General features: G+C 62.7%; 104 protein-coding genes, 1 tRNA gene, 1 other RNA gene and 1 pseudogene (2 of these 107 cut by a window edge). 50 read left to right on the forward strand and 57 right to left on the reverse strand.

The window, feature by feature from the left end:
- A protein-coding gene (locus tag FKV68_RS00890; protein ID WP_180939688.1) for a purine-nucleoside phosphorylase crosses the window boundary here: on the forward strand, positions 1-525 show its 3' portion. It extends 273 nt beyond the left edge of the window; the window shows 525 of its 798 coding nt (coding positions 274-798); its start codon lies off the left edge, out of view; it ends in the stop codon at positions 523-525.
- A 7-nt stretch (positions 526-532) separates the two neighbouring features.
- Complete coding sequence (deoA, locus tag FKV68_RS00895) at positions 533-1,849, forward strand: thymidine phosphorylase (RefSeq protein ID WP_180941370.1); 1,317 nt, start codon at positions 533-535, stop codon at positions 1,847-1,849.
- On the opposite strand, the gene FKV68_RS00900 is transcribed toward deoA, so the two are convergent.
- The 7 genes from FKV68_RS00900 to FKV68_RS00930 form a co-directional block, all read right to left on the reverse strand.
- On the reverse strand, positions 1,842-2,363 hold the full coding sequence (locus FKV68_RS00900) for a retropepsin-like aspartic protease family protein (protein WP_180939689.1): 522 nt from the start codon (positions 2,361-2,363) through the stop codon (positions 1,842-1,844). The two genes, deoA and FKV68_RS00900, sit on opposite strands and share 8 nt — an antisense overlap.
- A gap of 157 nt (positions 2,364-2,520) precedes the next feature.
- Complete coding sequence (gene upp / locus FKV68_RS00905) at positions 2,521-3,150, reverse strand: uracil phosphoribosyltransferase (RefSeq protein WP_180939690.1); 630 nt, start codon at positions 3,148-3,150, stop codon at positions 2,521-2,523.
- Positions 3,151-3,353: 203 nt separating this feature from the next.
- Positions 3,354-4,328, reverse strand: coding sequence for an adenosine deaminase (locus FKV68_RS00910; protein WP_180939691.1), 975 nt, complete (start codon positions 4,326-4,328; stop codon positions 3,354-3,356).
- Positions 4,325-5,545, reverse strand: a complete 1,221-nt coding sequence (locus FKV68_RS00915; RefSeq protein ID WP_180939692.1) for a phosphopentomutase — start codon at positions 5,543-5,545, stop codon at positions 4,325-4,327. Before FKV68_RS00915 ends, FKV68_RS00910 begins: the two co-directional genes overlap by 4 nt.
- A 134-nt stretch (positions 5,546-5,679) precedes the next feature.
- Positions 5,680-6,267, reverse strand: a complete 588-nt coding sequence (locus FKV68_RS00920) for a TadE/TadG family type IV pilus assembly protein (RefSeq protein WP_180939693.1) — start codon at positions 6,265-6,267, stop codon at positions 5,680-5,682.
- Between the two features lie 7 nt (positions 6,268-6,274).
- The gene (locus tag FKV68_RS00925) at positions 6,275-6,901 is read right to left on the reverse strand and encodes a TadE/TadG family type IV pilus assembly protein (RefSeq protein WP_180939694.1); all 627 of its coding nucleotides are present in this window, start codon (positions 6,899-6,901) and stop codon (positions 6,275-6,277) included.
- Positions 6,902-7,010: 109 nt separating this feature from the next.
- A complete protein-coding gene (locus FKV68_RS00930) occupies positions 7,011-7,436 on the reverse strand; it encodes a pilus assembly protein N-terminal domain-containing protein (protein WP_180939695.1) in 426 nt (141 codons plus the stop codon).
- Between the two features lie 252 nt (positions 7,437-7,688).
- On the opposite strand from FKV68_RS00930, the gene FKV68_RS00935 reads away from it, so the two are divergent.
- From FKV68_RS00935 to FKV68_RS00980, 10 genes are all read left to right on the forward strand, one after another.
- Positions 7,689-7,877 (forward strand): Flp family type IVb pilin, encoded by a 189-nt coding sequence (locus FKV68_RS00935; RefSeq protein ID WP_180939696.1) that lies wholly within the window; start codon positions 7,689-7,691, stop codon positions 7,875-7,877.
- Positions 7,878-7,938: 61 nt separating this feature from the next.
- On the forward strand, positions 7,939-8,127 hold the full coding sequence (locus tag FKV68_RS00940; protein ID WP_180939697.1) for a Flp family type IVb pilin: 189 nt from the start codon (positions 7,939-7,941) through the stop codon (positions 8,125-8,127).
- 127 nt (positions 8,128-8,254) lie between these two features.
- The gene (locus tag FKV68_RS00945; RefSeq protein WP_180939698.1) at positions 8,255-8,767 is read left to right on the forward strand and encodes an A24 family peptidase; all 513 of its coding nucleotides are present in this window, start codon (positions 8,255-8,257) and stop codon (positions 8,765-8,767) included.
- A gap of 134 nt (positions 8,768-8,901) precedes the next feature.
- Positions 8,902-9,714 carry a Flp pilus assembly protein CpaB gene (gene cpaB / locus FKV68_RS00950; RefSeq protein WP_180939699.1) on the forward strand — a complete coding sequence of 271 codons (813 nt, stop codon included), beginning with the start codon at positions 8,902-8,904 and terminating at the stop codon, positions 9,712-9,714.
- 79 nt (positions 9,715-9,793) lie between these two features.
- On the forward strand, positions 9,794-11,269 hold the full coding sequence (locus tag FKV68_RS00955) for a type II and III secretion system protein family protein (RefSeq protein ID WP_180941371.1): 1,476 nt from the start codon (positions 9,794-9,796) through the stop codon (positions 11,267-11,269).
- Between the two features lie 56 nt (positions 11,270-11,325).
- Positions 11,326-12,024 carry a CpaD family pilus assembly protein gene (locus FKV68_RS00960; protein ID WP_245181977.1) on the forward strand — a complete coding sequence of 233 codons (699 nt, stop codon included), beginning with the start codon at positions 11,326-11,328 and terminating at the stop codon, positions 12,022-12,024.
- A 19-nt stretch (positions 12,025-12,043) separates the two neighbouring features.
- Positions 12,044-13,330 (forward strand): CpaE/TadZ family protein, encoded by a 1,287-nt coding sequence (locus tag FKV68_RS00965; protein WP_180939701.1) that lies wholly within the window; start codon positions 12,044-12,046, stop codon positions 13,328-13,330.
- Between the two features lie 25 nt (positions 13,331-13,355).
- Positions 13,356-14,822, forward strand: coding sequence for a TadA family conjugal transfer-associated ATPase (locus tag FKV68_RS00970; RefSeq protein ID WP_180939702.1), 1,467 nt, complete (start codon positions 13,356-13,358; stop codon positions 14,820-14,822).
- Between the two features lie 62 nt (positions 14,823-14,884).
- Entirely contained in the window at positions 14,885-15,895 is a 1,011-nt protein-coding gene (locus tag FKV68_RS00975) for a type II secretion system F family protein (RefSeq protein ID WP_180939703.1), read from the forward strand.
- Positions 15,896-15,964: 69 nt separating this feature from the next.
- Positions 15,965-16,888: a type II secretion system F family protein gene (locus FKV68_RS00980; protein WP_245181981.1), complete on the forward strand. Its 924-nt coding sequence runs from the start codon at positions 15,965-15,967 to the stop codon at positions 16,886-16,888.
- Positions 16,889-17,149: 261 nt separating this feature from the next.
- Here the strand turns inward: FKV68_RS00980 and FKV68_RS00985 are convergent, their stop codons facing one another.
- Entirely contained in the window at positions 17,150-17,971 is an 822-nt protein-coding gene (locus FKV68_RS00985) for a tetratricopeptide repeat protein (protein WP_180939705.1), read from the reverse strand.
- Between the two features lie 131 nt (positions 17,972-18,102).
- Here FKV68_RS00985 and FKV68_RS00990 point away from each other — a divergent pair, with 131 nt between their 5' ends.
- The 3 genes from FKV68_RS00990 to FKV68_RS01000 all read left to right on the forward strand — a co-directional run bounded on the left by FKV68_RS00990 (position 18,103) and on the right by FKV68_RS01000 (position 20,794).
- On the forward strand, positions 18,103-19,494 hold the full coding sequence (locus FKV68_RS00990; protein ID WP_180939706.1) for a leucyl aminopeptidase family protein: 1,392 nt from the start codon (positions 18,103-18,105) through the stop codon (positions 19,492-19,494).
- 86 nt (positions 19,495-19,580) lie between these two features.
- Positions 19,581-19,931, forward strand: a complete 351-nt coding sequence (locus tag FKV68_RS00995; RefSeq protein ID WP_180939707.1) for a MarR family transcriptional regulator — start codon at positions 19,581-19,583, stop codon at positions 19,929-19,931.
- Between the two features lie 8 nt (positions 19,932-19,939).
- A complete protein-coding gene (locus tag FKV68_RS01000) occupies positions 19,940-20,794 on the forward strand; it encodes a C40 family peptidase (protein WP_180939708.1) in 855 nt (284 codons plus the stop codon).
- A 99-nt stretch (positions 20,795-20,893) separates the two neighbouring features.
- On the opposite strand, the gene FKV68_RS01005 is transcribed toward FKV68_RS01000, so the two are convergent.
- The 5 genes from FKV68_RS01005 to FKV68_RS01025 all read right to left on the reverse strand — a co-directional run bounded on the left by FKV68_RS01005 (position 20,894) and on the right by FKV68_RS01025 (position 27,744).
- Positions 20,894-21,853, reverse strand: coding sequence for a 2-hydroxyacid dehydrogenase (locus FKV68_RS01005; protein WP_180939709.1), 960 nt, complete (start codon positions 21,851-21,853; stop codon positions 20,894-20,896).
- A 10-nt stretch (positions 21,854-21,863) separates the two neighbouring features.
- Positions 21,864-23,492 carry an ABC transporter ATP-binding protein gene (locus FKV68_RS01010; RefSeq protein ID WP_180939710.1) on the reverse strand — a complete coding sequence of 543 codons (1,629 nt, stop codon included), beginning with the start codon at positions 23,490-23,492 and terminating at the stop codon, positions 21,864-21,866.
- Positions 23,493-23,500: 8 nt separating this feature from the next.
- On the reverse strand, positions 23,501-24,634 hold the full coding sequence (locus FKV68_RS01015) for an ABC transporter permease (RefSeq protein ID WP_180939711.1): 1,134 nt from the start codon (positions 24,632-24,634) through the stop codon (positions 23,501-23,503).
- Positions 24,634-25,716, reverse strand: a complete 1,083-nt coding sequence (locus FKV68_RS01020) for a microcin C ABC transporter permease YejB (protein WP_180939712.1) — start codon at positions 25,714-25,716, stop codon at positions 24,634-24,636. Before FKV68_RS01020 ends, FKV68_RS01015 begins: the two co-directional genes overlap by 1 nt.
- 177 nt (positions 25,717-25,893) lie before the next feature.
- Positions 25,894-27,744: an extracellular solute-binding protein gene (locus FKV68_RS01025; RefSeq protein ID WP_180939713.1), complete on the reverse strand. Its 1,851-nt coding sequence runs from the start codon at positions 27,742-27,744 to the stop codon at positions 25,894-25,896.
- Positions 27,745-28,046: 302 nt separating this feature from the next.
- On the opposite strand from FKV68_RS01025, the gene mepA reads away from it, so the two are divergent.
- The 6 genes from mepA to FKV68_RS01055 all read left to right on the forward strand — a co-directional run bounded on the left by mepA (position 28,047) and on the right by FKV68_RS01055 (position 34,238).
- Positions 28,047-29,132, forward strand: coding sequence for a penicillin-insensitive murein endopeptidase (gene mepA / locus FKV68_RS01030; RefSeq protein ID WP_180939714.1), 1,086 nt, complete (start codon positions 28,047-28,049; stop codon positions 29,130-29,132).
- 127 nt (positions 29,133-29,259) lie between these two features.
- Positions 29,260-29,640 (forward strand): methylglyoxal synthase, encoded by a 381-nt coding sequence (locus tag FKV68_RS01035; RefSeq protein ID WP_180939715.1) that lies wholly within the window; start codon positions 29,260-29,262, stop codon positions 29,638-29,640.
- A gap of 46 nt (positions 29,641-29,686) precedes the next feature.
- Positions 29,687-30,706 (forward strand): glucokinase, encoded by a 1,020-nt coding sequence (locus tag FKV68_RS01040; protein WP_180939716.1) that lies wholly within the window; start codon positions 29,687-29,689, stop codon positions 30,704-30,706.
- Between the two features lie 225 nt (positions 30,707-30,931).
- Positions 30,932-32,737: an ABC transporter ATP-binding protein gene (locus FKV68_RS01045; RefSeq protein ID WP_180939717.1), complete on the forward strand. Its 1,806-nt coding sequence runs from the start codon at positions 30,932-30,934 to the stop codon at positions 32,735-32,737.
- A 19-nt stretch (positions 32,738-32,756) separates the two neighbouring features.
- On the forward strand, positions 32,757-33,575 hold the full coding sequence (gene dapB / locus FKV68_RS01050; RefSeq protein ID WP_180939718.1) for a 4-hydroxy-tetrahydrodipicolinate reductase: 819 nt from the start codon (positions 32,757-32,759) through the stop codon (positions 33,573-33,575).
- 27 nt (positions 33,576-33,602) lie between these two features.
- Positions 33,603-34,238: a 2,3-bisphosphoglycerate-dependent phosphoglycerate mutase gene (locus FKV68_RS01055; protein ID WP_180939719.1), complete on the forward strand. Its 636-nt coding sequence runs from the start codon at positions 33,603-33,605 to the stop codon at positions 34,236-34,238.
- 43 nt (positions 34,239-34,281) lie between these two features.
- Here the strand turns inward: FKV68_RS01055 and FKV68_RS01060 are convergent, their stop codons facing one another.
- Together FKV68_RS01060 and FKV68_RS01065 are read right to left on the reverse strand one after the other, a co-directional pair.
- On the reverse strand, positions 34,282-35,154 hold the full coding sequence (locus FKV68_RS01060) for a methylated-DNA--[protein]-cysteine S-methyltransferase (RefSeq protein ID WP_180939720.1): 873 nt from the start codon (positions 35,152-35,154) through the stop codon (positions 34,282-34,284).
- A gap of 223 nt (positions 35,155-35,377) precedes the next feature.
- Complete coding sequence (locus tag FKV68_RS01065) at positions 35,378-35,875, reverse strand: DUF2244 domain-containing protein (protein ID WP_180939721.1); 498 nt, start codon at positions 35,873-35,875, stop codon at positions 35,378-35,380.
- A 22-nt stretch (positions 35,876-35,897) separates the two neighbouring features.
- Here FKV68_RS01065 and nth point away from each other — a divergent pair, with 22 nt between their 5' ends.
- Positions 35,898-36,665, forward strand: a complete 768-nt coding sequence (gene nth / locus FKV68_RS01070; protein ID WP_180939722.1) for an endonuclease III — start codon at positions 35,898-35,900, stop codon at positions 36,663-36,665.
- A gap of 26 nt (positions 36,666-36,691) precedes the next feature.
- Here the strand turns inward: nth and FKV68_RS01075 are convergent, their stop codons facing one another.
- Positions 36,692-37,279 (reverse strand): TetR/AcrR family transcriptional regulator, encoded by a 588-nt coding sequence (locus FKV68_RS01075; RefSeq protein WP_180939723.1) that lies wholly within the window; start codon positions 37,277-37,279, stop codon positions 36,692-36,694.
- Between the two features lie 65 nt (positions 37,280-37,344).
- Here FKV68_RS01075 and FKV68_RS01080 point away from each other — a divergent pair, with 65 nt between their 5' ends.
- Both FKV68_RS01080 and FKV68_RS01085 read left to right on the forward strand, forming a co-directional pair.
- Entirely contained in the window at positions 37,345-37,770 is a 426-nt protein-coding gene (locus FKV68_RS01080) for a VOC family protein (protein WP_180939724.1), read from the forward strand.
- 184 nt (positions 37,771-37,954) lie between these two features.
- On the forward strand, positions 37,955-38,947 hold the full coding sequence (locus tag FKV68_RS01085; protein WP_180939725.1) for an adenosine kinase: 993 nt from the start codon (positions 37,955-37,957) through the stop codon (positions 38,945-38,947).
- Between the two features lie 98 nt (positions 38,948-39,045).
- Here FKV68_RS01085 and FKV68_RS01090 read toward each other — a convergent pair whose 3' ends face one another.
- Positions 39,046-39,597 carry an SH3 domain-containing protein gene (locus tag FKV68_RS01090; RefSeq protein WP_180939726.1) on the reverse strand — a complete coding sequence of 184 codons (552 nt, stop codon included), beginning with the start codon at positions 39,595-39,597 and terminating at the stop codon, positions 39,046-39,048.
- Between the two features lie 184 nt (positions 39,598-39,781).
- Between FKV68_RS01090 and FKV68_RS01095 the strand changes: the two genes are divergently transcribed.
- On the forward strand, positions 39,782-40,786 hold the full coding sequence (locus FKV68_RS01095; protein WP_180939727.1) for a 2-hydroxyacid dehydrogenase: 1,005 nt from the start codon (positions 39,782-39,784) through the stop codon (positions 40,784-40,786).
- Positions 40,787-40,883: 97 nt separating this feature from the next.
- Here FKV68_RS01095 and FKV68_RS01100 read toward each other — a convergent pair whose 3' ends face one another.
- The 3 genes from FKV68_RS01100 to recF all read right to left on the reverse strand — a co-directional run bounded on the left by FKV68_RS01100 (position 40,884) and on the right by recF (position 43,423).
- Positions 40,884-41,393: a GNAT family N-acetyltransferase gene (locus FKV68_RS01100; RefSeq protein ID WP_180939728.1), complete on the reverse strand. Its 510-nt coding sequence runs from the start codon at positions 41,391-41,393 to the stop codon at positions 40,884-40,886.
- Between the two features lie 7 nt (positions 41,394-41,400).
- Positions 41,401-42,165, reverse strand: a complete 765-nt coding sequence (locus FKV68_RS01105; protein WP_180939729.1) for a molybdopterin-synthase adenylyltransferase MoeB — start codon at positions 42,163-42,165, stop codon at positions 41,401-41,403.
- A 133-nt stretch (positions 42,166-42,298) separates the two neighbouring features.
- Entirely contained in the window at positions 42,299-43,423 is a 1,125-nt protein-coding gene (gene recF, locus FKV68_RS01110; protein WP_180939730.1) for a DNA replication/repair protein RecF, read from the reverse strand.
- A 265-nt stretch (positions 43,424-43,688) separates the two neighbouring features.
- On the opposite strand from recF, the gene FKV68_RS01115 reads away from it, so the two are divergent.
- Together FKV68_RS01115 and FKV68_RS01120 are read left to right on the forward strand one after the other, a co-directional pair.
- Positions 43,689-44,333: a DUF47 domain-containing protein gene (locus FKV68_RS01115; protein ID WP_180939731.1), complete on the forward strand. Its 645-nt coding sequence runs from the start codon at positions 43,689-43,691 to the stop codon at positions 44,331-44,333.
- Positions 44,333-45,337 carry an inorganic phosphate transporter gene (locus FKV68_RS01120; protein WP_180939732.1) on the forward strand — a complete coding sequence of 335 codons (1,005 nt, stop codon included), beginning with the start codon at positions 44,333-44,335 and terminating at the stop codon, positions 45,335-45,337. Before FKV68_RS01115 ends, FKV68_RS01120 begins: the two co-directional genes overlap by 1 nt.
- Before the next feature lie 154 nt (positions 45,338-45,491).
- On the opposite strand, the gene dnaJ is transcribed toward FKV68_RS01120, so the two are convergent.
- The 3 genes from dnaJ to FKV68_RS01135 all read right to left on the reverse strand — a co-directional run bounded on the left by dnaJ (position 45,492) and on the right by FKV68_RS01135 (position 51,320).
- On the reverse strand, positions 45,492-46,634 hold the full coding sequence (gene dnaJ, locus FKV68_RS01125; protein ID WP_180939733.1) for a molecular chaperone DnaJ: 1,143 nt from the start codon (positions 46,632-46,634) through the stop codon (positions 45,492-45,494).
- Positions 46,635-46,901: 267 nt separating this feature from the next.
- Positions 46,902-48,824 (reverse strand): molecular chaperone DnaK, encoded by a 1,923-nt coding sequence (gene dnaK, locus FKV68_RS01130; RefSeq protein WP_180939734.1) that lies wholly within the window; start codon positions 48,822-48,824, stop codon positions 46,902-46,904.
- A 261-nt stretch (positions 48,825-49,085) separates the two neighbouring features.
- Complete coding sequence (locus tag FKV68_RS01135) at positions 49,086-51,320, reverse strand: transglycosylase domain-containing protein (RefSeq protein ID WP_180939735.1); 2,235 nt, start codon at positions 51,318-51,320, stop codon at positions 49,086-49,088.
- Positions 51,321-52,077: 757 nt separating this feature from the next.
- On the opposite strand from FKV68_RS01135, the gene FKV68_RS01140 reads away from it, so the two are divergent.
- Positions 52,078-52,968 (forward strand): DMT family transporter, encoded by an 891-nt coding sequence (locus FKV68_RS01140; RefSeq protein ID WP_180939736.1) that lies wholly within the window; start codon positions 52,078-52,080, stop codon positions 52,966-52,968.
- Positions 52,969-53,074: 106 nt separating this feature from the next.
- Positions 53,075-53,566 carry a hypothetical protein gene (locus FKV68_RS01145; RefSeq protein ID WP_180939737.1) on the forward strand — a complete coding sequence of 164 codons (492 nt, stop codon included), beginning with the start codon at positions 53,075-53,077 and terminating at the stop codon, positions 53,564-53,566.
- Between the two features lie 43 nt (positions 53,567-53,609).
- Here FKV68_RS01145 and FKV68_RS01150 read toward each other — a convergent pair whose 3' ends face one another.
- From FKV68_RS01150 to FKV68_RS01160, 3 genes are all read right to left on the reverse strand, one after another.
- Positions 53,610-54,560, reverse strand: coding sequence for a lysylphosphatidylglycerol synthase transmembrane domain-containing protein (locus FKV68_RS01150; protein ID WP_180939738.1), 951 nt, complete (start codon positions 54,558-54,560; stop codon positions 53,610-53,612).
- Positions 54,561-54,908: 348 nt separating this feature from the next.
- The gene (locus FKV68_RS01155; RefSeq protein ID WP_180939739.1) at positions 54,909-56,300 is read right to left on the reverse strand and encodes a M20/M25/M40 family metallo-hydrolase; all 1,392 of its coding nucleotides are present in this window, start codon (positions 56,298-56,300) and stop codon (positions 54,909-54,911) included.
- 173 nt (positions 56,301-56,473) lie between these two features.
- On the reverse strand, positions 56,474-56,917 hold the full coding sequence (locus FKV68_RS01160; protein WP_180939740.1) for a MarR family winged helix-turn-helix transcriptional regulator: 444 nt from the start codon (positions 56,915-56,917) through the stop codon (positions 56,474-56,476).
- A 667-nt stretch (positions 56,918-57,584) separates the two neighbouring features.
- Between FKV68_RS01160 and polA the strand changes: the two genes are divergently transcribed.
- Complete coding sequence (gene polA, locus FKV68_RS01165; protein ID WP_180939741.1) at positions 57,585-60,599, forward strand: DNA polymerase I; 3,015 nt, start codon at positions 57,585-57,587, stop codon at positions 60,597-60,599.
- An 82-nt stretch (positions 60,600-60,681) separates the two neighbouring features.
- Here the strand turns inward: polA and FKV68_RS01170 are convergent, their stop codons facing one another.
- Positions 60,682-61,695: a chemotaxis protein CheB gene (locus tag FKV68_RS01170; RefSeq protein ID WP_180939742.1), complete on the reverse strand. Its 1,014-nt coding sequence runs from the start codon at positions 61,693-61,695 to the stop codon at positions 60,682-60,684.
- Between the two features lie 272 nt (positions 61,696-61,967).
- Between FKV68_RS01170 and FKV68_RS01175 the strand changes: the two genes are divergently transcribed.
- Complete coding sequence (locus FKV68_RS01175; RefSeq protein WP_180939743.1) at positions 61,968-65,459, forward strand: chemotaxis protein CheB; 3,492 nt, start codon at positions 61,968-61,970, stop codon at positions 65,457-65,459.
- The gene (locus FKV68_RS01180; RefSeq protein ID WP_180939744.1) at positions 65,443-65,829 is read left to right on the forward strand and encodes a response regulator; all 387 of its coding nucleotides are present in this window, start codon (positions 65,443-65,445) and stop codon (positions 65,827-65,829) included. The genes FKV68_RS01175 and FKV68_RS01180 overlap by 17 nt, the downstream gene beginning before the upstream one ends.
- Positions 65,830-65,918: 89 nt before the next feature.
- Here the strand turns inward: FKV68_RS01180 and FKV68_RS01185 are convergent, their stop codons facing one another.
- From FKV68_RS01185 to FKV68_RS01225, 9 genes are all read right to left on the reverse strand, one after another.
- Positions 65,919-66,551 carry a TetR family transcriptional regulator gene (locus tag FKV68_RS01185; protein ID WP_180939745.1) on the reverse strand — a complete coding sequence of 211 codons (633 nt, stop codon included), beginning with the start codon at positions 66,549-66,551 and terminating at the stop codon, positions 65,919-65,921.
- A 156-nt stretch (positions 66,552-66,707) separates the two neighbouring features.
- Complete coding sequence (locus FKV68_RS01190) at positions 66,708-69,872, reverse strand: efflux RND transporter permease subunit (RefSeq protein ID WP_180939746.1); 3,165 nt, start codon at positions 69,870-69,872, stop codon at positions 66,708-66,710.
- Between the two features lie 10 nt (positions 69,873-69,882).
- The gene (locus tag FKV68_RS01195; protein ID WP_483414539.1) at positions 69,883-71,091 is read right to left on the reverse strand and encodes an efflux RND transporter periplasmic adaptor subunit; all 1,209 of its coding nucleotides are present in this window, start codon (positions 71,089-71,091) and stop codon (positions 69,883-69,885) included.
- A 429-nt stretch (positions 71,092-71,520) separates the two neighbouring features.
- Entirely contained in the window at positions 71,521-72,531 is a 1,011-nt protein-coding gene (locus FKV68_RS01200; protein ID WP_180939748.1) for an ABC transporter ATP-binding protein, read from the reverse strand.
- A gap of 16 nt (positions 72,532-72,547) precedes the next feature.
- A complete protein-coding gene (locus FKV68_RS01205) occupies positions 72,548-73,612 on the reverse strand; it encodes a Gfo/Idh/MocA family protein (protein ID WP_180939749.1) in 1,065 nt (354 codons plus the stop codon).
- Positions 73,609-74,448, reverse strand: a complete 840-nt coding sequence (locus tag FKV68_RS01210; protein WP_180939750.1) for a carbohydrate ABC transporter permease — start codon at positions 74,446-74,448, stop codon at positions 73,609-73,611. The genes FKV68_RS01205 and FKV68_RS01210 overlap by 4 nt, the downstream gene beginning before the upstream one ends.
- 13 nt (positions 74,449-74,461) lie before the next feature.
- Positions 74,462-75,412 (reverse strand): carbohydrate ABC transporter permease, encoded by a 951-nt coding sequence (locus FKV68_RS01215; protein WP_180939751.1) that lies wholly within the window; start codon positions 75,410-75,412, stop codon positions 74,462-74,464.
- 423 nt (positions 75,413-75,835) lie between these two features.
- Positions 75,836-77,092: an ABC transporter substrate-binding protein gene (locus tag FKV68_RS01220; RefSeq protein WP_180939752.1), complete on the reverse strand. Its 1,257-nt coding sequence runs from the start codon at positions 77,090-77,092 to the stop codon at positions 75,836-75,838.
- Positions 77,093-77,142: 50 nt separating this feature from the next.
- Entirely contained in the window at positions 77,143-78,042 is a 900-nt protein-coding gene (locus FKV68_RS01225) for an N-acetylmuramic acid 6-phosphate etherase (protein ID WP_180939753.1), read from the reverse strand.
- Between the two features lie 196 nt (positions 78,043-78,238).
- On the opposite strand from FKV68_RS01225, the gene FKV68_RS01230 reads away from it, so the two are divergent.
- The 4 genes from FKV68_RS01230 to nagA are packed head-to-tail and all read left to right on the forward strand — an operon-like array spanning position 78,239 to position 82,093.
- The gene (locus FKV68_RS01230) at positions 78,239-79,123 is read left to right on the forward strand and encodes a glucosamine kinase nucleotide-binding domain-containing protein (RefSeq protein ID WP_180939754.1); all 885 of its coding nucleotides are present in this window, start codon (positions 78,239-78,241) and stop codon (positions 79,121-79,123) included.
- Positions 79,120-79,884, forward strand: coding sequence for a GntR family transcriptional regulator (locus FKV68_RS01235; RefSeq protein ID WP_180939755.1), 765 nt, complete (start codon positions 79,120-79,122; stop codon positions 79,882-79,884). Before FKV68_RS01230 ends, FKV68_RS01235 begins: the two co-directional genes overlap by 4 nt.
- Before the next feature lie 29 nt (positions 79,885-79,913).
- Positions 79,914-80,936, forward strand: coding sequence for an SIS domain-containing protein (locus FKV68_RS01240; RefSeq protein ID WP_180939756.1), 1,023 nt, complete (start codon positions 79,914-79,916; stop codon positions 80,934-80,936).
- Complete coding sequence (gene nagA, locus FKV68_RS01245) at positions 80,933-82,093, forward strand: N-acetylglucosamine-6-phosphate deacetylase (protein ID WP_180939757.1); 1,161 nt, start codon at positions 80,933-80,935, stop codon at positions 82,091-82,093. Before FKV68_RS01240 ends, nagA begins: the two co-directional genes overlap by 4 nt.
- Positions 82,094-82,314: 221 nt before the next feature.
- On the opposite strand, the gene FKV68_RS01250 is transcribed toward nagA, so the two are convergent.
- From FKV68_RS01250 to FKV68_RS01260, 3 genes are read right to left on the reverse strand one after another with little or no spacing between them, the layout of a single operon-like run.
- Positions 82,315-83,052, reverse strand: coding sequence for a copper homeostasis protein CutC (locus FKV68_RS01250; protein ID WP_180939758.1), 738 nt, complete (start codon positions 83,050-83,052; stop codon positions 82,315-82,317).
- The gene (locus tag FKV68_RS01255) at positions 83,049-83,960 is read right to left on the reverse strand and encodes an ROK family protein (RefSeq protein WP_180939759.1); all 912 of its coding nucleotides are present in this window, start codon (positions 83,958-83,960) and stop codon (positions 83,049-83,051) included. The genes FKV68_RS01250 and FKV68_RS01255 overlap by 4 nt, the downstream gene beginning before the upstream one ends.
- Entirely contained in the window at positions 83,957-85,318 is a 1,362-nt protein-coding gene (locus tag FKV68_RS01260; protein WP_180939760.1) for an amidase, read from the reverse strand. Before FKV68_RS01260 ends, FKV68_RS01255 begins: the two co-directional genes overlap by 4 nt.
- A 359-nt stretch (positions 85,319-85,677) precedes the next feature.
- On the opposite strand from FKV68_RS01260, the gene FKV68_RS01265 reads away from it, so the two are divergent.
- Positions 85,678-86,415 (forward strand): sulfate transporter family protein, encoded by a 738-nt coding sequence (locus tag FKV68_RS01265; protein WP_180939761.1) that lies wholly within the window; start codon positions 85,678-85,680, stop codon positions 86,413-86,415.
- A 202-nt stretch (positions 86,416-86,617) separates the two neighbouring features.
- Positions 86,618-86,827, forward strand: a complete 210-nt coding sequence (locus tag FKV68_RS01270; RefSeq protein ID WP_180939762.1) for a SlyX family protein — start codon at positions 86,618-86,620, stop codon at positions 86,825-86,827.
- 79 nt (positions 86,828-86,906) lie between these two features.
- Here the strand turns inward: FKV68_RS01270 and FKV68_RS01275 are convergent, their stop codons facing one another.
- The 3 genes and pseudogenes from FKV68_RS01275 to FKV68_RS01285 all read right to left on the reverse strand — a co-directional run bounded on the left by FKV68_RS01275 (position 86,907) and on the right by FKV68_RS01285 (position 88,719).
- Complete coding sequence (locus FKV68_RS01275; protein WP_180939763.1) at positions 86,907-87,899, reverse strand: BMP family lipoprotein; 993 nt, start codon at positions 87,897-87,899, stop codon at positions 86,907-86,909.
- A 245-nt stretch (positions 87,900-88,144) separates the two neighbouring features.
- A pseudogene (locus tag FKV68_RS01280) lies at positions 88,145-88,249 on the reverse strand (peptide-methionine (S)-S-oxide reductase MsrA); the annotation flags it as partial.
- A 152-nt stretch (positions 88,250-88,401) separates the two neighbouring features.
- Complete coding sequence (locus tag FKV68_RS01285) at positions 88,402-88,719, reverse strand: hypothetical protein (RefSeq protein WP_180939764.1); 318 nt, start codon at positions 88,717-88,719, stop codon at positions 88,402-88,404.
- A gap of 274 nt (positions 88,720-88,993) precedes the next feature.
- Between FKV68_RS01285 and FKV68_RS01290 the strand changes: the two genes are divergently transcribed.
- Positions 88,994-89,083, forward strand: a tRNA-Ser gene (locus FKV68_RS01290).
- Positions 89,084-89,251: 168 nt separating this feature from the next.
- Here FKV68_RS01290 and FKV68_RS01295 read toward each other — a convergent pair.
- The 6 genes from FKV68_RS01295 to FKV68_RS01320 all read right to left on the reverse strand — a co-directional run bounded on the left by FKV68_RS01295 (position 89,252) and on the right by FKV68_RS01320 (position 97,540).
- Entirely contained in the window at positions 89,252-89,806 is a 555-nt protein-coding gene (locus FKV68_RS01295) for an HdeD family acid-resistance protein (RefSeq protein ID WP_180939765.1), read from the reverse strand.
- Positions 89,807-89,850: 44 nt separating this feature from the next.
- Positions 89,851-92,991, reverse strand: a complete 3,141-nt coding sequence (locus FKV68_RS01300) for an efflux RND transporter permease subunit (protein ID WP_180939766.1) — start codon at positions 92,989-92,991, stop codon at positions 89,851-89,853.
- Positions 92,988-94,142 carry an efflux RND transporter periplasmic adaptor subunit gene (locus FKV68_RS01305; RefSeq protein WP_180939767.1) on the reverse strand — a complete coding sequence of 385 codons (1,155 nt, stop codon included), beginning with the start codon at positions 94,140-94,142 and terminating at the stop codon, positions 92,988-92,990. Before FKV68_RS01305 ends, FKV68_RS01300 begins: the two co-directional genes overlap by 4 nt.
- A 49-nt stretch (positions 94,143-94,191) precedes the next feature.
- Positions 94,192-94,761: an HdeD family acid-resistance protein gene (locus tag FKV68_RS01310; protein ID WP_245181869.1), complete on the reverse strand. Its 570-nt coding sequence runs from the start codon at positions 94,759-94,761 to the stop codon at positions 94,192-94,194.
- 70 nt (positions 94,762-94,831) lie between these two features.
- Complete coding sequence (gene arcA / locus FKV68_RS01315) at positions 94,832-96,091, reverse strand: arginine deiminase (protein WP_180939769.1); 1,260 nt, start codon at positions 96,089-96,091, stop codon at positions 94,832-94,834.
- 15 nt (positions 96,092-96,106) lie between these two features.
- Positions 96,107-97,540 (reverse strand): basic amino acid/polyamine antiporter, encoded by a 1,434-nt coding sequence (locus FKV68_RS01320; protein WP_180939770.1) that lies wholly within the window; start codon positions 97,538-97,540, stop codon positions 96,107-96,109.
- 373 nt (positions 97,541-97,913) lie between these two features.
- Here FKV68_RS01320 and FKV68_RS01325 point away from each other — a divergent pair, with 373 nt between their 5' ends.
- Entirely contained in the window at positions 97,914-98,114 is a 201-nt protein-coding gene (locus FKV68_RS01325) for a DUF2905 domain-containing protein (protein ID WP_180939771.1), read from the forward strand.
- Positions 98,115-98,214: 100 nt separating this feature from the next.
- On the opposite strand, the gene FKV68_RS01330 is transcribed toward FKV68_RS01325, so the two are convergent.
- The 3 genes from FKV68_RS01330 to FKV68_RS01340 form a co-directional block, all read right to left on the reverse strand.
- Positions 98,215-98,547, reverse strand: coding sequence for an ArsR/SmtB family transcription factor (locus FKV68_RS01330; RefSeq protein WP_180939772.1), 333 nt, complete (start codon positions 98,545-98,547; stop codon positions 98,215-98,217).
- Positions 98,534-98,971, reverse strand: coding sequence for an SRPBCC family protein (locus FKV68_RS01335; protein WP_180939773.1), 438 nt, complete (start codon positions 98,969-98,971; stop codon positions 98,534-98,536). The genes FKV68_RS01330 and FKV68_RS01335 overlap by 14 nt, the downstream gene beginning before the upstream one ends.
- Before the next feature lie 100 nt (positions 98,972-99,071).
- Positions 99,072-99,347 carry a BON domain-containing protein gene (locus FKV68_RS01340; protein WP_180939774.1) on the reverse strand — a complete coding sequence of 92 codons (276 nt, stop codon included), beginning with the start codon at positions 99,345-99,347 and terminating at the stop codon, positions 99,072-99,074.
- Between the two features lie 150 nt (positions 99,348-99,497).
- Here FKV68_RS01340 and FKV68_RS01345 point away from each other — a divergent pair, with 150 nt between their 5' ends.
- Positions 99,498-100,442: an AEC family transporter gene (locus FKV68_RS01345; RefSeq protein ID WP_180939775.1), complete on the forward strand. Its 945-nt coding sequence runs from the start codon at positions 99,498-99,500 to the stop codon at positions 100,440-100,442.
- A gap of 179 nt (positions 100,443-100,621) precedes the next feature.
- Here the strand turns inward: FKV68_RS01345 and FKV68_RS01350 are convergent, their stop codons facing one another.
- A complete protein-coding gene (locus FKV68_RS01350) occupies positions 100,622-101,257 on the reverse strand; it encodes a c-type cytochrome (protein ID WP_180939776.1) in 636 nt (211 codons plus the stop codon).
- Between the two features lie 156 nt (positions 101,258-101,413).
- Here FKV68_RS01350 and FKV68_RS01355 point away from each other — a divergent pair, with 156 nt between their 5' ends.
- The 3 genes from FKV68_RS01355 (at position 101,414) to FKV68_RS01365 (ending at position 103,347) form a co-directional block, all read left to right on the forward strand.
- Positions 101,414-102,166 carry a 3-deoxy-manno-octulosonate cytidylyltransferase gene (locus FKV68_RS01355; RefSeq protein ID WP_180939777.1) on the forward strand — a complete coding sequence of 251 codons (753 nt, stop codon included), beginning with the start codon at positions 101,414-101,416 and terminating at the stop codon, positions 102,164-102,166.
- A gap of 14 nt (positions 102,167-102,180) precedes the next feature.
- Positions 102,181-103,035, forward strand: coding sequence for a prephenate dehydratase (locus tag FKV68_RS01360; RefSeq protein WP_180939778.1), 855 nt, complete (start codon positions 102,181-102,183; stop codon positions 103,033-103,035).
- A 174-nt stretch (positions 103,036-103,209) separates the two neighbouring features.
- Positions 103,210-103,347 carry a DUF1127 domain-containing protein gene (locus tag FKV68_RS01365; RefSeq protein ID WP_180939779.1) on the forward strand — a complete coding sequence of 46 codons (138 nt, stop codon included), beginning with the start codon at positions 103,210-103,212 and terminating at the stop codon, positions 103,345-103,347.
- A gap of 210 nt (positions 103,348-103,557) precedes the next feature.
- Here the strand turns inward: FKV68_RS01365 and FKV68_RS01370 are convergent, their stop codons facing one another.
- The 4 genes from FKV68_RS01370 to FKV68_RS01385 are packed head-to-tail and all read right to left on the reverse strand — an operon-like array spanning position 103,558 to position 106,127.
- The gene (locus FKV68_RS01370) at positions 103,558-103,926 is read right to left on the reverse strand and encodes a VOC family protein (protein ID WP_180939780.1); all 369 of its coding nucleotides are present in this window, start codon (positions 103,924-103,926) and stop codon (positions 103,558-103,560) included.
- Between the two features lie 46 nt (positions 103,927-103,972).
- Positions 103,973-104,716, reverse strand: a complete 744-nt coding sequence (locus FKV68_RS01375) for a helix-turn-helix transcriptional regulator (RefSeq protein ID WP_180939781.1) — start codon at positions 104,714-104,716, stop codon at positions 103,973-103,975.
- Positions 104,717-104,739: 23 nt separating this feature from the next.
- Positions 104,740-105,720, reverse strand: a complete 981-nt coding sequence (gene nudC, locus FKV68_RS01380; RefSeq protein ID WP_180939782.1) for an NAD(+) diphosphatase — start codon at positions 105,718-105,720, stop codon at positions 104,740-104,742.
- Between the two features lie 2 nt (positions 105,721-105,722).
- Positions 105,723-106,127, reverse strand: coding sequence for an HIT domain-containing protein (locus FKV68_RS01385; protein ID WP_180939783.1), 405 nt, complete (start codon positions 106,125-106,127; stop codon positions 105,723-105,725).
- A 222-nt stretch (positions 106,128-106,349) separates the two neighbouring features.
- Between FKV68_RS01385 and ffs the strand changes: the two genes are divergently transcribed.
- The 5 genes from ffs (at position 106,350) to FKV68_RS01410 (ending at position 110,719) form a co-directional block, all read left to right on the forward strand.
- Positions 106,350-106,447: signal recognition particle sRNA small type (ffs, locus tag FKV68_RS01390), an RNA gene on the forward strand.
- Positions 106,448-106,502: 55 nt separating this feature from the next.
- Positions 106,503-108,371 carry a DNA polymerase III subunit gamma/tau gene (locus tag FKV68_RS01395; RefSeq protein WP_180939784.1) on the forward strand — a complete coding sequence of 623 codons (1,869 nt, stop codon included), beginning with the start codon at positions 106,503-106,505 and terminating at the stop codon, positions 108,369-108,371.
- A gap of 48 nt (positions 108,372-108,419) precedes the next feature.
- Positions 108,420-108,743, forward strand: coding sequence for a YbaB/EbfC family nucleoid-associated protein (locus FKV68_RS01400; protein WP_180939785.1), 324 nt, complete (start codon positions 108,420-108,422; stop codon positions 108,741-108,743).
- A gap of 117 nt (positions 108,744-108,860) precedes the next feature.
- Entirely contained in the window at positions 108,861-109,466 is a 606-nt protein-coding gene (gene recR / locus FKV68_RS01405; RefSeq protein ID WP_180939786.1) for a recombination mediator RecR, read from the forward strand.
- Between the two features lie 14 nt (positions 109,467-109,480).
- Complete coding sequence (locus FKV68_RS01410) at positions 109,481-110,719, forward strand: lytic murein transglycosylase (protein WP_180939787.1); 1,239 nt, start codon at positions 109,481-109,483, stop codon at positions 110,717-110,719.
- A gap of 229 nt (positions 110,720-110,948) precedes the next feature.
- Here FKV68_RS01410 and FKV68_RS01415 read toward each other — a convergent pair whose 3' ends face one another.
- Positions 110,949-112,565 (reverse strand): MFS transporter, encoded by a 1,617-nt coding sequence (locus FKV68_RS01415; protein ID WP_180939788.1) that lies wholly within the window; start codon positions 112,563-112,565, stop codon positions 110,949-110,951.
- A 266-nt stretch (positions 112,566-112,831) separates the two neighbouring features.
- On the opposite strand from FKV68_RS01415, the gene rimP reads away from it, so the two are divergent.
- On the forward strand, positions 112,832-113,433 hold the 5' portion of the coding sequence (gene rimP, locus FKV68_RS01420) for a ribosome maturation factor RimP (RefSeq protein WP_180939789.1). Its footprint extends 16 nt past the window's final position; only the first 602 of its 618 coding nucleotides appear in the window; the start codon lies at positions 112,832-112,834; its stop codon lies beyond the right edge, outside the window.

Genomic DNA, 113,433 nt, shown 5'->3' on the forward strand with positions numbered 1-113,433 from the left:
ATCGAGGCGCTGAAGCGACTCGGCATCGAAAGTCTCATCCTGACCAACTCGGCAGGGTCGCTGCGGGAGGATATGCCGCCGGGCTCGGTGATGCGCATCGGTGACCATATCGGCTTTTCCGGCTCCAACCCACTGATCGGCGTCGAGAGTGACGACCGCTTCGTCGGCATGACGAACGCCTATGACGCGGAGCTTGCCGAACGCATGCAAAAGGCGGCGGCGCGGCTTGGCATTCCGCTCCAGAGCGGCGTCTACATGTGGTTCTCCGGCCCCAGTTTCGAGACGCCGGCCGAAATCAGGATGGCGCGCATTCTCGGGGCGGATGCCGTCGGCATGTCCACCGTTCCCGAAGTCATCCTGGCGCGCTTTTTTGGATTGCGGGTTGCCGCCGCCTCCGTTGTTACCAATTTCGGTGCTGGCATGACCGGCGCGGAACTCAGCCACGATGAGACGAAAGATATGGCGCCTGTCGGCGGCAAGCGGCTGGCCGCGATCCTCAAAGAGATGATTGCGAGCGAAGCCTGAAGACGGCCTGACCATGCTCCCACAGGAAGTGATCCGACAGAAAAGGAACGGCGACCGGCTTGAAGCGGCCGAGATCGCCGGCTTCGTCAGAGGCATTGCCGATGGCTCCATCTCGGAAGGCCAGGTTGCCGCCTTTGCCATGGCCGTGTGGTTTTCCGGCATGAGCCGCGACGAATGCGTGGCCCTGACGCTCGCCATGCGCGATTCCGGCGACACGCTCGATTGGAGTGCTCTCGGTCGCTCGATTGTCGACAAGCATTCGACCGGCGGCGTCGGCGACAATGTTTCGCTGATGCTGGCACCGATCGTTGCCGCCTGCGGTGCCGCGGTGCCGATGATATCCGGCAGAGGCCTCGGTCACACCGGCGGCACGCTGGACAAGCTCGAATCGATTCCGGGTTACAACATCCAGCCCTCCGCGGCCCTGTTTCGAAAGGTCGTCGACGACGTCGGTTGTGCGGTCATCGGCCAGACGGCGAATCTCGCGCCGGCTGACAAGCGCCTCTACGCCATCCGTGACGTGACGGCGACCGTCGATTCGGTGCCGCTGATCACGGCTTCCATTCTCTCGAAGAAGCTCGCCGCGGGGCTCCAGTCGCTCGTGCTCGACGTGAAATTCGGCAACGGCTCGTTCCTGACCGATGCGGACGAGACGGAGATCCTCGCGCGCTCGCTCGTCGACGTCGCGAACGGTGCCGGCGTGCGCACATCCGCGTTGATCACCGACATGAACGAGCCGCTCGCGGACGCGGCCGGAAATGCGCTCGAAGTCGACAACTGCGTTACTTATCTGCGCGGTGAGAAGAAGGGTACGCGCCTTGAGGCCGTCGTCATGGCGTTTGCGGCGGAGATGCTCGTCGCCGCCGGTCTGGCGCCCGGACCAGGGCAGGGGGAAGCGATGGCGCGCCACGCGCTTGAAAGCGGTGCCGCAATGGAGCGCTTCGGCCGCATGGTCCATCTGCTCGGAGGACCGCCCGACTTTGTCGACCGGCCGCAGGCCTATCTGAGAAAAGCACCCACCGTGGTGGCCGTGGAAGCGAGCCGGGACGGCTATCTTGCGACCTGCGAGACGCGCGAGCTGGGCATGACGGTCATTGCGCTCGGCGGCGGACGGACCCGTCCCGAAGACAGCATCGACCACAGCGTCGGCCTCTCGGGCCTGCAGCCGCTTGGTACGAAAGTTGGGAAGGGCGAGCCGATCGCATTCGTTCATGCGGCTGATCGGAAGACCGCCGAAGATATACGCCAGCGGGTTGCGACGCTCTACACGATCGCGGACCAGAAGCCGGATCCGCGCCCGATCATTGTCGCCCGCATCACCTGATGAGATGCAGCGCTCCATTCTCGACGCGATAGGACGATAGCCGGCTCAGGAAACTCATGCCGACGAGCGTACCGGAAAGCGCCTTGTCGGGAAGGACCATCGCATCGACATCCTTGAGGGTGATGCTGCCGATCTCGACGCGATCCAGGCGGACATAGGCGGCCTCGACAATGCCATTGGCCGTCTGCGCCCGCGCAGCGAAAGCGAGGCTGCCGACGGAAATACCGAAGCGACGGGCGGCCGAAGTGTTGATTGCTATCGTGCTTGCCCCGGTGTCGACGAGCCCCCTTTCGGCGCGCCCGTTGATACGAAACGTGCCGAAGAAATGGCCGGCGGGATCGGTTTCAAGAACGATGCTTTTGCCGCTCGCATAGGCGGCGGCAACGGGTGCGGCGCGCTGAGCGTCTTGCGCTGTCGCTTGGCCCCGTCGCTCGAGATATGTTGACGCGAGGTCAGGAACGACCAATGCAACAAGGGCGAGGCCGCCGGTAAAGGCAAGTAGACGCATAATCATTACTCCGCCCTCCGGCTGTTGATTGTGCGGTCGGGGCCGCAAGCGACCGCACGCGCTCCGCCCATCTGACCAGACGATCGCTAACGGGACGCAAAAAAGCCGCCGGGAAAACCGGCGGCCGCACACATGTCTTATAATGTGGTTAAAAAACGAAAAACTATTTGGTTCCGTACATACGGTCGCCCGCATCGCCCAAGCCGGGCATGATATAGCCCTTTTCATTGAGGTGGCTGTCGATCGAGGCCGTGAAGATCGCCACATCCGGATGGGCAGATTGAAAGTTGCGGATGCCTTCCGGCGCGGCGAGCAGGCAGAGGAAGCGGATGTTTCTCGCGCCGCGCTCCTTCAGTTTGTCGATTGCCGCGATCGAGGAGTTGCCGGTGGCGAGCATCGGGTCGACGACGATGACGAGACGCTCGGCCAGGCTTTCCGGCGCCTTGAAATAATATTCGACCGGCTGCAGCGTCTCGTGGTCGCGATAGACGCCGATATGCGAGACGCGCGCCGAAGGCACGAGTTCGAGCATGCCTTCGAGCAGGCCGTTGCCGGCGCGCAGGATCGAGGCGAAGACGAGCTTTTTGCCTTCGAGAATGGGCGCGTCGATCTCCATCAACGGCGTCTCGATGCGCTCCATGGTGAGTTCGAGGTCGCGCGTCACCTCGTAGCAAAGCAGCGTCGAGATTTCCCTGAGCAGCCGGCGAAAGCCTGCCGTCGACGTTTCCTTCTTGCGCATGATGGTCAGCTTGTGTTGCACAAGCGGATGATCGATCACTGTTACGCCGTCCATGGCTCACCTTCCGCAAAAATTAGAATATCCGCCCTCTTTTCCATGGAATGAGGGAGGGCCGCAAGGGTGCTGGCGTACTTGCTTGCGGATTGGCCGCTCATCCGCCTGCCAGCACATGCGGGGAGAGGGCCAGGTGAGGGGCGATCGTCAAGCTTGGCCGCATTCGCCCCTTGCGCGTGTGGTAGGACGCGCAGCGCTCTCGTCTATGCGTGCAAGGACGCCAACAGGCTTTGCCTTGTCGCCTCGTCGACGAAGGCGGCCTCGATCGCGGTTCTCGTCATTCCGTTTATCTCGCTGTCCTCGAAGCCCATGACCGCCGACGCGATGTCGTATTCCTGCGCCAGCGACGTGTGGAAGAACGGCGGATCGTCGGAGTTGAGCGTGACCCGCACACCGGCCGCGTGCAGCGCCTTGAGAGGATGCGATGCAAAGTCCGGGAAGACCTTGAGCGAAATGTTGGAGCCGGGACAGACTTCAAGAACGACGCCTTCGTCCGCCAGCCGCTTCACAAGGTCTGCGTCCTCGATCGCCCGCACCCCGTGGCTGATCCGAGCTGGCCGCACGTGATCCAGCGCGTCGCGCACGCTGAAAGCGCCGGAAAGTTCGCCGGCGTGAATCGTGAGCCCCAGGTCCGCGTCGCGGACGATGTCGAAGGCACGCGCAAATTCCGCAACGCTGTGCATCCGTTCCTCGCCCGCGAGATTGAAGCCGGTGACGAGCGGATGCCGCAGCCTGGCCGCATATTCCGCGGTGGCGATCACCGCCTCCGGCCCGAGGTGGCGGATGCCGGTGATCAGCATGCGCGATTCGATGCCCGTCTTTGCCTTCGCCGCGTCCATGCCGGCGGCAAGACCTTCGATGTAGGCGTCGGCACCGAGGCCGACCGTATTGCCATGGTCCGGCGAAACGATGATCTCGCTGTAGATCGTGCCCGCTTCGGCGAGCTCGGTCAGGTAGGCCTCGGCGAGAAGCGCGTAGTCGCCTTCAGTCCGAAACAGCGACGCGACGGCGTCGTAGCACCTGACGAAACTGGTGAAATCGTCCCAGACATAGGCCTTGTCGCGGATGATCGCGCCGGTGTCGATCCCGTATTTCCTGGCTTGCCTCAGTGCGAGTTCCGGCGGCGTCGCGCCCTCGATGTGGCAATGCAGTTCGGCTTTCTTCAGATGAAGGGTCAAATGAGGCTTCTCCCATGCGGGCCTGGTGCGATGCCAAGATGCCTGGCGACCGTCTCGCCGATATGCGCGAACGTGTTTGCGACGCCGAAGGAGCGGCTGCGCAACGAAGGACCGAACATCAGCACCGGCACACGCTCGCGCGTGTGGTCGGTTCCCCGCCATGTCGGATCGCAACCATGATCGGCGGTCAGGATGACGATATCGCCCGGCTTGAGGCGGCGGTCGAGATCCGGCAGGCGCGCATCGAAGGCTTCAAGCGCCGCCGCATAGCCCGGCACGTCGCGGCGATGGCCGTAGAGCATGTCGAAATCGACGAAGTTGGTGAAGACGAGATCGCCGTCTTCGGCCTCTTCGATCGCCGCGAGGCTGGCGTCGAAAAGCGCCATGTTGCCGTTGGCCTTGGTCAGCTTCGTCACGCCCTGATGCGCGAAGATATCGCCGATCTTGCCGACGGCATGCACCTTGCGTCCGGCCTCTTTCAGCCGGTCGAGAACCGTCGGCTCCGGCGGCAGCACGGAATAGTCGCGGCGATTGCCGGTGCGCGTGAAATTATGCGCATTGTCGCCGACGAACGGGCGGGCGATGACGCGGCCGATATTGTAGTCGTCGACCAGACGACGGACCACCTGGCATAGCTCCAGCAACCGATCGAGCCCGAAACTCTGCTCATGCGCGGCGATCTGAATGACGGAATCCGACGAGGTGTAACAGATCGGCTTTCCGCTCCGCCTATGCTCCTCGCCGAACCGGGCGATGATTTCGGTGCCGGAGGCATGGCGGTTGCCGAGGATGCCGGGGACATCGCCCTCGCGGCAGATCGCCTCGACGAGCTCGGCGGGAAAGGCGTCTCCTTCCGAGGGGAAATAGCCCCAGTCGAACATCACCGGCGTGCCGGCGATTTCCCAATGGCCGGATGGCGTGTCCTTGCCACGCGAGGTTTCGCTGGCGGCGCCATAGACGCCGTAGACCCGCTCCGGCAGCGGCATGCCGGCGGGCAGGCGCCCGGTTGCGAGCTTCGCTGCGTGCATCAGTCCGAGCGCGGACATATTGGGCAGTTGCAGCGGCCCTTCGCGCAGGCCCGCGCGATCGCCGGCGCCGGCGGCGCAAAACTCGGCGATATGGCCGAGCGTATCAGCTCCAAGGTCGCCGAAGGCGTCGGCATCCGGCGCGCCGCCGATGCCGAAGGAATCGAGTACGAAAAGGAATGCTCGCGCCATGAGACACCCGGTTATCCGGAGCACGTCACGAAGAACCGCGATCCGGTGTTGCTTGCCGCGCGGAAGCGATCCGCGCAATCCGGGAGGAATAGCGCGGCGAGGCGCGCATTGCAATTGACGGCGTCAGGGGGCCGTCAGCAGTCCGTGCATTTGATCGTGTCGCCGAAGCGTTGGCGATAATAGGACGTCTTGGAAAGATCGATCGTCTTCAACGTGCTGCTCTCGAGCCCCGGGGCAAAGAGCAGGAGGTCGTGTGGCACGATGAGTTCCGTACGTACGACGAAGGCGTTCACGGCGTCGAGTTCGGCAGGGACGGTCGCGGTGGAGTTGACTGTATAGGGGGCCGCGCCGTTCTGGTCCCGTGACCACACGACTTTTCCGCTGGTCGTGCCGGTGACCTGTATGCCCGTGATCCTCAGCGTATAGCCCGTGCTGTCGTAGGGCGCCACGATGCTCAGCGCGACATTCCGCATGTTGTCCAGCAGGGCTTTGTCGACGTCAGTCTGCTGGGAGATGATGTCGGCAACGGCGCTCGATGCGCGCGCGACCTTGCGGGCTACCGTGAAACCAAGAGAAATCTCGAAGGCCCCGAGGTAGAGCATAAGCAACAATGGCGCGACGATGGCAAACTCCACGCCGCCGACACCACGCCGGTCCCGAACCAGCGCCGACAGCGATCCCAAGATGCTCCGAGCAAACGAAAATCCAGGCAAGCGTTTCATGGCGTCCTCAGTAATTTTCGTTGCGGAACGTGGCTGTTGCGACCATGAGGAAATCGCGGGGCATGCTGCTGCCGGCAGGGCGTAAGTCCGTGACATAGGGCCGGACAAGGTCGGTTATTACTTCCCAACGATAGTAGGCGCGCACCATCGTAAAAGTTCCGGCGCCTCCCGGCGTGAACATGAAACCGCTGGTGTCGAGGTCGGAGGACGAGGAAGAACCAACCCTTGGAACCGCGGTCGGAAACTGCGTGAGATCCGTGATGTTTCGGACGTCCAGATAGAGCTTGCTGGGCGCGGCCGCTTCGGTCGCCGAACAGGGCATGAGGATGGCGATTTCGTCGCAAAAAGCCTGGCGGAATTGCTCTTTTGTCATGTAGCCGGGCTTGCTGCTGTCCTCGAAGGTAATCTCCCCGGTCCGAATTTTTCGCGCCAACGTATCCGTCGCGTTGGCGAGCAGTTGCTCGCCGGCAAAGGCGACGAAAGTTTCGATCGACGCGAAAACAATCACGGAGAAGGGGAGAAACAGAAGCGCGAACTCGATCGCCGTCGCGCCCCTCCTGTCACCAAGAAGGCGGCGAAGCAGGCTGCGCGGCGCGGAGCGCCGCAAAGATGATGTTTTTCGCTCAGTCGTCATTGCGCCGTTCCGTCATGCAACGTCCGATCGGCGGAAAATAAAGCGCGATCGTTGAATTTTCATTTGCGACGACAGGAAGAATTTTAGCGATCTTGAATTCTGGCGATCTTTAGTTGGTGCTTGCCGCCGATAGCTGACGCTCGGCGTGCCGCTCGCAGTTGGGCGTGCAGGAAAGGACCGTCCGCGACGTTTGTTTATAAACGCGCACGGTATTGCCTTCGTCGATCGACACCAGAATGCGTTCGTCGACAATGGCGTTCCCATCCTGGTCAAGGATCACGAGATTGGTCGTGCCGAAGTTGCGCCCGGTCAACACGATGGTCTTGGAGTCCGCAACCGTCGCATCGGCGACTTCCGAGTTGCCGATGATCACCTTGCTCACCGGCCGGTCGAGCTTCAGTACGCGCGCGTGATCCATATAGACACGCATCATCTCTTCCTGTGCGTGCGTGGCGACCGGCGCGAACACGGCAAGGACCGCAGCGCCGGCGAATGTGAGCGTGGCGATCCAGTTACGGGGGAGGAACGTGTCCATGGTGCTTCCTGACGAGATATCTGGCGCATCTTCGCCTCTTTTGGTGAATGAAACGTTACGCCGGTGTGCGGCAATCTAAGGCATCCCTTTCTTGAACATTTACCCAAGAAACCGGGATAGCCGCTTAACTTCACGGTAACCGGTTTCCTTAAGCCGATGGAAATTCGCTCCCTGTAGCGTCCTTTCATCCGATCAACGGCAAACAGTTGGCGGAAGTGCTGAACAACAAACACGTGAAGTAGGAGAATCACCATGAAGACCATTTTCGCTCGCCTGATGAAGGACGAGTCGGGCGCGACGGCCATTGAATACGGCTTGATCGCAGCTCTGATCTCGGTCGCGCTGATCGCTGGTGCGACCTCGCTCGGTACCTCGCTCAACACGACATTCACGGGACTTGGTACCAAGCTCACGACCGCAGTCAACAAGACCGCACCGTAACCTGGAAATTGTCGCAACAGTTCGAGGACGTGTTGAACAACACGTGAACTAGGGGATTACCATGAGGACGATTTTCGCACGCCTGCTGAAGGACGAATCCGGTGCAACGGCCATTGAATACGGCCTGATCGCAGCCCTGATCTCAGTCGCGCTGATCGCTGGTGCCACCACGCTCGGTACTTCGCTCAACACGACATTCGGCGGCCTCGGCACCAAGCTGACAGACGCCAACAACAAGACAGCACCGTAAGGTGCTGAGGTCATTGTTGCCAACATCGACAAGGAGCCGTCCCGCTTAGGGGCGGCTTTAATCTTTTGGTCGACTTTTTATTGCTCAAGACAAAGCGTGTTCAACACTTGGTAGGGGATGCGAAACCGTGGCTGAGGCAGTAATTTTTGTGGTCTTTCCGCTTTGTCTCGCTTTTGCAGCGTTTTCGGATCTTTTTACCATGACGATTCCGAACCGGGTGTCCGGGATCCTATTGGGCGCCTTCACTATTGTCGCGCCGTTTGCGGGACTTGACCTTGTGCAGTTCGGCCTGCACGTCATCGCAGCTGCAACGGTGTTCCTCGTCTGCTTCTGCCTTTTCGCGACAAATGTGATGGGCGGAGGTGACGCCAAGCTGTTAACGGCGAGCGCGATCTGGTTCGGCCTCAACGTCTCGCTCGTCGAGTTCCTGATATACGTGTCCGTTTTTGGTGGCATGTTGACGCTCGCCATTCTGTTCCTGCGTAAGCAAGAGAGTACGATCCTCGCCAGCGGCATCCCGGTGCCCCCCCTGCTTATGACCGCCAAGAAGATCCCGTACGGCGTAGCCATCGCGCTTGGCGGCTTTGCAGCCTATCCCTCGTCGCCGTTGATGCAGGCCGCGTTCGCGCAGCTCTCATAAACCTCGTCTGCCGCCCGCGAGGTCGATTGGCGGAACCATTCCTTAACCACGTACGTATCCGACTCGTTAACCCTAATTACACCAATTCCTGATCAATCTGGCCAAGGGGCATTTCTTGGGGCTTGGGGACGATCATGAAACCGGTGCGCATCATCATTCTGGCGGTGGCCGTGATTTCGGCTGCTGCGGCGGGACTGCTCGCGATGAAGCTGACGCGTGGTCCCGCGCAGCAAACTGCCGAACCGGTCATCGAGCAAGCGCCGACGGTCAACGTGCTGGTCGCCAGCAAGAGCCTGCCAGTCGGTTCACGGCTCGGCGCCGACGCGATTCATTGGATGGCCTGGCCGAAAGATGGCATCGTCGACGGACTGATTACCGAGGAAAATCGGCCGGGTGCTGTCGACGACCTATCGGGCGCCGTTGTGCGCCTGCCGATCTTTGCCGGTGAGCCGGTCCGCCAGGAAAAAATCGCCGATTCTTCAAGCCGCATCATGTCCTCGCTGTTGCCCGCCGGAAAGCGGGCCGTTGCAACGGAAATCACCGTCGCCACGGGAGCGGGCGGCTTCATCCTCCCGAACGACCGGGTCGACGTCATCATGGTGCGCAAGTCCGAGAACGACGGCATCTACCTGACCGAGACGGTGCTGAGCAACGTCCGGGTGCTGGCGATCGATCAGCAGGTCGAAGAGAAGGACGACGGGTCGAAATCAGTCGTCGGTACGACCGCGACGCTAGAACTGACGCCGGATCAATCCAAGGTCATGACGGTTGCGCAGCAGATGGCCGAGCGCATTTCGCTGGCGCTTCGTAGCGTTGCCGATGCGCAGGAGGCCGATACGAATGCTGCCGACTACCTTTTGAGCGGTGACGGCCAGCCGAGCATTCAAGTCATTAAGTCGGGCTCCATCGTCAAGAACGATGCTGCCGCCGTCCAGAACCAGAAATGATGATCGAACGGGGCGCAAGGTGAAGCGGAACGGAAACATATTTCGGGCGTCGGTCGCAGCGGGCCTGTCGTTCTGCCTAATGTTCTCGGGCATGGGGCTGCCGGTGGTACCCGCGGCTGAGGCGGCCGCGTCGTCGGTCGTCAGAATCGCGGACAGCGGCCCGGGCATCAGGAAAACGATCAATCTCGGCCTCAACAAGGCCGTCGTGGTCGATCTCCCGACGGATGCCCACGATATCCTGGTGGCCGATCCGTCGCTCGCCGACGCGGTCACCCGCACTTCCCGGCGCATCTATTTGTTCGGCAAGGCCGTCGGCCAGACGAATATTTTCGTCTTCGGTCCGAACGGCGAGGAAATCGTCAGTCTCGAAATCGCTGTTGAGCGCGATGTCGCCGGCCTCGAAGCGAACTTGCGGCGCTTCATTCCGGATGCGGATATCAACGTCGAAATCGTTTCGGACAACGTCGTTCTGACCGGTACCGTCCGCACGCCACTCGACTCCACTAAAGCCGTCGACCTAGCACAGGCCTTTCTGAAAGGCGGCGAGGCGACGACCCGCAACATCACCGCGCAAGGCAACAACGGCGACGCGGATATCTTCGCCGAAGACCGGCAGACCTCGCAGATCGTCAACTTGCTGACGATCGAAGGCGACGACCAAGTGACATTGAAGGTGACGGTTGCCGAGGTGAGCAGGCAGGTGTTGAAGCAGCTTGGCTTCAACGGCAGCGTTGGGGACGGCGAGAGCGGCATTGGTTTCCGCAATCCGGCCAATCTCGGTGACGCGATCAGTGTGGGCGCGAATGCTCTCATCAAGGGATCGATTGGTCCGACGACTATTGCGAGCTACATCAACGCGATGGAACAGGCTGGCGTCATGCGCACGCTTGCCGAACCGAGTTTGACCGCAATATCCGGCCAGGAAGCCAAGTTCTATGTTGGCGGGGAATTCCGGCTCGCGGGCGTGCAGGAAGTCGGGAAGGACGAGCAAACGGGGGATCCGACCGTCACACGCGAAGTGAATGATGTTGAATACGGAATCCGGTTGAACTTCAAACCTGTCGTTCTTGGCCCTGGCCGCATAAGTCTGGAGATCGAAACAGATGTGTCCGAGCCGACTTATGAGGGCTCGGTCGTCACAGGCAACAGCGCAAACGCCATACCCGGCCAGACCTTCCTCGGCATCCGCCGGCGCGAGGCCTCGACCAGCGTGGAACTGCCCTCGGGCGGCTCGATCGTGATCGCCGGTCTGGTACAGGACAATATTCGTCAGGCGATGTCGGGCCTGCCGGGCGCAGCGAAGATTCCGATCCTCGGTACCCTGTTCCGCAGCAAGGATTTCCAGCGCAACGAGACGGAGCTCGTCATCATCGCGACGCCCTACCTGGTGCGGCCGGTCGCCCGCAGCGCTATCTCGCGTCCCGACGACAACTTCAATCCGGCCAACGATCTCGACAGCTTCTTCCTCGGCCGCGTCAACCGGATTTATGGACGCCCGGAGGCGCCGGCGCCGGTCGGTCGCTATCACGGCAATGTCGGCTTCATCTACAAATAGGTCGGCTCATGAACAAGCGAAGCACAACGCAGAACAGTCCTGAAAGGCAGACCCGGATGTTCCTCGATCGAAGCCGTCTTCCCGCCCGCTCGACGGGTCGCATGCTCGCGTTCGCCGTCATTGCCGGTCTGCTTGCAAGCTGCGGCACCAAGGACAATCTGGCGACCGGCGCGATTCCCGACGACTATCGCACACGGCACCCGATCGTCATTGCCGAGGCCGAGCGAACGATCGACATTCCCGTCGCGTCCGGCGACACGCGACTTTCCCAGGGCACGCGCGACGTTATCCGCGGGTTTGCAGCGGAATACCGCAACGCGTCGACCGGCGTCATCCAGATCATGCTGCCGCGTGGATCGGTCAACAGCCATGCCGCCCAGACCGTACGAAGAGATATCCGTCGTCAGTTGGCGGCGGTCGGCGTGCCAGGAAAGAGGGTGATCGAAACCGGCTACGAAGCGGGTGCAACGGGCGACGCGGCGCCCATTCGCCTGAGTTATGTTGCGATTGCCGCGCAAACTGCGCCCTGCGGCGAGTGGCCGGAGGATCTGACGCTCAATACCCTCCAAAACCGCAATTACTACAACTTCGGTTGCGCCACCCAGTCCAATCTCGCCGCCCAGATCGCCAATCCGACGGATCTCATTGGCCCGCGCCAGATGTCGCCGATCGATGCCGAGCAGCGTGGCGAAGTGATCAAGAGTTGGCGCGGCACGGACACCGGCGACGGCGGTACGACAATCATCTTCAATTGATGAGGCCTGAGGAAAAGCGATGAGCGCCATTGAATACAACATCGACAGCGGCGGAGCAGCGGACTTTTCCGTCGACGCAGCGCGCCCGGGCGACCTCGACCAGTTGAGACCGCTGCCGCGCATTTCGATCCATGCATTCTGCGAGAGTGACGCCGTGCAGCGACTTATGGAGCGCTGCGGTCAGGATCGTCGCATGGCGAAGGTCAGTCTTCGGATCACCGGCGGCAGCATCGCCGCCGCCGCCAATATGTTCGCCAGCGTATCGACCCCAAACCTGATCATCCTGGAAACCGGCACGGAACCGCACTCGTTGCTCGCCGAACTCGTGCCCTTGGCGGAAGTCTGCGACCCGAGCACCAAGGTGATCATCATTGGCCGCCACAACGACATAGCGCTCTACCGCGATCTGATCCGGCACGGCATTTCCGAATACATGGTTGCCCCGGTGTCGATGGCGGATGTCCTGATGGCTGTTTCGGCGATCTTTGTCGACCCCGAGGCCGAGCCCTTGGGTCGCAGCCTTGCTTTCATCGGCGCGAAGGGCGGCTGCGGCTCGTCAATCATCGCGCACAATTGCGCCTGGGGCATTTCCAACCTGTTTTCGACGGAGACCATCCTCGCCGATCTCGACCTGCCTTACGGAACGGCGAATATCGATTTCGACCAGGACCCGCCGCAGGGCATTTCGGAAGCCGTCTTTGCGCCCGACAGGCTCGACGAGGTCTTCCTCGACCGTCTACTGACGAAATGTTCCGAGCATTTGTCGTTGCTTGCCGCACCTTCGATGCTCGATCGCGCTTACGACTTCGAGGCGGGCGCCTTCCATCCGATCCTCGAAATCCTGCAGCGCAGCGCGCCCGTCTCCGTCCTTGATGTGCCGCATATCTGGTCCGATTGGACACGCTCGGTTCTCGCCGAGGCCGACGAAGTGGTCGTCACGGCCGTTCCGGATCTCGCCAGCCTCAGAAACACCAAGAACCTCTTCGACGCGCTGAAGAAAATTCGTCCGAACGACAAGGCGCCGCATCTCGTCTTGAACCAGGTGGGCATGCCGAAGCGGCCGGAAATCGCACCGAACGAATTCTGCGAGTCGCTCGAGCTGGAGGCGGCCGCCATCATCCCCTTCGATGCGGTCCTCTTCGGCAACGCCTCCAACAGCGGACGCATGATCGCGGAAATCGACAAGAAGTCCCCCGTTGCAGAGACCTTCTCGCAGGTGGCGCATCTCCTGACTGGGCGCGCGACGATCAAGAAGGCGCGCAAGGGGGGACTCGGCAAGGTGCTTGCCCGGCTCCGCGGGCGGTAGGCAATGAAGCAACCGGATTGAAGTGATGTTTGGCAAACGCGGAAATGAAGGTTTTGGCAAGGCCGGCGCGACGACCTCTGTGGTCCCGCCGCCAATGCCGGCCGCGCAGCCGATTGCGGCGGAGCGACCGGTGGCAGCCGTTCTCGCCGAGCCCGTTGTCGCCCCGCCCCGCCCGCAACCAGCGGCCCCGCCGGCGCGCCGGCGCGCGGCCAGGAACGAGGACTACTACGACACCAAATCGCAGGTCTTTTCTGCGCTGATCGACACGATCGACCTCTCGCAGCTGTCAAAGCTCGACACCGAGAGCGCGCGCGAAGAAATTCGCGATATCGTCAACGATATCATCACCATCAAGAATTTCGCGATGTCGATCGCCGAGCAGGAGGAACTCCTCGACGACATCTGCAACGACGTGCTCGGATACGGCCCGCTCGAGCCGCTGCTTGCGCGCGACGATATCGCCGACATCATGGTCAATGGCGCCGGCCAGACCTTCATCGAAGTCGGCGGCAAGGTGCAGGAATCGGAAGTGCGCTTTCGCGACAACGCGCAATTGCTGTCGATCTGCCAGCGTATCGTCAGCCAAGTGGGCCGGCGCGTCGACGAATCGAGCCCGATCTGCGACGCGCGCCTGCCCGATGGATCGCGCGTCAACGTCATCGCCCCGCCCCTGGCGATCGATGGCACGGCGCTCACGATCCGCAAGTTCAAGAAAGACAAGCTGACGCTGGAACAATTGGTGCGCTTCGGATCGATCACGCCGGAGGGCGCCGTTCTCCTGCAGATCATTGGCCGTGTCCGCTGCAATATCGTCATTTCCGGCGGCACCGGCTCGGGCAAGACGACGCTGCTCAATTGTCTCACGCGCTATATCGATACCGACGAAAGGGTCATCACCTGCGAGGATTCGGCCGAACTGCAGCTGCAGCAGCCGCATGTCGTGCGCCTCGAAACCCGTCCGCCGAACATTGAGGGCGAGGGCGAGATCACCATGCGCGACCTGATCAAGAACTGCCTGCGCATGCGCCCCGAACGCATCATCGTCGGCGAAGTGCGCGGCCCGGAAGTCTTCGACTTGCTTCAGGCGATGAACACCGGTCACGACGGATCGATGGGCACGATTCATGCCAACACGCCGCGGGAATGCCTGAGCCGCATGGAATCGATGATTGCCATGGGCGGCTATACGCTGCCCGCCAAGACGGTTCGCGAAATCATCGCGGGCTCGATCGACGTCATCATCCAGGCTTCGCGCTTGCGCGACGGATCCCGCCGGATCACCCACATCACCGAAGTGGTCGGCATGGAAGGCGATGTGGTCATCACGCAGGACCTGATGCGCTACGAAATCGACGGCGAGGACGCCAATGGCCGGATTATCGGCCGCCACGTTTCGACCGGCATCGGCCGGCCGCATTTCTGGGACCGCGCACGTTATTTCAACGAGGACAAGCGGCTCGCCGCGACGCTCGACGCAATGGAAAAGAAGTAGCACGGGAGAGCGAAGAGCGACTTCGCGACTACGTGCGCTGACATAAGGAAACAGGTTCGACGATGTTCGGCATAGACATCACCGTTCTGGCATTGGCTGGCCTCGTCGCGGTTGCGGCGGCGGCGCTCGCCTACGGTGTGCTCTTCTCGCGCATCGAGAGCGAGAAGAAGGCCGAGGGCCGCTTCCGCCGCGTCAGTGCCGCCGAGACGGATCGGACCAAGATCAAGGCGGCGCGCGATCGCGTCAACGAGATGTCGAAACGGCGTAAATCCGTCCAGGATTCGCTGAAGGAGCTCGAAAAGAAGCAGCAGGAGAAGTCGGCAAAGACCGCTCCGTCGATGAAGATGCGGTTGGCGCAGGCCAACCTCTCGATGTCGGTGATGCAATTTTATTTGTTCAGTGCCATCTTTGGCCTGTTTGCTCTTCTGTTGACATTCGTTGCCAGCGGTAAGCTCTTGATTGGCGCCGGCGTCGCGCTGATCGCCGCTGCCGGCTTGCCGCGCTGGATCGTCGGCTTCATGATCAAGCGGCGCTGCAAAAAGTTCCTGGAAGAATTCCCGAACGCACTCGATGTCATGGTTCGCTCGATCAAGTCCGGTCTGCCGCTGAACGACGCGCTCCGGCTGATCGCCAGCGATGGGCAGGATCCGGTCAAGACGGAATTCCGTCGCGTCGTAGAGTCCCAGCAGGTCGGCCTCACCGTGCCGGAAGCCTGTGCCCGCATGATCCAGAGTGTTCCCCTGCCAGAAGTGAACTTCTTCGCGATCGTGATCGGCATTCAGGCGCAGGCAGGCGGCAACCTCTCGGAAGCGCTCGGCAATCTCTCGAAAGTCCTGCGCGAGCGCAAGAAGATGAAGGCGAAGGTCAACGCCCTGTCCATGGAGGCCAAGGCATCCGCCTGCATCATCGGCGCGCTGCCCGTCATCGTTGCGACGCTCGTTTATCTGACCTCCCCCGATTACATGATGATCCTCTTCACCGACCCGCGCGGCCACCTCATCATGGGGGCCTCCGCCGTCTGGATGAGCATCGGCATCTGGATGATGCGCAACATGATCAATTTCGACATTTGAGGTGCTGCGGTGGATGCTTGGGTAAAAACGCTGACCGATCCGAACATCGTCATTGCCGTCTTGGTCTCGATGGCGGTGCTGGCGACGTTCTATTCGCTTGTGGTTCCCTTCTTCGAGCAAGGCGACCTGACGAAGCGGATGAAATCGGTGGCGACCGAACGCGAGCAGATCCGCGCCCGCGAACGCGCGCGTATGAACGCCGAGGCCGCCAGCAGCAAAGGGAGCCTTCGGGCACAGAACAACACGTCCGTGCGGCAGGTCGTCGAACGGCTGAACCTGAAGCAGGCGCTGGTGGATGACAACACGGTCAACCGCCTGAAGACCGCTGGCTATCGTTCGCAGAACGCGCTCAATACCTTTCTCTTTGCCCGCTTCTGCCTGCCGTTCCTGTTCCTGATCGTTGCGGTCGTCTACATCTTCGTCCTGGAGAATTTTGCCGACAAACCGCTTATGCTCAGGCTGCTCTTCGCCGTGGGCTTTGCCTATCTCGGTTTCTATGCGCCGAATATCTTCATCGCCAATGCTGTCACCAAGCGCCAGCATTCGATCCGCCGTGCCTGGCCCGACGCGCTGGACCTTTTGCTGATCTGTGTCGAATCAGGCGTCTCCATGGAGCTCGCCATGCGTCGCGTTGCCGACGAGATCGCGGCGCAATCGCCGCCGCTCGCCGAGGAACTGGTGCTGACGACGGCCGAGCTTTCGTTCCTGCCGGATCGGCGCGTCGCACTCGAAAATCTGGGCTTACGCACCGGCATCGAGGATGTGAAGTCGGTGACCCAGGCGCTGATCCAGGCCGACCGTTACGGCACCCCCGTGGCGCAGGCCCTGCGGGTGCTGGCGCAGGAAAGCCGTGACCAGCGCATGAATGCGGCGGAAAAAAAGGCGGCGGCATTGCCGCCGAAGCTCACCGTCCCGATGATCCTTTTCTTCCTGCCGGTTCTCGTCGCCGTCATTTTGGGCCCGGCGGGGATACAGGTGGCGGATAAGTTTTAGAGCGCCGGTTTCGTGTGAGGCGCTTCATCTCGTACAAAGATCGGCGCAGCGCCTGAACTGCCATCCGAATCCGTTATTCGCGCAGCCTCTCAGAGGAGTCATCCTCGGGCTTGACCCGAGGATCCAAATACAAGCCGTTCTGCATGGTGTAGGTCCACGCTGGTGCATGTCTTCGAGCTATGGGAAGGCTTGCGCATGCATCCTCGGGTCAAGCCCGAGGATGACGGCGGAGGGGTGGCCGCGAGGCGTGAAAAACCCGTGCTAATTCGTATTTCCGTCATCGGCCTTCGCGAGCTGCTTCCAGGCGCCTTGCTGTGACAGCATGGACCTGAGATAGGCGACGTTCGCTTCGGCCTGTTCTGCGGTCAATTCCTGCCGGGCGATCGTTTCGGCTTCCTGGAAACGCCCCTGCAGGCCGACGGCGAGGGCGAGGTTCTGCCGCACGCTGCTGTCGGCGCCGGGCTGATCGGCGGCCGATTTGAGATAGGTTTCGGCGGTCCTGAGATCCTTCGTCAGCAGATAGGACATGCCGAGGTTGGAGAGCACGGAGGGCTCGTTCGGGCGAAGGTCCAGGGCCTCGCGGTATCTGAGACGCGCTTCCGACGACCGGCCAAGCTGATCGAGAACGGCGCCCTCCGCGGATTTCAGCTTCCAATCCGGACGGTCCGGCGTTTGTGCCCGGCTGATCGTCGCCAACGCCTGTTCGAGCTGGCCGGCTGCCGCCTGCGCCTTGCCATAGGCGCCCAGCACTTCGCGATCCGAAGGATGGTTGATCGCCACCTGCTGCATGACGGCAAGTGCCTGTTCGTTGCGGCCGGTCATGCGCAAGAGGTTAGCGTAGTTGAGACCCGCCTCGCGATCCTTTGGGTTGCGCTCATAGGCCTGTCCTATGCTTTCCGCCGCCTGCGACAACTCGGTTGCGTTCATCGATTGTACGGGTTTCGAGAGCGTCGGGATCGAGCCGGTGGTGAGTTCCTTCTTCTGTTGTCCGGCGCAGCCGGCGAGCGACAGAGCGATAAGCGCGACGGCCGTACCCTGAAGGAAACGAGGGAGTAAGGACGAACAAGTGGCTTCAGCGGTCATGAGTGGTGCCCCCAGCATGCGTTCGCACCGGAACTCCCAACATCAGCGGCGCAACTTTCACTCCAGCAATAATCTGTTAACCCTAACGGAGCGTTAATCGCGCAATCTGTTTCTGTCAGTCGAGGACTTCCATGGCTCCCTATCAGTTCATCGAACGGCCATCGCCGTTCAACACCAGCACCGGCAAGACGCTGCCGATCTTCGCGGTGACGCCGGCGCATATCGAAACGGGGAGCATCGATCCGATCGCGCTCGACTGGGCGAAGAAGGCGGGGTTCAAGGCGGAGTCCGGTGCCGTTCTTCTCATTCCGTCATCCGACGGCCATCTCGGCGGCGCGCTGTTCGGCCTCGGTGCCAATCCGTCGGAAGCGCCGTTCCTGACCGGGAAACTCGCCCGCGCACTGCCTGCCGGCAAGTGGCACATCGAAACGGCCCCGTTGAGCGCCAACCGGCTGGCGCTCGGCTACGGCCTCGGTTCCTATCGTTTCGAGCGCTACAAGTCCTCCAAGGTAGAGGCGCCGACACTGCTCATACCCGCCGACGCGGATGCGACCGACATCAAGAGGCAGCTTGCCGGGGTGTTTCTGGCGCGCGACCTCATCAACACACCGACCAATGACATGGGGCCGGAGGCATTGGAAGCGGCCTTCCGGGCGCTTGCCGGCCATTATAAGGCCGATGTCTCGGTAATATCGGGAGAGGCGCTGCTGGCGCAGAATTTCCCGCTGGTCCACACGGTCGGCCGGGCCAGCGCCGAGGCGCCGCGGCTTCTGGAGATGCGTTGGGGCAAGAAGGGTCACAGACGGGTGACGCTGGTCGGCAAGGGCGTCTGCTTCGACACCGGCGGCCTGGACATCAAGCCGGCCTCTTCGATGCTGCTCATGAAGAAAGACATGGGCGGGGCCGCCAACGTCATGGGTCTCGCGCTGATGATCATGGATGCCAAGCTGAAGATCGATCTGCGGGTCATCGTTCCGGTGGTCGAGAACTCGATTTCGTCGAACGCCTTCCGTCCGGGTGACATCTACCGCAGCCGCAAAGGCCTGACGGTGCAGATCGACAATACCGACGCCGAGGGCCGGCTGATTCTCGCCGACGCGCTCGCCCATGCCGACGAGGAGCAGGCCGACCTCATCATCGACATGGCGACGTTGACGGGCGCTGCGCGCGTGGCGCTAGGCCCCGATCTGCCGCCGTTCTTCACCGACGACGGCGCGCTTGCCCATGAACTTGCCGAGGCGAGCCTCAGCGTCGACGATCCGATGTGGCGGATGCCGCTCCATATGGGCTACGACAAGGATGTTTCCGCGCGGATTGCCGATCTCACCAACGCACCCGCGGGCGGCATGGCCGGCGCGATCACGGCGGCGCTTTTCCTCAAACGCTTCGTCACCAATGCAAAGAGCTGGGTGCATTTCGACATTTTCGGCTGGGCACAGGCCGAACGCCCGCATTCCCCCGTCGGTGGCGAAGCACAGGCGATCCGGGCGCTCTATCACCACATTGGAAAGCTCGCGAAATAGAGCGTACGGGGCGGATCCCACAAAAGAAACGCTTGCGTAACGATCGCCTGTTATCCGTACAGGCATACGTTACGCAGGAGTTTTCATTGCCGGTCGAGCTTACGCCTTCCCAAGCTTTGGGCCTTTGGCATTCGGTGACGCTTGAACAGGTCCGGGTGGATAGCCGCGACCTGACCCTGCGCCAGATGGCGATCCTCTTGCAGATTTACCTCGTTCCGCCACCCCACACGGTCAGAGGCCTTGCCGCGACGCTGGGTGTGACGAAGCCGGTCATCACCCGCGCACTCGACACCATGGGTGCCCTTGGCCTCGTCGACAGAGCGCGCGACGAGAGGGATCGGCGCAACGTCGTCATCAAACGCACCGTCGAAGGTGCACTTTATCTTGAAAAATTCGGCGATCTGATCATCAATCAGGGTCGAAAACTGTCCTTGTGAGTCTGCCCATGTCGCAATTGCCTGACCGCCGCCTCAATGCCTATCGCGATGATCTCGCCGAGGAACGCCTGCGCGGCGTTGTCCAAGCGCAGCGCTATGTCGAAGGCACGCCTGCGACCGTTTCCGTTCCCGTGGCCCCGCTGCGGGCAAGGCCCGATCTCGAATGCGGGACCGACACCGAATTGCTTTACGGGGAGGCCGCGCGTGTGCTGGACATTGCGGGCGGGTGGGCATGGGTGAAGGCCGATCTCGACGGCTATGTCGGCTATGTGCCCGAGGCAGCGCTGCGTTCTTCGAATGCTTCGGCAACCCACGTCGTCGCGGTGCCGCGGACATTCATCTATCGCGGTGCCGATCTGCGCTTCCCCCAGGTCTTTGCCCTTTCCATGGGGAGCCGCGTGCACGTTGTCGGCGAAAGTGAAGCCCGAGGTACGCGGTACTTCCTGTTGGACGGCGGGTTGGCTGTCATCGCCAATCATTGTGTTCCCGCCGGTGAGGCACTCGCCGGCGACTATGTCAGCGTTGCTACGCGTTTTCTCGAAACCCCCTATCTCTGGGGCGGCCGGTCCGGCTTCGGCATCGACTGCTCCGGCCTCGTGCAGCTTGCGATGCAGATGGTGGGGAGCGATGCGCCACGCGACTCCGACATGCAGGCGAGTGGGCTTGGCCGTGCTATCAGCCGCGAGGAGCTCGTCCGCGGCGACCTCGTCTTCTGGAAGGGCCACGTCGCGATCATGGAAGACGCGAGGACGCTGGTTCACGCGAATGGCCACACGATGACCGTCGCTCGCGAGGGACTGGAAGACGCGATCCGCCGCATCGGCTGGCTCTACGATCAGCCGACCGGTTATCGCCGGCCGTGAAACGCGCCGGCAACGGTGTCTTTTGGACCGTCGTCCCCGTTCCGTCATCCTCGGGCTTGACCAGAGGATGACGGCGAAAGGAGGAAGGCGATCTATAAATCAGTAGCCGGCTAATCTATCGACGACATGCTCAAGCGGCAAGCCGCTCTCGAAGCGGGCGATCTGCTGCTCGACATGGGCGAAGAGCGCCTTGACGTCCGAGGAAGCGGCGACATGCGGCGTCACGTAGACGTTGGGCATGGTCCAGAAGCGGCTGTCCGGGGAGAGGGGCTCCTCCTCGAAGACGTCGAGTGAAGCCGCACCCAGGACGCCGGAGTCGAGGCTTTTCAGGATGTCGGCTTCCACCTGGCTGCCGCCGCGTCCGGCATTGATGAACACGGGCGCGCCGAACGGCCCTTTGCGGCTGAGCTTTACGAACAGGTTGGCGTTGAAGATGCCCTTGGTTTCCGCCGTTAGCGGCAGCAGGCCGACGAGAAAGTCAGTCCGGGCCAGAAAGGCGTCGAGATCGGCGGCGCCATAGGTGTCCATGCCCTCGATCGTCCGCTTGGTGCGCGACCAGCCGATCACTTTGAAGCCCATGACTGCGAGCTTGCGGGCGGTATCCTGGCCGAGCACGCCCATGCCCATGATCCCGACGGTAATGTCGGCGGCCTCCGGCTGGATGAGGTCTCGCCATTCCCGCCTTTGAGCCAAGGCCTCGTAGGCGCTGTGCTGGCGCAGATGAAGGAGGCACTGCATGATCACCCATTCGCTCATGCGTGTCGTCAGCGTCCGATCGACGAAGCGCACCAGCGGCACGTCCGGCAGGCCCGGCAGCGTCAGCACATGGTCGACGCCGGCACCGCCAGAGAAGACCACCTTGAGGTCGGGCGCGCGCGAGAAGAGGTCCGGCGCCGATTTCCAGACTACCGCGTAGTCTATGCCGGAGAGATCTCGATCCCTTTGCGCCGGATCCGCGCGATTGATCACCTCGCGATCGGGAAACGCGCCATTGAGGGCGGCCTCAACCTCCTCGGGAATGAATTTCAGGTCGACGATGACAGGACTCTTGGCGAGCATTCTCAGAACTCTATTGACGGATAGCGGAGAGATTGACGGCCTCGAGATTGAACGCGGCAGCCATCAAGGCCTTGGTGTAGTCTTCGCCCGGCGCCTCGAAGATGCGCTCGGCCGGCCCCTGTTCGACCACCTTGCCGAGCCGCATGACGATCATCTCGTTGGCGAGTGCGCGCACCACCTTGAGATCATGGCTGATGAACAGATAGGCGAGATTGTGCTTGCGCTGGAGATCGCGGAGCAGGTCGACGACTTGCGCCTGCACGCTCATGTCGAGCGCCGAGGTCGGCTCGTCGAGCATGACGAATTGCGGCTTCAGCACCATGGCGCGGGCAATTGCGATGCGCTGTCGCTGTCCACCGGAGAATTCGTGCGGATAGCGCCAGCGGGTTGCCGGATCGAGCCCGACCTCCTGGAGAGCGGAGGCGACGCGCGCGTCACGTTCTTCGCCGGAGAGGGCGCTTTCGTGGATCTTCAGTCCTTCGCCGATGATGTCTGCAATCGACATGCGCGGACTGAGCGAGCCATAAGGATCCTGGAAGACCACCTGCATCCGGTTTCTGAGCGGCCGCATTTCGCGGAAGCTGTAGGCGTGGATGTCCTTGCCGACAAAAGCGATGCGCCCCTTGGACGAGATCAGGCGCGTCAGTGCCAGACCCAGCGTCGTCTTGCCCGAGCCAGACTCGCCGACGACGCCGAGCGTCTGGCCGGCACGAAGCGTCAGGTCGACGCCGTCCACCGCTTTGACGTGATCGACGACGCGGCGCATGAAGCCCGCTTTGATCGGAAACCAAACCTTCACGTCCCTGGCCTCGATGACGATCGGCTTCGTGGCGTCGGAAGGTGGCGGCTCGCCCTTGGGTTCGGCAGCGAGCAGATGCCGGGTATAGGCATGCTGCGGGTTGGCGAAGATATCGGCCGTCGGGCCGGTTTCGACGATCTTGCCCTTGGTCATGACGCAGACCCGGTCGGCGATCTTGCGGACGATGCCGAGGTCATGGGTGATGAAGAGCATGGACATCCCGTGCTCGTCCTTGAGCGACTTCAGCAGCTCGAGGATCTGCGCCTGCACGGTGACGTCAAGCGCCGTCGTCGGCTCGTCGGCGATGAGGAGCTCCGGTCGGTTGGCGAGCGCCATCGCGATCATGACGCGCTGGCGCTGCCCGCCGGAAAGCTGGTGCGGATAGGCGCCGAGCCGTTTTTCCGCTTCGCGGATGCCGACCTGGTTGAGGAGCTCCAGCGTTCGCGCTCGCGCGGCCGCCCCCTTCAGGTCCTGATGTAGCTCCAGGATTTCGCCGATCTGCTGCTCGATCGTGTGCAGCGGATTGAGCGAGGTCATCGGCTCCTGGAAGATCATCGTGATGTCGTTGCCGCGCACGTGGCGCAGTTCTTCGTCACTGGCCTTCAAGAGGTCCTTGCCGTTGAAGATGACTTCGCCGCTCGGATGGCTTGCCGACGGGTAGGGCAGGAGCTTCAGGATCGAGTTCGCCGAGACCGACTTGCCGGAGCCGGATTCGCCGACAAGCGCGACGGTCTCGCCGCGCTTGATGTCGAAGGAGATGTGGTCGACGGCAACGGAGGTTTCGCCGCCCTGGTGGAAGGCGACGGAAAGATCGCGCACGGAGAGGAGGGTGTCTGTCATCGTCGCGCTCACCGGAAGGTCTTTCGCGGATCGAAGGCGTCGCGCGTCGCTTCGCCGACGAAGATCAGCAGGGACAGCATGACCGACATGGCAAAGAAGGCGGTGAGCCCCAGCCACGGCGCCTGCAGGTTGGATTTGCCCTGGGCGATCATCTCGCCGAGCGAGGGCGAGCCCGGCGGCATGCCGAAGCCGAGGAAGTCGAGCGAGGTGAGCGTAGTGATCGAGCCCGAGAGGATGAAGGGCAGGAAAGTGAGGGTGGCGACCATCGCATTCGGCAGAAGGTGCCGGTACATGATCGTGCCGTTGCCGACGCCGAGCGCGCGCGCCGCATTCACATACTCGAAATTGCGGGCGCGCAGGAATTCGGCGCGAACCACGGCGACAAAGCCGACCCAGGAGAAGAGCAGCATGATACCGAGCAGGATGAAGAATCCGGGCGGCAGGATGGCCGCGATGATGAGCAGGATGTAGAGCACCGGCATCGACGACCAGATCTCGATGAAACGCTGGAGGAGCAGGTCGGTCCAGCCACCGAAATAGCCCTGCACCGCCCCGGCAGAGACGCCGATCACGGCGGAGGCGATCGTCAGCGCGAGGCCGAAGAGAACGGAGATGCGGAAGCCGTAGATCATCCGCGCCATCACGTCGCGCGCCTGGTCGTCGGTTCCAAGCCAGTTGAGGTTGCCGAGCGTGCAGCCCGGATCGGCGACACCCTGCGGGTAACCGGAGCAGCGCTCTTCCGTGCTCATCAGCCAGAAAGGCGGGGTCGGCGCCGAATGGGGAATGTTCGAATTGACCGTCTGGTAGGAGTAGCGGATCGGCGGCCAGATCGTCCAGCCATTGGCCTCTATCTCGTCACGGATGAAATCGGAGCGGTAGTCCGTCTCGGCAAGGAAGCCGCCGAATTTCTCCTCGGGATAGTTGACGAGCACCGGGAAAAGAATCTCGCCCTTGTAAGAGGCCACGAGCGGCCTGTCGTTGGCGATGAACTCTGCGAACAGGCTGAGGCCGAAGAGGACGAGGAAGATCCAGAGTGACCAATAGCCGCGGCGGTTCGCCTTGAAGTTCTGCCAGCGCCGCCGCCCGATCGGCGTCAGCCAACCCTTTTCCGGCGCGCCGGCATATGCCGTGACGGTGCTCATCAGACGTCCCTCCGCTCGAAGTCGATGCGCGGGTCGACCCAGGTATAGATGAGATCGGAGATGAGGCTGACGAAAAGACCCATCAGCGAGAAGATGTAGAGGGTCGCGAAGACGATCGGATAGTCGCGCTTGACGACCGCGTCATAGCCGAGGCGACCAAGGCCGTCGAGCGAGAAGATGTATTCGATCAGGAGCGAGCCGGTGAAGAAGGCGGAAATGAAGGCGCCCGGGAAGCCGGCGATGATGATCAGCATCGCATTGCGGAAGACATGGCCGTAGAGCACCTTCCGCTCGCTGAGCCCCTTGGCACGCGCCGTCGTCACATATTGCTTCTTGATCTCGTCGATGAAGGAATTCTTGGTGAGCAGCGTCGTCGTCGCGAAGGCCGAGAGCAGGAGCGTGATCAGCGGCAGCGTCATGTGCCAGAAGTAGTCGAGGATCTTCTGCCACCAGGGCAGTTCATAGAAATTGTCCGAGACGAGACCGCGCAGAGGGAACCAGTCGAAGAAGGATCCGCCCGCGAAAATCACGATCAACAGGATGGCAAAGAGAAAGCTCGGTACCGCATAACCGACGACAACCACGCCGGAGGTCCAGACGTCGAAGGTCGAGCCGTCGGAGATCGCCTTCCTGATGCCGAGCGGAATCGAGATCGCGTATGAGAAGATGAGGATCCAGACGCCGAGCGAAATGGAGACCGGCATCTTCTCAACGATGAGGTCGACGACGGACGTGTTGCGGAAGAAGCTCTCGCCGAAGTCGAAGCGGGCATAATTCCACATCATCGTGAGAAAGCGCTCGGCAGGCGGCTTGTCGAAGCCGAACTGCTTCTCGAGCTTGGCGATGAATTCGGGATCGAGGCCCTGGGCGCCGCGATAACGACCGCCTTCATCGCCGCCTCCCTGCAGGAGGTCGCCGCCCGTGCCGGAAAGCCGGTCGGAAGCGCCGGCATTCGTCAGGTCTGAAATCACCTGCTCCACCGGGCCGCCCGGCGCGAATTGTACGACGGCGAAGGAGATGGCCATGATCCCGATGATCGTCGGGATCATTAGGAGCAGCCGGCGCAGGATGTAGGCACCCATCAGGCGAACCTCGGCAGAGTGGCACTGCGGATCGTAGCGACCCGCAGGGCTGTGGCTTGCCGTCTATGTCGTCTCAATGGCTCACTCCCTGCCGCGTCGAACCCCGCCGGTTCAGTCCCGTATTTCAGTGATTCGTTTCTTGCATTTGGAATCGACGGGCGTCTCGAACGCAAGTGATCATTTTCCGGCAGCACTTTTGAACCACCACACGTCCGGAAAGCCGATCGAATATTTCGGCAGTTCCGCGGGTCGCCCGAACTTGTCCCAATAGGCGACGTTCGCTGCCAGCTTGTAGTAAAGCGGAATGACGTAATTGTGGGCGAGCAGGACACGGTCGAGCGCCTTTGTGGCCGCCACGAGTGTGTCCCTGTCCTTCGCGAAGATTACTTGATCGATCAGCGCGTCGACGCCAGGGTCGGCGATGCCTGCATAGTTCCTTGACCCCTCGCGGGTGGCGGCCTTCGAACCCCAATAGTCCGCCTGCTCGTTTCCGGGACTGAGGGTCTCGCCCCAGACCTGCCAGGTCATGTCGTAGTCGAACCTACGCTCCCGATTGGTGTACTGCGACGGATCGACGATGCGCACGCTCGCTTCGATGCCGATCCGTTTGAGATTCTGCGCATAGGGAAGTGCGACGCGCTCGAGCGCTGGGCTGTTTACCAAAATCTCGAAGGCGAAGGGCTTGCCAGTCGCCTTGTTCACCATGCGGTTGCCTTTGAGTTCGAAGCCGGCTTCCTTAAGGAGCGCGAGTGCCTTGCGCAGATTGTCGCGCGCCTTTTCCGGGGTGCCACCGACCGGATTGGTATAAGCGGTCGTGAACACTTCCGGCGGCACCAGATCCTTGATCTCGTTGAGGATCTTCAGCTCCTCACCCTGCGGTAAGCCCGAGGAGGCGAGCTCGGTGCCGAAGAAGAAGCTGTTTACGCGCTGGTACTGATTGAAAAAGATTGTCCGGTTCAGTTCCTCGAAGTCGAGCGCATAGTTCAGTGCCTGGCGGACCCTTTCATCGTCGAAGGGCTTGCGGCGCATGTTCGGAACCATCGCCTGCATTACGCCGGTCGCCCGGAAGGGGTTCGGAATTTCCTCGCGCTTCACCCTTCCTTCCTTCACTGCCGGAAAATCGAACCCCGTCGCCCAGCGCATGGCCTGGTTTTCCTGCCAGTAATCGACGTTGCCAGACCGGAAGGCCTCGAACTCGACATCGCGATCGCCGAAGAAGGAATAGGTGATCGAATTGAAGTTGTTCTGGCCGACATTGACATTGAGCGAAGCCCCCCAATAGTCAGGGCGTCGTTCGTAGCGGATCGCGCCGCCCGGCGAAAAGGATGCGATGCGGTAGGGGCCGGAGCCCACAGGGGGTTCGAGCGTTGTCCGGGTGATGTCACGCGGCTTCCCGTCCGCTCCCGTGCCCTCCCACCAGTGCTTCGGTACGATCAAGATCTGGCCGAGAATGTGCGGCAGCTCGTGATTGTTCTTCTCGTCGAAGTGAAACGTAACGTCCCGGTCCCCGGTCTTCTCCGCCTTCACCACATGCCGGTAGTAGCTCTGATAGAGCGGGTTCAACTCCTTGGCTTTCTCGAAGCCGAAGACGACGTCCTCGGGCGTCACCGGTTTCCCGTCTGCCCATTTTGCTTCCGCGCGCAGGCGGAAGGTAGCCGAGGAGATGTCATCGGGGAAGGAAACGCCTTCCGCGATGAGGCCGTAAGCAGTCGAAATCTCGTCGTCGGACGGCTTCAGAAGCGTGTCGAAGACGAGCGCCAGGCCGACGGCAACTTCTCCCTTGACGAGCAGGGGATTGAAGGAGTCGAAAGTCCCCGTCTGCGAAAGCCTGAGATCGCCACCCTTGGGAGCGTCGGGGTTCACATAGTTGAACTGCTTGAAGCCGGGAGGATACTTGAGCTCACCGACAAGCGACAGGCCGTGGCGCCATGTGTCCTCCTGCGCGTTTGCCGGGAGCGGCAGAAGGACGGACATTGCCAGAAATGCGGCTGCGAGTTTCGTTCTTACAATACCGCCAAAATCCAGCATCCAGTCGCTTCTCCTTGTGTTGGCGATGATCCTTCGGACCAGAATAGGCGAAATCAGGGCAATTGACAGGACTTGCCCAAAATCAGGCGAAATTTTTGAGTCACATCCGGGTGATCCGCTACTGCATGATTCCTTAAATCGGGATCGACTTAAGGACAAAATCATGCAGCAATTCAGGGTGCTACAGCGACCTTTGCGCGTCGGACGCGCGGCGCTGTAGGCTCGGGCAAGTGCGGTGATTCGGGATAGGGGCGAGCGCAGATGGCGTGGGACACCGGTGCTACGCCGATCGGGGGATTGGAATGGGACTTGAAATAGCGGCTGCCTTTCGACGCTGCGGTTCGGCAATGTTGGGTTTGATCGTGGGGGCGAGCCTTCTGGCCACCGAGGCCGCCTCGGCCGACGGAACGCCTGCGAAGGAACTCTTTGGCGCCAAGGCGTTGCCGGCGGCGATGGCGCCTTCCTCCTTCGGCTTTTATGCGAAGGGTTGTCTGGCAGGCGGGGTCGCGATCCCGACGGACGGGCCGACCTGGCAGGCAATGCGCCTGTCGCGCAATCGACGCTGGGGCCACCCGCAAATGATCGCACTGATCGAGCGGTTCTCGCACGACGCAGCCGAGAAAATCGGCTGGCCGGGTCTCTTGCTTGGTGACATATCGCAGCCACGCGGCGGCCCGATGACGTCTGGTCACGCATCACATCAGATCGGCCTCGACGCCGACATCTGGCTGACGCCGATGCCGCAAAGGACGCTGAGCTATCAGGAGCGCGAATCGATTTCCGCGACCTCGATGCTGCAGAAGAACAAGTTCCTGACGGTCGATCCGTCCATATGGACCCCCACGCACGCGCGGCTGATCATGATGGCGGCCAGCTATCCCCACGTCGAGCGCGTCTTCGTCAACCCGGCGATCAAGAAGAAGCTCTGCGACACGTGGAAGGGGGATCGTTCGGCGCTCGGCAAGGTCCGGCCGATCTATGGTCATGACTATCATTTCCACATTCGCATCAAGTGCCCCGAGGGTTCCGTCGGCTGCAAGGGCCAGGCGCGCGTGCCGGCGGGTGACGGCTGCGACAAGTCGCTCGCCTGGTGGTTCACCGACGAGCCGTGGGCGAAGCCGAAGAAGAAGCCGGAAAAGCCCGTGAAGCCGACATTTGCAAAGCTTTCGGATCTGCCGAAGGCTTGCGCCCTGGTGCTCGACGGCCCGCCTCCGGCCTCCGAGCAAGAGGTGACTTACGGCACGGCCTACCGGTCCGCAACCACCGCTTCCGCTCCCGCAACCGCGGTTCCCGCCGCCGCGACGAGCATCGAAGCCGTCATCGGTGCTGCGACCGCGGCGCCTTTGGAAAACGTTCCGGTCCCCCTGCCGCGTCCGGCGCTGCAATAGACGACCGAACGGACGCGCCTCACGAGGGGCCGGCACGATGGTCCGCCGGTCCCGCTGCCTTTCCAATCACGCGATGCTCATGTATAGGGCTTTCAAATCGATTTAAAATTGACGCTGGAGAGGCTATATGGCCGATCGGAAATGTCTTGCGCTGATTGCCCACGATCAAAAGAAGGATGATCTCGCCGCCTTCGCAAAGGAAAACGAGGCGGTGTTGTCCAAATGGAAGATCGTCGCCACCGGCACGACCGGCGGCCGGGTTCTCGAGGCCTGTCCCGGACTCGATATCACGCGCCTGAAGAGCGGACCGCTTGGCGGCGACCAGCAGATCGGCGCGATGATCGCCACCGGCGACGTGGATTTCCTCATCTTTTTTGTCGATCCGCTGACGGCCATGCCGCATGATGTCGACGTCAAGGCGTTGATGCGCCTGGCGATCGTCTACGACATCCCGATGGCGCTGAACCGCGCAACGGCGGAAGAGTTGATCGCCTTCCGGCGCAACTGATACACAATCACGAACATTCCACATCGCGATCAGGACGGATTTTGCAATGCTTAGTGCGGGTGACCACGGCTTTCCCTTTCCGATACTGATCGGCGACATCGGTGGAACGAACGCCCGCTTCGCCCTGCTGGTTGACACCTATGCAGAACCGAAGCAACTGCCGCCGATCAAGACGGGCGATTTCCCGACGATCGAGGAGGCGATGCAGAAGAGCATCCTCGACAAGACGTCCGTTCAGCCTCGCTCGGCGATCCTGGCGGTCGCGGGCCCGATCAAGGGCGACGAGATTCCCCTGACGAATGCCGGTTGGGTGATTCGGCCTAAGGACATGCTGGCAAGCCTCGGTCTCGCTGACGTGCTGATCATCAACGACTTCGAGGCGCAGGCGCTGGCGGTCGCGACACCCGCCGACGAGGATCTCGTCCAGATCGGCGGAGGCAGCATCCGCCCATCGTCGTCGCGGGTCGTGCTCGGTCCCGGAACGGGGCTTGGCGTTGCAGGCCTGGTATTCGCGCAGCACACCTGGATTCCCGTCCCCGGCGAGGGTGGCCATGTCGACATCGGTCCGCGCACAGAACGCGATTTCCGGATATGGCCCTTCCTGGAGCCGATCGAAGGCCGCATGGCCGGCGAGCAGATCCTGTGCGGGCGCGGCATCATGAACCTTTACCGCGCTGTCTGCGCCGCGGATGGTGAGGAGCCGGTACTGGCCGACCAGGCGGCGGTGACGACCAGCGCACTTTCCGGGTCGGATCCGACGGCTGTCGAGACGGTATCGCTCTTCAGCACCTATCTCGGCCGCGTCGCCGGCGATATGGCGATGATATTCATGGCACGCGGCGGCGTGTTCCTGGCGGGCGGCATCTCGCAGAAGATACTGCCGGCTTTGATGCGGCCGGAATTCCGCGCCGCCTTCGAGGACAAGGCACCGCATTCTGCATTGATGCGAACGATCCCGACTTTCGCCGTCGTCCATCCGATGGCCGCACTTTCCGGTCTCTCTGCCTTCGCGCGCACCCCGAGAGACTTTGGTGTTGCAACTGAGGGACGGCGCTGGAGAAGCTGACCGACCGATTGTTCGCAAAGACTCGCCAAAACGGCATCAAAGCACTATAGAGCCCCGGACGGGCGATGCCGGTACACGGAACGCTGGAGCGGGATGAGGAAAAGTGTGCGCGGTCTTCCGCCCGCATCCTGCTCTAACTTATTGGAATCGATCACGTTCATGATTTTAGGTCGATTGGACCTGAAATCATCGTGATCTAGAGCGACCTCAGGGAAGACGGGCTTATTGGACGCCAAGAATAAAAAGCAGCGCGCGGTCGATTCCGATACGATTACCGGAATCCTGAGGCGCGTCATTGCCGAAAACGGCCGCGACCACATCCGGGGCTATGCCTTTGCCATCGCCTGCCTGGTGGTTGTGGCGGCGACGACCGGCTTCACGGCCTGGATCATGGAAACCGTGATCAACGAGGCCTTCGCCAACAGGCGCGCCGATATCGTGCTGTGGATCTGCCTCGCGATCTTCGCGGCCTTCGTCCTGCGCGGTCTGGCGACCTACGGGCAGGCGGTCGCGCTCTCGAAGATCGGCAACAATATCGTCGCGCGCTACCAGCGCCGGCTTTACGCCCATCTGATGGCGCTCAGCGTCGGCTATTTCCATGACATGCGCTCCGCGCAGCTTGCCGCCAAGATCAGCCAGAATGTCAGCGGCATCCGCGACGTGCTCAACATGACGGTGACGTCGATCGCCCGCGACTTCCTTACCCTGATCGGGCTCGTCGGAGTCATGTTCAGCAAGGACTGGCTGCTCTCGCTCATCGTCTTCTTCGTCGCGCCGCCGCTGCTTCTCGGCCTGCGTTACATCTCGAAGCGCCTGCGCCTGGCGACGCGCGAGGCCGTCGAGGTCAACAGCCGCGTGCTCGGCGCCATGCAGGAAACCATCCAGGGCATTTCCATCGTCAAGGCCTTCACGATGGAAAACGAGCTGCGCCGCAAGGTCGAGACGATCATAGACCGGGCGGAGAACCGGGCAAACCGGATCGCGCGGCTCAGCGAACGCACGGCGCCGATGACGGAAACCTTCGCCGGCTTGGCGATTTCGTCGGTGCTTGCCTATTCGGCTTTCCGCACGATCTACGGCAACGTCCCGCCGGGCGCGTTCTTCGCCTTCGTCACGGCCCTCTTGATGGCCTATGACCCGGCCCGGCGTCTCGCGCGCCTGCAGGTGTCGCTGGAGCGCGCGGCCGTCAACGCACGCATGATCTACGAGATTCTCGACACGGTTCCGCATCAGCGCGATCGTCCCGACGCAACCGAAATCAGGCTCGGCGAAGCGACCATCGAACTGTGCGACGTGCGCTTTGCCTACGGCAGCGGCGACGAGATCCTGAAGGGGGTCAGCTTCCGTGCCGAGGGCGGCAAGACCACGGCGCTGGTCGGCCCTTCGGGTGCCGGAAAGTCGACCATCATCAGCCTCATCCCGCGGTTCTACGATCCGAAGTCCGGGCAGATTCTCATCGACGGACAGGATATCGCCGGCGTCACAAAGCAGTCGCTCCGCAACGGCCTCGCCTATGTCTCGCAGCAGCCGTACCTCTTCGAAGGCTCGATCCGCGACAACATTCGCTATGGCCGGCCGGAAGCCACGGACGCGGAAATCGAGGAGGCGGCACGGCTCGCCTACGCCCACGATTTCATCCTGGCGCAACCGCAGGGCTACGATACGCCGGTCGGCGAGAACGGCGTGACGCTATCGGGCGGCCAGCGCCAGCGGCTGTCGATTGCCCGCGCACTTGTGCGCAATGCGCCGATCCTCCTTCTCGACGAAGCGACTTCCGCCCTCGACACCGAGTCCGAGGCTGCGGTGCAGAAGGCGCTCGATCGGGCGATGAGCGGCCGCACGGTGATCGTCATCGCTCACCGGCTTTCGACAGTCGTCAACGCCGACAAGATCATCGTCATGAAGGACGGCACGGTCGTTGAGGAAGGCACCCATGACGAGCTTGCGCAGCGTCCGGACGGCCTCTACGCTCGGCTGCACAACCTGCACGGCAGCGCCTCGGATATGACGGCGGAAGACGCAATCCTATAGAAACCAAGGGAATTCGACGATGAGCGAAACGGATATGAAGCTCGTGGTGGTCGGCGCGGCCGGCCGTATGGGCCAGACACTGATCCGGATCGTTCATGGCATGGCCGGCGTGTGCCTTCATGCCGCGGTGGAGCGGCCGGGCTCGCCGTTCATCGGCCGTGATGCCGGCGAACTCGCCGGGCTGGGGCCAATCGATGTCGCCATTGCCGACAAGCCGCTGGAAGCCTTCGTCGAGGCAGAAGGCGTTCTCGATTTCACGTCGCCCGCAGCCACGGTCGAATTCGCCGGCCTGGCAGCGCAGGCGCGCATCGTCCACGTCATCGGCACCACCGGCTGCTCGGCCGACGACGACGCGAAGATCCGCGCAGCGGCGCGGCACGCGCGCGTCATCAAGTCGGGCAATATGAGCCTCGGCGTCAATCTTCTCGGCGTTTTGACTGAGCAGGCGGCGCGCGCCCTGAAGGCGGCGGATTGGGACATCGAAATCCTGGAAATGCACCACAAGCACAAGGTTGATGCGCCGTCAGGCACGGCGCTGCTGCTTGGAGAGGCGGCGGCCAAGGGCCGCGGTATCGAGCTTGCGGATCATTCAGTGCGGGTCAGGGACGGCCACACCGGAGCACGCCCGGAAGGGGCGATCGGTTTTGCGACGCTGCGCGGCGGCTCGGTCGTCGGTGAACATTCGGTCATTCTCGCGGGCGAGGGCGAGCAGGTCACTCTTTCCCACAGCGCCACCGATCGCTCGATCTTCGCGCGCGGCGCGGTCACGGCCGCCCTTTGGGGGCGCAGCCAGAAGCCCGGCTTCTATTCCATGCTCGATGTTCTCGGGCTCAACTGACACTCAAATCTTTCAAGAGGAAATGAAATGAGCGGCACCCTCGTTCTCGTTCGGCATGGCCAGAGCGATTGGAACCTGAAGAACCTGTTCACCGGCTGGCGTGACCCGGACCTGACCGAGCTCGGCGTCGAGGAAGCAAAAGCCGGCGGCAAGGCGCTCGCCGAGTACGGCATCAAGTTCGACATCGCCTTCACCTCTTCCCTTGTCCGCGCCCAGCGCACCTGCCAGTTCGTGCTTGATGCTGTCGGCCAGTCCTCGCTTGAAACCATCCGTGACCAGGCGCTGAACGAGCGCGACTACGGCGATCTTTCCGGCCTCAACAAGGACGACGCACGCGCCAAATGGGGCGAGGAGCAGGTGCATGTCTGGCGCCGCTCCTACGATGTCCCGCCGCCCGGCGGCGAGAGCCTGCGCGACACCGGCGCGCGCGTCTGGCCCTATTATCTCACCGACATCCTGCCGCGCGTGCTTTCGGGCCAGACGGTGCTCATCGCCGCCCACGGCAACTCGCTGCGTTCGCTCGTCATGGTGCTCGACAAGTTGACCAAGGAGCAGATCCTCAAGCTCAACCTCGCGACGGGCGTGCCGATGGTCTACAAGCTGAATGCGGATTCCACCGTCGCATCGAAGGAAGTGCTGGGCGACATGTCCGGCGCGCATTGAGGGGCCTTCATATCAGCAAAAAGGGACGCGGCGTCCCTTTTTATCAACCCTTGCCCGCTTCCCAGCCGAGGATCGCGCGCTTGCGCGTCAGGCCCCAGTGGTAGCCGGTGAGATCGCCGCTCTTGCCGAGCGCACGATGGCAGGGCACGACGAAGGAGATCGGGTTGCGTCCGACGGCTGCGCCGACGGCGCGCGACGCGGTCGGTTGGCCGATCTCGTCGGCAATCTTCGAATAGGTGGTCGCCTTTCCGAGCGGGATGTTCAAGAGTGCCTGCCACACCCGGATCTGGAAATCCGAGCCGATCAGGAAGATTTGCAGTGGCTCCTCCGCACACCAGCGCTCGGGATCGAAGATGCGGGCGGCATAGCGCGCCGTTGCCGCACTGTCCTCGACATAGTTCGCCTTGGGCCACCGGCTGGCCATATCGTCGAAGCTCGACCGTTCCTCGCCGGAATCGGCAAAGGCAAGTCCGGCAAGGCCGCGCTCGGTGACCATGACGAGCGCTGTCCCAAAAGGCGAGGGATGGAAGCCGTAGCGAATGGTGAGCCCGAAGCCGCGCGCCTTCCATTCGCCAGGCGACATTGCCTCATGCGTGACGAACAGGTCGTGCAGGCGGCTGGGACCGGAAAGACCCACTTCGATGCTGGTCTCCAGCAACGGCATCTCCTCCTGCCGCAGCAACCGTTTGGCGTGATCGAGCGTCACTGCCTGGAGGAAGGCCTTGGGCGAAAGCCCCGCCCAGCGGGTGAAGGTCTTCTGCAATTGCGTCGGCGACTGGCCGAGGCGGCTGGCGACCGTTTCAAGCGATGGCTGGTCGCGGTAATCCTCCGTCAGCATCTCGATCACGCGGCTCACCGTATCGTAATCGGTGCCTTCGGGAGTGATGTCGGTCGGAATGGATGTAACAACGTTCATGATCGCCTCCTGTCAGCCTACAGGTAATCCTCTGGCGGGCGGATAACCACCCGATTCTTGTGAGCATCGGCGCTACTGCATGTTTCCCTAAACCGTACGCGATTTAAGGAAACATGCAGCAATTCAAAGTGCTACAGCGTCCTTTGCGCGTCCGATAAGACGCGCGGCGCTGTAGGCAATGAAAACTGCGTGCGTTTTGCCGCCCAATTGCGCCCCTGCAAAATCAGCGTCGGCGGGCGGTCGCGAGCGCGCGGGCAAAGGCGAGGGCGAAGGTTTCGCGGTCGTCGCGATTGAGGAAGGAGCCGACATCGGTCTGGCGGCCGCCACCGATGATCCACATCGAAACGATGCCGATCTCCTGGTGCCGCTTGATGCTGAATCGTGCCCAGAACGGATTGAAGCGATGCTCGGTCATTCTCCCCGATGGCGCGAATTTCTTCACGGACACGTCGGTCCGCGAGATGCTGACCTCCTCCCGGGCGCGTGCGGAGCGATAGTTTAGCCAGAAGGCGCCGAAGAGCAGGACGAAGTCCAGACCGAAGAAGAAGACGATCGGCCATGCACCGATGACCAGGAACACGAATATGTGCACGAGGCTCATCGCGCCTGCGATCATTAGAAGGACCTTGAACCCCTTGAGGCCGAGTGAACGGTATGGCGTGAGCTCGGCAGCGAAGATCGGCTGGTCGTTGATGGAGGTCTCGGCGTTGCCTTCGGTCATGACCAATGACTATAGATGCAGCATGAAGAACGTGAAGCCGAAATCACCGAAGCAACCGTCAAAATCGAATGCAGTCCGCCTGGCCCGGCGGCAACGCAGTGTCTACAACGTGGCCGAGGTCGAGGAGATCTTCCGCCGCTTCTCCGTGCAGCGCCCCGAGCCTAGGGGCGAACTCGAGCACGTCAATCCATTCACGCTGGTGGTGGCGGTCGCGCTTTCGGCCCAGGCGACCGACGCTGGCGTCAACAAGGCGACGCGCGCGCTCTTTGCCGTCGCCGATACGCCGCAAAAGATGCTGGCGTTGGGTGAGGAAAAGGTTCGCGACTATATCAAGACGATCGGGCTTTACCGCAACAAAGCGAAAAACGTCATCGCTCTGTCGGAGAAACTGATCGCCGATTTCGGCGGTGAGGTACCTCGCACGCGGGAAGAACTGGTGACCCTGCCGGGCGTCGGGCGCAAGACCGCCAATGTTGTCCTGTCGATGGCTTTCGGCCAGCCGACGATCGCCGTCGACACGCACATCTTCCGCATCGCCAATCGCATTCGCCTGGCGCCGGGCAGGACGCCGGACGAGGTGGAGGCGCATCTCTCGCGCGTCATCCCGGAGGCCTATCTTTACCACGCGCACCATTGGCTGATCCTGCATGGCCGGTACGTTTGCAAGGCACGCCGGCCGGAATGCGAGCGCTGTGTCATCGCCGACCTCTGTAAGTCTCCGGAAAAAACGTGCGATATCCCGGCCCCATTGGTCGAGCTGCCGCCGCAGGTCGTGCCCGTCGCCGGCTGATATGTCACGGCGGCGAGGCGGCGATGTCAGGGCGCGATCAGACGGTCGACCAGATCGGTGATTGCATTCATATAGACCGCACGAGCGGCGCCTTCTTCGATCTCGATTGCGGCCCGATCGAAGGCGGCGGAAAGCAGGATGGCCGTCGCGGCCAGGACTGTGCTGTCGATGCGGCGCGGCGCAATCGCGGCCTTCAGGCCTTCCTCCAGCGTGCGCTGCGCGTGGGCCGCGTCGATCGCCGCCGCCTCTTTCGTTCCGAGAACGGCAGGGCCGTCGAGCAGCAGCAGGCGCACCCTGCCGGGTATCGCCATCGCGTCGAAATAACCGCCGGCCCCGGAGACGAGCGCATCGCGCGTCGAGAGATGGGTGTCGGCGGATTGTTCGATCGCCGCGGCGACCTCCCGTGCCTCCCGTTCGACGACAGCCCGAAACAACGCCTTCTTGTCCTCGAAGTGGTGATAGAGCGCGCCGCGCGTCAGCCCCGCTGCGGCAACGACGTCAGGTGTTGCGGTGTCCGCGTATCCCCGGACGACAAAGAGCTCGCGGGCGGCGTCGAGGATTGCGGTTCGCGTGGCGTCGGATCGATCTCGGTTCGAGCGTCGAGTCTGTTGCATACATGCAGCCTGTATGTTAATTAGATACATACAGATTGTATGAAAAAAAGTGCAGGAGGGAAAGCATGAAGACGACGAGCTATTACCCGGTCATCATGACGAACGACGTTCAGGCGACGTCGGATTTCTATACGAGGCACTTCCGCTTCGAGGCGCTTTTCACGAGCGACTGGTACATGCATCTCCAATCGACAGAGGACGAGCATGTGACCCTCGCCGTTCTGGACTATCGCCATGAAACCATACCGGAAGCGTCGCGAGCGCCGGTTCGTGGCTTGCTCCTGAACTTCGAGGTCGACGATCCCGACCAGGTCTATGCGGAGGCGCAGGCCGCAGGACTTCCCATACTCAAGCAGATTTGCGACGAGGACTTCGGCCAACGTCATTTCATCACCGCCGACCCAAACGGCGTCATGATCGATGTCATCAAGCCCATTCCGCCGAGCGCGGAATTTGCCGCCGCCTACGACGCCGGGGCGCTGCCTGTCTGATCGCATGCATTTTCGCCCCTGTGCCCTGAAATTGGAGCCGATTTTAAGGGCGGAACATATCGCGTCCGAAGTTCTGCAGCGAACTTTGTGCGTCTGAAAAGACGCGCGGTGCCTTAGTGACTTCCAAATGGCCGGAAAACCGGTATTAACGGAGACCGGCCATTCAGGAAACCGGACGGAGTTCATGACAAAATACGATGTGCTGACGATCGGCAACGCGATCGTCGATATCATTGCGCGCTGCGATGACAGCTTTCTTGTGGAGAACGGTATCATCAAGGGCGCGATGAACCTCATCGACGCGAATCGGGCCGAGTTGCTGTATTCGCGGATGGGCCCGGCGGTTGAAGCGTCCGGCGGCAGCGCCGGCAACACGGCGGCCGGTGTCGCGAGCTTTGGCGGGCGGGCGGCCTATTTCGGCAAGATCGCCAGCGACCAGCTCGGCGACATCTTCACGCACGACATCCGGGCGCAGGGCGTCTACTTCCAGACCAAGCCGCTGGAAAGTCTGCCGCCGACCGCGCGCTCGATGATCTTCGTGACCGGGGACGGCGAGCGGTCGATGAACACCTATCTCGGCGCCTGCGTCGAACTCGGCCCCGAAGACGTCGAGGAGGATGTAGTCGCACAATCCAAGGTCACCTATTTCGAAGGTTACCTGTGGGACCCGCCGCGCGCGAAGGATGCGATCCGCGAGGCGGCTCGAATCGCTCATGCAAACGGCCGCGAAACGGCCATGACGCTCTCGGACAGTTTCTGCGTCCATCGCTATCGCGAAGAGTTCCTCGACCTGATGCGTTCCGGCACGGTGGACATCGTTTTTGCCAACAAACAGGAAGCGCTGGCGCTTTACGAGACGGAGGATTTCGATCTCGCGCTCGACAGGCTGGCAAGGGACTGCAAGTTGGCTGCCGTCACATTGAGCGAGGAAGGCTCCGTCATCGTGCGCGGCGCCGAGCGCGTGCGCGTCGGCGCGAGTGCCATCGAGGAGGTGGTCGACACCACGGGTGCTGGCGATCTCTATGCAGCCGGTTTCCTCTTTGGCTATACAGCAGGTCGCTCGCTCGAAGATTGCAGCAGGCTCGGGAATCTGGCCGCGGGCATCGTGATCGGCCAGATCGGTCCGCGCCCGATGGTCTCGCTTGCCAGCGTCGCCAGGCAAGCCGCTCTCGTCTAGATCACGATGATTTTAAAGGGGGCTGAGTGGGCGCCGCGAGTCCCCTTCGCCCCCTGCGAGTGCGGGCAGGCGGATGAGGGGCTTTCGCTTGCCGCTGCTTACTTGAACGCTTCGCCCGGATAGGCACCCCAGAGTTCGCCCTGAGCGATCCAGCCTTCGACGCCTTGGGTTTCGGCGTGGCACCAGTCGCCATTGCATTCCCCGATCTGCAGCACGACGCCTGGTTCCATCCGCGCGATGATCGGCGCTGTGCTTTGAGGGTCGCGCCGGAGGTTGACGAAGATGCCTTCGCCCTTGCCGCGCATCCACGGGGCGGCAAGCGCAGTCCGGTCGCCGGAAAGCAGCGCCTGGTTCACCCACCCCTCCGTCCCGTCCGCGTCGCGGATGCGGCGCCAGTTGTCATATTCCTGGATGATTTCCACCGGCACGCCGGACTTGAGGTAGCGGAACGCCACCGCGTAGTCGAGGCTCGGACCGATCCGCAGGTTGACGCTCTTCGACTTCAGGCTGACGAAGCGCGGCAGCGGCAGGCCGCTCGCGCCTTTCGCCGCCTGGGCAAAGGCGCCGGAGGTCATCACGGCAATCCCGATGCAGGCGGCTACCAACACGGTCGAGAAGCTGGAAACGACATCACGCATGACGAAGCTCATATTCCGATGGCAGCGAAGCCTTGAAGGCGCACTTTGATCTGGCCCGTCGGCTTGGGGGGCAAATCCGGTGTCAGGCAGTGACTTTCAATTGTCTTCGCCACCGGGTCTGGTAGAAATTGCGACTACAGGGAGAAACTATCACCCAACTTGGTTAAGGACCCGTGAACGAGGGCCGCGCATAGCGATGACAAGCAAGAAGAAGCCAACGGTCTACATCACCCGGAAATTGCCGGATGTCGTCGAAACCCGCATGCGCGAACTCTTCGACGCAGAGCTGAATGTCGACGACACGCCGCGCAGCCAGCCGGAGCTGGTTGCCGCGGTCAAGCGGGTCGATGTGCTCGTGCCGACGGTGACGGACCGAATCGACGCCGCTCTGATCGAGCAGGCGGGGCCGCAGTTGCGGCTGATTGCGGCCTTCTCGAACGGTGTCGACAACATCGATGTCGACGCGGCCGCTCGAAGGGGCATCACCGTCACCAACACCCCGAACGTGCTTACCGAAGACACGGCCGACATGACCATGGCGCTCATCCTCGCGGTGCCGCGGCGGCTCGCCGAGGGTGCGCAGATCCTGACCGATCGCAAGGGGGAATGGGCGGGCTGGTCGCCGACGTGGATGCTCGGCCGCCGTATCGCCGGCAAACGCATCGGCATCGTCGGCATGGGCCGGATCGGCACCGCCGTCGCCCGCCGCGCCAAGGCCTTCGGACTTTCGATCCACTACCACAACCGTCACCGGGTCAAGCCCGAGACCGAGGAAATGCTCGAGGCGACCTATTGGGACAGCCTCGACCAGATGCTTGCGCGCGTCGATATAGTCTCGGTGAACTGCCCCTCGACGCCCGCGACCTTCCATTTGCTGTCGGCGCGCCGGCTGGCGCTGATGCGACCGGACAGCTACATCGTCAACACCGCGCGCGGGGGCATCATCGACGAGACGGCGCTGATCAAGTGCATCAGGGAAGGCAAGATTGCAGGCGCCGGGCTCGATGTTTTCGAGAACGAACCGGCGGTGAGCCCCAAGCTCGTCAAGCTCGCCGGCGAAGGCAAGGTTGTGCTCCTGCCGCATATGAGCTCCGCGACCCTCGAAGGCCGTATCGACATGGGTGAAAAGGTGGTGATCAACATCCGCACCTTCTTCGACGGTCACCGCCCGCCGGATCGCGTGCTGCCGGGGCGGGATTAGCAAAGCGCAGCGGTTCTGCCCCTCTTCCGCCTGACGGCACCTCCCCGCAAGCGGGGCGAACGGACTATGGCGCGCCGCCCAAGTTCCCTCTCCCAGCTTAGGGGCAAAGGTGGCGGCGGCTGGACATTGCTTGGCAGTTCTGAACGACTTTCCGCATTTCGATCGACGTCGGATGCGTGAAGCCGGGATGGGACGAACGGCCGGTTTCGAGGAAACCCCAGGCCGCGAAGGTCGCATGGTTCTCGGAAAGCTCGATGCGCGTCTGCAGCCGCAGGGCGGAAAGTTTCAGTTCGCGTGCCGTTTCCTCGGCAGCGCCGAGCAGCATGCGCCCCACGCCCTTTCCCTGAGCATTGGGAGCGACGGCGAGCTTGCCGATATAGAGGGAATCGGGCTCAGGCTTGCAGAAGACGCAACCGAGGATATCTCCGGCAGTGACGATGGCGAAGGCAATCTCGTCTTCCGCCTTTCGACGGAGCGCTTCCGGCGTCAGCGCATGCGCGGAAGAAGGCGGATCGATCCGTCCGGCCATATAGGCGAAGGATGAGAGGATCAGCGCCAGCAATTCTTCAAAGCGATCGAAGCGGCCGTCGATGCGAATCACCTCCATGGCACCCTCAAGCCGCGCCGCGACGATACCGGATCGTACTGAACTGCGCGGCGAGCGCATCGTAGAGCAGCAGCCGGCCGACGAGCGGCTCGCCGATCCCGGTAATGAGTTTGATCGCCTCCATCGCCTGCAGCGTGCCGATGACCCCGGTCAAGGCGCCCAGCACGCCGGCCTCGGCACAGGAGGGAACCACGCCCGGCGGGGGAGGGGCGGGAAAGAGGTCGCGATAGGACGGGTTCGGATGGCCGTCGGTATCGGTTTCGTAGGGTTTCAGCACGGTAACCGATCCGTCGAAGCGGCCGACGGCGCCGGTGACCAGCGGTACCTGCACCACTTCGGCCGTGTCCGCCGCGAGATAACGCGTATCGAAATTGTCCGAACCATCGATGACGAGATGGTAGTGGCGGAAGATCTCCTCGGCATTTCCGGCCTCGAGCCGCGTGTGATGCATCGTGGCCGTCACGTGCGGGTTCAGCGCATTGACTGCCAGCACGGCGCTTTCGACCTTGGGCCGGCCGATATCCGCGGTTGCGTGAATGACCTGCCGCTGCAGGTTCGACAGCGACACGACGTCGTCGTCGATGACGCCGAGTGTTCCGACACCGGCGGCGGCAAGGTACTGCAGCACAGGCGCGCCGAGGCCGCCCGCGCCGATGACAAGCACCCGCGCCGCCTTCAGCTTCTGCTGCCCCGCACCACCCACTTCCGGCAGGACGATGTGGCGCGCGTAGCGGGCGATTTCCGCGGTGTCGAGCTTTGCGTCGATCGTCATTCAGAGCCTCTTTCCGCAGGCGGTGATGATTTTGAACTGCTGCAATTCGAAATCATGAGCGTGATCTGTCCCAAGACATTGAGTGCAGGATGCAAGCGCAGGGCCGTCGATGCATCTTTCCAAGAAACAAGTCTCACCCGGAAACCTGCCCGTTGGCAACGGTCAGGAAGCGCCCGCGTTCGCCAAGTGCTGCAAACATGGTGCGGTCGGTACCGGTCATGAAGGCTTGGCCGCCGAGGCCGTCGACGAGGTCGAAGAGCGCTGCCCGCCGCCCCTCGTCGAGATGGGCGGCGATTTCGTCGAGCAGCAGCACGGGCGCATGGCCGGTAATGTCGCCGACAAGCCGGGCATGGGCGAGCACCAGGCCGACCAGCAGCGCCTTCTGCTCGCCGGTCGAGCACCGCTCGGCTTCCATGTTCTTTTCACGGTGGCGAATCAAAAGGTCGCTGCGATGGGGACCATCGAGCGTGCGGCCGGCTGCGGCATCGCGACCACGGCCTTCGAGCAGCATCGCCAAGTATCGTTCTTCGAGATCGTAGGCCGGCAGGCCGTGGAGATCGTCGAGGAAGCCCGCGAGCGCCAGCGTCGCGGAAGGAAATGTGCCCTCGCTTTGGCTTCTTTCGACAAGCGCTGTCAGCAGGCCTAGCATTTCGAGGCGCGCCAGCTGCATGGATACCCCCAGCCCGGCCATTTCACGCTCGATCGCCGAAAGCCAGGCGGGGTCTGGCCGAAACTCCGTGAGCAGCCGGTTGCGACTGCGCATCGCACGCTCGAACTCGCCGGCGCGCCGCCCGTGCCCCGGGTCGAGCGAGAGTACCAGCCGGTCGAGAAACCGCCTGCGATCGGCAGACGGGCCGGTGAAGAGGCCGTCCATCGCCGGCGTCAGCCAGAGCACGCGCAGATGGTCGGTCAACTCGTCGACCGTCCTGGCCGGCGTGCCGTTGAGCCGCAGGCGGCGCGCCTGGCCGTCCTCGGCGCCCGCCGTGCCCGTGCCGATTTCCACGGATCCCTCCATGCCTTCGACCGCCGCAAAGACCGAAAATCCGTCGGCCGCTCCAACGCGCGCGACATCGCCATAGGCGGCACGGCGCAGGCCGCGGCCGGGCGAGAGAAACGACACCGCTTCCATGAGGTTCGTCTTGCCCGCGCCGTTGTCGCCGGTCAGCACGACATGGCGCGCGTCGAGGTCGAGCGCCAGCGTCGCATAATTGCGAAAGTCGGTCAGTTTCAGGCGGTTGAGGAAGACCTTGTGCGGCATCTCGGGTCCGGATTCGACGTTTCTGTCAGGTAGGCCGAAAGCGAGGCCAAGGCAAGGCGAAAGGGCATTGGCCGCTCATCCGCCTGCGACGCTCCGCGGCGGGAAGGGAGTACGGGGGCAAAAAGGCGGCGTCCGCCTCGCGTCGCAGTTCCTTGTCCGCCAAATCCCCGGGGAAGTCTCGGTTTTCGTCCGCTTCAGAGCTTTCCCTAGGCAAGTCGGTGCAATATGACAGTTTTGTGACAATCGACAGTTGGATGGATCTGCAATGCTCGGCCTGTTTCGCAAGCTTCTCCCCCGTGAAGATCGATTCTTTGATCTTTTTGCGCAGCACTCGCGCACGGTCATGGGGGCGGCGGAAGCGCTGAATGCCTTGCTTGCCGGCGGACCGGACATCGATCGCCATTGCGATCGCATCGTCGCGCTCGAGCATGAGGCCGACGAGATCACCCGCGAAGTCCTGCTCGCGGTGCGCCGGAGCTTCATCACGCCCTTCGACCGTGGCGACATCAAGGATCTCATCCAGTCGATGGATGACGCGATCGACATGATGCACAAGACGGTAAAAACGATCCGGCTCTACGAGCAGAAAAGCTTCGATCCGGGCATGCAGGAAATGGGTGCCGCAGTGGTGCAGGCGGCCCATCTCGTTGCCGAGGCCATACCCCTGCTCAACCGGATCGGTGTGAATGCCCAACGCCTCACCACCATTGCCGAGGAGGTGACTCGCGTCGAGGGTCGTTCCGACGAGTTGCACGACCAAGGACTCAAGGACCTGTTCCGCCGCCACGGCGCCACCGATCCCATGGCCTATATCATCGGCAGCGAAATCTACGGCGAACTGGAGAAAGTCGTCGATCGCTTCGAGGATGTGGCGAACGAAATCAGCGGCATCGTGATCGAGAACGTCTGATGGTTGCGACGCTCGCCTTCCCGCTGCTCGTCGGGCTCATCGCCGTCGCCCTGCTCTTCGACTTCCTCAACGGACTGCACGACGCGGCCAACTCGATCGCAACCATCGTCTCGACTCGCGTCTTGAGGCCGCAATATGCGGTCCTCTGGGCGGCCTTCTTCAACTTCATCGCCTTCCTGTTCTTCGGGCTGCACGTGGCCGAAACGCTCGGGACCGGCATCATCGATCCGCACATCGTCACGCCGCAGGTCATCTTTGCGGCGTTGATGGGCGCGATCGTCTGGAACATCGCCACCTGGCTCTTCGGGATCCCTTCGAGTTCCTCCCACGCGCTCGTCGGCGGACTGGTCGGCGCGGGCCTTGCCAGCACCGGCTTCAGCGCAATCGTCTGGCAAGGGCTCCTGAAAACGGCCGGGGCGATCGTCATGTCGCCTGCCCTCGGTTTCTTCCTGGCGCTACTTCTTGTGCTGATCGTGGCGTGGCTCTTCGTGCGCCAGACGCCGTTCGCCGTCGACAGCACGTTCCGGGTTCTGCAGTTCGCTTCCGCTTCGTTCTATTCTCTTGGGCACGGCGGCAACGACGCGCAGAAGACCATGGGCATCATCGCCGTGCTGCTCTTTTCCCAAGGCTATCTCGGGCCGGAATTCTACGTACCCTTCTGGGTGGTCATCACCTGCCAGGCAGCGATTGCGCTTGGCACGTTGTTCGGCGGCTGGAGGATCGTGCATACGATGGGGTCGAAGATCACCAAGCTCAATCCGATGCAGGGATTCTGCGCCGAAACGGGCGGTGCCATCACCCTGTTCGGCGCCACCTGGCTCGGTATTCCGGTCTCGACCACCCACACGATCACCGGCGCCATCATCGGCGTAGGATCGGCACGGCGCGTCTCGGCCGTGCGCTGGGGCCTTGCCGGCAACATCGTCATCGCCTGGGTGATCACCATGCCCGCGGCTGCCATAATTGCCGCCGTTTCCTACTTCGTCGCCGGCCTGTTCGGCTGAAGCGTTTCAGGAAAGCGCGTAGCGGTTCCATCCGGAATAGCATCGGCTCGAAAGCGTTGGGGCATTTCCCCGTTTCGTTGAAACAGTGAAATGCCCCAAAAGTCTTCGGTCGTGGACGACGGAGTTTTGAAATTCCGCCCTGTTCGAATCGGTATCAGTCGCTGAGCGTGTCGAAGAAATCCTTCATCCGGGCGAAGAAGCCCGTCGACTCCGGATTGTTCTCCTTGGACGAGATCTGCTCGAACTCCTGCAGGAGCTCGCGCTGACGCTTGGTCAGTTTCTGCGGCGTTTCGATCTGGATCTGGATGTAGAGGTCGCCGCTCTGGGTGGAGCGCAGCACCGGCATGCCCTTGCCCTTGAGGCGGAACTGCTTGCCGGCCTGGGTGCCTTCCGGCACCGTGACGCGGGACTTGGTGCCGTCGAGCGTCGCCACGTCGAATTTGCCGCCGAGCGCCGCCGTCGTCATCGAGATCGGCACGCTGCAATAGAGGTCGGCACCGTCGCGCTGGTAGAATTCGTGCGGTTTGACCGAAAGGAAAATGTAGAGATCGCCCGCCGGGCCGCCGCGAAGGCCAGCCTCGCCTTCGCCGGAGAGGCGAATGCGCGTCCCGTCCTCGATACCTGCCGGAATGTTGACCGAAAGCGTACGCTCCTCCATGACCCGGCCCTGACCGTGGCATTTGATGCAGGGATCGGTGATCGTCTGGCCGCGGCCGCCGCAGGTCGGGCAGGTGCGCTCGATCGAGAAGAAGCCCTGCGCCGCGCGCACGCGGCCGGAGCCCTGACAGGTCGCGCAGGTTTTCGGGCTCGTGCCGGGCTTGGCGCCGCTGCCGCTGCAGACGTCGCAGGTGATCGATGTCGGCACGCGGATCTGCGCCGTCTTGCCGGAATAGGCCTCTTCGAGCGTGATTTCCATGTTGTAGCGAAGATCGGCGCCGCGCTCGCGCCCGCCGGAGGAGCGCCGCTGGCGCCCGCCGCCCATCATCTCGCCGAAGATGTCCTCGAAGATGTCGGAGAAGCCGCCGGCGCCGCCGCCCGCAAAGCCGTTGCCAAAGCCGCCGCCCATGCCGCCCTGCTCGAATGCGGCGTGACCGTAGCGGTCGTAGGCCGCGCGCTTCTGCGGGTCCTTCAGCGTCTCATAGGCTTCGTTGATCTCTTTGAAAGACTTTTCCGCTTCCGCGTCGCCCGGGTTCTTGTCCGGATGATATTTCATCGCCAGTTTGCGGAAGGCGCTTTTCAGCTCCTTCTCGTCCGCACCTCTTGCAACGCCGAGCGTTTCGTAAAGATCACGTTTCATGCTTCAAAGATTGTCCCATTGACAAATGCGTGCCAGCGCGGGGATCCGGCGGCTGCTGCCTGATTATCTTGCCACAGGATTTAGTAAACCTTGAAGCGCGATACCATAGCCAACTCGGGGTACGCGTGGTTTTTTGTCGAAAAATGGCGCTGTTTCGGCCTGTTGCGCCGTCGCAGGCATCCGATCGTCCGCGCCACGGTCGCCGTGCGGCCATGAAAAAGCCCGGGATCGCTCCCGGGCTCCTTGATGCAACGATCGAAAGAGGCTTTATGCCGACCGCTTGCGGCCGTCTTCGTCCTTGACTTCTTCGAAGTCGGCGTCGACGACGTCGTCGTCACGGGCTGCGTCCGCTGCGGCATCCGCGTGGGCGGCTTCGGCCTGCTGTGCCTCATAGATCGCCTGACCGAGCTTCATGGAAACTTCCATGAGCGTGTTGGTCTTGGCCTTGATGTCTTCGGCGTCCGGCTCGGAAGCTTCGGTCGCGGCCTTCAAGGCTGCGATTGCGTCGCTGATCGCCTTGCGATCGGTTTCCGAAACCTTGTCGCCATATTCCTTCAGCGACTTCTCCGAAGAATGGACCAGGCTCTCAGCCTGGTTCCGGGCCTCGACCGTTTCGCGGCGCTTCTTGTCGGCCTCGGCATTGGCTTCGGCGTCCTTGACCATCTTCTCGATGTCGGCGTCGGAGAGACCACCGGATGCCTGGATACGGATCTGGTGCTCCTTGCCGGTGCCCTTGTCCTTGGCGGAAACCTGCACGATGCCGTTGGCGTCGATGTCGAAGGTGACTTCGATCTGCGGTACGCCGCGCGGTGCCGGCGGGATGCCGACGAGGTCGAACTGGCCGAGCAGCTTGTTGTCGGCGGCCATTTCACGCTCGCCCTGCGAAACGCGGATCGTCACGGCGGACTGGTTGTCTTCAGCCGTCGAGAAGGTCTGCGATTTCTTCGTCGGGATCGTCGTGTTGCGCTCGATCAGGCGGGTGAAGACGCCGCCGAGCGTTTCGATGCCGAGCGACAGCGGGGTCACGTCGAGGAGCAGCACGTCCTTGACGTCGCCCTGCAGAACGCCGGCCTGGATGGCGGCACCCATGGCGACCACTTCATCTGGGTTGACGCCCTTGTGCGGCTCCTTGCCGAACAGCTGCTTGACGGTTTCCTGAACCTTGGGCATGCGGGTCATGCCGCCGACGAGAACGACTTCGTCGATCTCGGCCGCCGAAACACCGGCATCCTTCAGCGCGGCCTTGCAAGGCGCGATCGTCTTCTGGACGAGATCATCGACCAGGCTCTCGAACTTGGCGCGCGACAGCTTCATCGTCAGGTGCTTCGGACCGGATGCATCGGCCGTGATGAACGGCAGGTTGATTTCGGTCTGCTGCGAGGACGACAGCTCGATCTTCGCCTTTTCGGCAGCTTCCTTGAGGCGCTGCAGGGCGAGCTTGTCGTTCTTGAGGTCGATGCCCTGTTCCTTCTTGAACTCGCCGGCGAGGTATTCGACGAGACGCATGTCGAAGTCTTCACCGCCGAGGAAGGTATCGCCGTTGGTCGACTTCACCTCGAACACGCCATCGCCGATTTCGAGAACCGAGATATCGAAGGTGCCGCCGCCAAGGTCGTAGACGGCGATGGTCTTGCCGTCCTTCTTGTCGAGGCCATAGGCAAGCGCGGCAGCGGTCGGCTCGTTGATGATGCGCAGCACTTCGAGGCCGGCGATCTTGCCGGCATCCTTGGTAGCCTGGCGCTGGGCGTCGTTGAAGTAGGCCGGAACGGTGATGACGGCCTTCTCGACCTTCTCACCGAGGTAGGATTCGGCAGTTTCCTTCATCTTCTGAAGGATCATGGCCGAGATCTGCGACGGCGAGTAACCCTTGCCGTGCGCTTCGACCCAGGCGTCGCCGTTGTCGGCCTTCGTGATCTTGTAGGGGACCATCCCCTTGTCCTTCTGGGTGGTAGGATCCTGGAAGGTACGGCCGATCAGACGCTTGATCGCAAAAAGAGTGTTTTCCGGATTGGTGACGGCCTGGCGCTTGGCCGGCTGGCCGACGAGACGTTCGCCGTCGTCGGTGAATGCCACCATCGAGGGGGTCGTGCGCGCGCCCTCGGCGTTTTCGATCACCTTCGCGTCCTTGCCGTCCATGACGGCGACGCAGGAGTTGGTCGTTCCCAGGTCAATACCAATAACTTTAGCCATGTCGTTCTCTCCTTGCAGCGGACTGTCGGAACCCGGTCAGGCATTCGTGGGACAGCCCCTAACGGGATGGTCTTTGAATTTCACCGCAGCCGCGGCTGCGTCGATGCGGCGTATATAAGGACCGGCGTTTCGGACTGCAAGGCATTCTGCGGGGGGATCAGGGGCAAAAGCAAGCGCTGTTGATGGCGGGATGAAGCGATATCGGCACGGCGCCTCGGCCGCGCCCGCGAATCCGGTCGAAAGGCGCGGTCGGCTCGCGGCTCAACCGCCCGTCAACAGGTCGAAAAGCGTCGTCCGGCGGGTGGCGCCAGTCGTCTCGCCGACACCTGCGGGCGGGATCGGCCCGGCGCTCTCTTCGTTTGCGGGTCGAACCTGCTCGATCGCGGCGGTGCCGTCCACGCTTGCCGGCGGTTCGGGAAACGCATCGGGATTGGCGGTTGCAAAACCGTCCGGAAGGGTGCCGGAGCCGGCGACAGCGCCGCCTTGGTCGAAGACAGGCTGCACGCCGGTCGTCCCGAAGAGCGGCGAGGGCGACAGGCCCTCGTGGGCGGCGGCCATGTACTCATGCCAGGCCTTGGCCGGAAGCCCGCCGCCGGTGACCTTCTTCATCGACTTGCCGTCGTCATTGCCGAACCAGACGCCGGTCGTCAGGTTCGACGTGTAGCCGACGAAGAGCGCATCGCGGAAGGATTGCGTCGTGCCGGTTTTGCCGGCTGCCTCCCAGCCCTTGATGCGCGCCTTCTTGCCGGTGCCGTCGGTCAGCACGCGCACCATCATCTGGTTCATCTCGCTGACGATCGCCGGGTCGAGCACGCGCGGCGGATTGTCGTAGGTGTTCTCGTAGAGCACGGTGCCGTCGGCCGTGGAGATGCGGCGGATGACGTGTGGCGTCGCCTTGAAGCCGCCATTCATGAAGGGCGCGTAGGATGAGGTGAGTTCCACGAGGCTCACTTCCGATGTTCCGAGCGCAATCGAGGCGTTCGCCTGCATCTCCGAATCGATCCCGAGCCGATGCGCGAGCTTGACGACGTTCTGCGGCCCCACCTCCATGACGAGTTCGGCCGCGATCGTATTCAGCGAATTGGCAAGCGCGTCGGCGAGCGTGACCTCGCCGCGGTATTTCTGGTCGTAGTTTTCCGGGGTCCAGTTGCCGATCCTGACCGGCGCGTCGTTTCTGACCGACATGGGCGTGCGGCCGATTTCGAGAGCTGCCGCATAGACGAAGGGCTTGAAGGCAGATCCCGGCTGGCGCTTTGCCTTCGACGCGCGATCGAACTGGCTTTCGGCATAGTCGCGGCCGCCGACCAATGCCCGGATGGCGCCGGTTCCGTCGATCGACACGAGGGCGGCTTGCGAGGCGTTGAGCTTCCGGCCCTCCGCATCGAGCGTCGCTGAAATGGCTTCCTCGGCCTTCCTCTCGAGCGTCAGGTCGATCGTCGTGTCGATCACAAGGTCCTGGTTGATTTCACCGATCATGCCGGGAAGCTGGTCCATGACCATGTCGGCGACATAGTGTTCGGCGCCCGACCAGAAGCTCTTGGCCTTGGTCGGGGCCTGCGACATCGCCGTCTTGATCTCGGCGTCGGTGACGAAGCCTTCCTCGCGCATGGCGCCGAGCACCACCTGCGCGCGCTCCTCGGCCGCTTCCGGGTCGCGCGCCGGAGAGAGGCGGGAAGGCGCCTTGAGCAGTCCGGCGAGCACGGCCGCCTCGCCGAGATTGACGTCGCGCGCCGACTTGTTGAAGTAGCGTCGAGATGCCGCCTCGACGCCATAGGCGTTGGAACCGAAGAACACGCGATTGAGGTACATCGCGAGGATCTGGTCCTTGGAGTATTTCTGCTCCAGCCAGAAGGCGAGCAGCACCTCCTGCACCTTGCGCTCCAGCGTGCGCTCGGGCGAGAGGAACAGGTTCTTGGCGAGCTGCTGCGTCAATGTCGAGCCGCCCTGGACCATGCGGCCGGTCGTCAGATTGGTCAGCATGGCGCGCGCCAAGCCCAGCGGATCGACGCCGAAATGCGAGTAGAAGCGGCGGTCCTCGATCGCGATCACCGCCTGCGGGATATAGGGCGACATGTTTTCGAGCGACAGCGCCTCCCCGCCAGTCGCGCCGCGATTGGCGATGATGTCGCCGCTGACCGAAAGGATTTTCACGTTCGGCGGCCGGTCGGGAATCGACCAGCTGGTCGCGCTCGGCATCCGCGCGCCGTAATAGAGCACCAGGCCGCCGACACCGATCGCACCCCATATGCCGAGTACGACGCACCAGTAGGCGAACCGGCGCACGAGGCCGAAAAAGCCGCCGCCGCTGCTGGAGCCGCGCCGGCCGCCGCGCTTGCCGCCTGTCTTTCGCTTGCCGGCCCCGGACTTGCCGCGGGCGGGCCGGCGGGCACCTCCGCTCACGCGATCACTCGCCTCGACGCGCCAATCATCGTCGTCGCTGTCGCTGGCGCCGAAAGAAGGTTCGATCCGCTGTCCTGATTTGCCGCGTGCTGCCATGCCGGAAGGAACTCTCCCTTTGAGGTCCGACCTTGATCACTCGAAAGCGATTCCCGGCGGCGCAATTCCCGTCGTGCGTTCGAGTTCACCCAGGCGCACGTGGCGATGCGGTGGACTCTAAATGCGGCAATTTAAGGGGGAGTTAAGAGTTCTCTCGTGAAAAAGATAGAGTGTTCAAAAACTTGCGTCGGACCGGCTGGCCGACGCCTTCTTTTCGTCGGGGGCCAACACCCAGGGAAGGCGTTGGCTATTTCGCCGGATGCCGGAAACATAGAACGCGCTACAAGCAGCGAGCCGCATTGCACTCAGCGCAATGCTGCAATGCAACATTGTCCCTATTAAATCAGGGGGAATGACTTATTCTCACTCTTGTCGAAGCGCTGTACCTCCTCCCACAGCGCCAGACGCCGATCGGTCCACTCCTCCTCCCAGGACCGATCTAGTTCAGAGACCCCGAGCCACCTCCTCCCGGCTCGGGGTTTTTTTGTACCAGCTGACTGCATGCCGAAAAAACCATGGCTCCAGGCCCGGAGCTACTGCATGTTTCCTTAAATCGCAGCCGATTTAAGGATAAAAACATGCAGCAATTCAAAGTGCTACAGCGTCCTTTGCGCGTCTGATAAGACGCGCGGCGCTACTGCATGTTTCCTTAAATCGCAGCCGATTTAAGGATAAAAACATGCAGCAATTCAAAGTGCTACAGCGTCCTTTGCGCGTCTGATAAGACGCGTGGCGCTGTAGGGATATCGGGCTCCTCATGAAATCCAGGGCAAACGGCTACGTCTTCGCGCTTCTTGCGATCGTCATCTTCGCGATCCAGGACGGCATCTCCAAACATCTTGGCGCCATCTATCCGCCGGTCTTCGTCTCGATGATCCGCTATTGGGCCTTTGCCGCCTTCGCCACTGGGCTGGCGGCGCGGGCGCCGGGCGGGCTCAAGGCGACGATCGTGACGAAGAAGCCGGCACTGCAGTTGCTGCGCGGCGTCTTGCTGCCGGCGCAGATCGTCATCGTCATCACCGCCTTCACGATCGTCGGCCTCGCGCATTCGCAGGCGATCCTGGCCGCTACGCCGCTCTTCGTGGCGCTTCTGTCCATGCCGCTTCTTGGCGAGCGGGTCGGCTGGCGGCGGTGGGTGGCGATTTCGGCTGGCCTCGTCGGCGTGCTGCTGATTCTGAAGCCGCAGCAGGGGACCTTCGACACGAGCTTCCTGCTGCCGCTCTCGGCGGCGTTCATGTTTGCGATCTACATCATCACGACGCGACTTGTCAGCCGCGGCGGCGATTCGGCGATGACCAGCTTCTTCTACACCGGCAGCGTCGGCGCAGTTGCGATCAGCCTGGTCGGACCATTCTTCTGGACGGCGCTGTCGCCAACCGATTGGGGCTGGATGCTGCTGCTCTGCATCACCGGGACCTCGAGCCACTATTTCCTGATTCGCGCCTATGACATGCTCGATGCGGTCGCAGTTCAGCCGCTCACCTATCTGCAATTGGTCTTCGCTTCGATCATGGGCGTCACCATCTTCGGCGAGACGTTGACAGCAAACATGGTTCTAGGCTCCATCCTGGTGGTCGCGGCCGGCATCTTCACGGTCTGGCGCGAGCATGTGGTCGCGAGGCGCAAGGCCGGCCTGCCGCCGAAGTGATCCCGCATCGGCTTTCGCGCTCGGCCATCGCGAGCGGCGAAATCTGTCTTGCCTTCTGGCTGCCACTTGCCGGGCCTTGAATAGGCATCCGGCAAAGGAGAAAGCGATGAAGGTTTGTTTTACGGTAGCCGTCGCATTCGCGGCATTGGCGGCGGTGAAGGCCGAAGCCTCGGCCGAGGAGGCGGTCCCCTACGTCGACGATCGCTCCGACGGCGCCGCGCTCGTGCGTTCGCTCTACAATGCCATCAACCGCAAGGAATATGCCCGCGCCTACGGTTATTTCGCCGACACGCAGCCGGTCGGCGGTTTCGGAGACTTCTCGCGCGGCTATGCGAACACCGTCTCGGTCGAGGTCAGGATTGGAAAGGTGACGACCGAGGGCGCCGCCGGCAGCGTCTATGCCGCCATTCCCGTTGCGGTCAAATCCGTCGAGCAGCGTCAAAAAATTCGCTTGTTTGCCGGCTGCTACGTCGCCCGCATCATCAGTCCGGCGCTGCAGGCCCCACCCTTCACGCCCTATCAGATCGAGGCGGCGCGGCTCAAGGAGGTAGAGGGGCCGATCGAGCAGGCGGTACCCTCCGTTTGCGACGCGCCCTGATCGGCTCGCTGCCTACGCTTCCTTCAGGGAATCTGCCAGCCGGCTACGGCATGCCGCCGTTTCGCTGCGCCAGGAAGCGCGAGCGCTCGTAGATCAGGATCACCACCAGTGCCATGACGAACGGCACGACGAGGTAGAGCAGCCGGAAGATCGCGAGTGCGGCCAGCACATCGGCTGGATCCATCTCCGGCAGCGCCGCGATGAAAACGAGCTCGAGCACGCCGAGGCCGCCGGGCGCGTGCGACAGCAGCGCTGCCGAGAAGGACGCGAGGAAGATGCCGAGAATGACGACGTAGCCGGGATTACCGGCCTGCGGCAGCGCGAAATAGATGATGCCGGCCGCGCCGAGAAGTTCGACGGGACCAATCACCATCTGCCTGACGACGATCGAAGGCCTGGGATAGTGCAGTTGGAACCAGCGCGTGCGAATCGGCCGAAGGCCGATCAGGCTGCCGAGCACGTAAAGGCCTATGAGCACGAGGATGATGACGCCGGTCGTCAATGACATCTCGATCGGCACGAATTCCGCAAAGCGCTCGATAATGTCAGGCTTCACCAACAGAACGATTGCCGACAACGTCAGCGTGCCGAGCGTGAAGGTGAAGGAGCAGAAGGCGACGAGGATGCCGACCTCGCCGGCCGTCAGCCCCTTCGACCGGTAGGCGCGGTAGCGCACCACGGCGCCTGAAAACACCGACGCGCCGAGATTGTGCGAGAGCGCATAGGTCGTGAACGAGCAGACCGCGATGAACCAGATGGAAATGTGGCGGTGGCCGAGATGGTCGAGTGCGAGCTTGTCATAGGCGGCAAGCGCCGCATAGGCGAGGAGGGTCGCTCCGATGGCAAGCAGCCAGCTCCCGAGCGAGGTCGCCTGGAAACTGGCGATGAAGTCATCGACCGAGAGGCCTCGCAGTTCGTGGTAGAGCGCATTTACCGAGAACAGGATCGCCGCCAGCCCGACAGCGGGCCAAAGATAGGCTTTCAACCTTTTCATGCCGGCGCCAGGGTGTTCCTGGGGGCGAGATTGGCAGAGGAACTTGGAGGATGGCGAAGCATGCCATCCCGGTTTCGCATTCCAAAAGGACCGCGTCCGGAACGCGATGTCTCGGTCCTCGACCTAGCCAACAGCCCATTTCCCCATTCTGATCGTTTTATAAAAAGGGAAGCATCCCACAGCCACGAGGTCAAGCAGCGATGACCGGATATGCGGACACTCATCCGCGATGATGCGAAAAGCGGTCGACGGGATGCGCAAACGCGGAGGCGCCGCGGCCGAGGCTTTCTCGGACTTGGACGGCATAGCGCCGCGCGTCCGATCAGACGCGCGGCGCTACAGAGGTAATCAGGCGGCCAACGCGTCGAGGATCCGGATCCACGAGCGGATACCTTTGTGGAAGGACGTAAGCTCGTATTTCTCGTTCGGTGAATGAATGCGGTCGTCGGAAAGACCGAAGCCGACGAGCAGCGATTCGATGCCGAGCATCTTCTGGAAATCGCCGACGATCGGGATCGAGCCGCCCATGCCGATCACGACCGCGGGTTTCGGCCATTCATCGGAAAGCGCCATCTTCGCCGTGTTCAGCAGGGACGAATCATAGGGCAGGTGGATCGCCGGCGAGCCGCCATGGGCATGGAATTCCACCGAGCAGTCCGCCGGCACCTTCGACCGTGCATAGGCGCGGAAGGCCTCGCGGATCTTGGCCGGATCCTGATGGCCGACGAGGCGGAACGACACTTTCGCCGATGCCTCAGCCGCGATCACGGTCTTGAAGCCTTCGCCCGTATAGCCGCCGGTGATGCCGTTGACCTCGGCCGTCGGGCGCGCCCAGGTCAATTCGAGCACGGAGCGTCCCTTCTCGCCGGAAGGGATCGACAGACCGATCTGGCCGAGGAACTTCTCGGCCGTCTGACCGAGCGTGTCCCAGGCCGCCTTGATCTGGCCGGGCGTCTCCTCGACGCCATCGTAGAAATTTTCGAGCGTGATGCGCCCCGTCTCGTCGTGCAGCCCGGCAAGGATGTCGGTCAGGATGTGGATCGGGTTCGCTGCCGCGCCGCCGAAATAGCCCGAATGCAGATCGCGATCGGCAGCCTTGATGAGGATCTCCTCGCCGACGAGGCCGCGCAGGCCTGCGGAAATCGCCGGCGTCTCGCCGTCCCACATGCTCGTGTCGCAGACGAGCGCATAGTCTGCCTTGAGTTCGGCGGCATTGGCCTGGAGGAAGGGCTTCAGCGACGGCGAGCCCGATTCTTCCTCACCCTCGAAGAGAATGGTGATCCGGCAGGGAAGGGCGTCATGGATCTCCTTGTAGGCGCGCACGGCTTCGAGGAAGGTCATCAACTGGCCTTTGTCGTCGGACGTGCCGCGGCCGGTAATAACCTTGCGCCCGGGCTCGATCTCCTTGATCGCCGGTTCGAACGGAGGAGCGTCCCAGAGATTCAGCGGGTCGACCGGCTGCACGTCGTAGTGGCCGTAGAACAGCACGTGCGGAGCATTCGCCTTTGCGCCGACGTGGTGGGCGACGACCATCGGATGGCCGGGTGTTTCGCGTACGGAGGCAGTGAAGCCGAGCGTGTTCAGTTCCGCGACGAGCCACTCGGCCGCCTTGCGGCACTCCGCCTTGAAGGTCGGGTCCGTGGAAATGGACTTGATGCGGACGAGATCGAAAAGCCGATCCAGGCTCTTCGGAAGATTGGCGTCGGCGCGCTCCAGAACAGGGGTAATGTCTGCCATCATGCGAATCCTTATGTGCGTTTCGCGCGGAACCTAGCCCATAACCCCGAAAATCGAAATCGGTTTCGGAGAGGGATTTTGTACATCTCTAGGTATTACCGCATCCCTATGGCTTCGACTGCCAGCGGCTTCGAATGAAAATTGCTGGTGCAACGGTAAATTGCCGGAGCGAGGAATCAGGAAACGTCGCCGTTGCGGGCGGTATTGGCGAGCGCCATGCGCATGTATTCGAGCATCAGTTCCCTTTCGAAGCGGCGAAAGCCGGACAGCAGGGATTGCTCCGCCGCGAGCGCTGCTTCCTTCGCCGCCGCCTCGATCTCTCTCGCCCGTTCCGTCAGGAAGATCTGTTGCGAGCGCCGGTCGTACGGGTGCTGGCGGCGGGTAATGAGCCCGTCGCGCTCCATGCGGGCGAGCGTGTTGGCCATGGTCGCCTGCTCGATGTCCAGCCGATCGAGGAGCTGCCTTTGCGTCAACCCTTCCTCGGACCAGAGCTCAAGCAGAACCGGAAACTGGCCGGGCGCGAAGCCGAGCTTCTGGCCCCGCTCCTGCAGGGCGCGCGAGAAACCTTTTGCCAGCAGGCTGGCCAGGTAAGTCGCAGATTCCATACGATTGAAGGCCATGCCTAATGGGTACGTGTGAACTGGTTTGAAGACAAGTTCCAAAGCTTACGATGGAACTGAACTATTCTGAATTCACAAGGATTTGAGCGACCTACAGCGCCGCGCGTCTTTTCAGACGCGCAAAGGACGCTGTAGCACTTTGAATTGCTGCATGTCTTTGTCCTTTAATCGGCTACGATTAAAGGCGACATGCAGTAGCTCGGCCCGAAGATCGGAATCGATTTTCGGAAAGCACGATGCGTAGATTCAAAGACTTACAGCGTCCTTTGTGCGTCCTGAAGGACGCACGGCGCTGTAATGAGGCATGGGATAGTGCGGTAAGGCCGCGCAACAAAAAACCGTCGCGGCGCGGAGGCAGCGCCGTGACGGCTCTTTGAAAGCAGGACAAAGGCCCGGAGAGGGGGATAAGGCCTTTGTCCACATCTGGTGCGGGCGGGGGACAGGCCAATCACCAGACGACGGCATCATTTTCAGTGCCGTTCGATGATAATTTGAGGAGCCAAATGTGGCTTTTCAAGGATTGTCCGACTGAATCGCACATTACAAATGCGTAACGTTTCCGTGAGCCTTCGGACGCAGTCGGCGTCGGCCTCTGGTAGCTCCAGATAGGCACGGGCGGCGAAAACCGCAATGGACGTTTGCCTCACCCCGCGCTATCCATGGCCGCATGAAAAACGGTGATCACCTCTTCCTCGTCGACGGTTCCGGCTTCATCTTCCGGGCCTTCCATGCCATCCCGCCGCTCAACCGCAAGTCCGACGGTCTTCCGGTCAATGCGGTTGCCGGCTTCTGCAACATGCTCTGGAAGCTGCTGACTGACGCGCGCGATACGTCGGTCGGCGTGGCACCGACGCATTTCGCGGTGATCTTCGACTATTCCTCGAAGACCTTCCGCAACGTGCTTTACGACCAGTACAAGGCGAATCGCACTGCGCCGCCCGAAGATCTGATCCCGCAGTTCGGGCTGATCCGGCATGCCACCCGCGCCTTCAACCTGCCTTGCATCGAGAAGGAAGGCTATGAGGCGGACGACCTGATTGCGACCTACGCCCGCCTTGCCGAAGAGGCGGGCGCCGGTGTCACGATCGTTTCCTCGGACAAGGACCTGATGCAGCTGGTAACGTCCAGGGTGTCGATGTACGACAGCATGAAGGACAAGCAGATCACGATCCCCGACGTGATCGAAAAATGGGGCGTGCCGCCGGAGAAGATGATCGATCTCCAGGCGATGACCGGCGATTCGACCGATAACGTGCCGGGGATTCCCGGCATCGGACCGAAAACCGCAGCGCAATTGCTCGAAGAATACGGCGACCTCGAGACGTTGCTTGCGCGCGCCGGCGAAATCAAGCAGCAGAAGCGGCGCGAGAACATTATCGCCAATGCCGAGCTTGCGCGCCTTTCCCGCGAACTCGTGACCCTGAAGAAGGATACGCCTCTCGACGTTCCGCTCGAAGAGCTGAGACTCGAGCCGCAAAACGGCCCGAAGCTCATCGCTTTCTTGAAGACCATGGAATTCAACACGCTGACGCGCCGTGTCGCAGCGGCGACGGATACGGACGCTGAGGCTGTCGAAGCGGCGCATGTGCCGATCGAATGGGGCATAGAAGCGCACGGACCGGATCTCGATACCGGCGAGGCGGCCGGCCCGCCGCCTTCCACGCAATCGTCGAGCGCTGCACCGCCGCGCGGAACGGCGGCCAAGGCGGCCGTTTCCTTCCTCTCGAACGGCCAGGATGCAGACACCACAGGCGCGACACCGCAGGGTCTGGCGCGGGCGCGTGCAGAAATCTTTGCCAAGGCTTCTTTCGATCGCTCCGGTTATGTCGCGATCCGCGATCTTGCGACGCTTGACCGGTGGATCGCCGATGCGCGCGATGCCGGCGTCGTTGGCTTCGACGCTGCAGCGACATCGCTCGACGCCATGCAGGCGGATCTGGTCGGCTTCTCGCTGGCGATCGCCGATTACGGTGACAACCCCTCCGGCACGAAGATCCGGGCGGCCTACGTGCCGCTGATCCACAAGAATGGCGCTGGCGATCTGCTTGGCGGCGGTCTCCTCGAAAATCAGGTCCCCGTCCGCGAGGCGCTGAGCCGGCTAAAGACATTGCTCGAGGATCCGTCGGTATTGAAGGTCGCCCAGAACCTGAAATTCGACTATCTCCTGATGAAGCGGCATGGCATCACCATGCAAAGCTTCGACGACACCATGTTGATGTCCTATGTCATCGATGCCGGCAACGGTGCTCATGGCATGGATTCCCTGTCCGAGCGATGGCTCAACCACAAGCCCACGGCCTACAAGGACATCACCGGCAGCGGCCGGTCTTCGCTTACATTCGACTTCGTCGATGTCGACCGGGCGACTGCCTATGTGGCGGAAGAGGCCGACGTGACGCTGCGTCTCTGGCACGTCCTGAAACCGCAACTTGCCTCCAAGGGCCTCACTCGCGTCTACGAGCGACTTGAGAGACCGCTGGTCGGTGTCCTTGCCCATATGGAGGAGCGCGGCATCACCGTCGATCGCCAAATTCTCTCGCGCCTCTCGGGAGAGCTTGCGCAGGGCGCGGCGGCGCTCGAAGACGAAATCTATCGCCTGGCCGGGGAAACCTTCACGATCGGCTCGCCGAAGCAACTCGGCGACATTCTCTTCGGCAAGATGGGATTGCCAGGGGGATCGAAAACCAAGACCGGCCAATGGTCGACTTCGGCGCAGGTTCTCGAGGAGCTTGCCGCCGAGGGTCATGACCTGCCGCGCAAGATCGTCGATTGGCGCCAGCTCACCAAGCTGAAATCCACCTACACCGACGCCCTGCCGGGCTTCGTACACCCGCAAACACGGCGCGTGCATACGTCCTATGCTTTGGCGGCGACGACCACGGGCCGCCTCTCCTCGGCCGACCCCAACCTGCAGAACATTCCGGTCAGGACCGCCGAGGGCCGCAAGATCCGCACGGCCTTCATCGCGACGCCGGGACACAAGCTGGTTTCGGCGGACTACAGCCAGATCGAGCTTCGGGTGCTGGCGCATGTGGCGGATATTCCGCAACTCCGCCAGGCCTTCGCCGACGGCGTCGACATCCACGCGATGACTGCTTCCGAGATGTTCGGGGTTCCCGTCGACGGCATGCCAGGCGAAATCCGCCGTCGCGCCAAGGCGATCAATTTCGGCATCATCTACGGCATCTCCGCCTTCGGGCTTGCCAATCAGCTTTCGATCGAGCGTTCGGAGGCCAGTGAATACATCAAGAAGTATTTCGAGCGCTTCCCTGGCATCCGCGACTATATGGAGAACACCAAGGCCTTCGCTCGCGAGCACGGCTATGTCGAAACGATCTTTGGCCGCCGTGCCCACTATCCCGATATCCGCTCCTCCAACCCGTCGCATCGCGCCTTCAACGAACGCGCGTCGATCAATGCGCCGATCCAGGGCTCTGCCGCCGACATCATCCGCCGCGCCATGGTGAAGATGGAGCCGGCGCTGGGCGAGGCGAAGCTGTCCGCGCGCATGCTGCTTCAGGTCCACGATGAATTGATCTTCGAGGTCGAGGACGGCGAAACCGAACGCACCATTCCGGTGATCGTCTCGGTGATGGAAAACGCTGCCATGCCGGCGCTCAACATGAAGGTGCCGCTGAAGGTCGACGCCCGCGCCGCGCACAACTGGGAAGAGGCGCATTGAGCATCATCATGCGGTAGAGCGGAATTCGTCCTCCCCAATCCTTACTCCCCGGGGAAGTGGTTGGGAGGGGGCTTGTCGGCGTCTACTCTGCATCGTCGACCTTGTCGGTGGGCATGTCGGCTTTGGCAAGAATCGCGCCGCGCAAGGTTTCGGCGTGCGCTCTGATTTCTTCCGCCCGCCGCTCGTTTGCTCTGGCGGCCGCGTCCAGTCCGCTGCGCCAGGCGTCGTCCGCCATCTTCTCGCAGAGCGTCACCCTTTCCTCGACGATCCTGAGCGCAACCCGCATCGCCTCGTCCACGGCCCCCTCCTTCTCGGTGGCCAGTGTCTCGGATGTGTAGGCGTGGCCGACCTGACAGCGGAATCTGAGAGGCGGCCAGCTCCTGATTTCGGAAAGTACACCGCCGCAGGCTGGACAGGAGAGGGGTACGGCGTCTGCGATCGTGTCGATCGCCGCAGGAGTGACCGGGCGGCCGAGCGCTATATCGACCTCCAGCCTGATATCGGGCGGTATGGAAACAGCGGGACCTGGCTCTTCGTCGGTGAGCTTGAGCAGCAGGGAGGGGAGGTCCGCGAGCGGAGCCCGATAGTCCACATCGCTGGTTTGGAGCGCTCCCATGGGCATGCCGGGTTCAACCGCGTCCGACGGATTTTGGACAACGGTGACACCGCCGCATCGCTTGAGGTCGGCAAGGCCGGCCGCTCCGTCATTCAACATGCCGGTCAGCACGACCCCCACCGCCCTTGGCCCGTAGCTCAGGCCAACGGATCGGAAGAGCGGGTCGACTGCCGGTCGAGAGAGGTTCTCCCGCGGCCCGCGGCCGAGCCGAATCCTGTCGTCGAGGACGAGGAGATGATGGTCGGCCGGCGCAACGTAAACGCATCCGCGCTCGACGTGCTCGCCATCGACCGCTGTCTTGACGGCAATCTCCGCATGCTGGTTGAAAATATCGGCGAGCAGATCTTTGCCGCGCGCGCCCACATGAATGACGACGAATACAGTGGCGGCGAAGTCGGAAGGAAGCTCGCGAAGCAGATGTTTCAATGCACCGATTGCTCCCATCGACCCTCCTATCGCGATCACGTCGCGGTGGGCCATGGCATGCTCCATTCACCTACAACGTTTTACGCGCTGATAGGTTCGACCCGATGTCGGATAGCCCACCCGTTGGAAGAGCGAAAGATTTCCCCGTCGCTGCTAGGTGACCGCCCTTGCGCGGATATAACGCGGATATAACAATGTCACGCCGGGGCGCGCCATTCGGTGTAAAATGGTACTCTACTCCCGCTTTGAAGGGTGCCGAAGATCCGGCGGACGAGGCCACGGTCGTGCACGTAACCGTGGTTCGTTAAGCGAAAGAGGAGTGAAGCATGGGGCAGGAATCGGATCCGCCGATCGTGGGCATCGGAGCTTCGGCAGGAGGTGTCCAGGCACTCCAGACCTTCTTCGATCACATGCCGACCGATACCGATGCGGCCTTCGTGGTCATTGTCCACCTCGATCCGGACGCCAGGAGCGAGCTTGCCAGCATCCTGGCGTCGCGCACCAAGATGCCGGTGACGCAGGTCGAGGATCGGGCTCGACTTGAAAGCAACCACGTGTATGTCATCCCGCCGAACCGCAGGCTGAAGATCGGCGACGACACCATTTCAGCGCTCCCGTTCGAGGAGGCGCGGGCGCACCGGGCACCAATCGATCTGTTCTTTCGATCGCTTGCCGAGGAGCATGGACCCGGTTTCGCCGTCATTTTGACCGGCGCGGGGGCGGATGGTGCGATCGGCGTCAAGGCCATAAAGGAGGCGGGCGGCATCGTGCTCGTCCAGGATCCGAACGAGGCTGAATATGCCTCGATGCCCCGCAATGCCATTGCCACCGAGGTCGCGGACTTCGTGTTGCCGGTGCAAGAGCTTCCGGAACGGCTGGCGGAGCTTCTGGCCAACCGCAACTCGCTTCCGCCTGCCGAGGGACGGTCCAGCGATGAGGATGTGCTCGCGCGAATTCTCGCGCACGTGCGCGTCAGAACCGGGCACGATTTCTCGCAGTACAAACGGGCGACGATTCTGCGCCGCATCGGTCGGCGGGCGCAGGTAACCAGGAGGGAGTCGCTCGCCGATTATTATACCTATCTGCGCGGGAACGTGGAGGAGGCGCAGGCTCTTTTCAGCGACTTCCTGATTTCCGTGACCACGTTCTTTCGCGATCCCGCCCCCTTCAAATCGCTGGCCGACAACATCATTCCACAACTGTTCGACGGAAAGGAAGCCGGTGACAGCATCAGGGTCTGGGTTCCCGGCTGCGCCACTGGAGAGGAGACCTACACGATCGGCATCCTGTTGCTTGAGGAAGCCGCGCGTCGCGACCTCACGCAGGAAATCCAGGTGTTCGGCTCCGATCTCGATACCGGCGCCCTTGCGATCGCGCGTGAGGGACGGTTTCCGGCGACGATCGAAGGGGATCTTTCGGAGGAGAGACTGCGCCGGTTCTTCTACCGCGAGGGCGACCATTATCGCGTGCGCCGGGAGCTGCGCGATGTCGTTCTCTTCGCCAGCCATAGCTTGCTGCGCGATCCGCCCTTCTCCCACCTGGACATGATTTCTTGCCGGAACCTCCTGATCTATCTCGATCGGCAGCTTCAGCAGCAGGTATGCAGCACATTTCACTACGCGCTCAATCCGGGTGGGTTCCTTTTCCTCGGATCGTCGGAAAGCGCCGATTATCCGCCTGGACTCTTTCGCACAGTCGACCGTGAGGCGCGGATTTACCGCTCTGTTGCGGGCGCCGGAGAGCGGCGCCCGGCGCTGCCCGTGCTGCTCGGTCCACACCAAGCGGCGGAAAGACCTCCGGCTGTCGCCCGTCCTCCGTCGCCCTCCGGCAGTTTCGGTGATGCCGCCTTGCACCGCCAGATGCTCGAAAAGATTGCTCCGCCGAGCATGCTAGTGGATGAGAGCCATCGAGCGGTCCATCTTTCCGAAAACGCCGGCCGCTTCCTGCAACCGTCGGGCGGGCCGGTCAGCACGGATGCTACGGATCTAGTGCGCGAGGAGTTTCGCTTCGACCTCAGGGCGGCGCTGCATCGTGCCTTCGAGCGAAACGAAGCCACCTTGAGCATGCCGATCCTCGCCCAGGTCGACGGGCAGCCGCATCGCGTCTACCTCCAAGTGAAGCCGGTTCTGCAGGGAAGCGATCCGACGCGGCATGCCCTGGTGCTCTTCATCGAAGGTGAGGCGATCGAGAAGGGCGAAAACGCCGTTGCCGAGGCAGGCGACGGGCATCCGGCTGCCAACCAGACGATCCGGCAGTTGCAGGAAGAACTGCAACTCGCACAGAACCGGCTGCGGGTGACGCGGGAAGAATCCGAGGCGGCCAATGAGGAGCTGCGCGCCGCCAATGAAGAGCTCCAGTCGATGAACGAGGAATACCGTTCGACGGCGGAGGAACTCGAGACGAGCAAGGAGGAGCTTCAGTCCATCAACGAAGAGCTGCAGACGGTTAACAACGAGCTGAAGCTGAAGCTTGAAAGCGTCTCGCGTGCCCATAGCGATCTGCAGAATCTCATGGCCGCTACCGACGTCGCGACGCTTTTTGTCAATCCGTCGCTCCGCATCAAGCGTTTCACTCCGCGTCTGATGGAGATTTTCAACGTCACTGCCAACGACGAAGGACGGCCGATCACCGACTTCACCCATCAGCTCGAATATGACGCCTTGGCCGATGACGCGCGCTCCGTGCTGGACCACCTCGCGTCCATAGAACATGAGGTGAGGGGCCGCAACGACCGTTGGTATCTGGTGCGGATGCGCCCCTATCGCACGATTGACGACAAGATCGACGGTGTTGTGGCAACCTTCGTCGACATCACCGAACGGCGCCAGGCCGAAGAAAACGCGCGGGAGAGCAAACAGCGTCTCGAGCAGGAAGCGCGACTTGTGGAGCTTTCACGGTCGCCGATATTCGTCTGGGATTACGACGACGGCATCAAGCAGTGGAACCGGGGCAGCGAGGAGCTCTACGGCTACTCGCGGGATGAAGCCATCGGAAAAGTCAAGGAAAAGCTGCTCAAGACCAAGGTCCCCGGCTCCTCGTTCGAGAATCTGCTGCGGGCCCTTCTGGAAGACGGTCACTGGAGCGGCGAGCTGTACCACACGACCAAGGAAGGGAATGTGTTGACGGTTGAGAGCCACATCGAGCTCCTGCCGATGGGAGAGCGGCGCCTCGTTCTCGAAAGCACCCGTGACGTGACCGACCGCAAGCGATGGGAGCGGCGCCGGCAGCTCCTGGTGAACGAACTCAGCCATCGCGTCAAGAATACGCTGGCTGTCGTGCAATCGCTCGCGCGCCAGACAATGCGCACCTCGGCTTCGCATGAGGATTTCGTCGAGCGTTTCGAAGGGCGTCTCGCAGCGCTCGCAAGCGCGCACAAGTTGCTTGTCGAATCGGAATGGAGCGGCGCCGAGCTCGGCGCACTGGCGCTCAGCCAACTCGAGGCCTATTCGGGCAGCGACGGGCGGAGACTGCAGCTAGAGGGCGAGCCTGTGACGCTTCCGCCGGATACCGCGACGCCTTTCGGCCTCGTTCTCCATGAACTTGCCACCAATGCCGCGAAGTACGGAGCCTTCGCCACCGGAAGCGGACAGGTCAATCTCAGTTGGAAGCGTCGGAACAATAACCGCCACCTGACCGTTACGTGGAAAGAGCACGGTGGTCCGCCGGTCGAGCCGCCAAGCGAGCAGGGTTTCGGCGGCGTGTTGATCGAAAAGAGTTTGCCCGGAGCTACGGTTCATCGTGATTTCCAGCCGGATGGGGTCGTCTGCACGATCGACATCGAGCTTCCGGAGATCCCGCAAAATGGTGCGGACCGCTGACGAGAACCAACCGCTTTGCGGCGTCAGAATTCTGATCGCTGAGGACGAGATCTTGATCGCACTCGACATGGAGGCGGCGTTTCGGGACGCCGGCGCCGATGTCGTCGGCCCGTGCACGACACTCGCGGCGGCGCTGGATGCGGTCAGGAACGAAGCGCTTTCGCTCGCCGTACTCGACATCCGCCTCGGTCAGGCCACGACCGAAGGGGTCAGCGACCTGCTCGCCGAACAAGGCGTCCCCTTCCTCTTCTACAGCGGACAATCGTTGCCTGCCGAGATGCAACGGAAATGTAACGGCGCGCTCGTCGTCGACAAACCGGCCACCCAGCAGGACCTTGTTGGCGCTGCCGCCAAGGTGCTGGCCGCCTAGGTCGAATCGGCCTAAAATCATAAAATTCCAATTCGTTGCGTTAGAGCGGGATGCGGGCGGAAAACCGCGCACACTTTTCCTCATCCCACTCAGGCCGCGGACTCCGCGGGACGTGTGGTCCGGAAGCTGGCGAAGAGGCGTTTGAGTGCGTCGCGTCCCTCGGCCGCCAGATCGAACCGGCGTCCGAACAGCAGCCATTCGGTGCACAATCCCATCATCAGCCAGCGCAAGGCGCGCGCGGCGGAAGCCGGCGTCCAGTTGACTTGCAGTTGCCCTCGGTCGAGCGCACGCGCGAAGGCGAGTTCGAGCACCGCGTCGTGCCGCTCGTCGATTTCCTTCTGCCGCACCAGCACCGCGGACATGTCGCTGTCGTAGTCGCATCGGAGCATGATCGCGAGAATACGCTGCCGCTGCTCGTCCTTGGCAAGCGTATCCAGCCAATCGACGGTCGCGCTTTCGACGATCGCGAGCGTGTCGGAAGCTTCGGTCTCGATGTCGCGCGCGATCATGTCTTCCTGCGGCAGCGGCACCGCATCGTAGAGCGCCAGGAAGAGATTGGTCTTGTTGGCGAAGTGCCAATAGATGGCGCCGCGCGTAACCCCGGCAGCCTTGGCCACCTCCTCAAGCGTCGTATTGGAGACACCCTTGGCGTAAAACACCCGCTCGGCGGCGTTCAGGATCTTCTGTCGTGTTGCCTCGGCGTCGGCCTTGGTTCGGCGCATGCAATTCTCCCGGATCACGTGATTTTGGGTCGGATCGATCCAAAATCTTGAACGTGATCGATTCTAAGAAGTGAGAGCATGATGCGGGCGGAAAACCGCTCACGCTCTTGCTCTTGCGCGACGGCCCGCCGAATGAGGCGGGCCGTCGATGGTTGATCACTCGGCAGCGTCAGCGATTTCGGGTGCTGTATCTTCGGACCGGGCCGTTTGCGGCCCGGTCGTTGACGCGCCCTTCCGCCCGAAGATCTTCATGATGAACACGAAGAAGATCGGGACGAAGAAGATCGCCAGCACCGTTGCCGAGATCATGCCGCCCATGACGCCGGTGCCGATGGCGCGTTGGCTGCCGGAGCTTGCGCCCGTCGCGATCGCCAGCGGCAGAACGCCGAGGGTGAAGGCGAGCGAGGTCATCAGGATCGGCCGGAAGCGGAGATGCGCCGCTTCGAGCGTTGCATCGATCAACGACTTGCCCTGGTCACGCAGTTCCTTGGCGAACTCAATGATCAGGATGGCATTCTTCGCGGAGAGGCCGATGATCGCGATCAGGCCGACCTTGAAGTACACATCGTTCGGCATGTCGCGCATCATGACGGCGAGCACTGCGCCGATGACGCCGAGCGGCACGACCATGATCACCGAGACAGGAATGGACCAGCTCTCATAGAGCGCCGCCAGGCACAGGAAGACGAGCAGGCACGAAAGCGCGATCAAGAGCGGCGCCTGCGATCCTGACTGGATTTCCTGCAGCGACTGACCGGTCCACTCGTAACCGAAGCCTGCCGGAAGCTGGGCTGCCAAGCGTTCCATTTCGGCAATCGCATCGCCCGAGGAATAGCCGGGAGCGGCTTCGCCGCTGATGCGGACCGCCGGGTAGCCGTTGTAGCCCACCGTCTGGGTCGGAGCCTTGATCCACTCGACGCTCGCAAAGGCGGAGAGCGGAACCATTCCGCCGTTCGAGTTGCGAACATTGAGGTTCAGGAGGTCCGCGGTCTGCATGCGCTTCGCCTCGTCCGCCTGTACCGTCACACGCTGCATGCGGCCGGCATTCGGGAAGTCGTTGACATAAGACGAGCCGAGATTGGTCGAAATCGTCGAGTTGATGTCGGCAAAGGTCACGCCGAAGGTGTTGGCCTTCTCGCGATCGATGTTGACGGTGACCTGCGCCGCATCGGGCATGCCCTCGAAACGGACGCCGGTCAGCACCTTGCTCTGGGAGGCAAGCCCGAGCAGCTGGTCGCGTGCCTCGGCAAGTGCTGTTTCGCCGAGCCCGCCGCGATCCTGCAGGCGGAAGGAGAAGCCGCCGGTGGTGCCGAGGCCCTGGATCGCCGGCGGCGACAGGGCGAAGCTGATCGCGTCCTTGATCTGGCTCATCGCCATCGTCGCGCGCCCGGCGATCGACTGCGCCGCATTGTTCGCGTCACGCTCGCTCCAGTCCTTCAGCGTCACGAAGGCGAGGCCCGCATTCTGCCCGGTGCCGAAGAAGGAGAAGCCGTTGATCGCGACGATCGTGTCGACGGACTGCTCCTGGCCGAAGATTTTCTCCGCCTGCTCGATGGCCTCGGTCGTACGGTTCCCGGTCGCTTCCGAAGGCAATTGCATCATGACGATGACAAAGCCCTGGTCTTCGTCCGGGAGAAAGGACGAGGGAAGCTGCAGGAAGGCCCAGCCAAGTCCCGCGAGCAGCGCCAGGTAAATGACCATGAAGCGGCCAGTGCGATGGACCACGCCTCTGACGACGTGGGTATAGCCATGGGACGTGCGGTCGAAGCTCCGGTTGAACCACCCGAAGAAGCCGCGCTTGGCGTGATGATGTCCCTTCGGAACCTGCTTCAGGAAGCTCGCGCAGAGCGCCGGCGTCAGCGACAGCGCGAGCAGCGCCGAGAACAGGATCGAGACGACCATGGTCAGGCTGAACTGGCGATAGATCACGCCGACGGCGCCCGGGAAGAAGGCCATCGGGATGAACACGGAAGCCAGCACCAGCGTGATGCCGATCACCGCTCCGGTGATCTGCTTCATCGCCTTGCGGGTCGCTTCCTTCGGCGTCAGCCCCTCTTCCGACATGATGCGCTCGACGTTCTCGACGACAATGATCGCGTCGTCGACGAGGATGCCGATCGCCAGCACCATGCCGAACATCGTCAAGACGTTGATCGAGAAGCCCATCGCCAGCATCACCGCACAGGTGCCGAGAAGGGCGACCGGCACGACGATCGTCGGGATGATGGTGTAGCGGACGTTCTGGAGGAACAGGAACATCACCAGGAAGACGAGGCCGACGGCCTCGACAAGGGTGTGCAGCACCTTCTCGATCGACACCGCGACGAAGGGCGAGGTGTCGTAGGGGATGGAGTATTCCAGCCCCGGCGGAAAGAATTCCGCGAGTTCGTCCATGCGCGCCTTGATCGCAGCCGAGGTCGACATCGCGTTGCCGCTCGGCGAGAGCTGCACGGCGATGGCCGCCGAAGGCTTGCCATTGAGGCGCGTCGAGAAGGAGTAGCTCTCGCCGCCGATCTCGAGGCGCGCGACGTCGCGCAGCCGCACGGCAGAGCCGTCGGCATTGGCGCGAAGCACGATGGCCCCGAATTCCTCAGGCGTCGAAAGCTGACCCTTGATAACGACCGGAGCGGCGATCTGCTGAGTGATCGGGTTCGGCTGGGCGCCGATCGAGCCCGAAGCGATCTGGGCGTTCTGTGCCTGGATCGCCGCCGTCACATCGGCCGCGGTCAGATTGAGGCCGAGCATCTTGTCCGGATCGAGCCAGACGCGCATCGAGCGTTCGGTCGCAAAGAGCTGTGCACGGCCGACGCCTGGCACGCGCTGGATCTCGCTCAGCACGTTGCGGCTCAGATAGTCACCGAGGCCCGTCGCGTCCAGCGACCCGTCGGTCGAGGTCAGCGAGATGATCAGCAGGAAGCCGGAACCGGCTTCGTCCACCTGCACGCCCTGTTGCCTGACCGAATCGGGCAGGCGCGGCTCGACGCGCTGTACGCGGTTCTGGATGTCGACGGAGGCCTGGCTGGGGTCGGTGCCCGGTGCGAAAGTTGCGCTGATTTCGGCCGAGCCGGAAGAGCTCGTGGTCGACTCGAAATAGAGCAAGCCCTCGACGCCGTTCAGTTCATCCTCGATCAGGCGCGTCACGCTCTGATAGGTGTCCTGCGACGAGGCGCCGGGATAGCTTGTATTGATCGAGATCTGCGGCGGCGCCACGTCCGGATATTGCGAAACCGGCAGCAGCGGAATCGCAATGATGCCGGCGAGCATGATGAAGATCGCCACCACCCAGGCAAAGATTGGCCTGTCGATAAAGAAACTGGGCATGTTCAAGCTCTCACTTCACTTCAGTGGCGGGCTTTTCGCCGTCGGCAGCCGAAGCGCTGGCCTGTTCGGCCGCAGGCTTTGCATTCGGGTCCCAGACCGACGGCACAACAGGCGCGCCCGGACCGACCTTCTGGAAGCCCTCGACGATCACCTTTTCGCCGGCCTTGAGACCGGAGGTCACCTGCCAGCGCTCGCCGACCGTGCGTCCGAGCGTGACGTTGCGGAACTCGACCTTGTTGTCGGCGCTCACCACATAGACCTGGGACTGGCCGGCATTGTTGCGCTGGACAGCCTGCTGCGGAACGGTGATCGCATCCCTCTCCAATCCCTGCTGGATCTGCACGCGCACATACATGCCCGGCAGCAGATCGTTGTTGGGGTTCGGGAATTCGCCGCGTAGCGTCACCTGGCCGGTGGTCGCGTCCACGGCCGCTTCGGAGAAGAGCAGCTTGCCCTTCAGCGCATAAGGCGTTCCGTCATCGAGGATGAGCTGGACTTCGGCTTCGTTGTCCGAGCTCATCATCTGGCCGTCCTTGAGCGCCTTGCGCAGGCGGATGAGGTCGGTCGCGGACTGGGTGAAGTCGGCGTAGATAGGGTCGAGCTGCTGGATCGTGGCGAGGTTCTGCGTATCGGTCGCACTGATCAGGGCGCCCTCTGTGATGAGCGCCCGGCCGATCCGGCCGCCGATCGGCGCCGTGACGTTCGCATATTGCAGGTTGAGTTTCGCTTCGGCGAGGCCCGCCTGGGCGATGCCGACATCGGCCTCCGCCTGGGCGAGCGCCGCAATCGCGTCGTCGAACTGTTGAATTGCCGCGAACTGCGCGTCCTTCAGTTTCGACTGCCGATCGGCGGTGCGCTTGGCCTGCTCGACCACCGCCTGCGCTCGCTTCAGCGTCGCCTCGGCACTGTCGACCTTCACCTGGAAGGGGGCCGGGTCGATCCGATAGAGCACATCGCCTTCCTTGACGATCGTGCCTTGCTGGAACACCCGCTCGACGACGATCCCGGATACTCGCGGCCGAACTTCGGCAATGCGCGTCGCGGTAATGCGGCCCGGCAGTTCATTGGTGATCGGCAGGGCTTCCGCGGCTGTCGTGTAGACGGCCACGGCCGCCGGCGGGAAAGCAGCGGCTGCCTGTTGTTCCTCATTCTTCTGGCAGCCGGCGAGAAAAATCACGGTTGCCAGGGTCGCGGCCAGTGTTGGTCGTTTCATGCGCATCGCAATGTCCATAATCAAAGGACCGCCCGCAGCCGTTGCACCCTGCAATGTTGCGCGGTCCGAAAGTGAGATGAAGCGGATCCGGTATCGGTGTGGGAACATACCGGGAGGCTAATATACAGACACAAATGTATGTTAAATTCTGCCGCAGTGCAACACAGATTCGGAGGTATAGCTCAGGAAAGAAAAAAACCAGCAGCCGCAACGTGTTCCGGCGATGCGGTCGCCGGCGATCACGCAGGTGTGATCCTCATCGAACGGCGTTTGGGAGTGGCTCGGCCCCTCATCCGCCTGCCGGCCACCTTCTCCCCGCAAGCGGGGCGAAGGGGACTTGCCGCCACGTCTCGGTACCCTCTCCCCGCTTGCGGGAGAGGGTTAGGGTTAGGGGGCCATCTGGCTCTGCGCAGGTGAAAAAAACCCTTCCGGAGGTCACTGGCCGGAATTGATTACCCGATCATCGGCGTCGAAACGGTGCATGCCGCCGATGATCGGCGTCGCGTAAACGACATCGTCCTCGGCATAGCGATGTTCGCCGAACAGTCGTACGGTGATCGTGCCGACCTCTTCCGTATCGAGATAAACGATCGTGTCGGCGCCGAGGTGTTCGACGTGGATGACCTTGCCCTTCCAGTCGCCGCTCTCGCGGGAAAGCCCGATATGCTCGGGGCGGATCCCGATCGTCTTGGCTTGCGTATCGCCGAGCCGCTCGCCCTCGATGAAATTCATCTGCGGTGACCCGATGAAGCCGGCGACGAAGACGTTGGCCGGGCGATTATAGAGTTCCATCGGCGAACCGACCTGCTCGACGCGCCCGGCATTCAGGACGACGATCTTGTCGGCGAGCGTCATCGCCTCGACCTGGTCATGGGTGACATAGATCATCGTCGCCTTGAGGCTGCGGTGCAGCCTGGCGATCTCCAGGCGTGTATTGACGCGCAGCGCCGCATCGAGGTTCGACAGCGGCTCGTCGAAGAGGAACAGCTTTGGCTCGCGAACGATCGCGCGGCCGATGGCCACGCGCTGCCTCTGCCCGCCCGAAAGCTCCGCGGGGCGTCGTGCAAGGTAGGGCTCCAGCGACAGCATGCCGGCCGCCTTGGCGACCTTCTCGTCGATCTCTTTCTTCGGCGCGCCCGCCTGCTTGAGGCCAAGCCCCATGTTGTCCTTGACCGTCAGGTGCGGATAGAGCGCGTAGGACTGGAACACCATGGCGATGCCACGCTTGGCCGGAGCCACGTGGCCGACCTCCGCACCGTCGATCTGCACGCTTCCCGAGGTGACGTCCTCAAGACCGGCAATCGTGCGCAACAGCGTCGATTTTCCGCAGCCGGACGGGCCGACGAAAATGACGAACTCGCCGTCCTTGACCTCGAGGTCGATGCCTTTCAGCACTTCATGACCACCGAAGGCCTTGCGGATGGATTTGAGCTGCAGTGATCCCACGTGTTGCCCCTCTTGGTTAAAGCTTGACCGGCATGCCTGTGCGCACGCTTTCGTCCGCTGCCAGGCAGATCCTGAGCGACTGCACGGCGTCGTCCATGTGGCGGTCGAGATTGATGTTTTCGCGAATGGCCTTGAGCACGAATGCCTGCTCGCGGTCGCAGAGTTCCTGGTGCCCCGGCTCGCCTTCCATCGTCAGGTCCTCGTCGGACTTGAGAAAGCCGCCGTCCTGGCCGGTGGCGGCGCTGTGCACGCGAATGACGGCCGTCTTGGTGTGGACGTCGATATCGTCGGATTTGGCGTTCTGGTCCATGACGATCGAAACCGATCCGTTCGGCGAGATCACGTCCTTCACGAAGAAGGCGGTCTCCGAGATCATCGGTCCCCAGCCGGCCTCGTACCAGCCGACCGACTTGTCGTCGAAAATCACCTGCAGATGGCCGTAATTGTACATGTCCGGCGCCACCTCGTCGGAGAGGCGCAGGCCCATGCCGCGGACCTCGACCGGCTTGGCGTCGGTGATCTGGCACATCACGTCGACATAATGCACGCCGCAGTCGACGATCGGCGGTGTCGTCTGCATCAGCGACTTGTGCGTCGCCCAGGTCGGCCCGCTGGACTGCTGGTTCAGGTTCATGCGGAAGACGTAAGGGCCGCCCAGTTTCCTCGCCTCGGCGATGAGCCGCATCCAGGAAGGATGGTGGCGCAGGATGTAGCCGATCACCAGCTTGCGACCGTTGGCCCGCGCGCAGGCGACGACGCGTTCGGCGTCGGCGACCGTGGTTGCGAGCGGCTTTTCGACGAAGACATGGCAGCCGGCTTCCATCGCCATGACGGCATAGTCCGCATGGCTGTCGGAATAGGTGTTGATCGAGCAGAGCTCCGGCCTGAGTTCGGCGAGCGCCTCGCGGAAGGACGGCAGGATCTCGTACCCGGCCAGCGCCTCAGGCAGCGCGACCTTCGAGCGGTTGACCAGACCGGCGATCTCGAAGCCGCCGTTATGGTGGTAGGCGAGCGCATGGCTGCGGCCCATATTGCCGAGGCCTGCGACGAGCACGCGGATTGGGTTCGCGGAAGAACTCACTTGACTGCTCCTGCCGTGATGCCGCGGATCAGCTGCCGCGAGAAGATGACGTAGAGGACGAGGACCGGGAAGATCGCGAGCGACAGGGCCGAGAGCACCGCGTTCCAGTTGGTGACGAACTGCCCGATGAAGATCTGCGAGCCGAGCGTCACCGTCTTCGTCGTTTCCGCCGGCGCCAGGATCAGCGGGAACCAGAGATCGTTCCATATCGGGATCATGGTGAAGACGGCGACCGTCGCCATCGCCGGGCGCACCAGCGGCAGCACCAGCCGGAAGAAGATCGCGTATTCCGAAAGCCCGTCGATGCGGCCGGCATTCTTGAGGTCATCCGATACCGTGCGCATGAATTCGGAAAGAATGAAGACGGCAAGCGGCAGTCCCTGCGCCGTATAGACCAGGATCAGTGCCGTCAGCGTGTTGACGAGGCCGGTCGCGACCATGCCCTGCAGGATGGCGACCGTGCCGAGGCGGATCGGGATCATGATGCCGAGCGCCAGGTAGAGACCCATCAACGCGTTGCCGCGGAAGCGGTATTCGGAGAGCGCGAAGGCGGCCATGGCGCCGAAGAGCAGCACGAGCGCGATCGAGACGACCGTGACGATCGTGCTGTTCTGGAAATAACCGAGGAAGTCGCCCTGTTTCAGCACCGTCTGGTAACCGATGAGGCTGAAGGTTTCCGGCGTCGGGAGCGCCAAGGGCTCGCGGAAGATCGCGTTGCGGCTCTTGAACGAGTTGACGATCGTCAGGAACACCGGAAACAGCGCGACGAGCGTGTAGGCGATCAGCGCGATATGGACGCCGGCAGTCCGACCAAGGGAGGCGCGTGCTTTAGACATACTGGGTCCTCCCTCAGAACTGGTAGCGGCGCATGCGGCGCTGGACGACGAAGAGGTAGAGCGAGACGCCGGCGAGAATGATCAGGAACATGATCGCCGCAATGGTCGCGCCCATCGACCGGTCGCCGAGCTGGAGCTGGAAACCGAAAAAGGTGCGATAGAGCAGGGTGCCGAGAATGTCCGTCGACATGTCGGGGCCGGCGAGCGCTCCCTGAACAGTGTAAATCAGGTCGAAGGCGTTGAAGTTGCCGACGAAGGTGAGGATCGAGACGATGCCGATCGCCGGCAGGATCAAGGGCAGCTTGATCTTCCAGAACTGGCTCCAGCCGGTGACGCCGTCACATTCCGCCGCCTCGATCACCTCGTCGGGAATGTTGAGCAGGGCGGCGTAGATCAGCATCATCGGGATGCCGATATATTGCCAGACGGAGATCAGCGAGACCGCGATCAGCGCCGTGTCCGGCTTGCCGAGCCAGGGCGCGAACAGCCATTTCAGGCCCACGCTATCGAGGAGAAACGGGGCGACCCCCCAGATGGGCGACAGGATCAGCTTCCAGATGAAGCCGACGATGACGAAGGACAAGAGCGTCGGCAGGAAGATGGCGGTGCGATAGAAGGCGCTGAAGCGCAGCTTCGGGATCGACAGCATGGCTGCGAGCGCAATACCGATCGGATTCTGCACTGCCATGTGGATCAGGAAGAAGATGAAATTGTTCTTGAGCGCGTTCCAGAAGTCCGCGGCCCAGCGCGGATCGCCGAAAAGCACCTTGAAATTGCCGAGGCCCACGAAGGTGTACTGGCCTTCGACCGTGTTGAAGAAGGACTGCCTGAGCGTCTCGATCAGCGGCAGGATCATCACCGCGGTGTAGACAATCAAGGCCGGCAGCAGGAACACGAGGATGTGCCAGCGCCGGGGACGCTTGATCTCGCTGATGTCCGTCGTTTTGGTGTCGCTTGGGTTCATCGGCCTCTGGCCCGCTCTAAAAACTGGCTGGCCGTTATTGGCACAGCTCCGATTTCGTCCGAAATGCAGCGCGCCGCCTGACGCGCAGAGCGTTCCGGTCCTTTGATTCAGACCACCCCTTCGCGTTCGGCAATTGCCTGAACGCGGGATGCCCCGGTCGTGGATCGGTTCGCCCCTTGCGCCTCTCCACGGGAGCATGACGCGGGTACCCGGCTGAGCCGAGTATGAGGGGTGTGGTGCAGGCGAAGGCACCGCTTCGACCATGGAAAAATGCCGGCTGAGCCGCGCTCCCAGGTCCCCTCATGTCCGGTTTCGCACCGGACATCCAAACACAAATACGGCGTCGTTCACAGCGCACGACGGAAATTTCGTGCGAGAGGAAGGGCGCGCGAGCCGCGCGGGCAACACGCGCCCCTTCCAAGCTTATTTGGCCGGCTTGTACCAGCTGTCGAGGCCGTCCTGGAGCTTCTTGGCGGCCACTTCCGGCGTGTCAGTGCCGTTGACGACGTTGGCCGATTCAACCCAGGCTTCGTTCTCGAGGTTCGGGGTTCCGCGCGAGAGAATCTGATAGGTCGAACGGATCGTCGGCTTGCACTTTTCGCGCCACGAGACGAATTCCTGGGCGAGTGGGTCGGCCATCTTCACCGGCGTCGAGTTCAGGCTGAAGAATCCCGGCAAGGCGTTCGCGTAGAGATCAGCGAATTCCGGCGAAGCGACCCAGGTGAGGAAGGTTTTTGCGGCCTCGGCGTTCGGGCTCTTGGCATTGAGGCCGATACCGATGTCGTTGTGGTCGGAGATGTAGCAGGTGTCTCCGGCCTTCTTCACCGGCGGCGGGAAGGCGCCCATCTTGAACTGCGCCTGAGTGTTGAAGCCGGAGATTTCCCACGAGCCGGCCGGGTAGATCGCGGCGCGGCCGAGCGTGAAGAGGTTCTGGCTGTCCGGATAGGTCTGGGCTTCGAAGCCGTCACCCAGATAGTCCTTCCACTTGGCGAGCACCCGGAAAGGTTCGACCCATGGCTCGTCCGTCAACTTCTGTTCGCCCTTGATCAGCGCCAGACGGCCTTCTTCGCCCTTCCAATAGGTCGGACCGATGTTCTGATAGCCCATGGTCGCGGCTTCCCAGAGGTCCTTGGTGCCCATCGCCATCGGGATGTAGTTGCCGTCGGCCTTGATCTTATCAAGAACGGCGAAGAACTCTTCCTCGGTCGTCGGCACCGAAAGGCCGAGTTGCTCGAAAGCGTCCTTGTTGTAGATGAAGCCGTGGATGACCGAAGCCATCGGCACGCAGAAGGTCGTCTTGCCGTCGTCCGTGGTCCAGGCGGACTTGGCGACATCGGAGAAGTTTTCCATCCCCGGCAGGTTTGTCAGGTCGGCGAGGTGCTTCCGGTTGTAGACTTCGAGCGAAGGGTCGAAGGGGCGGCAGGTGATGAGGTCGCCGGCGGATCCGGCGTCGAGCTTGGCGTTGAGGGCGGCGTTGTATTCGGTCGGCGCGGACGGCGAGAAGACGACCTTGATGCCCGGATTCTTCGCCTCGAAGGCGGGGATCAGCTTTTCCTGCCAGATGGCGAGGTCATCGTTACGCCAGCTCTCGATGGTGAGCGTCGTGTCCGCGTGCGCAAGCCCGGCCGAGCCGAGAATGCTCGACGCGAGCAGCAAGCCTTTCACTGTTGTGCGGGTCATTCATGTTCTCCCTTTTATAAGCGCCGCCACGGCGCGGTTTGGATCCCAGTTTATCGGCGCGAGGCGGTTTCGATCGCCCGGCGCAAATTCTGATTGGCGTCTTTGAGTGCGGTTTCGGCGGCGGCAACATCGCCAGCCCCGGACGCGAGCAGGATCGCGATCTTGACCGAACCGGAGGCCGCCTTGATCAGCCTGCCAGCCTCGGCAGCGCTGACACCGGTGAGGTCGCAGACGATGCGCATCGCGCGCCCCTGCAGCTTGATGTTGTCGGCACGCAGATTGACCATGTGCCCGTCGAGCACATGGCCGAGATGGATGCCGACTAGCGTCGAAAACATGTTGAAGGCGATTTTCTGCGCCGTGCCGGCACCCATGCGGGTCGAGCCGGATACGACTTCCGGCGGCGTCTGCAGGAGGATCGCGACGTCGGCATCCTTGAAAAGGGGCGCGCCGGCATTGTTGGCAATGGCGATGACCTTTGCGCCGCGTTTCTTCGCCTCGTCGGCGGCGGCGAGCGCATAGGGGGTCGAGCCGCTGGCAGAGACCGAGATGAGGCAGTCGCCGGCCGCGATTTCGGCGTTGCGCACATCGGCGCGCGCTAGGTCCATGTCGTCCTCGTAGCCGCCGGCGAGATCGGTGAGGCTTGCCGCGCCACCGGCGAGAAGAACGATGATCTGTTCATGGGGGATCCCGTAGGTGCCCGGCAGTTCGAGCGCGTCCGCCATGGCCATCAGACCGGAACTGCCCGCGCCCGCATAGGCAAGCCGCCCGCCGGCGGAAAGAACGCCGGCTGCAAGCGCTGCTGCCGCCGAGATCTGCTCGACCGCCGCGTCGACCGATTTCGCGGCCGCCTGTTGACCGGAGGCAAGCAGGCGAAGCGCGAGCGCCGGATGCATCACATCCAGGCCCTTCGCGTTATTGTGGCGCTCTTCGGTCTTTGCTGACGGCATTCGCTGTGTCTCCTCTCGGTGAATTAATGCCAAAAAAATACCAATTGTCTAGGAGAATTTTAATTTTTGTGGCTTGAGGCGGCAAATATTGAAAATCTGCACGGAAAAACAAAGATTTATTTCAAATATTAGTTGCTCGAAGAAATCGCGCTTGGTTATTGGTATTTTTTTGGTATCTTATCCGACGGAGGTGCCCATGACGTCTTACCTGATCGGAATCGATGGCGGCGGAACGAGTTGCCGGGCGGCCGTGGCCGCGCCGGACGGTCGGATTCTCGGCCGTGGAAAGGCTGGCGCCGCAAACATCCTCACCGATCCGGAGACGGCGCTCGCGAACATAACGGAGGCCTCGCGGGCCGCCTTCGGGGATGCCGGCCTCGATCCGGCTGGCATCACGGCGGCCAGTGCGATCGTCGGCGTTGCGGGTCACAATGTCGGCGATGCCGTCCACTATGTGAAACGGCGCCTTCCCTTCGCAGCGGCGGAGATCGAGTCGGATGGCCTGATCGCGCTTCAGGGCGCGCTTGGCGAAAAAGATGGCGCGGTCGCCATTCTCGGAACAGGCACCATTTACATCGCGCGCCACGGCGAAGCCGTAACCTATATCGGCGGCTGGGGCTTCACGATCGGCGACCACGGCAGCGGTGCGCGCATCGGCCATGCGCTGCTGCAGGAAAGCCTGCTTGCCTTCGACGGCATTCACCAGGGCTCGCCGGTCACCGATTCCGTCATGGCTGAATTCAACAACGATCCGAGGGATGTCGTCGACTTTGCGCGGCTGGCCAAGCCCGGCGAATTCGGCCGCTACGCCCCGCGTGTCTTCGAGCATGCCGGGCGCGGCGATGCCGTGGCGCTGGGCTTGCTGAAGGCCGCTGCGACGACCGTCGACGAGGCGCTCGACGTGGTCGTGTCGCGAGGAAGCGAGCGGCTGTGCCTGCTCGGCGGGTTGGCGCCGCTTTATCGCCCGTGGCTCGCCGAGCGCCACCAGAAGCATTTTGTCGAAGCGGAAGCGGATGCCTTGACCGGAGCGGTGGCGCTCGCAGCCCAACGCTTCGGTTCCAGGCCGGAGGTCGGCGCATGACCCAGCAACTTGCCGCTATCCTGCCGTTGGAAGGTTTGCAGTCGGGCGGGGCCGGCCCGCTCTATCTGAAGCTCAGGCAGTCGCTCGAGGAGGCCATCCTCTCGGGCAAGCTCAACCACGGCGATGCGCTGCCGCCGGAGCGGGATCTCGCGGACTATGCCAATATCAGCCGGGTGACCGTGCGCAAAGCGGTCGATGACCTTGTGCGCGACGGGCTGCTCGTGCGCCGCCATGGCTCCGGCACCTTCGTCGTCAGGCCTGTCTCGCGCGTCGAGCAGTCGCTGTCGAGGCTGACGTCCTTTACCGAGGACATGGCCCGGCGGGGCCTGCATGCACGGGCGGAATGGCTGGAGCGCGGGCTGTTCCATCCGTCGCCCGACGAGATGATGACCCTCGGTCTTCCGGCCGATGCCCTGGTCGCGCGGTTGGGCCGCCTGCGCATCGCCGACGGCATGCCGCTGGCGATCGAGCGCGCCAGCATCTCGACCGAATTCCTGCCGGACCCGCTGGCGGTGACTTCGTCGCTTTATGCCGCCCTCGACAAGACCCGCTCACGGCCCGTCCGGGCGGTGCAGCGCATTTCGGCCTGCAATATCAAGGATCCTGATGCGTCGATGCTGGGTGTTGCGGTCGGCGCCGCCGGCCTTTCCATCGAGCGTGTCTCCTATCTTGCATCCGGGCGCGTCGTTGAATTCACCCGCTCGCTCTATCGGGGCGATGCTTATGATTTTGTCGCGGAACTGACGCTTTCGGAGTCCTGATCCGCGCCTCACAGCAAAAGGAATGGATGATGCAAACCAACATGCGGCGAGAAATCGACGAGATCCCGGAAGCCGCTGCGCGGTTGCTGGACGGTTCGGCCGACACCCTGAAGGCGGCGGGTGCGGCGCTCAGGGCCAAGGATCCGGCATTCCTGGTGACGATCGCCCGCGGCTCTTCCGATCATGCGGCGCTGTTCCTGAAGTACGCGATCGAGCTGCAGGCCGGCCGGCCGGTCGCTTCGCTCGGACCGTCGCTCGCCTCGATCTATGGCGCCGATCTGAAGCTCGGCGGCGCGGCGGCAATCGCGATCTCCCAGTCCGGCAAGAGCCCGGATATCGTGGCGATGGCGCAATCGGCGACACGCGCCGGTGCGGTGTCGATCGCGCTCACGAACACGGTGCCCTCGCCGATCGCTGAGGCCTGTACCCATCCTCTCGATATTCTTGCCGGTCCGGAACTCGCCGTCGCCGCGACAAAGTCCTATGTTAATTCGATTGTCGCTGGCCTTGCGGTTCTCGGCGAATGGACAGGAGATGCGGCCCTCAAGCGTGCCGTCGCCGATCTGCCGAACCAATTCGCCAAGGCTGTGAAGCTCGATTGGCAGGATTTCGCCGCCGATCTCGGCGAAGCCGAATCGCTTTACGTGCTCGGCCGCGGCCCGGCGCTGGCGATCGCCAGCGAAGCGGCGCTGAAATTCAAGGAAACGTCCGGCATGCATGCCGAAGCCTATTCCTCCGCGGAAGTGCTGCACGGTCCGGTCGCGCTGGTCGGGGCCAAATTTCCGGTGCTGGCGCTTGCCGCCCGCGATGCGGCCGAGGCCTCGGTGGTCGACAGCGCCGATGGCATGAGCACCAAGGGCGCGGTCGTGCATGTCACCTCGGCGCGTGCTCAAAAAGCAAAACGCCTGCCCTTCGTCGAAACGGGACATCCGATCACCGATGCGCTGACGCTGATCCTGCCGTTCTACGGCTTCGTCGAAGCCTGGTCGCGTTCGCGCGGCCTCAATCCGGATGCACCGGCAAGCCTCAAGAAGGTAACGGAGACACGATGACTGCGAAGAAGAAAATCACCGGCGCGCGGATCTTCGACGGCATCGACTGGCATGACGGCGCCGTCCTGGTCGTGGAGGCGGGTCGGGTCAAGGCGATCGTTCCGGCGTCCGCCGCACCCGCCGATGCCGACGCGGTCGACGCACATGGCCTGCTTCTCGTTCCGGGTTTCATCGACCTGCAGGTCAATGGCGGCGGCGGCGCGCTGCTCAACGAGCAGCCGACCCTCGACGGCATTCGGCAGATTTGCACGGCACACGCGAAGTTCGGCACCACGGCGCTCCTGCCGACGCTGATAACGGACACGCGTGAGGTGCGGACCGCAGCCATAAGGGCCGGCCTCGAGGCAAAAAAGGCGGCGGTGGCCGGCTTTCTCGGCCTGCATCTGGAAGGCCCGCATCTGTCGGTCGCTCGGAAGGGGGCGCATGACCCGTCGCTCATTCGCCCAATGGACGATTCCGATCTGGCCGAGATGGTCGCCTGCGCTCACGATCTGGGCGTCCTGATGGTCACGGTCGCTCCGGAAAATGCCACGCGAGAGCAGGTGCGGGCGCTTTGTGATGCCGGTGTCGTCGTCAGCCTGGGACACACGGACGTCGGCTATGAGACGGCTTGCAGCTACGCCAGGGCCGGCGCCCGGACGGTTACCCATCTCTTCAACGCGATGAGCGGTCTCGGCCACCGCGAACCCGGCGTCGTCGGCGCGGCGCTTGCCACCGGAACGCTGCATGCCGGCATGATCGCCGATGGCTTCCATGTCGATCCGGCGTCGATGGGCATCGCGCTGCGGGGCAAGAAGGGTCCGGGACAGATTTTCCTGGTGACCGACGCGATGTCGCCGATCGGCACCGAAATGACCAGCTTCCACCTGAATGGCCGCGAAATCCTGCGCCACGGCGGCCGCCTGACACTTGCCGACGGGACGCTCGCGGGAGCAGACATCGACATGCTCTCCTCGGTCCGCTTCGTGCATGAAAAACTCGGCCTGCCGATCGAGGAGGCGGTCCGCATGGCCTCCGCCTATCCGGCCGACGTCATGGGCATGGCCTCCCATAAAGGCCGGTTGTTGCCCGGAACGGACGCCGATTTCGTGCTGCTGACGCCCGAACTTGGCATGAAGTCGACCTGGATCGGCGGCGAGGTGGTTTTCTCAGCTTAAGGCATTCGTCCAAGCGATTTGCGATGACAGGAACGCGGCTAAACGCCCCTCTCCTCGGGTTTAACCCGAGGACTGACCCTCCCCGCAAGCGGGCGAGGGGACATTGGGGCAGAGCGTTGCGGCGAGTTCCCTTCGCCCCGCTCTCGGGGAGAAGGTGGCCGGCAGGCCGTATGAGGGGCGGACGCCAGCGAACGTCTCCCACCTTTTCAATGCGATGCGCTTCACAGCGTTGTCGGAAAGGCACCGAGCCGTGCCTTCATCGCCCTGACCGTCGCCGCATCCGTCCGGCGCCGCTCTCCCGCGACGAAGCCCATCTCCACCAGCCGCGGGTCTTGAGCCGGCTCACGAACGGAACAGGAGGAGTGGATCTCCGTTACGGCGAGCCCGGGAAGCAGCGCATCGATCGTGTCGACGGTGATCCCGGAGCCCGGCATCACGGAAATTCTGCGTGCGGCCAGCTCAATGAGGCGTGCTAGGCCGTCGACCGCCTCCGGTGCGCTTTTCGCGCCGCCTGAGGTCAAAATCCTCTCAAAGCCAAGATCCTCCGCGATTGCCATCGCCTCGGCGAAATCCGGAACGAGATCGAACGCGCGGTGAAGCGTCAGCCCCAATCCCGCCGCGTGGCCGGTAAGCTTTCGGAGCATCTGCGCGTCGAGCCGCCCGTCGGCGAGCGATGCGCCGAGGACGACGCCGGCAAGCCCGGCGTGGCGGGCCGCATCGATGTCCCGGCGCATGGCATCGAGATCGGTCGGGCGATAGACGAAGTCGCCGGCACGGGGGCGGATCATTGCATAGACCGGCACCGGCGGCGGGCCGGCGAGCGCCATCAATCCCGGACTTGGCGTCAAGCCGCCGAGGGCAAGGGCCGAGCAGAGCTCGATCCGATCCGCGCCGCCGTCGATCGCCGCCCTCAAGCCGTCCGGGTCGTCGACGCAGACTTCGAGCAGGATGCCGCTCATGCGACCTTTCCTCCAAAGCCGAGCAGGGCCGCGCCGATCAGGCCCGGCTCCAGCCGGCATTCGCCACGCACGACCAGCGGCCGGTCGAACCGCCGGAGGATGCGGCCGCGCGCGGCACCGTCGATTTCGGCAAGCAGGGCTTCGGAGTTGGAGAGACCACCGCCGACCGGAATGATTGTCGCACCGGTTATGTTGACGACGAGCGCCAGCGGCGAACTGACGAGATCGACAAAAATGTCGATCGTGCGCGCTGCTTCCTCGTCGCCGTTCTGCCAAGCCTCGATGATCTCGTGGCTGGAGAGGGATTTATGGTGTACCGTCGTGTGCAGCCTTTCGAGTCCGCGCGCCCCGCCCACGGTGTCGACGCAGCCGCGTTGGCCGCAACCGCAGTCGAAGATCGGTATGGCAATCGGCGGATGTCCCGCCTCGGAGGCAACGGCGGGCGCATGCCCCCATTCGCCGGCAAAGCCGCCATCGGCGTTGATCAGCTTGCCGTCGACCACCAGGCCGCCGCCGACCCCGGTGCCGAGGATCGCGCCGAAGACGATCCGGTGATCGCGCCCTGCGCCGATGCCAGCCTCGGCGAGCGCGAAGCAATCGGCGTCATTGGCGATCACCACGGGCAGGTGCAAGGCCGCCTCGAGCTCGGCAGCGAGCTCCCGGCCGTCGATACAGGGGATATTGGCGCATTTGATCCGACGGGTTTGCGGATCGATAACGCCGGTGATCGAAATCGCCACCCTTTCCGGCAGGCCGCCCGCCTCGTCGAGCACCGACTCGAGCGTTGCGACGAAGCGGCGAAAGTCGTTGAGCGGCGTGGCGCGCCGCGGCAGGGGAAATATCCGTTCCGGCGAATGCGTAATGGCACCCTTGATCGCGGATCCGCCGATATCGAAGCAGACGATCATGCCTCACCCCGGATGGTCGCTTCGGCAGCAAGGGCCGCGGCCAGTAACCGGTCGTCCTGGTGGTGGGGTGCGGAGAGCAGCAAGCCGACTGGCATGCCGGCAGCGCCCGTTCCGCAGGGGATGGAGATGCCGCAGAAATCGAGGAAATTGCCGATCAGCGTGTTCCGCAGCGTCTTGGCATTCACCTTGAAGAAAAGCTCGTCGTCGGAAAGAAGCGGTGCGATCGGCGGGGCGACATGCGGCAATGTCGGATGCGCGATGAGTTCGCCGGGTCCAAGGCTCTCCACCGTTTCGTGGATCAGCTGATCACGCGCATCGAGAAGGGCGATGTAATCACTGAGGGTGATCTTCTCGCCGAGCCTGGTGCGGGTGACGACGCGCGGATCGATCCTTGTCGCTTCGGGACCGGCGAGGCGCTCGCGGTGGAGGGCATAGGCCTCCGCCGTCACCAGGGCGCCATGGCGCGCCATCAGATCGAATACGGCGGCAAAGCTCGGGAAGGGCGCGCGCCGCACGCGGACGCCCGCGGCCTGCAGCCTCTTGATCGCCGCCTCGAAAGCCGCGACCACCTCCGGTTCGGCCTCGTCGAAGACGATCGTTTCCGGAATGACAAGCGCGAGATCGGCGAGCTCGGAGCGGCGGATGACCGGCGCCGTCAGGCTGTGCATGGCGGCATCCGCCCACACAGCATCCTGCACCGTATGGCAAAGGGGGCCGAGCGAATCGAGGCTCTCGGCGAGCGGAAACACACCCTTCATCGCATAGCGGCCGCGCGTCGCCTTGTAGCCGACAATGCCGGTCATCGCCGCGGGGATGCGCACCGAACCGCCCGTGTCCGTGCCGATCGCAAGCGGCACAAGGCCCGCGGCGACGGCTGCGGCGGAGCCGGAGGACGAGCCGCCGGGAATGCGATCGATATCCGGCGACGCCGGATTGCGCGGCGTTCCATGGTGCGGGTTGATGCCTAAGCCGGAAAAGGCAAATTCGCTCATGTTCGTCCGGCCGATGCTGATCATGCCGGCGGCAGCAAGTGCGCCGACGACGGGCGCGTCCGCGGCTGCGGGCGCATTGTCCTTGAAGACGATGGAACCCGCCGTCGTCACGCTGCCGGCCAGGTCGAAAAGATCCTTCCAGGCGACGGGAAGCCCGTCGAGCAGACCGAGCGAGCGCCCAGCCTTGAGCCTGTTTGCTGCCCCCTGCGCTTCCTTGAGCGCGCGTTCGCGGGTGAGGCCGACGAAGATCGACTGGTCCGGATGGGCCTCGATGCGATGAAACGTCTCTTCGGCGAGCTTGACAGGATCGAACTTGCCCGACTGGACGAGGACGGCGAGGCTCGCGAGGGTTTTCTGATTGGTCATTTGGTCTCCCTGGCTGGCCGCGGGGCATTTCCGGCGCAACGCAGCCCTGCATCGATTTAGGCATAGCATATCGCCCTGCGTCCCGTTTGCCAGCGGCTGGGGCAATGATCCGCGATTTTTGCCGGCGGCGAGACGGCGGCGCGGCGCGGCTTCCAGCACACCGCAGACCGGTTGCCTCGGCAATTGCTGCCTGTCTTGTCGTTCGCGATCGACCTGCCTACATGGGCTTGAGCCACCTTCTGCATGTTTCCTTGAATCGCAGCCGATTTAAGGATGAAAACATGCAGCAATTCAAAGTGCCACAGCGTCCTTTGCGCATCTGATCAGGCGCGCGGCGCTGTTCTCGATGGAGAGCAGTCATGATCATGGATGCAGCGCGACTTGCCTTCGCCAACCTTTTCGCGACGGAGACTCGTTCGGTCTTCTGGAAAGTGCTCGGGCTGACGCTGCTTGCACTCATCGCTCTTTGGTTCGCGCTGCGTGAACTGTTCGTCTGGCTTGCTTTCCCGTGGATCGACACGCTGATGCCGGGCACGCCCGAATGGGCCGGCTGGCTCACATTCATAGTCGGGATCTTCGCGAGCCTGGGCCTGGCCCTGGCGCTCGCCCTTCTGCTTGCGCCGGTCACCGCACTGATTGCCGGCTTCTTCCTCGACGACGTTGCCGAGGTGATCGAGACACGCGACTATCCCGATGGCGCCCCCGGCAAGCCGCTGCCGCTTGTTGAGGCGATGACCGCATCGGTGAAATTCCTCGGCGTCGTTATCCTCGGCAACATCATTGCCCTGCTGCTGCTTCTGGTGCCGGGCGTCAATCTCATCGCCTTTTTCCTGGTCAACGGTTATCTGCTCGGGCGGGAATTCTTCGAGTTCGCCGCCATGCGCTACCGTGCGCGTTCGGAGGCGCGGCTCTTTCGCGCCAAACACCGCTCGACCGTGTTTCTCGCGGGGCTCGTGCTGGCGGCCTTCCTGGCCGTGCCGCTGCTCAACCTGCTGACGCCGCTCTTTGCTGCCGCCATGATGGTGCATCTCCACAAGATGCTTTCCGCACGCGATCCAGGCTTTTCGGCGGCTCAAAAGGCTGCTGCCGGCGCGTAACGTCGATCGCTTGACAGCGCGGTCGTCTTGGACGAGGACAACCAAATGCTACAGCGCCGCGCGTCTTATCGGATGCGCAAAGGACGCTGTAGCACCTTGAAGGGCTGCGGGATGAGGAGAAGTGCACGCGGTTTTCCGCCCGGATCCCGCGCTAACGCATTAGAATCGATCACGTCTATGATCTGGACGCGGGAGTAATCACATGAGCGACGCAGACAATCGGATCACGCGTCTCGAAGAAACGCTGGCGCACCAGGCGAAGACCATCGAGGAGCTTTCTGACCAGCTGGCCGAGCAGTGGAAGGTGGTCGAACAGACCCGGGCGAAGCTCGACCGCCTGACTGAGCGCTTCCTGAGCCTCGAGGAACAGACGCGCGACGCGATACCGGTAACCCGCCCGCCGCATTACTGAGCAGTCAGCATGCAGTAGAAACGAAAAGGCCGCCCGCTTCACTTGAAGCAGGCGGCCTCTTGATGTCAGGTCACCGCAATTAGTAGGGGCAGGATTCGGTGCTCATGTAGTCGTGCACCTGCACCTTGCCGGCAATGATGTCGGCCTTCACCTTTTCGACCGCGTCGTGCATTTCCGGCGTGATCAAGGCCTTGTTGTTATCGTCGAGCGCGTAACCGACGCCGTCTTCCTTGAGGCCGAGGTTGGAAATGCCGAACTGGAACTTGTCGTCCTTGGCCGCCATGAAGGATTCGTAGACGGCGACGTCGACGCGCTTCAGCATCGAGGTCAAGACCTTGCCCGGCTGCAGCATGTTCTGATTGGAATCGACCCCGATGCCGAGCTTGCCGGCATCCGCCGCCGCCTGCAGCACACCGACGCCGGTACCGCCGGCGGCGTGATAGACGACGTCCGCGCCCTGGTCGATCTGGGACTTTGCGATTTCACCGCCCTTGACCGGATCGTTCCAGGCGTCCGGCGTCGTGCCGGTGTAGGCCTCGAGCACCTTGACGTCCGCGCCGACCGACTTGGCGCCGCCGACATAGCCGCAGGCGAACTTGTGGATCAGCGGGATGTCCATGCCGCCGACGAAGCTGACGGTCTTCGACTTGGAGGCGAGGCCGGCGAGCACGCCGACGAGGTAGGAGCCTTCCTGCTCCTTGAAGACGATCGATTTGACGTTCGGTTTTTCGACCACCATGTCGATGATCGCGAACTTCGTGTCCGGATATTCCGCGGCAATCTTCTCGAGCGATGCCGCCCAGTTGAAGCCGGCCATCACGATCGGGCTGTTGCCGTCGCTGGCAAAGCGGCGCAGCGCCTGTTCGCGCTGTGCATCGTTCGCGATTTCGAATTCGCGATATTCGATACCTGATTCGGTCTTGAACTTTTCGGCGCCGTTGAAGGCCGCTTCGTTAAAGGATTTGTCGAACTTGCCGCCGAGATCGTAGATGATCGCCGGCTTGATGTCAGCGGCCAAGGCCGTCGCGGACATCATGGAGAAGGCAAAGAGACCGAGAATGGTTTTTTTCATCGTGCAGCCCTGTTGTCGCTATTGATCTTATCGGGTCTGGCGGCAGTCCAACGGGGGCCCGTACGCGCAGCCCGCCCCTCTCTTGTTAAGGCTTGGGTGGGCGCATCCTTGCACGGCTTCCGCAAAAAAACACTCAAAATTTTTCGGATGGTAAAAAAGATGCGGCGCCCGGCGCAGAGGCGCTGGACGTTGGTTCCAAGACGTAAATCGGCCCGCCGTTTCCGCCAGGGCGACAAGCCGTAACGACCGGTCGGGCAACTGACACCGGTGCCGCGAAGACTGCGGCAACCGTCGGGGTTTTTGGCCAGATATTGCTGGTGATAGTCCTCGGCAAGGTAAAGCGGCCCGGCGGCTCCTTTCGTGCGCGCGGAAAGCGGCGACGACCGGCGCTAGAGCGCTGTGCGTTCAATGAATGCGCAAAGGACGCGCAGACATTTCGAATTGCCGCATGTTTTTGTCCTTGAATCGGCTGCGATTTAAGGAAACATGCGGGTAGCGGCGATCAGGCGGCAAACCGCCCGGCTGCCGGGCGTTTCTTGTAGCCCGCCATCCAGAGGACGAGGGCGAGCGCCAGCAACACCGCGAAAGCGGGCCGGGCAAGGAGCCATTGCAACGCCGTCAGCCAGATGGCGGGCCCCGCATCGGTGCGCTGCAGGCCGTGCACCCAGTTGAGTGCCTCCGGGCCAAGGGCGGATATGGCGTCGGCAAGCGAGGTCATCGCCGGTTCCGACGCGGCAACCGACTGGATCGAGTCGACGGTTCCGGCGAGCACGGCCATCGCCAGCGCGAGAAAGCTTGCAAGCCTTAGCAGCAACCGCATCTTCGTCCTTCCGGCCGCCGGGGCCCGATGCGCGCCCGAGGCGCGCTTCTCCGATCATTGACGCTCGTGCGCCAAGAAATAGGCGCCGCGAGTTGCGAGCGCAATGGTCGACTAGACGGGGCCATCTCACAAGATGTCAATAAACTGTCAGAAACCAGTTGATCCCGCGCGGATCATCGGTATATATCGCGCCCGTCCGCCGGTTCGTCCGGCGCACGGCGAAGAGTTAGCTCTTCCCCATCCAGCCGGACTGACCAGCGGCTGTTTCAAGGATGGACAGGTGGCCGAGTGGTTGAAGGCGCACGCCTGGAACGCGTGTATACGTGAAAGCGTATCGAGGGTTCGAATCCCTCTCTGTCCGCCATTCCCTAACCGATTGTTTTCGCGACGATTTCTCGGCATTCTCCATGGTGAGATAAGCCGTCCGGGCGTCTACTCTGCGCAGGAGCCGTCCCGCCTCGGGCAGCGCTCCTCTCCGCAGGCGCTGTTGTTCGGGTCGATGGCAGCGCCGATTCGTCGGAGCCGAAGCCCGTTACGCCGATTGCGTCGCTGGTGACCACGCGTGCATCAGCCATGCGAGCCCGTGGAAAATGAGGTCGATCCCCAGCAGAAGCCCGAGCACCCAAATGCTGGTCGCCGGCCAGCCCGAGATGATGGCTAGCCCAGCCAGGATGCCGAATAACCCTGAGATGAGCATCAGCCAGCCCCCACCGCTCCAATGTCTGAAAGCGACAATGACCCGCACGACGCCCGAAGCCAGGAACACCAGCCCGAGGACGAAGGTGAGGATCAGGGCACCCGAAACGGGTTGGCTCACCACCATCCAGCCGAAGACGACATAGAGAACCCCGAGCAGGATCTGCCACAGGAAACCGCCCCAGCCCTTCGTCCAGAAGGCGTGAATAATCTCGAATGCGCCGACGGCAATCGCCGTAAAGCCGATGATGAGCGTACTGACGAGCGTGGCCAATGCCACGTCGCCCAGCACGAATATGCCGCCCAGGAGCAGGACGATCCCGAGCAGGACACGAAGCCAGGTGGGCGGCGCGTAGAGGGGCGTGGACGTTCCAGAATCGTAGGTGGTCATGTCTTCCTCCTCTGTTGGGTTCAAATTTTCCTCCGGGATCGCGGCTAGGTTACCGGCGGCTCCGTCAGAGGCGTTCGCGTGGAAACCCATTTCGCAACACGCTCGATCACGGCAAACAAGGTCGGGATGATGAAGAGGCCGATCGTCGTCGCCCCCACCATACCGCCGAGGATGGTGACGCCCACCGCCCGACCGGCGCCTGCTCCCGCGCCCGTCGAAATCGCGAGCGGCACGATGCCGAAGATGAAGGAGACCGCGGTCATCATTACCGCGCGGAAGCGCTGCTCGGCGCCGAGCTGCGCGGCCTCGGCGACAGGTTGCCCTTCCTCGAGGCGTTCCTTGGCGAATTCGACGATCAGGATGGCGTTCTTCGACGCGAGCCCGATCAGGAGCACGATGGCGATCTGCGCGTAGAGGCTGTTCTGCAGCCCGAAAAGCATGAGTGCTCCGGTCGCGCCGAACAGGGCGGCGCCGAGCGACAGGATGACCGCGATGGGCAGCGTCCAGCTTTCGTATTGCGCGACCAGGAGTAGGTAAGCGAAGAGAAAGGCCAATCCGAAGATGATCGGCTCCTGTCCGCTGCTGCGCCGTTCCTGAAACGACAGGCCGGACCACTCGAACCCGTAACCGGCCGGCAGCTCCTGTGCTGCCACGCGTTCGATCGCGTCCATGGCTGCGCCCGAACTGCCGCCGGGCGCGGCTTGCCCATTGATCTGGGCTGCGACCGAAAGATTGTAACGGGAGAGGACGAAGGGCGCGAGAACGGTCGTTGTCGACACCACTGTTCTCAGCGGCACCATCGCGCCGGTGCGGTTGCGTACATGGAGATTGAGGATGTCCTGCGCATCTGCGCGATGCTCGGCGTCAGCCTGGAGATTGACCTGGAAGACCCGCCCCTCAAGTGTGAAATCGTTCACGTAGCGAGAACCGAAGCTTGCGCCAATCGTCGAATAGATGTCGGCTACGCTCACCCCCAGGGCCTCGGCGCGGATGCGGTCGACGTCGACGTATATCTGCGGCACGTCGGCGCTGAAGGTGGTCGCCGCGCCGCCGACTTCAGGCTGCTGATTTATCTCCGAGACGAATGCGCGCACCACCTGGGCGATCTCTTCCGGCCGCTGCCCCTGCAGCGCCTGCAGGCGCAGGTCGAGGCCGCCGACGGCGCCGATTCCGGCGATCGCCGGCGGCGCAAAGACCGCGATATTGGCACCCGGCATGGTCGAGAACTGCGCCCGCAACTTAGCAAGGATGGCGGAGAGCTGCAGTTCCGGTGCCGTGCGCTGGTCCCAGGGGTCTAGGGCAGCGATTACCATCGCTCCATTGGGGGAGGCGGCGCCTTGCAGGATACTGACGCCGGCGACAGAGATCACGTTTTCGACCCCGGCCGCCCCGGACAGGACGCGCTCGACCCGATTGACGACCGCGCGTGTACGGTCGAGCGAGGCGGCGTCCGGAAGCTGGATATCCAGGAACAGGGCGCCCTGATCCTCGTCCGGGAGAAAGGTGGAGGGCAGGTGGGTAAATATGAGGAATGCGCCGACGAAGCAGGCGGCAAGGGCGGCGAGGGGGATGATCCAAACGCGCACCAGGAAAGCGACTGCACGGCCGTAACCGTCGCGTGTCGCATTCAGGGCGCGTGTGAACCAGCCGAGCGGACCGCGCCGGTAACCGCGCTGTCCGCGTCTCAGCAGGATTGAGCTGAGTGCCGGACTGAGCGTCAGCGCCACTATGGACGAGATGACCAGCGCGGCCGACAACGTAACCGCAAACTGACGATAGAGCTGGCCGTTTATGCCCGAGAGGAACCCGGTCGGTGTGACGACGGCGAGCAGCACCAGCGTCGTCGAGATGATCGGCCCCGTGATCTGCCGCATTGCCTTGCGGGTCGCACTCGCCGTATCAATGCCGGGATCATCTTCCATGACGTGTTTGACGTTTTCCACGACGAGGATCGCGTCGTCGACGACCAGCCCGATCGCCAATACCAGGGCGAGCAGCGAGATCGTATTTATCGAGTATCCGAAGGCGAGCAGAACGGCCATGGCGCCAAGCATCGAAACAGGGATGGCCACGGCCGAAACCAGGGTGGCGCGCCAGTCCTGCAGGAACAGGAATGTGATGAAGAGCACGATCAGGAACGCCTCGATGAGGATCTCGACGATCAGCGACAGGCTGGCCCGGACGAACCGCGTCGCGTCATAGACGACGTCATATTCGAGGCCGGCCGGGAACCTCGGTGAAAGGCGCTCGATCTCGGCGAGCACGGCACTGGCCGTCTGGATCGCGTTGGCGCCAGGTGCCTGGCTGATCTGCAGCATCGCCGCTTCATGCCCGCCGAAATATGCCCTCGATGAATAGCTCCGCGCACCGAGTTCGATGCGGGCGATGTCGCTGAGCCGCACGACGGCGCCCGCCGCACCCGTACGCACGACGATGTCGCCGAACGCCTCCGGGCTCATGAGCCGCCCTTGGGCGACCAGAGTATATTGCAGCTCTGTGCCCTCTTGCGCCGGGGGAGCGCCGGCCTGCCCCAGGGAAGCCTGGATATTCTGGCTCTGGATCGCAGTTGCCACGTCGCCGGCGGTAATGCCGAGCGCGTCCATGCGCGTCGGATTGAGCCACACGCGCATCGAATATTCGGACGCGCCGACGACGGCGGCCTCGCCGACACCCGACACGCGCGAGAGCGCGTCGATGAGCGTTGTCGCGGCGAAATTGGTGATCTCGAGCGCGCCGAGCCTGCCGTCCGGCGAATAGAAGGCGATGCCGAGCACGAAATCCGGCGAGCGTGACCGCACCGATACGCCTTGCTGGGTTACAGCCGACGGGAGCTGCGAAATCGCCAGTTGCGCCCGGTTCTGCACGTTCACCTGCGCAATGTCCGGATCCGTGCCCACTTCGAAGGTTACGGATAGCGAATACTGTCCGGCGTTCGAGCTTGTCGATGACAGGTACATCATATCCGCTACGCCATTTATGGCCGTTTCCAACGGGCCGCCGACGACATCGGCAATCACATCGGCGCTGGCGCCGGGATAGGTTGCCGAGACGGTCACGGTCGGCGGCGTGATCTGGGGGTACTGCTGTACCGGCAGCGCGAAGATGCTGATCGCGCCGGCGAGTGAAATGATGATCGAGATGACGATCGCCAGCCGGCTTCGGGTGATGAAAAGATCGGAGATCATGGGCCACCGTCCAAGGGCTGGCCCTCGCTCGGCTGGACCGTCATGCCATCGGCGAGACGCTGGATTCCCTGGACGACGACCTGCTCGCCGCCGTCGAGACCTGTGGTAACCGCCCAGCCGTTGCTTATACGCGCACCCGTATCGATACGCCGTTGCGAGACGGTGTTGTTCTGGCCGAGCAGATAGACGAAGCGCCCCTCGCGATCCTGCAGCACCGCCATCTGCGGCACGACCGGCAGCTTGGGTACTTCCTTTTCCTCAATGGAGAGGGTGACGAACTGTCCCGGGATCAGCACGTGATGAGGATTGGGAAAGACCGCGCGAGCGGTGACCGTTCCGGTCTGCGGGTCGACCTCGTTTTCGACGAACTCGATTCGGCCAGGCTCGTCGTATTCCGTCCCGTTTGCGAGACGCAGCGAAAGTTTGAATGCACCGGGGTCCAGCTGGCTCCCGCCTGCCTCCTGCTGCCGGGCGGTCACGAGCAGGCCCTCGGTCATGGCGAAGGCCACGCGAATCGGATCGAGGCTTACGACTCGCGCAAGCGAGCCGGAATCGGGTCCGACCAGGTTGCCAACCGTGAACATCGCCCGGCCGATCCTGCCGGAGATCGGTGCGGTGATGCGGGTATAGGACAGGTTGAGCTCAGCAGCGTTCAGCGCCGCTTCGGCCGCCAGCGCGTCCGCGGCGGCGACATCGAAGGCGGCCTGGGCATCATCCAGCACGGCCCGCGACACGGTGTTGCGAGCGAACAGGTCTTGATTGCGCGCAAGGGTCCTCTCGGCCGATTTCCGCGTCGCTTCGGCGCGGGCTACCTGCGCCCGCGCCGAAGCGACCGAGGCCTCGAGCTGATCCGGCTCGATCTCAAATAGTATGTCCCCGGTCTTGACCGCCTGGCCGTCCCTGAACGCGACGGCACGCAAGAAGCCGGTGACGCGCGCCCGGACGTCCACTGCATCGATCGCCTCTACACGGGCGGTAAACCGCGACGGGTTGCTTACCTGCTGAACCTCCACCTTCTCGACGACGACGGCCGGCGGCGGCATTGCCTGAGGCGATGCCTGCTGGGCAAATGAAGTCGAATTGACGCATAGGGCCGCGCTCCCTGCCAGGTAGGCAAGCATCAGGCGAACGCAAGAAGCAGGTCCGATCATCGTGCCGTTCCGATTACTCGATATTGCTGAGGGCTTTCATGCGACGTGCTCATGGCCGTGCTCTGCGTATCGTGAGAGCAATGGCGATGTACGCACCGCCGGCGACAAGCAGGGAAATGCCGGCGATGGTACCTGAAGGGAAGAGGCGGGTATGGGGCAGCTTCAGGGCGAGCGCCGCGCTGGCTGCCAACGCAACCACGCCCGAAATCGCGAACCAGTACCAGCCATCCTGCTTGCGCGCGACTGCCGCGAGCGCGATTTGCAGAATGCCCTGTACGAGAAGCACCAGGGCAATCAGGAGAGTGATCGCGAGGGCTCCCTTCAGCGGGTTGAAATATATCAAGATGCCGCCGACCACCTCGACTGCGCCCGTCAATTCCTGCCAGATGAAGCCGTTCCAGTCCTTGACCTGCAAGGACTGGACCATCTTTGCAACGCCCGCGAGCACAAGGACCGCTCCCAGAACGACGCTCGCCGCGAACTCGGAGGCGGCAGGAAGCGCGACAGCCAAGGCTCCGCCCAGCGCCAGAGCAATACCCAGTGCGAGAAACCACCCCCATCTCGAATGCAGGGACTTTGCCCGGCGTTCATAATCGACTCCTTCCCCGGAACCGCTCATCGGCGGTTGTCCAATTGGAGTTCCTGCCATGGCTGGCGCCTTTCACAGGTCGTCGCAGTGCACTCGGATCTTAGTAGTCGACCGCATCGCGGGCGATTGGACAGGTCATGCAGTGGCCGCCACCGCGTCCACGACCGAGCTCGGCCCCGGTGATGGTGATGACTTCAATACCCGCTTTGCGCAGCAGCGTATTGGTGTAGGTGTTGCGGTCGTAAGCTAGCACCACGCCGGGCGATAGGCAGACGAGATTGGCACCGCTGTCCCATTGCGTGCGTTCGCGCACATACGCATTGCCGCCGGTCTCGACCACGCGCATCTCCTTGAGACCGAGGGCGTCGCGGACCGTTTCGACGAACGAGCCCCCGTCCTTGTGCAGCTCGATGGAGCCCGGCTTGTCGCCCGGCCTGTAGGAGAAGGCCTCGATAGCATTGACGATGTCGGGATAGATCAGCACGCAGTCGCGGTCGGCGAAGGTGAACACCGTGTCGAGGTGCATGGCCGCACGCAGCTTGGGCATTGCGGCGACGATCACGCGCTGCGCCGTGCCCTTTTCGAACAGGGTTGCAGCGAGCTGGCTGATTGCCTGCCGCGAGGTACGCTCGCTCATGCCGATCAACACGTTGCCTTTGCCGATCGGCATGACGTCGCCGCCCTCGAGTGTAGCGAGACCCCAGTCCTTGGTCGGGTCGCCCCACCAGACATTGACCTTGCCGGCGAAGTCAGGGTGGAACTTGTAGATGGCCGTGGCGAGGATGGTCTCCTCGTGGCGTGCCGGCCAATAGAGCGGGTTGAGCGTCACCCCGCCGTAAATCCAGCAGGTGGTATCGCGTGTGTAGAGCGTGTTGGGCAATGGCGGCAGGAGATATTCCGCAACGCCAGCAGCGTCCCGGATCAGCTCCAGCATTTCGCCGCCAAGCGTCTCGGGAAATTCATAGGTCGACAACCCGCCTATCAGGGTCTCCGCAAGCTCACGGTCGGGCAGCCCTTCGAGGTAGCTGCGGATCTCGTCCACGAGCTCAAGCCCGACCTGGTTCGGCACGACCTGATTGTCGAGAATCCACTTCCTGGCTTCGGGAATTGCCACGGTCTGGGTCAGCAGGTTGTGCATCTCGACAACGTCGATGCCACGGTCGCGCATCTTGGTTATGAAGTCGAAATGGTCGCGCCTGGCGTTGTCGACCCATAGGACGTCGTCAAACAGGAGGGCGTCGCAATTGGTCGGCGTGAGCCGTTGATGCGCGCGCCCCGGCGCGCAGACCATGACCTTGCGCAACTGGCCGACTTCGGAGTGCACGCCGAAACTGTACTGGGTCGAGCGTTCGGAAGACATGGCACATCTCCTTTTTCAGATCGTCAGGTAGCCGGTGGACAATCCGATGATCGCGGCGATGCAGCCGATGACGGCAGCCGCGAAAATCAGCCAGTCGACCGATGTGTTGAAGACCTGCTTGCCCTGCTCGCGCCTGGCCCAGAAATAGAGGATCGTGCCAGGGGCATACAGAAGTGCCGACAGCAGGACGAACTTCATGCCGCCCGCCACAATCATGAAAAATGTGTAGACGGCGGCGATGCTGGCGATGATCAGGTCGCGGCTGCGTTCATGCGGCCTGACGTCGTAGGTCTCGGCGCGTCGCGCCAGCAGGAACCCGAAAGCCGCCACGAACAGGTAGGGGATCAGCGACATCGCGCTTGTCAGATTCAGCATCAGCGTGAACGCGTCCCGCGACCAGTAGGTGCTGACGACGAACAGCTGGACGACGATGTTGGTGAGCCATAGCGCGGCTGCAGGGACCTTGTTCCGGTTCTCGGTGGCGAAAAGCCGGGGCATGTCGTCCGTGCGGGCCGCCACGTAGAGCACTTCCGCGCACACCAGCGACCAGGCGAGATAGGCGCCAAGCACCGAGACGATCACGCCGATGCTGATGAATACGGCACCCCAGGGGCCGACGACGGCTGCAAGCACGCCGGCCATCGAAGGCTGGCTCATGGCGGCGATTTCGGGGCGTGTCAGCACGGCATAGGGCAGCAGCGTGACCAGCACCATCAGCGTGCTGACGCCGACGAAGCCCATGATCGTTGCCGTGCCGATATCGGAGCGCGTCTGCGCATAGCGCGAATAGTTGCTAGCGCCTTCGATGCCGATGAAGACGAAGACCGTCGCCAGCATCGTGGCCTGGATCTGTTGGAGGAGGTTTGCCTCCGGCATCCCCTCGCCGCCCCAGAAGTTGAGCCGGAACAGGTCGAGCTTGAAGAAGACGAAGAGGATGATGATGAAGGCGATGATCGGAACGACCTTCGCGACGGTCACGACGGCGTTGATAAAGGTCGCCTGCTGAATGCCTCTGAGGATCATGAAGTGGAAGAGCCATATTCCGATCGAGGCGACGAGGATGGCGGTCACGGTGTTGCCGTCGCCGAAGGCAGGAATAAAATTGCCGAGCGTGGACTTGATCAGCACCCAGTATGACACGTTGCCGATACAACTGCCGATCCAGTAGCCGAAGGCGGAGAGGAAGCCCGGATAGTCGCCGAAGCCTTCCTTGGCATAGGCGAAAACCCCGGCGTCGAGCTCGGGCTTGCGTTCGGCCAGCGACTGGAAGACGCGCGCCAGCATGTACATGCCGCCGCCGGCAATGCACCAGGCGATGATTGCACCAAACGGCCCTGTCGCGACGCCGAATGTTCGCGGGAGCGAGAAGATGCCCGCGCCGACCATGGAACCAACAACCATCGCGGTTAGAGCGAACAGGGACAGCTTCTGCTCAGTTTTGGTCGCCATCGCACCACTCCCGGGCTCGCCGACAGGCCGCCCGCGCCGGTGCGGACGCCGAACAATTCTGGAAATCGCTCTTGGTGCCAGGTGAACTCGCGGATCTTGCCAGTCGAAACTGCGATCTGAAGCGGCTATCCGCTTCTGGCACCACTTCTATAAATGCTTGGGTTCCCTGATCGCAATGTTAGCGTGTAATTCTGGGAATTCCTAGAGGGAATCTCTCGAGCCGCAAGGTCGGGCGAGGCTAGGATCGGCACATGGACCCTGCTTGGCAGCATTGGATCCGCGTTGCCGGTCGAGCACCGCGCATTGTTATAGGATGCGAATTCAAACATCATGCCCGAAGGCTGAATCCGCAAAAACAGCGCATGCCTGTGCCATGTCCCGAGTTTTGATCATTGTCGGACTTGTTATCGTCGCGGTGGGCATTCTCTGGCCGTGGCTCACGCGCCTTGGCCTGGGCAGGCTGCCGGGTGATATTCTGATCGAGCGCGAGAATTTCACCATCTATATTCCGTTTACCACCGGGCTGCTTCTCAGCGTTGCGCTTTCGGCCATTCTCTGGATTCTCAATCGCTAAGCGGGAACGTTGCCGAACCTGCTCCGAAAGGGGGCGGCAGCGCGCGTCCGACGACAAGGATTCGGGAAGCCCTTGGGCTGGCCGGGGCTCCTTGCCGCACTCATCGTTCCACCAGCGCCTTGAGCCGCTCCAGTGCGTCGTCCCATTGCGCGGAAACTCTGTCGAGATACGACCTTGCCTCGGTGATCGGTTCAGGCCGGTAGCCGAACTGGCTTTCGCGGCCGACGCGGACGCTTTTGACAAGGCCGGCGCGTTCCAGCACGTGCAGATGCTTGGTCACGGCCTGCCGTGTCAGGTTCGTGTCGGCGGATAGAGTGGCGATCGATCGTGTCTGGCCATCGCTGAGCTTCGTCAGAAGCGAAAGCCGGGTTGGGTCGCCGAGGGCGGCGAAGATCTCGACCGGGCCGGGATCGGCAAGCTCAGGCTTCGACATAGGCCTTGATGTTTCCCGCCTGGATCTCCCATCCACCTTCGTTGCCACGCAAGGCCTCCATCCGGCGATCCTCCGGCAGCGTTTCGAAGCCGGATTCGATGATGGTCAGACGCGTGCCGTTCGCTGTCGGTTCGAGGCGGAATTCCACGAGCGTGGATGGGGATGTCGAAAGATCGGTATCCTCGCCGTGCGGCCACCGGAAGGAAAAGAGTGTCGGGGCCTCCATCCGCTCCGTCACCGACGTCCATTTGGTGCCCTCATGACCGGGGTACGTCATTTCCCCGGTTGTTTCCCCGCCGACGGCGAACGGTCCGTCGAGCCGCACCCGGAACCATTCGCCGAACGCTGTGTGGTCCGTCAGCGCATGCCAAACCTTTTCGATCGGAGCGTTGAGTTCGATACTCTTCGTGATGCGATCCGTCATGATGCAACCTCCTGGTTGCCAATATTCTTACAGGTCGAAACGAAAAAAGCAACCAAAAGGTTGCCTTTTGTATATTGGTGTCTCCGGGAGACGATTGCGCTCAGTCGGTTGATTCGTCCGGCCGTACCGTCAGTCGGTTTTCGACGCCCGAAACGCCAATCACCGAGGCAGCGGCCTCGCCGGCGCAGGCAATATCTGGCTCCTCGGCGACATTGCCGGAAAGCACGACCATTCCACCAAGCGCCATGACGGAAATTCCGCTCGTGTCCACGAAAGTGGCGTAGCGAATGAAGCGCAGCACCTTCTCGGCCAGATCGTCATCCGTCAGATGCGGATCGTCATCCCGATGCGAGTAGATCGATTTGTCTGTCGGCATCAGCGTTTCCTGATCGTCTTTCGAAAACGCTGCTGCTGACTGAAGGTTCCGCGGCGACGGCAAGCGTCCTCGCCGCCACGCTTCCTGCGATGTGCCCTTGCCACTGCCGATCGAACGGGTCTATGCCTCTGGCACCATCCAAGGCTTACCATGTCCGATATTTTCCTGAATGTTCTCCCGATCTTCGTCCTGATCCTGACCGGCTGGCTGGTCGTGAGGCTCGGCTATTTGAAACCGGCTGTCGGCGATGCGCTCGGCGATTTTGTCTTTCGTATCGCTGTGCCGGTCCTCTTGTTCCGCACGATTGCCGAAGCCGATTTCAAGGAGGGCTCGCCCTGGCCACTCTGGGTCGCCTATTTTTCCGGTGTTGCCGTTACCTGGACGGCCGGCCATCTGGCGGCGACCTTTGCCTTCGGGCGCGACGCGCGCGTCGGGGTGCTCGCAGGCGTGTCCTCGGCCTTCGCCAACACCGTGTTCATAGGGCTGCCGCTGGTTTCGCGTGTGGTCGGCGAGGACGGGCTGGTGGCGCTGTCGATCCTGCTCTCCGTCCATCTGCCCATCATGATGATCGCCGGCACCGTGCTGATGGAGCGTGCGGATCGAAAAACGAGCGGTAGACCAGGGCAAAGCCCGTTGAAGCTGCTTGCCGGCGTCGCGCGCAACCTCGTTCGCAATCCGCTGGTGATCGGTCTCGCCGTCGGTGCGCTCTTTCATCTTCTCGACCAGCCGCTTGGTGGCCCGGCGAAGGCTGTCGTCGATCAGATAGCAGGCACGGCGGCGCCGGCCGCGCTCGTGTCGATCGGCATGGCGCTCGACAAATACGGTCTGGCCGGAAACACCGGGCTTGCGGCCGTCACCAGCGCATTGAAGCTGCTTGTGCTCCCCGGCGTCGTCTTTGGTGCCTGTCATCTGCTGGGGCTCAACGACAGCTGGACGGCCGCGCTGGTGCTGACCTCCTCGGTGCCGACCGGCGTCAATGCCTGGCTGATCGCCAATCACTTCAATGTCGGCCATGCGCTCGCTTCCTCGACGATCACGCTAACGACGGCGCTGGGCGTGCTCAGCGTTTCGGCCTGGGCCTACCTGCTGATGTGACGACTTTATGTTTGCAGCAACGCGACGTGTTACAGCGTCCTTTGCGCGTCTGATAAGACGCGCGGCGCTGTAGAAACGAAAAACCCGGCCAGAGGCCGGGCTTCCAAATCAAAATCTCGCTTGGCGGCGTGGCCGCAATTCCGCACGGAAAACCGTCTCACGATTTTCCGGGAACTGCTTTAGTTCGCCGGTGCCGGCGCCGGGGCCTGGCCGTCCTGGGCAGCCTGCCCTTCTGTCGGCTTGGCTTCGCTGGAACCGCCCTCTGCCGGAAGCGGTGCCGGATTATCGGACTGTTCGCGCAGCCAGGCGAGCAGGTTGGCGCGTTCTTCCGCCTTCTTGAGGCCCGCGAAGCCCATCGCCGTGCCCGGGACATGCTTCTTCGGTGCTTCGAGGAAGAAGCTCAGGTGGTCAAAGTCCCATACGACCTTGCCGCCTTCCGAGAAGGTCTGCATCCCGGCGGAGTAGCTGAAGCCCTCATGCGAGGCGACCGGGCGATTGACGACGCCCCAGAGATTCGGGCCGACCTTGTTCGGTCCGCCTTTCTCGACGGTGTGACAGCTTGCGCATTTCTTGAAGACAGCCTCGCCGGCGGCCGGATCGGCCTTGGCGAGCAGCGGGGCGATCGGCTCGGACGTCGCCTGTTCGCCGCCACCGGCCTCGCCGCCTTCGCCCGCGGTTTCCTCGGCGACAATGGTGAAGCCCGGCTTCTCGGGAGCTTCGGAATGGAAAATGCCTTCCGATGCAATGGATACAGACATCAGAACGAAGACCGTACCCAGCAAGGCACCCACGCCCATGTTCACATATGAATTCATCTGCAAACGCTCCCTTTGCCACCGGCGTCAACAAAAACCCGGCCCATCTTGAAATCGCGCGGAACCTATGTCTTTTGGCTCTGCGTTGCAACAGAGATTATCGACGCTGAAGTGAGACTTTTTGACACTTTCAGCAGGGTTTTTTAGGGCTAGATGATGAATCACGGAAATTCTGGCAAAGCTCTCGTGCTCATACCGGCGCGGATGGCGTCAACACGCCTGCCCGGCAAGCCGCTCGCCGACATTTGCGGCCTGCCGATGATCGTGCAGGTGGCCAGACGGGCGGCCGAGGCGGATGTCGGCCGAATCGTCGTCGCCGTCGACGATCGCGACGTCTTCGAAGCGGTCAGCGATGCCGGTTTCGAGGCGATCATGACGCGGGTCGACCATCAGTCGGGTTCGGATCGCATCCATGAAGCCCTGCTGAAGGCGGATCCTCACGGCGAAGCCGAGATCGTGATCAACGTCCAGGGCGACCTGCCGACGATCGAGCCCGGACCGATCCGCGCGGCGCTGAGGCCGCTCGAGAACGTCGCGACCGATATCGCGACGCTGACTGTCGAAATCACCGACGAACACGAGAAGACCAACCCCAATGTCGTGAAGGTCGTGGGCTCTCCGCTTTCCGAGACCCGCCTGCGCGCACTTTATTTCACCCGCGCCACCGCACCGCACGGCGCCGGGGCGCTCTATCACCACATCGGTCTCTATGCCTATCGGCGCAAGGCGCTTGAAACCTTCGTCTCGCTGAAGCCATCGGTGCTTGAAAAGCGCGAGTCGCTTGAGCAGTTGCGGGCGCTCGAAGCCGGGATGCGCATCGACGTCGAGATCGTCAACTCGGTGCCCCTCGGCGTCGATACGCCCGAGGATCTTGAAAAGGCCCGTCGCATTCTCTCCGTGAAAGCCTGAGAAGGAAGTCGAAAGTGACCGTCAAGACCAACAGGATCTCCTTCCAGGGCGACTTCGGCGCCAATTCCGACATGGCCTGCCGCGACATGTTCCCGTCGATGGAGCCGCTGCCATGCCAGACCTTCGAGGATGCCTTTGTGGCGGTGGAGAACGGCGATGCCGATCTCGCCATGATCCCGATCGAAAACACGATCGCCGGGCGCGTCGCCGATATCCATCACCTGCTGCCGGAGTCGCGCCTGCACATTGTCGGCGAATATTTCATGCCGATACGCTTTCAGTTGATGGTGCTGCCCGGCGTCTCGCATGACGAGATCCGCACCGTGCACAGCCATATCCATGCGCTGGGCCAATGCCGCAAGATCGTTCGCGCCAATGGCTGGAAGCCGGTGGTGGCGGGCGACACGGCTGGTGCGGCCAAGCTCGTCCAGGAAACGGGCGACCGCTCCATGGCGGCGCTCGCCCCGCGCCTTGCAGCCGACCTCTACGGACTCGACATCATCGCCGAAAATGTCGAGGACACGGATAGCAACGTCACGCGCTTCGTCGTGCTTTCGCGCGAAGAGCAGCGGATTACCCGGTCCTCCGACGACGAACTGATCATCACCACCTTCGTCTTCAACGTGCGCAACATTCCGGCCGCGCTCTACAAGGCCATGGGCGGCTTCGCCACCAATGGCATCAACATGACGAAGCTCGAGAGCTATCAGCTCGGCGGCAAGTTCGTCGCAACCCAGTTTTATGCCGATATCGAAGGTCACCCGGACGATACGTCGGTCCGCCACGCGATGGACGAACTGCGCTTTTTCTCGGAGAAGGTGCGCATCCTGGGTACCTACCGGGCCCATCCCATGCGCGGCGTCCTCTGAGCGAGGCGCGCGTCTTGACTAGACGCGCAAAGGACGCTGTGCCGCAACGAAGAAGATGGCCAGATTTCGTTAACTGGCTATTCGTTTAGCGCATGCCTAATCTGCAATCATGGAACTACTTAAATCTTAGGCAAATGCCTATCTGACACCCGTGAAAGATATGGAGTGTCAAAGATGAAGATCCGCCAGAAGATCATGGAATACGCAAAGTTGCGCCGCGCTGTCCGCGAGCTGAACGCTCTCGACGATCACGTGCTGAGCGACATCGGTATTTCCCGTTCTCAGATCCAGGCCGCCGTTTTCGGCCGCTAATACAAAGGTCGCGCCCAAACATCGGGCGGCGCCACTGCATGATTCCTCAAATCGGAACCGATTTCAGGTCAAAATCATGCAGCGATTCAAAAATGCTACAGCGACCCTTTGCGCATAAGAATGCGCGGCGCTGTAGAGTCTTCCACACCCCGCCGACTTCTCGCGCGGGGTGTGAGTGTTTTTATACCCCAAGGATCGCCGTGCGATTCATCATTCGTCGTACAGACAGACCCTCAGGCGGTGCCCATCCGGATCGAGCGCGACGAATGTCGGTCCGAAATCCATTTTCGTCAGTTCCTGCGCGATCGGCAGGCCCATTGCCTGCCATTCATCGTAGTGGGTGCGTACTGCCTCTTCACCTTCAACCATGAAAGCCAGCTCCGAGCGGTTGCCCTCGACCGATGGGGCAGGTGCGACCGAATTCTGCGCCCAGAGCCCGAGTGTAAAGCCGCCGGACAGCTCGAACGAGGAGAAGCTCGGAAAGGCGACCATGGGCTCCTTGCCCAACAGCTTGCGATAGAATTCGACACTTGCCAGCGGATCGGCGACATAGAGGACGATAAGATTGGGTTTTGGCATGAACGGTCTCCTTTTTGCGAGGCCGTCAGGCTAGGGCGAGTTGCTGTCAATTTTTGTCAGCAGCAACTTTCGCGCTCGTGATATCAGCCGCTTCCGCACCCTCCACACAGGCAGCTCTCTCCTGCGCTGAGCGCCAGTCCTTGAGCAGGGCCTGGCGACGGCGCGGATAGCGCGCGTCCTGCATGGCCGCTTCGGCGATGCGATCCGTGCGGAAGTGGCGAAAGTCCTGCCTGAGCTCGCACCAGGCGACCAGCACGCGCACCTGTTCGAAGAAGCCGAGCGCAAAGGGCCAGACGGTGCGGCGGCTGTCGCGCCCGTCGTTGTCCCTATAGCGCATATCGAGCTTTCGCTCGCCGCGGATAGCCTTGCGCAGCAGGCCGAGATCGATGCCTTCGGCGATCGGTTGGCGCGATCCGACGAGAAGGGGCGAAGCGTCGAGAGTTGCGCGCAGATCCGGCGGCAGCACGGAAGCGATCTTGGCGAGCGCGTCGGCGGCCGCCATTGCGAGGCGGTTGTCGCCACGTTTCGCCACCCAGCGCGAGCCGAGCACCAGCGCTTCGACCTCTTCCTCCGAGAACATCATCGGCGGCAGCATGAAACCAGGCCTCAGAACATAGCCGAGGCCCGGCTCCCCTTCGATATGGGCGCCCTGGGCCTGCAGGCTGGCGATGTCCCGGTAGAGCGTTCTGAGGCTGACGCCGGTCTCTTCGGCCAGGCGTCGACCGCTCACCGGCTGCCGGTGGCGTCTCAGCACCTGCAAGAGATCGAGCAAGCGCTCTGACCGGGACATGGCTACTTTCTCTCCGCGCGGGATCAGCTGCGCTCGGGCCAGGCCAGCCAGTCGCGCATCAACTGGTGGGCAATCGCCCCTTTCGGTGGCGGAATGTGCTCGTCTCCGGTGTCGGCGATGCCGGTCGTGCGTTCCAGCATCGCTTCGGTCTCCGCGCGCGTGAACCAGCGCACGTCTTCAAGCTCCTGTTCGTCGCGCTTGATGACGGTCGACTTGGCTTCCGCGTAGCAGCCGATCATCAGGGTATGCGGCAGCGGCCAGGGTTGCGAGGCATGATAGCGGACCCGACCAATGCGGATGGCCGATTCTTCCTGCGTTTCCCGGCGCACGGCGTTTTCGATCGTCTCTCCCGGTTCGACGAAGCCCGCGAGGCAGGAATACATGCCCGGCGCGAAATGGTGGCTGCGGCCGAGCAGGCAGAGATCGCGCTCAAGATCGATCGTCAGCATGATGACGACGGGGTCGGTGCGGGGAAAGACCATGTGGTTGCATGCTGTGCACACGCGCCGGTAACCGCCCGCCGCACCGTCCATCGGCCCGCCACAGCGGCCGCAGAAGCGGTTGTTGGCGTTCCAGACGATCAGGCTGGAGCCTTGCGCAAACTGGCCGAGCAAATCTTCCGGCAGCATCTGTTGGCGGTAGAGCGTTCGCGCGTCGGCGATCTTGAACGGCTCGGGCAGGTTCTCTTCCGTGAGCCCCGACGGCACGGCAAGGCGCGGCTCGCCGTTCGGCAGGTAACCGAGCAGGATCGCCTCGTCGAGCGTGGGTTCGAGGCCTTCGAGCTCATAGGGTGCGAACAGCGGGTCGATGATCTTCTCGTCGTGCTTGACGATCAGCTTCGCGCCGGAAAAGGCGAGGAAGTGTGCGCCCGGATGCCTCGACGCCACCTCGACGCAATCGTCGGGACGGTGCTCGGATTGGCGGTCCAGGTGATTTTCCGCAAAGGCAACGAGGGTGCTCGGCTCCGGATGCGGGCTTCGAAGGTCAAAGATCGATTTCGTCATCTTCAGAGATTTTCCAGAATACGTGCTGCGAATGCCTGCTGCTCGCCCTCCGGCCACGGCTCGGCCTTGCCGAAGCCCCACACCGGTCCCGGCCAGTTTGGATCACCTTCCCGGCGGGCTATGATATGCACATGAAGCTGGCGGACGATATTGCCGAGCGCGCCGATATTGATCTTGTCGGCGGCGGTGACCTTCTTGAGTGCGGCCGCCACCATGTTGGTCTCGAAGGTTAGCATCGTCTGGTCGAGCGGCGTCAGCTCGAAAATCTCGGAAATGTCCGGGCGCTGGGGAATGAGGATCAGCCAAGGCCAACGGCGGTCGTTCATCAGCCGCAACTGGCACAGCCCGATCGAGGCGATCGGGATGCCGTCGCGCTGAAGCCGCTCGTCGAGAGGGAAGGTCGTCAACAAAGTCTCCTCTTCAGGAGCGGGATGAGGAAAAGTGTGTTCGGTTTTCCGCCCGCATCCCGCTCTAACTCTTTAGAATCGATCACATTTACGATTCTTGGATCGATTCGTCTCAAGAATCATCGTGATCCAACGCGCGGATTCGCCTTGTTTTGCATATCGATACCAGTTTTTTGACGCCTTGGCTTGCATTTGCTTGCGATATTGCCGATATGGAGGCCGGGAGGTTGGTGGTGGACGAGCCACTCGCCAACCGGGTCAGGTCCGGAAGGAAGCAGCCCTAACGAGCCCCGGCACGGGTCATCGTGCCAGCCTCCCACCTTATCTTCGTATCTCCGTCCTGTCGGGACAAGAGTTCGAGCAGCGGCAGGGTCGATGAGCGACGAAACGTCCATTTCATTCGAACAGAAGCCAGCCGCCTACCGTGTTCTGGCGCGTAAATATAGGCCCAAGGACTTCTCCGACCTCATGGTCGGGCAGGAGCCTATGGTGCGCACGCTCACCAATGCCTTCGAGACCGGCCGCATCGCGCAGGCCTACATGCTGACGGGCGTCCGCGGCGTCGGCAAGACGACGACGGCCCGTATCCTGGCGCGCGCGCTCAATTACAAAACTGCCGAGATTGACAAGCCGACGATCGACCTGCGTGTGCCGGGCGAGCACTGCCAGGCGATCATGGACGGCCGCCATGTCGACGTGATCGAGATGGACGCCGCATCGCACACCGGCATCGACGACATCCGCGAGATCATCGAGCAGGTGCGCTATCGCCCGGTTTCCGCCCGCTACAAGGTCTATATCATCGACGAAGTGCACATGCTCTCGACGCAGGCCTTCAACGGGCTGCTGAAGACGCTCGAGGAGCCACCGGAGCATGTGAAGTTCATCTTCGCGACGACCGAAATCCGTAAGGTTCCGATTACCGTCCTGTCGCGCTGCCAGCGCTTCGACCTGCGCCGCATCGGCGCGTCGGACCTCGTCGGTCTCTTCTCCACCATTCTCGCCAAGGAAGGCGTGCCTTTCGATCCGGAGGCGCTGGCGATGGTCGCGCGCGCCGCAGAAGGTTCGGCACGTGATGGCCTGTCGCTGCTCGACCAGGCGATCGCCCACGGCGGCGGCTCGGTCGAGCTTGAAACCGTGCGCTCGATGCTCGGGCTGGCCGACCGCGCCCGCATCGTCGATCTGTTCGAGCATGTAGTCAAAGGCGACGTGACGGCGGCGCTTCAGGAGTTCGCCGCGCAATACGAGGCAGGCGCCAATCCGACGGTGGTGCTGACCGACCTTGCCGACTTCACCCATCTCGTCACGCGGATGAAATATGTTCCGGACGCGGCGAACGACCAGTCGCTGAGCGAGATCGAGCGTGTGCGCGGCGCTGAATTCGCCGGCAATGTCGCGGTGACCGCTCTTTCGCGCATCTGGCAGATGCTCTTGAAGGGCATCCCGGAGGCGGAAAGCTCTTCCCGCCCTGCGGGTGCAGCAGAAATGGTCCTGATCAGGCTCGCTCATGCCGCCCATCTGCCGTCGCCGGAAGACGCTGCAAGGCGGCTGTTGGAGCTTGCCGACGGCGAGGGGGGTGCCGGTCGCCTGGCGCCGCGCAGCAATGGTGGCGGATATCAGGCCCAGGCCGGACAGTTCACGCAGGCGCGTTCCGTCGAAGCAGCGCCCCCCGTTCAGAGGTCCTCGAACAACGGCGCAACCATGCTGCGTGCCGTGCCGGATGCCGCGCCTCAGCCGATGACCGTCGGCCGCATCGAGGAACGGCCTGCACCGGCCCCTGCTGCGAAGCCGGAGCCAAAGGTTCCGGTCAACTCGATCAGCGATATCGCCGATCTCTGCGGAAAGAACAGGGACATCAAGCTGAAGACGCTCGTGCGCGGCTTCCTGAGGCTCGTGCATATCGAGTCTGGCCGCCTGGACGTCAACGTGTCCGACGATGCGCCGAAGACGCTTCTTGGCGAACTCGCCGTCAAGCTCAAGGAATGGACCGGCATTCACTGGGTTGTCAGCTACAGCCGAGAACCGGGCGAGCCGACACTTGTCGAGGCCGAGCAGCGCGCGCAGGAGCAGCGGGTCAACGACGCCCGCCAGGATCCGGACGTGGCGGCAATCCTCGCGCGCTTTCCGGGCGCCAGGATCACCGACGTGCGCATCCGCGCGACGGAGCAGGAAACCGAAGCCGTGGCTCCGGCAGCGGCCGAATCGGAAGACGGCGATATCGTCCCCGGCGACGACATCGAATAGCCCGCTGACAGGCTTCTTGGAAGAGATTGCGAAAGACAGGAGACGACGATGCGCGACATCATGGGCATGATGGGCAAGGTCAAGGAAATGCAGGCCAAGATGGAGAAGATGCAGGCGGAGATCGCCGCGCTCGAAGTCGACGGCACCTCCGGCGGCGGCCTCGTCACCGTCCGTCTCGACGGCAAGGGCCACATGAAGAGCCTGAAGATCGATCCCTCGCTCTTCAAGGAAGACGATGTCGAAATCCTCGAAGACCTGATCGTTGCCGCGCACAAGGACGCCAAGGACAAGGCGGAAGCCGTGCAGGCGGAAAAGACCCGCGAACTGACGGCAGGCCTGCCGATCCCGCCCGGCATGAAGCTGCCGTTCTGATTAAGCGGGCTCCACCGAGCCATCGGCGCCAGTTTCTCCTGCGGTCGCTGCGATCACCGTGCGCTGATCGGCGTCAAAGCGATTCCGTTTGCCGATGAATTGAGCTAAAAGCCCGGCATGGCAAAGCGAGTCACCGGCCCCGAAATCGAAAAACTCATCCAGCTCCTGGCGAAGGTGCCGGGCCTCGGCCCCCGTTCCGCCCGGCGCGCCGCGCTGCACCTCGTCAAGAAGAAGGAGCAACTGCTCGGTCCGCTTGCGGACGCGATGGGCGAGGCGCATCGCAAGGTCCGCATCTGCTCTTGCTGCGGCAATGTCGACACGATCGACCCCTGCACGGTGTGCACGGACGAACGGCGCGACCAGTCCGTGATCATCGTCGTCGAAGATGTAGCCGACCTCTGGGCGTTGGAGCGCGCCGGCGCGATGAACGCCGCCTATCACGTGCTCGGCGGCACGCTGTCACCGCTCGACGGTGTTGGGCCTGACGACCTCAACATCAAGGGCCTGGTCGATCGCGTCGCCAAGGGCGGCGTGCGCGAGCTGATCATCGCGGTCAATGCGACGGTCGAGGGGCAGACGACGGCGCATTACATCACCGACCAGCTCGAAGGCATGGCGGTGAAAATCACTCGCCTCGCCCACGGCGTTCCGGTCGGAGGCGAACTCGATTACCTTGACGAAGGCACGTTGACGGCCGCGCTGAGGGCACGCACGACGATCTGACGCTAGGAAGCCAGATGCTGAAACTCCTTTCTGCCTTGATCCTCTTTCTGACCGCCTTTACCGGTCTTTCCCTCGCCGCCACCAAGGCCGATGTCGAAAGCCAGTTCCGCCAGTGGCTGCAGAGCGATCTCTGGCCCGAGGCGCAGAAATCCGGCATCTCGGCCGCGTCCTTCAAGGCGGCCTTTGCCGATGTGAAGCTCAATTGGGATCTGCCCGACCTTGCGCCTCCCGGCTTTCCCAAGGCGAAGGAGCGCAAGCAGAGCCAGGCGGAGTTTTCATCGCCCGGTTCCTATTTTTCCGAGAAGCGGCTGCAGGGATTGGCGGCGACCGGCCGGAGCCTCGCCTCTGCCCACGCCTCGACCTTGAAGCGCATCGAAAGAACGTACGGCGTTCCCGGGCCGATCGTGCTCGCCATCTGGGGCCGGGAATCCGGGTTCGGCCGGGCGAAGATCCCGCACCCGATCATGGACGTCCTGGCGACCAAGGCCTTCATGTCGACGCGGCCCGAGCTTTTCCGGCGCGAACTGATCGCCGCGCTCCACATTCTCGATAGCGGCGACGTGCGCGAGGCGGAGATGCGCGGCTCCTGGGCCGGCGCCATGGGCCAGCCGCAGTTCCTGCCGTCGAGCTTCCTGAAGTATGCCGTGGATTTCGACGGCGACGGCCGCCGCGACATCTGGAATTCGGTGCCGGACAGTCTGGCTTCGATCGCCAATTATCTCTCGCAGAAGGGCTGGCACGCTGGCCGCGACTGGGGTTTTGAAGTCTTGATCCCCGAGGGTGTTTCCTGCGCACAGGAAGGCCCGGATCTTGCCAGACCGATTGCCGACTGGGCCGGCATGGGGATCGGGCGCATCTCCGGCAAGGGTTTCCCGTCGGTGGAACGCTCGGCATCCGGCATGATGCTGGTGCCGGCCGGAGTGCATGGACCGCAGTTCATCGTCACGCCGAACTTCTACGTGATCAAGGAATACAACAATTCGGATCTCTACGCGCTTTTCATCGGCAACCTCGCCGATCGCATCGCGTCGGGCGGCGGCGCCTTCCGGGGCGAGTGGGGCGATGTCGGAAACATGCTGCGTTCCGACGTGCTGGCGATGCAGAAGGCGCTCGTCTCCAAGGGCTACGATGTCGGCAAGGTCGATGGCCTGCCGGGCTACAAGACGCGCCGGTCGCTCGGCGACTGGCAGGCGAAGAACGGCCTGTCCGCCACCTGCTTCCCGGCCGCCTCGCTGAAGGCGAAGCTGCGGTGATCCTCGACTGAGTGGGTTTTGCATCCGCCCCTCATCCGCCTGCCGGCACCTTCTCCCCGCAAGCGGGGCGAAGGGACACGCGGCGACGCCTCGTGCCCCCTCGACCGATCCGATACAGAGAGGGCACAGCTTCCTCCAGTCCCCTCTCCCCGCATGCGGGGAGAGGGTTAGGGTGAGGGCAAACACGCGTCCTGCGCGGGGATGAGGCGCGACCGGGTCGGGCCACCTCTCAATGCATCTCGGCGGGCTGCTTGTAGCGTTCGTAGTGCTCCGGAACGATGGTCTGCCGCTCGATCATCCGGTGGACGCGCGGCGGTTGCTCGCCGCGGTGGAGCGCCGTCAGCTTGTCGCCGACCGCCGCATCGGCCTGGGTGCGCCGCTGGTTGTGACGGACATATTCCACCCAGGTCGGCACATGGTAGCTCTCGGTCCAGGTCGTCGGGTTTTCGAGGTCGCGCATCAGTGCCCAATGTCCCGCGCCGTCGCGGATGCGGATGCGGCGCCGTTCCGCCATCGTCGCCAGGAATTCGGGGATGTCGGGTTCGTGGATCTCGTAGTCGATCATGATGACGATCGGGCCGCTGCGCGGCTTGAGATCGAGCTCGAGCGGCGGCTCGGCGAAACGGTTGAGCGGGTCGAGGTTCAGCGACTCGAATTCCGGCAGCGCGAAACGCAAGCCGACGGCCGCTCCGGCGAGCATGAGAAGACAGGAGCCGATGAGGGCGTTGGCGGCTCCGTATTGTTCGGCGGCAGCGCCCCATAGCCAGCTGCCGCCGGCGATGCCGCCGAAGGTCATGGTCTGGTAGAGGGACAGTGCCCGGCCGACCACCCAGCGCGGAGTGGAGAGCTGAACCGTGGTGTTGAACAGCGCCAGCGCCAGCACCCAGCAGGCGCCGGATACGGTGAGGGCAAGCGAGGTCAGCCAGGCCTCGGTGCTGATCGCCGTAACAGCCGCACTCGTGGCAAAGCCGGCGAAAGCGCAGCGCACGACCGACTCGCTCGAGAGGCGTTCCCGGAGCCGGGCGCTCAGCAGCGCGCCGCCGATCGCGCCGAGGCCGAAGGCGCCGAGCATGATGCCGTAGGTGAGCGGGCCGCCGCGGACGAGATCGCGGGCGACAAGCGGCAGCAGCGCAAGGATGGCGCTGGCCGACAGGCCGAAGACGAAACCGCGCAGGAGCACCTTGCCGATGTTCGGCGACATCACGACATAGCGAAGGCCGGCCGAAACCGCGCGCCCGAGGGTTTCGCGCGGCAAGGGGCTTTCCGGAATTTCCCGTCTCCAGCGGAAAAGGGCGAAGAGGATCGCGAAATAGCTGAGTGTATTGACTGCGAAGGCCGCGGCGGCGCCCGCGGCCGCGACGATCGCACCGCCGATTGCCGGGCCGACGCTGCGCGTCATGTTGAACCCCATGCTGTTCAGCGCCACCGCCGCCGGCAGGTCGTCGCGCGGCACCATGTCGCCGACCGAAGCCTGCCATGACGGGTTGTTGAGTGCCGTTCCGCAGCCGATCAGGAAGGTAAAGAGCAGAAGCAGCCACGGCGTGATCAGGCCGAAATAGGCGCAGACCGTCAAGATGGCCGAGACGCTCAGCATGAAACTCTGTGCGACGAGCATGATCCGTCGCCGGTCGAAATTGTCGGCAAGCGCACCCGACACCAGCGAGAAAAGCATGATCGGCAGCGCGGTGGAGGCCTGCACCAGTGCCACCATGTTCACCGACTGCGAGATGGAGGTCATCAGCCAGGCGGCGCCCACTGCCTGGATCAGTCCCCCGAAATTGGACGCAAGGCTGGCGATCCAGATGATCCGGAACGTCTCGTGTTTGAAGGGGGACAGGGGCGACATGCGGCTCGTCACCTTCTCTTTCGTTGATCAATGCGAAGCGGACGCTTCCTTATAGACTTCGAATTGTGGCACGCCATCTACTGAAATTGACGATTCGACATGAAAGCGGTCCGCTCTGCGTCGCCACTTCTCGGGCCGCGGCTGCGAGCCTTGCAATTTGCGGCGATGAAGCGTATATGAGCCTCAAATTCTTGATCGGTAGATGAAGAGTGGGCCCGTCAGGACCCGCTCTTTTTTATTAGCCGGTCCGATGAGGAGACGATCGTTTGTCCGATAAGACAACGGCTGAAGACACAAATGAACCGCGGCTGATCACCGAAACCGGTCTCGATCAGCGCATTGCCGACATCATCGAGCCAGTGCTCGTGCAGATGGGCTTCCGCCTCGTGCGCGTGCGCATGTCCGGCCAGAACGGCTTGACGCTGCAGATCATGACGGAGCGCAACGACGGCACCATGACCGTCGAGGATTGCGAAGAGGTTTCCAAGGCCATTTCGCCCGTCCTCGATGTGGAAGATCCGATCGACAAGGCGTATCATCTCGAAGTGTCGTCGCCGGGTATCGACCGCCCGATGGTGCGCAAGTCCGATTTCTTCCGCTGGCAGGGCCATCTGATGAAATGCGAGACTTCGGTGATGGTCGACGGCCGCAAGCGGTTTCGCGGCAAGATCGTGTCGGTGGACGAAGACGGCTTCCGGCTCGAGCGGGACCAGCCCGCCTACGGTGAGGAAGCGGTTGTCGCGATCCCGTTCACGGCGCTTTCGGATGCCAGGCTGATCCTGACCGACGACCTGATCCGCGATGCGTTGACGGCCGACAAGAAGGCGAAGGCCGCGCGCGCCGCCAACGAGAATTTCGAAGACGAAGA

Source organism: Sinorhizobium mexicanum, assembly GCF_013488225.1.
Lineage (GTDB): Bacteria > Pseudomonadota > Alphaproteobacteria > Rhizobiales > Rhizobiaceae > Sinorhizobium > Sinorhizobium mexicanum.

Bases quoted from the DNA above. Each gene is read 5' to 3' on its own strand.
- FKV68_RS01160 (WP_180939740.1), bottom strand. From the start codon at position 56,917: ATGGCCTTCAATCGTATGGAATCTGCGACTTACCTGGCCAGCCTGCTG.
- dnaK (WP_180939734.1), bottom strand. From the start codon at position 48,824: ATGGCTAAAGTTATTGGTATTGACCTGGGAACGACCAACTCCTGCGTC.
- FKV68_RS00925 (WP_180939694.1), bottom strand. From the start codon at position 6,901: ATGACGACTGAGCGAAAAACATCATCTTTGCGGCGCTCCGCGCCGCGC.
- FKV68_RS01275 (WP_180939763.1), bottom strand. From the start codon at position 87,899: ATGAAAAAAACCATTCTCGGTCTCTTTGCCTTCTCCATGATGTCCGCG.
- FKV68_RS01215 (WP_180939751.1), bottom strand. From the start codon at position 75,412: ATGAACCCAAGCGACACCAAAACGACGGACATCAGCGAGATCAAGCGT.
- FKV68_RS00980 (WP_245181981.1), top strand. From the start codon at position 15,965: ATGGCGGTGCTGGCGACGTTCTATTCGCTTGTGGTTCCCTTCTTCGAG.
- polA (WP_180939741.1), top strand. From the start codon at position 57,585: ATGAAAAACGGTGATCACCTCTTCCTCGTCGACGGTTCCGGCTTCATC.
- FKV68_RS01350 (WP_180939776.1), bottom strand. From the start codon at position 101,257: ATGAATTCATATGTGAACATGGGCGTGGGTGCCTTGCTGGGTACGGTC.
- FKV68_RS01185 (WP_180939745.1), bottom strand. From the start codon at position 66,551: ATGCGCCGAACCAAGGCCGACGCCGAGGCAACACGACAGAAGATCCTG.
- nudC (WP_180939782.1), bottom strand. From the start codon at position 105,720: ATGACGAAATCGATCTTTGACCTTCGAAGCCCGCATCCGGAGCCGAGC.
- FKV68_RS00915 (WP_180939692.1), bottom strand. From the start codon at position 5,545: ATGGCGCGAGCATTCCTTTTCGTACTCGATTCCTTCGGCATCGGCGGC.
- FKV68_RS01255 (WP_180939759.1), bottom strand. From the start codon at position 83,960: ATGATCGTCTGCTTCGATATCGGCGGATCCGCGATCAAGGGTGCCATT.
- FKV68_RS01265 (WP_180939761.1), top strand. From the start codon at position 85,678: ATGATCATGGATGCAGCGCGACTTGCCTTCGCCAACCTTTTCGCGACG.
- FKV68_RS01300 (WP_180939766.1), bottom strand. From the start codon at position 92,991: ATGATCTCCGATCTTTTCATCACCCGAAGCCGGCTGGCGATCGTCATC.
- FKV68_RS01325 (WP_180939771.1), top strand. From the start codon at position 97,914: ATGTCCCGAGTTTTGATCATTGTCGGACTTGTTATCGTCGCGGTGGGC.
- FKV68_RS01295 (WP_180939765.1), bottom strand. From the start codon at position 89,806: ATGACCACCTACGATTCTGGAACGTCCACGCCCCTCTACGCGCCGCCC.
- FKV68_RS00930 (WP_180939695.1), bottom strand. From the start codon at position 7,436: ATGGACACGTTCCTCCCCCGTAACTGGATCGCCACGCTCACATTCGCC.
- FKV68_RS01105 (WP_180939729.1), bottom strand. From the start codon at position 42,165: ATGACGATCGACGCAAAGCTCGACACCGCGGAAATCGCCCGCTACGCG.
- FKV68_RS00960 (WP_245181977.1), top strand. From the start codon at position 11,326: ATGTTCCTCGATCGAAGCCGTCTTCCCGCCCGCTCGACGGGTCGCATG.
- FKV68_RS01340 (WP_180939774.1), bottom strand. From the start codon at position 99,347: ATGCCGACAGACAAATCGATCTACTCGCATCGGGATGACGATCCGCAT.
- FKV68_RS01155 (WP_180939739.1), bottom strand. From the start codon at position 56,300: ATGATGGCAGACATTACCCCTGTTCTGGAGCGCGCCGACGCCAATCTT.
- FKV68_RS01060 (WP_180939720.1), bottom strand. From the start codon at position 35,154: ATGAACGTTGTTACATCCATTCCGACCGACATCACTCCCGAAGGCACC.
- FKV68_RS01170 (WP_180939742.1), bottom strand. From the start codon at position 61,695: ATGGCCCACCGCGACGTGATCGCGATAGGAGGGTCGATGGGAGCAATC.
- FKV68_RS01355 (WP_180939777.1), top strand. From the start codon at position 101,414: ATGAATCACGGAAATTCTGGCAAAGCTCTCGTGCTCATACCGGCGCGG.
- FKV68_RS01250 (WP_180939758.1), bottom strand. From the start codon at position 83,052: ATGAGCGGCATCCTGCTCGAAGTCTGCGTCGACGACCCGGACGGCTTG.
- FKV68_RS01395 (WP_180939784.1), top strand. From the start codon at position 106,503: ATGAGCGACGAAACGTCCATTTCATTCGAACAGAAGCCAGCCGCCTAC.
- FKV68_RS01090 (WP_180939726.1), bottom strand. From the start codon at position 39,597: ATGAGCTTCGTCATGCGTGATGTCGTTTCCAGCTTCTCGACCGTGTTG.
- FKV68_RS01220 (WP_180939752.1), bottom strand. From the start codon at position 77,092: ATGACCCGCACAACAGTGAAAGGCTTGCTGCTCGCGTCGAGCATTCTC.
- FKV68_RS01115 (WP_180939731.1), top strand. From the start codon at position 43,689: ATGCTCGGCCTGTTTCGCAAGCTTCTCCCCCGTGAAGATCGATTCTTT.
- recR (WP_180939786.1), top strand. From the start codon at position 108,861: ATGGCAAAGCGAGTCACCGGCCCCGAAATCGAAAAACTCATCCAGCTC.
- FKV68_RS00900 (WP_180939689.1), bottom strand. From the start codon at position 2,363: ATGATTATGCGTCTACTTGCCTTTACCGGCGGCCTCGCCCTTGTTGCA.
- FKV68_RS00990 (WP_180939706.1), top strand. From the start codon at position 18,103: ATGGCTCCCTATCAGTTCATCGAACGGCCATCGCCGTTCAACACCAGC.
- FKV68_RS01150 (WP_180939738.1), bottom strand. From the start codon at position 54,560: ATGAAAAGGTTGAAAGCCTATCTTTGGCCCGCTGTCGGGCTGGCGGCG.
- FKV68_RS01100 (WP_180939728.1), bottom strand. From the start codon at position 41,393: ATGGAGGTGATTCGCATCGACGGCCGCTTCGATCGCTTTGAAGAATTG.
- FKV68_RS01195 (WP_483414539.1), bottom strand. From the start codon at position 71,091: ATGCGCATGAAACGACCAACACTGGCCGCGACCCTGGCAACCGTGATT.
- FKV68_RS00955 (WP_180941371.1), top strand. From the start codon at position 9,794: ATGTTCTCGGGCATGGGGCTGCCGGTGGTACCCGCGGCTGAGGCGGCC.
- FKV68_RS00985 (WP_180939705.1), bottom strand. From the start codon at position 17,971: ATGACCGCTGAAGCCACTTGTTCGTCCTTACTCCCTCGTTTCCTTCAG.
- dnaJ (WP_180939733.1), bottom strand. From the start codon at position 46,634: ATGAAACGTGATCTTTACGAAACGCTCGGCGTTGCAAGAGGTGCGGAC.
- nagA (WP_180939757.1), top strand. From the start codon at position 80,933: ATGACTGCGAAGAAGAAAATCACCGGCGCGCGGATCTTCGACGGCATC.
- FKV68_RS01370 (WP_180939780.1), bottom strand. From the start codon at position 103,926: ATGCCAAAACCCAATCTTATCGTCCTCTATGTCGCCGATCCGCTGGCA.
- FKV68_RS00970 (WP_180939702.1), top strand. From the start codon at position 13,356: ATGTTTGGCAAACGCGGAAATGAAGGTTTTGGCAAGGCCGGCGCGACG.
- FKV68_RS01035 (WP_180939715.1), top strand. From the start codon at position 29,260: ATGGCCGATCGGAAATGTCTTGCGCTGATTGCCCACGATCAAAAGAAG.
- FKV68_RS01225 (WP_180939753.1), bottom strand. From the start codon at position 78,042: ATGCCGTCAGCAAAGACCGAAGAGCGCCACAATAACGCGAAGGGCCTG.
- FKV68_RS01095 (WP_180939727.1), top strand. From the start codon at position 39,782: ATGACAAGCAAGAAGAAGCCAACGGTCTACATCACCCGGAAATTGCCG.
- mepA (WP_180939714.1), top strand. From the start codon at position 28,047: ATGGGACTTGAAATAGCGGCTGCCTTTCGACGCTGCGGTTCGGCAATG.
- FKV68_RS01240 (WP_180939756.1), top strand. From the start codon at position 79,914: ATGCAAACCAACATGCGGCGAGAAATCGACGAGATCCCGGAAGCCGCT.
- FKV68_RS01075 (WP_180939723.1), bottom strand. From the start codon at position 37,279: ATGCAACAGACTCGACGCTCGAACCGAGATCGATCCGACGCCACGCGA.
- FKV68_RS01335 (WP_180939773.1), bottom strand. From the start codon at position 98,971: ATGACGGATCGCATCACGAAGAGTATCGAACTCAACGCTCCGATCGAA.
- FKV68_RS01210 (WP_180939750.1), bottom strand. From the start codon at position 74,448: ATGTCTAAAGCACGCGCCTCCCTTGGTCGGACTGCCGGCGTCCATATC.
- FKV68_RS01145 (WP_180939737.1), top strand. From the start codon at position 53,075: ATGAAGGTTTGTTTTACGGTAGCCGTCGCATTCGCGGCATTGGCGGCG.
- FKV68_RS01415 (WP_180939788.1), bottom strand. From the start codon at position 112,565: ATGTCGCCCCTGTCCCCCTTCAAACACGAGACGTTCCGGATCATCTGG.
- FKV68_RS01175 (WP_180939743.1), top strand. From the start codon at position 61,968: ATGGGGCAGGAATCGGATCCGCCGATCGTGGGCATCGGAGCTTCGGCA.
- FKV68_RS01310 (WP_245181869.1), bottom strand. From the start codon at position 94,761: ATGAGCGGTTCCGGGGAAGGAGTCGATTATGAACGCCGGGCAAAGTCC.
- FKV68_RS01040 (WP_180939716.1), top strand. From the start codon at position 29,687: ATGCTTAGTGCGGGTGACCACGGCTTTCCCTTTCCGATACTGATCGGC.
- dapB (WP_180939718.1), top strand. From the start codon at position 32,757: ATGAGCGAAACGGATATGAAGCTCGTGGTGGTCGGCGCGGCCGGCCGT.
- FKV68_RS01005 (WP_180939709.1), bottom strand. From the start codon at position 21,853: ATGCTCGCCAAGAGTCCTGTCATCGTCGACCTGAAATTCATTCCCGAG.
- FKV68_RS01260 (WP_180939760.1), bottom strand. From the start codon at position 85,318: ATGACCAATCAGAAAACCCTCGCGAGCCTCGCCGTCCTCGTCCAGTCG.
- FKV68_RS01400 (WP_180939785.1), top strand. From the start codon at position 108,420: ATGCGCGACATCATGGGCATGATGGGCAAGGTCAAGGAAATGCAGGCC.
- FKV68_RS00975 (WP_180939703.1), top strand. From the start codon at position 14,885: ATGTTCGGCATAGACATCACCGTTCTGGCATTGGCTGGCCTCGTCGCG.
- FKV68_RS01375 (WP_180939781.1), bottom strand. From the start codon at position 104,716: ATGTCCCGGTCAGAGCGCTTGCTCGATCTCTTGCAGGTGCTGAGACGC.
- upp (WP_180939690.1), bottom strand. From the start codon at position 3,150: ATGGACGGCGTAACAGTGATCGATCATCCGCTTGTGCAACACAAGCTG.
- FKV68_RS01020 (WP_180939712.1), bottom strand. From the start codon at position 25,716: ATGGGTGCCTACATCCTGCGCCGGCTGCTCCTAATGATCCCGACGATC.
- FKV68_RS01080 (WP_180939724.1), top strand. From the start codon at position 37,345: ATGAAGACGACGAGCTATTACCCGGTCATCATGACGAACGACGTTCAG.
- FKV68_RS01320 (WP_180939770.1), bottom strand. From the start codon at position 97,540: ATGGCGACCAAAACTGAGCAGAAGCTGTCCCTGTTCGCTCTAACCGCG.
- FKV68_RS01410 (WP_180939787.1), top strand. From the start codon at position 109,481: ATGCTGAAACTCCTTTCTGCCTTGATCCTCTTTCTGACCGCCTTTACC.
- FKV68_RS00940 (WP_180939697.1), top strand. From the start codon at position 7,939: ATGAGGACGATTTTCGCACGCCTGCTGAAGGACGAATCCGGTGCAACG.
- nth (WP_180939722.1), top strand. From the start codon at position 35,898: ATGAAGAACGTGAAGCCGAAATCACCGAAGCAACCGTCAAAATCGAAT.
- recF (WP_180939730.1), bottom strand. From the start codon at position 43,423: ATGCCGCACAAGGTCTTCCTCAACCGCCTGAAACTGACCGACTTTCGC.
- FKV68_RS01025 (WP_180939713.1), bottom strand. From the start codon at position 27,744: ATGCTGGATTTTGGCGGTATTGTAAGAACGAAACTCGCAGCCGCATTT.
- FKV68_RS01345 (WP_180939775.1), top strand. From the start codon at position 99,498: ATGTCCGATATTTTCCTGAATGTTCTCCCGATCTTCGTCCTGATCCTG.
- FKV68_RS01055 (WP_180939719.1), top strand. From the start codon at position 33,603: ATGAGCGGCACCCTCGTTCTCGTTCGGCATGGCCAGAGCGATTGGAAC.
- FKV68_RS01285 (WP_180939764.1), bottom strand. From the start codon at position 88,719: ATGCGGTTGCTGCTAAGGCTTGCAAGCTTTCTCGCGCTGGCGATGGCC.
- FKV68_RS01235 (WP_180939755.1), top strand. From the start codon at position 79,120: ATGACCCAGCAACTTGCCGCTATCCTGCCGTTGGAAGGTTTGCAGTCG.
- FKV68_RS01365 (WP_180939779.1), top strand. From the start codon at position 103,210: ATGAAGATCCGCCAGAAGATCATGGAATACGCAAAGTTGCGCCGCGCT.
- FKV68_RS01230 (WP_180939754.1), top strand. From the start codon at position 78,239: ATGACGTCTTACCTGATCGGAATCGATGGCGGCGGAACGAGTTGCCGG.
- FKV68_RS01120 (WP_180939732.1), top strand. From the start codon at position 44,333: ATGGTTGCGACGCTCGCCTTCCCGCTGCTCGTCGGGCTCATCGCCGTC.
- FKV68_RS01270 (WP_180939762.1), top strand. From the start codon at position 86,618: ATGAGCGACGCAGACAATCGGATCACGCGTCTCGAAGAAACGCTGGCG.
- FKV68_RS01140 (WP_180939736.1), top strand. From the start codon at position 52,078: ATGAAATCCAGGGCAAACGGCTACGTCTTCGCGCTTCTTGCGATCGTC.
- FKV68_RS01135 (WP_180939735.1), bottom strand. From the start codon at position 51,320: ATGGCAGCACGCGGCAAATCAGGACAGCGGATCGAACCTTCTTTCGGC.
- FKV68_RS00935 (WP_180939696.1), top strand. From the start codon at position 7,689: ATGAAGACCATTTTCGCTCGCCTGATGAAGGACGAGTCGGGCGCGACG.
- FKV68_RS00920 (WP_180939693.1), bottom strand. From the start codon at position 6,267: ATGAAACGCTTGCCTGGATTTTCGTTTGCTCGGAGCATCTTGGGATCG.
- FKV68_RS01010 (WP_180939710.1), bottom strand. From the start codon at position 23,492: ATGACAGACACCCTCCTCTCCGTGCGCGATCTTTCCGTCGCCTTCCAC.
- cpaB (WP_180939699.1), top strand. From the start codon at position 8,902: ATGAAACCGGTGCGCATCATCATTCTGGCGGTGGCCGTGATTTCGGCT.
- FKV68_RS00965 (WP_180939701.1), top strand. From the start codon at position 12,044: ATGAGCGCCATTGAATACAACATCGACAGCGGCGGAGCAGCGGACTTT.
- FKV68_RS01085 (WP_180939725.1), top strand. From the start codon at position 37,955: ATGACAAAATACGATGTGCTGACGATCGGCAACGCGATCGTCGATATC.
- FKV68_RS01180 (WP_180939744.1), top strand. From the start codon at position 65,443: ATGGTGCGGACCGCTGACGAGAACCAACCGCTTTGCGGCGTCAGAATT.
- FKV68_RS01015 (WP_180939711.1), bottom strand. From the start codon at position 24,634: ATGAGCACCGTCACGGCATATGCCGGCGCGCCGGAAAAGGGTTGGCTG.
- FKV68_RS01065 (WP_180939721.1), bottom strand. From the start codon at position 35,875: ATGACCGAAGGCAACGCCGAGACCTCCATCAACGACCAGCCGATCTTC.
- FKV68_RS01330 (WP_180939772.1), bottom strand. From the start codon at position 98,547: ATGTCGAAGCCTGAGCTTGCCGATCCCGGCCCGGTCGAGATCTTCGCC.
- FKV68_RS01000 (WP_180939708.1), top strand. From the start codon at position 19,940: ATGTCGCAATTGCCTGACCGCCGCCTCAATGCCTATCGCGATGATCTC.
- FKV68_RS01190 (WP_180939746.1), bottom strand. From the start codon at position 69,872: ATGCCCAGTTTCTTTATCGACAGGCCAATCTTTGCCTGGGTGGTGGCG.
- FKV68_RS01305 (WP_180939767.1), bottom strand. From the start codon at position 94,142: ATGATCGGACCTGCTTCTTGCGTTCGCCTGATGCTTGCCTACCTGGCA.
- arcA (WP_180939769.1), bottom strand. From the start codon at position 96,091: ATGTCTTCCGAACGCTCGACCCAGTACAGTTTCGGCGTGCACTCCGAA.